The organism is Phycicoccus sp. Root563 (assembly GCF_001427915.1).
GTDB lineage: Bacteria > Actinomycetota > Actinomycetes > Actinomycetales > Dermatophilaceae > Pedococcus.
The window spans coordinates 2,260,858-2,372,800 of the sequence record NZ_LMGM01000001.1 but is presented as its reverse complement, the minus strand read 5'-3'; the positions used below and the strand labels follow the sequence as shown (position 1 = coordinate 2,372,800).

At 71.7% G+C, this 111,943-nt stretch carries 112 protein-coding genes and 1 pseudogene (1 of these 113 cut by a window edge); 68 read left to right on the top strand and 45 right to left on the bottom strand.

Annotation, left to right across the window (positions count from 1 at the left end):
- A protein-coding gene (locus ASD62_RS11295; RefSeq protein ID WP_056916047.1) for a hypothetical protein crosses the window boundary here: on the bottom strand, positions 1–240 show its start. 264 nt of this gene lie to the left of the window's left edge; 240 of the gene's 504 nt are visible here — the first part of the coding sequence; the start codon lies at positions 238–240; its stop codon lies beyond the left edge, outside the window.
- Between the two features lie 413 nt (positions 241–653).
- Between ASD62_RS11295 and ASD62_RS11290 the strand changes: the two genes are divergently transcribed.
- From ASD62_RS11290 to ASD62_RS11280, 3 genes are all read left to right on the top strand, one after another.
- Entirely contained in the window at positions 654–1,481 is an 828-nt protein-coding gene (locus tag ASD62_RS11290; RefSeq protein ID WP_056916046.1) for a hypothetical protein, read from the top strand.
- 149 nt (positions 1,482–1,630) lie between these two features.
- Positions 1,631–3,046, top strand: coding sequence for an FAD-binding oxidoreductase (locus ASD62_RS11285; RefSeq protein WP_056916045.1), 1,416 nt, complete (start codon positions 1,631–1,633; stop codon positions 3,044–3,046).
- A 108-nt stretch (positions 3,047–3,154) separates the two neighbouring features.
- Positions 3,155–6,547, top strand: a complete 3,393-nt coding sequence (locus ASD62_RS11280) for a BTAD domain-containing putative transcriptional regulator (protein WP_157581440.1) — start codon at positions 3,155–3,157, stop codon at positions 6,545–6,547.
- 17 nt (positions 6,548–6,564) lie between these two features.
- Here the strand turns inward: ASD62_RS11280 and ASD62_RS11275 are convergent, their stop codons facing one another.
- The 4 genes from ASD62_RS11275 to soxR form a co-directional block, all read right to left on the bottom strand.
- Entirely contained in the window at positions 6,565–7,383 is an 819-nt protein-coding gene (locus ASD62_RS11275; RefSeq protein ID WP_082580734.1) for a hemerythrin domain-containing protein, read from the bottom strand.
- 11 nt (positions 7,384–7,394) lie between these two features.
- Positions 7,395–9,704, bottom strand: a complete 2,310-nt coding sequence (locus ASD62_RS11270) for an MMPL family transporter (RefSeq protein ID WP_082580733.1) — start codon at positions 9,702–9,704, stop codon at positions 7,395–7,397.
- 93 nt (positions 9,705–9,797) lie between these two features.
- Positions 9,798–10,514, bottom strand: a complete 717-nt coding sequence (locus tag ASD62_RS11265; RefSeq protein WP_056916043.1) for an endonuclease/exonuclease/phosphatase family protein — start codon at positions 10,512–10,514, stop codon at positions 9,798–9,800.
- 35 nt (positions 10,515–10,549) lie between these two features.
- On the bottom strand, positions 10,550–11,017 hold the full coding sequence (gene soxR, locus ASD62_RS11260; RefSeq protein ID WP_056916042.1) for a redox-sensitive transcriptional activator SoxR: 468 nt from the start codon (positions 11,015–11,017) through the stop codon (positions 10,550–10,552).
- 103 nt (positions 11,018–11,120) lie between these two features.
- On the opposite strand from soxR, the gene ASD62_RS11255 reads away from it, so the two are divergent.
- The 3 genes from ASD62_RS11255 (at position 11,121) to ASD62_RS11245 (ending at position 14,227) form a co-directional block, all read left to right on the top strand.
- On the top strand, positions 11,121–12,659 hold the full coding sequence (locus ASD62_RS11255) for an MDR family MFS transporter (RefSeq protein WP_235530687.1): 1,539 nt from the start codon (positions 11,121–11,123) through the stop codon (positions 12,657–12,659).
- A gap of 34 nt (positions 12,660–12,693) precedes the next feature.
- Positions 12,694–13,197 (top strand): DinB family protein, encoded by a 504-nt coding sequence (locus ASD62_RS11250; protein WP_056916041.1) that lies wholly within the window; start codon positions 12,694–12,696, stop codon positions 13,195–13,197.
- A 151-nt stretch (positions 13,198–13,348) separates the two neighbouring features.
- Positions 13,349–14,227 (top strand): AraC family transcriptional regulator, encoded by an 879-nt coding sequence (locus ASD62_RS11245; RefSeq protein WP_056916040.1) that lies wholly within the window; start codon positions 13,349–13,351, stop codon positions 14,225–14,227.
- Between the two features lie 9 nt (positions 14,228–14,236).
- Here the strand turns inward: ASD62_RS11245 and ASD62_RS11240 are convergent, their stop codons facing one another.
- Positions 14,237–15,013, bottom strand: a complete 777-nt coding sequence (locus ASD62_RS11240) for a fructosamine kinase family protein (protein WP_056916039.1) — start codon at positions 15,011–15,013, stop codon at positions 14,237–14,239.
- A 126-nt stretch (positions 15,014–15,139) separates the two neighbouring features.
- Between ASD62_RS11240 and ASD62_RS11235 the strand changes: the two genes are divergently transcribed.
- From ASD62_RS11235 to ASD62_RS11225, 3 genes are all read left to right on the top strand, one after another.
- Positions 15,140–16,351, top strand: coding sequence for an endonuclease (locus tag ASD62_RS11235; protein WP_056916038.1), 1,212 nt, complete (start codon positions 15,140–15,142; stop codon positions 16,349–16,351).
- A gap of 122 nt (positions 16,352–16,473) precedes the next feature.
- On the top strand, positions 16,474–17,244 hold the full coding sequence (locus tag ASD62_RS11230) for a GAF and ANTAR domain-containing protein (RefSeq protein WP_056916037.1): 771 nt from the start codon (positions 16,474–16,476) through the stop codon (positions 17,242–17,244).
- Positions 17,245–17,327: 83 nt separating this feature from the next.
- Positions 17,328–18,176, top strand: coding sequence for a hypothetical protein (locus ASD62_RS11225; RefSeq protein WP_056916036.1), 849 nt, complete (start codon positions 17,328–17,330; stop codon positions 18,174–18,176).
- On the opposite strand, the gene ASD62_RS11220 is transcribed toward ASD62_RS11225, so the two are convergent.
- Positions 18,173–18,970, bottom strand: a complete 798-nt coding sequence (locus tag ASD62_RS11220; RefSeq protein WP_056916035.1) for a maleylpyruvate isomerase N-terminal domain-containing protein — start codon at positions 18,968–18,970, stop codon at positions 18,173–18,175. The genes ASD62_RS11225 and ASD62_RS11220 overlap by 4 nt on opposite strands.
- Positions 18,971–19,086: 116 nt before the next feature.
- Between ASD62_RS11220 and ASD62_RS11215 the strand changes: the two genes are divergently transcribed.
- Positions 19,087–20,202, top strand: a complete 1,116-nt coding sequence (locus ASD62_RS11215) for an App1 family protein (protein ID WP_056916034.1) — start codon at positions 19,087–19,089, stop codon at positions 20,200–20,202.
- Here the strand turns inward: ASD62_RS11215 and ASD62_RS11210 are convergent.
- Positions 20,189–21,628, bottom strand: a complete 1,440-nt coding sequence (locus ASD62_RS11210) for an MFS transporter (protein WP_056916033.1) — start codon at positions 21,626–21,628, stop codon at positions 20,189–20,191. The two genes, ASD62_RS11215 and ASD62_RS11210, sit on opposite strands and share 14 nt — an antisense overlap.
- A 47-nt stretch (positions 21,629–21,675) precedes the next feature.
- Between ASD62_RS11210 and ASD62_RS11205 the strand changes: the two genes are divergently transcribed.
- From ASD62_RS11205 to ASD62_RS11190, 4 genes are all read left to right on the top strand, one after another.
- Positions 21,676–22,536: an Fpg/Nei family DNA glycosylase gene (locus ASD62_RS11205; RefSeq protein WP_056916032.1), complete on the top strand. Its 861-nt coding sequence runs from the start codon at positions 21,676–21,678 to the stop codon at positions 22,534–22,536.
- Positions 22,537–22,660: 124 nt separating this feature from the next.
- Positions 22,661–23,155, top strand: a complete 495-nt coding sequence (locus ASD62_RS11200; RefSeq protein ID WP_056916031.1) for a VOC family protein — start codon at positions 22,661–22,663, stop codon at positions 23,153–23,155.
- A gap of 95 nt (positions 23,156–23,250) precedes the next feature.
- Positions 23,251–23,772 (top strand): metallophosphoesterase, encoded by a 522-nt coding sequence (locus tag ASD62_RS11195; protein WP_056916030.1) that lies wholly within the window; start codon positions 23,251–23,253, stop codon positions 23,770–23,772.
- Positions 23,769–24,680 (top strand): hypothetical protein, encoded by a 912-nt coding sequence (locus ASD62_RS11190; RefSeq protein ID WP_056916029.1) that lies wholly within the window; start codon positions 23,769–23,771, stop codon positions 24,678–24,680. The genes ASD62_RS11195 and ASD62_RS11190 overlap by 4 nt, the downstream gene beginning before the upstream one ends.
- On the opposite strand, the gene ASD62_RS11185 is transcribed toward ASD62_RS11190, so the two are convergent.
- A complete protein-coding gene (locus tag ASD62_RS11185; protein WP_056916028.1) occupies positions 24,646–25,032 on the bottom strand; it encodes a cupin domain-containing protein in 387 nt (128 codons plus the stop codon). The two genes, ASD62_RS11190 and ASD62_RS11185, sit on opposite strands and share 35 nt — an antisense overlap.
- A gap of 129 nt (positions 25,033–25,161) precedes the next feature.
- Here ASD62_RS11185 and ASD62_RS11180 point away from each other — a divergent pair, with 129 nt between their 5' ends.
- From ASD62_RS11180 to ASD62_RS11165, 4 genes are all read left to right on the top strand, one after another.
- Positions 25,162–25,539, top strand: coding sequence for a YciI family protein (locus tag ASD62_RS11180; protein ID WP_056916027.1), 378 nt, complete (start codon positions 25,162–25,164; stop codon positions 25,537–25,539).
- Positions 25,540–25,659: 120 nt separating this feature from the next.
- Entirely contained in the window at positions 25,660–26,949 is a 1,290-nt protein-coding gene (locus ASD62_RS11175) for an RNA polymerase sigma factor (RefSeq protein ID WP_056916026.1), read from the top strand.
- A 51-nt stretch (positions 26,950–27,000) separates the two neighbouring features.
- Positions 27,001–27,828 carry an alpha/beta fold hydrolase gene (locus ASD62_RS11170; protein ID WP_056916025.1) on the top strand — a complete coding sequence of 276 codons (828 nt, stop codon included), beginning with the start codon at positions 27,001–27,003 and terminating at the stop codon, positions 27,826–27,828.
- Positions 27,829–27,866: 38 nt separating this feature from the next.
- A complete protein-coding gene (locus ASD62_RS11165; RefSeq protein WP_056916024.1) occupies positions 27,867–28,529 on the top strand; it encodes an HAD family hydrolase in 663 nt (220 codons plus the stop codon).
- A 62-nt stretch (positions 28,530–28,591) separates the two neighbouring features.
- Here the strand turns inward: ASD62_RS11165 and ASD62_RS20115 are convergent, their stop codons facing one another.
- On the bottom strand, positions 28,592–28,753 hold the full coding sequence (locus ASD62_RS20115; protein WP_157581439.1) for a hypothetical protein: 162 nt from the start codon (positions 28,751–28,753) through the stop codon (positions 28,592–28,594).
- A gap of 102 nt (positions 28,754–28,855) precedes the next feature.
- On the bottom strand, positions 28,856–30,223 hold the full coding sequence (locus ASD62_RS11160) for an MFS transporter (RefSeq protein WP_056916023.1): 1,368 nt from the start codon (positions 30,221–30,223) through the stop codon (positions 28,856–28,858).
- A gap of 162 nt (positions 30,224–30,385) precedes the next feature.
- Here ASD62_RS11160 and ASD62_RS11155 point away from each other — a divergent pair, with 162 nt between their 5' ends.
- The 7 genes from ASD62_RS11155 (at position 30,386) to ASD62_RS11130 (ending at position 37,364) form a co-directional block, all read left to right on the top strand.
- On the top strand, positions 30,386–30,748 hold the full coding sequence (locus ASD62_RS11155; protein ID WP_056916022.1) for a YciI family protein: 363 nt from the start codon (positions 30,386–30,388) through the stop codon (positions 30,746–30,748).
- A 25-nt stretch (positions 30,749–30,773) separates the two neighbouring features.
- Positions 30,774–32,042 carry an RNA polymerase sigma factor gene (locus ASD62_RS11150; RefSeq protein ID WP_082580730.1) on the top strand — a complete coding sequence of 423 codons (1,269 nt, stop codon included), beginning with the start codon at positions 30,774–30,776 and terminating at the stop codon, positions 32,040–32,042.
- 167 nt (positions 32,043–32,209) lie between these two features.
- Positions 32,210–33,688: a P-loop ATPase, Sll1717 family gene (locus ASD62_RS20110; protein ID WP_157581438.1), complete on the top strand. Its 1,479-nt coding sequence runs from the start codon at positions 32,210–32,212 to the stop codon at positions 33,686–33,688.
- On the top strand, positions 33,681–34,535 hold the full coding sequence (locus tag ASD62_RS11145) for a TIR domain-containing protein (RefSeq protein ID WP_082580729.1): 855 nt from the start codon (positions 33,681–33,683) through the stop codon (positions 34,533–34,535). Before ASD62_RS20110 ends, ASD62_RS11145 begins: the two co-directional genes overlap by 8 nt.
- 338 nt (positions 34,536–34,873) lie before the next feature.
- Complete coding sequence (locus ASD62_RS11140; RefSeq protein ID WP_056916020.1) at positions 34,874–35,806, top strand: NAD(P)-dependent oxidoreductase; 933 nt, start codon at positions 34,874–34,876, stop codon at positions 35,804–35,806.
- 47 nt (positions 35,807–35,853) lie between these two features.
- Positions 35,854–36,111 carry a hypothetical protein gene (locus ASD62_RS20320; protein ID WP_056916019.1) on the top strand — a complete coding sequence of 86 codons (258 nt, stop codon included), beginning with the start codon at positions 35,854–35,856 and terminating at the stop codon, positions 36,109–36,111.
- Positions 36,112–36,185: 74 nt separating this feature from the next.
- Positions 36,186–37,364 carry a serine hydrolase gene (locus tag ASD62_RS11130; RefSeq protein WP_056916018.1) on the top strand — a complete coding sequence of 393 codons (1,179 nt, stop codon included), beginning with the start codon at positions 36,186–36,188 and terminating at the stop codon, positions 37,362–37,364.
- On the opposite strand, the gene ASD62_RS11125 is transcribed toward ASD62_RS11130, so the two are convergent.
- Together ASD62_RS11125 and ASD62_RS11120 are read right to left on the bottom strand one after the other, a co-directional pair.
- Positions 37,361–38,200 carry an MBL fold metallo-hydrolase gene (locus ASD62_RS11125; RefSeq protein ID WP_082580727.1) on the bottom strand — a complete coding sequence of 280 codons (840 nt, stop codon included), beginning with the start codon at positions 38,198–38,200 and terminating at the stop codon, positions 37,361–37,363. The genes ASD62_RS11130 and ASD62_RS11125 overlap by 4 nt on opposite strands.
- Positions 38,201–38,212: 12 nt before the next feature.
- Positions 38,213–38,605: a hypothetical protein gene (locus tag ASD62_RS11120; RefSeq protein WP_056916017.1), complete on the bottom strand. Its 393-nt coding sequence runs from the start codon at positions 38,603–38,605 to the stop codon at positions 38,213–38,215.
- Positions 38,606–38,677: 72 nt separating this feature from the next.
- Between ASD62_RS11120 and ASD62_RS11115 the strand changes: the two genes are divergently transcribed.
- Together ASD62_RS11115 and ASD62_RS11110 are read left to right on the top strand one after the other, a co-directional pair.
- On the top strand, positions 38,678–39,004 hold the full coding sequence (locus ASD62_RS11115) for a rhodanese-like domain-containing protein (protein WP_056916016.1): 327 nt from the start codon (positions 38,678–38,680) through the stop codon (positions 39,002–39,004).
- 6 nt (positions 39,005–39,010) lie between these two features.
- Positions 39,011–39,526, top strand: coding sequence for a DUF3806 domain-containing protein (locus ASD62_RS11110; RefSeq protein WP_056916015.1), 516 nt, complete (start codon positions 39,011–39,013; stop codon positions 39,524–39,526).
- A gap of 17 nt (positions 39,527–39,543) precedes the next feature.
- Here the strand turns inward: ASD62_RS11110 and ASD62_RS11105 are convergent, their stop codons facing one another.
- The gene (locus ASD62_RS11105; protein ID WP_056916014.1) at positions 39,544–40,818 is read right to left on the bottom strand and encodes a hypothetical protein; all 1,275 of its coding nucleotides are present in this window, start codon (positions 40,816–40,818) and stop codon (positions 39,544–39,546) included.
- A gap of 334 nt (positions 40,819–41,152) precedes the next feature.
- On the opposite strand from ASD62_RS11105, the gene ASD62_RS11100 reads away from it, so the two are divergent.
- Together ASD62_RS11100 and ASD62_RS11095 are read left to right on the top strand one after the other, a co-directional pair.
- Complete coding sequence (locus ASD62_RS11100; RefSeq protein ID WP_056916013.1) at positions 41,153–42,364, top strand: ATP-binding protein; 1,212 nt, start codon at positions 41,153–41,155, stop codon at positions 42,362–42,364.
- 6 nt (positions 42,365–42,370) lie between these two features.
- Positions 42,371–42,913, top strand: a complete 543-nt coding sequence (locus ASD62_RS11095; protein WP_056916012.1) for a GNAT family N-acetyltransferase — start codon at positions 42,371–42,373, stop codon at positions 42,911–42,913.
- A gap of 57 nt (positions 42,914–42,970) precedes the next feature.
- On the opposite strand, the gene ASD62_RS11090 is transcribed toward ASD62_RS11095, so the two are convergent.
- Positions 42,971–43,915 carry an aminoglycoside phosphotransferase family protein gene (locus ASD62_RS11090; RefSeq protein WP_235530686.1) on the bottom strand — a complete coding sequence of 315 codons (945 nt, stop codon included), beginning with the start codon at positions 43,913–43,915 and terminating at the stop codon, positions 42,971–42,973.
- A gap of 140 nt (positions 43,916–44,055) precedes the next feature.
- On the opposite strand from ASD62_RS11090, the gene ASD62_RS11085 reads away from it, so the two are divergent.
- From ASD62_RS11085 to ASD62_RS11065, 5 genes are all read left to right on the top strand, one after another.
- Entirely contained in the window at positions 44,056–44,337 is a 282-nt protein-coding gene (locus ASD62_RS11085) for a DUF427 domain-containing protein (RefSeq protein WP_056916011.1), read from the top strand.
- Positions 44,338–44,432: 95 nt separating this feature from the next.
- Positions 44,433–45,053 carry a DUF421 domain-containing protein gene (locus ASD62_RS11080; RefSeq protein ID WP_082580726.1) on the top strand — a complete coding sequence of 207 codons (621 nt, stop codon included), beginning with the start codon at positions 44,433–44,435 and terminating at the stop codon, positions 45,051–45,053.
- 144 nt (positions 45,054–45,197) lie between these two features.
- Positions 45,198–45,809: a hypothetical protein gene (locus ASD62_RS11075; RefSeq protein ID WP_056916010.1), complete on the top strand. Its 612-nt coding sequence runs from the start codon at positions 45,198–45,200 to the stop codon at positions 45,807–45,809.
- Positions 45,806–46,567: a hypothetical protein gene (locus ASD62_RS11070; protein WP_056916009.1), complete on the top strand. Its 762-nt coding sequence runs from the start codon at positions 45,806–45,808 to the stop codon at positions 46,565–46,567. Before ASD62_RS11075 ends, ASD62_RS11070 begins: the two co-directional genes overlap by 4 nt.
- 8 nt (positions 46,568–46,575) lie before the next feature.
- Entirely contained in the window at positions 46,576–47,586 is a 1,011-nt protein-coding gene (locus ASD62_RS11065) for a HEAT repeat domain-containing protein (protein ID WP_056916008.1), read from the top strand.
- Between the two features lie 20 nt (positions 47,587–47,606).
- On the opposite strand, the gene ASD62_RS11060 is transcribed toward ASD62_RS11065, so the two are convergent.
- Complete coding sequence (locus tag ASD62_RS11060; RefSeq protein ID WP_082580725.1) at positions 47,607–48,254, bottom strand: methylated-DNA--[protein]-cysteine S-methyltransferase; 648 nt, start codon at positions 48,252–48,254, stop codon at positions 47,607–47,609.
- Positions 48,251–48,739 carry an RNA polymerase sigma factor gene (locus tag ASD62_RS11055; RefSeq protein ID WP_056916007.1) on the bottom strand — a complete coding sequence of 163 codons (489 nt, stop codon included), beginning with the start codon at positions 48,737–48,739 and terminating at the stop codon, positions 48,251–48,253. Before ASD62_RS11055 ends, ASD62_RS11060 begins: the two co-directional genes overlap by 4 nt.
- Positions 48,740–48,865: 126 nt before the next feature.
- Between ASD62_RS11055 and ASD62_RS11050 the strand changes: the two genes are divergently transcribed.
- The 5 genes from ASD62_RS11050 (at position 48,866) to ASD62_RS11030 (ending at position 53,535) form a co-directional block, all read left to right on the top strand.
- Positions 48,866–49,702, top strand: coding sequence for a glycerophosphodiester phosphodiesterase family protein (locus tag ASD62_RS11050; RefSeq protein WP_056916006.1), 837 nt, complete (start codon positions 48,866–48,868; stop codon positions 49,700–49,702).
- Positions 49,703–49,746: 44 nt separating this feature from the next.
- On the top strand, positions 49,747–50,226 hold the full coding sequence (locus ASD62_RS11045; RefSeq protein ID WP_082553421.1) for an ATP-binding protein: 480 nt from the start codon (positions 49,747–49,749) through the stop codon (positions 50,224–50,226).
- A 93-nt stretch (positions 50,227–50,319) separates the two neighbouring features.
- Positions 50,320–51,222 (top strand): DUF5926 family protein, encoded by a 903-nt coding sequence (locus ASD62_RS11040; RefSeq protein WP_056916005.1) that lies wholly within the window; start codon positions 50,320–50,322, stop codon positions 51,220–51,222.
- A gap of 12 nt (positions 51,223–51,234) precedes the next feature.
- Positions 51,235–51,978: a glycosyltransferase gene (locus tag ASD62_RS11035; RefSeq protein ID WP_056916004.1), complete on the top strand. Its 744-nt coding sequence runs from the start codon at positions 51,235–51,237 to the stop codon at positions 51,976–51,978.
- A gap of 15 nt (positions 51,979–51,993) precedes the next feature.
- A complete protein-coding gene (locus ASD62_RS11030) occupies positions 51,994–53,535 on the top strand; it encodes a hypothetical protein (protein WP_056916003.1) in 1,542 nt (513 codons plus the stop codon).
- Here ASD62_RS11030 and ASD62_RS11025 read toward each other — a convergent pair.
- Positions 53,474–55,681: a hypothetical protein gene (locus tag ASD62_RS11025; protein WP_056916002.1), complete on the bottom strand. Its 2,208-nt coding sequence runs from the start codon at positions 55,679–55,681 to the stop codon at positions 53,474–53,476. The genes ASD62_RS11030 and ASD62_RS11025 overlap by 62 nt on opposite strands.
- A gap of 41 nt (positions 55,682–55,722) precedes the next feature.
- Between ASD62_RS11025 and ASD62_RS11020 the strand changes: the two genes are divergently transcribed.
- Entirely contained in the window at positions 55,723–57,204 is a 1,482-nt protein-coding gene (locus tag ASD62_RS11020) for a glycosyltransferase 87 family protein (protein WP_235529299.1), read from the top strand.
- Positions 57,201–58,160, top strand: coding sequence for a D-2-hydroxyacid dehydrogenase family protein (locus ASD62_RS11015; RefSeq protein ID WP_056916001.1), 960 nt, complete (start codon positions 57,201–57,203; stop codon positions 58,158–58,160). Before ASD62_RS11020 ends, ASD62_RS11015 begins: the two co-directional genes overlap by 4 nt.
- Before the next feature lie 139 nt (positions 58,161–58,299).
- On the opposite strand, the gene ASD62_RS11010 is transcribed toward ASD62_RS11015, so the two are convergent.
- Entirely contained in the window at positions 58,300–58,920 is a 621-nt protein-coding gene (locus tag ASD62_RS11010) for a TMEM165/GDT1 family protein (protein WP_056916000.1), read from the bottom strand.
- A gap of 42 nt (positions 58,921–58,962) precedes the next feature.
- On the opposite strand from ASD62_RS11010, the gene ASD62_RS11005 reads away from it, so the two are divergent.
- Both ASD62_RS11005 and pheA read left to right on the top strand, forming a co-directional pair.
- Positions 58,963–59,376 carry a DUF4446 family protein gene (locus ASD62_RS11005; RefSeq protein ID WP_056915999.1) on the top strand — a complete coding sequence of 138 codons (414 nt, stop codon included), beginning with the start codon at positions 58,963–58,965 and terminating at the stop codon, positions 59,374–59,376.
- A 2-nt stretch (positions 59,377–59,378) separates the two neighbouring features.
- Positions 59,379–60,329: a prephenate dehydratase gene (gene pheA / locus ASD62_RS11000; protein WP_056915998.1), complete on the top strand. Its 951-nt coding sequence runs from the start codon at positions 59,379–59,381 to the stop codon at positions 60,327–60,329.
- Between the two features lie 124 nt (positions 60,330–60,453).
- Here the strand turns inward: pheA and zwf are convergent, their stop codons facing one another.
- Positions 60,454–61,956 carry a glucose-6-phosphate dehydrogenase gene (gene zwf / locus ASD62_RS10995; RefSeq protein ID WP_056915997.1) on the bottom strand — a complete coding sequence of 501 codons (1,503 nt, stop codon included), beginning with the start codon at positions 61,954–61,956 and terminating at the stop codon, positions 60,454–60,456.
- A 145-nt stretch (positions 61,957–62,101) separates the two neighbouring features.
- Here zwf and efeU point away from each other — a divergent pair, with 145 nt between their 5' ends.
- Genes efeU through efeB form a run of 3 tightly spaced genes read left to right on the top strand, consistent with a single transcriptional unit; the run spans position 62,102 to position 65,374 of the window.
- Positions 62,102–62,959, top strand: a complete 858-nt coding sequence (gene efeU, locus ASD62_RS10990) for an iron uptake transporter permease EfeU (RefSeq protein ID WP_056915996.1) — start codon at positions 62,102–62,104, stop codon at positions 62,957–62,959.
- Between the two features lie 19 nt (positions 62,960–62,978).
- A complete protein-coding gene (efeO, locus tag ASD62_RS10985; RefSeq protein ID WP_056915995.1) occupies positions 62,979–64,112 on the top strand; it encodes an iron uptake system protein EfeO in 1,134 nt (377 codons plus the stop codon).
- Positions 64,109–65,374, top strand: a complete 1,266-nt coding sequence (gene efeB / locus ASD62_RS10980; protein ID WP_056915994.1) for an iron uptake transporter deferrochelatase/peroxidase subunit — start codon at positions 64,109–64,111, stop codon at positions 65,372–65,374. The genes efeO and efeB overlap by 4 nt, the downstream gene beginning before the upstream one ends.
- On the opposite strand, the gene ASD62_RS10975 is transcribed toward efeB, so the two are convergent.
- The 4 genes from ASD62_RS10975 to ASD62_RS10960 are packed head-to-tail and all read right to left on the bottom strand — an operon-like array spanning position 65,367 to position 68,566.
- Positions 65,367–66,056 carry a phosphatase PAP2 family protein gene (locus tag ASD62_RS10975; protein WP_056915993.1) on the bottom strand — a complete coding sequence of 230 codons (690 nt, stop codon included), beginning with the start codon at positions 66,054–66,056 and terminating at the stop codon, positions 65,367–65,369. The genes efeB and ASD62_RS10975 overlap by 8 nt on opposite strands.
- Positions 66,057–66,111: 55 nt before the next feature.
- Positions 66,112–66,732: a phosphatase PAP2 family protein gene (locus ASD62_RS10970; RefSeq protein ID WP_235530685.1), complete on the bottom strand. Its 621-nt coding sequence runs from the start codon at positions 66,730–66,732 to the stop codon at positions 66,112–66,114.
- Positions 66,733–66,743: 11 nt separating this feature from the next.
- On the bottom strand, positions 66,744–67,454 hold the full coding sequence (locus ASD62_RS10965) for a phosphatase PAP2 family protein (RefSeq protein ID WP_235530684.1): 711 nt from the start codon (positions 67,452–67,454) through the stop codon (positions 66,744–66,746).
- Positions 67,454–68,566 carry a diacylglycerol kinase family protein gene (locus tag ASD62_RS10960; RefSeq protein ID WP_056915991.1) on the bottom strand — a complete coding sequence of 371 codons (1,113 nt, stop codon included), beginning with the start codon at positions 68,564–68,566 and terminating at the stop codon, positions 67,454–67,456. The genes ASD62_RS10965 and ASD62_RS10960 overlap by 1 nt, the downstream gene beginning before the upstream one ends.
- A gap of 48 nt (positions 68,567–68,614) precedes the next feature.
- On the opposite strand from ASD62_RS10960, the gene ASD62_RS10955 reads away from it, so the two are divergent.
- A complete protein-coding gene (locus ASD62_RS10955; RefSeq protein ID WP_056917322.1) occupies positions 68,615–69,172 on the top strand; it encodes a DinB family protein in 558 nt (185 codons plus the stop codon).
- Here the strand turns inward: ASD62_RS10955 and ASD62_RS10950 are convergent.
- On the bottom strand, positions 69,147–69,785 hold the full coding sequence (locus ASD62_RS10950) for a LysE family translocator (protein ID WP_056915990.1): 639 nt from the start codon (positions 69,783–69,785) through the stop codon (positions 69,147–69,149). The two genes, ASD62_RS10955 and ASD62_RS10950, sit on opposite strands and share 26 nt — an antisense overlap.
- A 74-nt stretch (positions 69,786–69,859) precedes the next feature.
- Here ASD62_RS10950 and serS point away from each other — a divergent pair, with 74 nt between their 5' ends.
- The 8 genes from serS (at position 69,860) to ASD62_RS10910 (ending at position 77,985) form a co-directional block, all read left to right on the top strand.
- Positions 69,860–71,125 (top strand): serine--tRNA ligase, encoded by a 1,266-nt coding sequence (gene serS / locus ASD62_RS10945; protein WP_056915989.1) that lies wholly within the window; start codon positions 69,860–69,862, stop codon positions 71,123–71,125.
- A 104-nt stretch (positions 71,126–71,229) separates the two neighbouring features.
- Positions 71,230–71,430, top strand: coding sequence for a hypothetical protein (locus ASD62_RS10940; RefSeq protein ID WP_056915988.1), 201 nt, complete (start codon positions 71,230–71,232; stop codon positions 71,428–71,430).
- Positions 71,431–71,452: 22 nt separating this feature from the next.
- A complete protein-coding gene (locus tag ASD62_RS10935; RefSeq protein WP_056915987.1) occupies positions 71,453–72,664 on the top strand; it encodes an alpha-hydroxy acid oxidase in 1,212 nt (403 codons plus the stop codon).
- Positions 72,665–72,674: 10 nt separating this feature from the next.
- Positions 72,675–73,469, top strand: coding sequence for an HAD family hydrolase (locus ASD62_RS10930; protein WP_056915986.1), 795 nt, complete (start codon positions 72,675–72,677; stop codon positions 73,467–73,469).
- Positions 73,470–73,585: 116 nt separating this feature from the next.
- A complete protein-coding gene (locus ASD62_RS10925; protein WP_200956878.1) occupies positions 73,586–75,007 on the top strand; it encodes a sensor histidine kinase in 1,422 nt (473 codons plus the stop codon).
- Positions 75,004–75,726 carry a response regulator transcription factor gene (locus ASD62_RS10920; RefSeq protein WP_056915985.1) on the top strand — a complete coding sequence of 241 codons (723 nt, stop codon included), beginning with the start codon at positions 75,004–75,006 and terminating at the stop codon, positions 75,724–75,726. Before ASD62_RS10925 ends, ASD62_RS10920 begins: the two co-directional genes overlap by 4 nt.
- A 106-nt stretch (positions 75,727–75,832) precedes the next feature.
- On the top strand, positions 75,833–76,732 hold the full coding sequence (locus ASD62_RS10915) for an ABC transporter ATP-binding protein (protein WP_369818796.1): 900 nt from the start codon (positions 75,833–75,835) through the stop codon (positions 76,730–76,732).
- Entirely contained in the window at positions 76,729–77,985 is a 1,257-nt protein-coding gene (locus tag ASD62_RS10910) for an ABC transporter permease (protein WP_082580724.1), read from the top strand. The genes ASD62_RS10915 and ASD62_RS10910 overlap by 4 nt, the downstream gene beginning before the upstream one ends.
- Before the next feature lie 13 nt (positions 77,986–77,998).
- Here the strand turns inward: ASD62_RS10910 and ASD62_RS10905 are convergent, their stop codons facing one another.
- Positions 77,999–78,607: a hypothetical protein gene (locus ASD62_RS10905; RefSeq protein ID WP_056915984.1), complete on the bottom strand. Its 609-nt coding sequence runs from the start codon at positions 78,605–78,607 to the stop codon at positions 77,999–78,001.
- Between the two features lie 41 nt (positions 78,608–78,648).
- Between ASD62_RS10905 and ASD62_RS10900 the strand changes: the two genes are divergently transcribed.
- Genes ASD62_RS10900 through ASD62_RS10890 form a run of 3 tightly spaced genes read left to right on the top strand, consistent with a single transcriptional unit; the run spans position 78,649 to position 81,148 of the window.
- Positions 78,649–79,605, top strand: coding sequence for a DUF2332 domain-containing protein (locus ASD62_RS10900; protein WP_235530683.1), 957 nt, complete (start codon positions 78,649–78,651; stop codon positions 79,603–79,605).
- A 31-nt stretch (positions 79,606–79,636) separates the two neighbouring features.
- Positions 79,637–80,464: an RNA methyltransferase gene (locus tag ASD62_RS10895; RefSeq protein ID WP_056915982.1), complete on the top strand. Its 828-nt coding sequence runs from the start codon at positions 79,637–79,639 to the stop codon at positions 80,462–80,464.
- Positions 80,465–80,512: 48 nt separating this feature from the next.
- Positions 80,513–81,148: a VOC family protein gene (locus ASD62_RS10890; RefSeq protein ID WP_056915981.1), complete on the top strand. Its 636-nt coding sequence runs from the start codon at positions 80,513–80,515 to the stop codon at positions 81,146–81,148.
- 43 nt (positions 81,149–81,191) lie between these two features.
- Here the strand turns inward: ASD62_RS10890 and ASD62_RS10885 are convergent, their stop codons facing one another.
- The gene (locus tag ASD62_RS10885; RefSeq protein WP_056915980.1) at positions 81,192–81,593 is read right to left on the bottom strand and encodes an MmcQ/YjbR family DNA-binding protein; all 402 of its coding nucleotides are present in this window, start codon (positions 81,591–81,593) and stop codon (positions 81,192–81,194) included.
- A gap of 144 nt (positions 81,594–81,737) precedes the next feature.
- Positions 81,738–83,147 carry an adenylosuccinate lyase gene (gene purB, locus ASD62_RS10880; RefSeq protein WP_056915979.1) on the bottom strand — a complete coding sequence of 470 codons (1,410 nt, stop codon included), beginning with the start codon at positions 83,145–83,147 and terminating at the stop codon, positions 81,738–81,740.
- Between the two features lie 85 nt (positions 83,148–83,232).
- Between purB and ASD62_RS10875 the strand changes: the two genes are divergently transcribed.
- Positions 83,233–84,255, top strand: a complete 1,023-nt coding sequence (locus tag ASD62_RS10875; RefSeq protein ID WP_056915978.1) for an aldo/keto reductase — start codon at positions 83,233–83,235, stop codon at positions 84,253–84,255.
- Here ASD62_RS10875 and ASD62_RS10870 read toward each other — a convergent pair.
- The 10 genes from ASD62_RS10870 to ASD62_RS10830 all read right to left on the bottom strand — a co-directional run bounded on the left by ASD62_RS10870 (position 84,248) and on the right by ASD62_RS10830 (position 93,969).
- Positions 84,248–85,771 (bottom strand): LLM class flavin-dependent oxidoreductase, encoded by a 1,524-nt coding sequence (locus ASD62_RS10870; protein WP_056915977.1) that lies wholly within the window; start codon positions 85,769–85,771, stop codon positions 84,248–84,250. The two genes, ASD62_RS10875 and ASD62_RS10870, sit on opposite strands and share 8 nt — an antisense overlap.
- Positions 85,772–85,794: 23 nt before the next feature.
- Positions 85,795–86,184 carry a tetratricopeptide repeat protein gene (locus ASD62_RS10865; RefSeq protein ID WP_056915976.1) on the bottom strand — a complete coding sequence of 130 codons (390 nt, stop codon included), beginning with the start codon at positions 86,182–86,184 and terminating at the stop codon, positions 85,795–85,797.
- 124 nt (positions 86,185–86,308) lie between these two features.
- Positions 86,309–86,830, bottom strand: a complete 522-nt coding sequence (locus tag ASD62_RS10860) for a low molecular weight protein-tyrosine-phosphatase (protein ID WP_056915975.1) — start codon at positions 86,828–86,830, stop codon at positions 86,309–86,311.
- 24 nt (positions 86,831–86,854) lie between these two features.
- On the bottom strand, positions 86,855–87,736 hold the full coding sequence (locus ASD62_RS10855) for a M56 family metallopeptidase (protein ID WP_082580723.1): 882 nt from the start codon (positions 87,734–87,736) through the stop codon (positions 86,855–86,857).
- Positions 87,737–87,822: 86 nt separating this feature from the next.
- Positions 87,823–88,242, bottom strand: coding sequence for a BlaI/MecI/CopY family transcriptional regulator (locus tag ASD62_RS10850; protein ID WP_369796256.1), 420 nt, complete (start codon positions 88,240–88,242; stop codon positions 87,823–87,825).
- Entirely contained in the window at positions 88,239–89,900 is a 1,662-nt protein-coding gene (cydC, locus tag ASD62_RS10845; RefSeq protein WP_056915972.1) for a thiol reductant ABC exporter subunit CydC, read from the bottom strand. Before cydC ends, ASD62_RS10850 begins: the two co-directional genes overlap by 4 nt.
- Complete coding sequence (gene cydD / locus ASD62_RS10840; protein WP_056915971.1) at positions 89,897–91,498, bottom strand: thiol reductant ABC exporter subunit CydD; 1,602 nt, start codon at positions 91,496–91,498, stop codon at positions 89,897–89,899. The genes cydC and cydD overlap by 4 nt, the downstream gene beginning before the upstream one ends.
- A complete protein-coding gene (gene cydB, locus ASD62_RS10835; protein WP_369818795.1) occupies positions 91,498–92,280 on the bottom strand; it encodes a cytochrome d ubiquinol oxidase subunit II in 783 nt (260 codons plus the stop codon). Before cydB ends, cydD begins: the two co-directional genes overlap by 1 nt.
- A gap of 1 nt (position 92,281) precedes the next feature.
- The coding region (locus ASD62_RS20720) for a cytochrome d ubiquinol oxidase subunit II (RefSeq protein WP_235530776.1) at positions 92,282–92,490 on the bottom strand (209 nt) is incomplete at its 3' end.
- 45 nt (positions 92,491–92,535) lie between these two features.
- A complete protein-coding gene (locus ASD62_RS10830) occupies positions 92,536–93,969 on the bottom strand; it encodes a cytochrome ubiquinol oxidase subunit I (RefSeq protein ID WP_056915969.1) in 1,434 nt (477 codons plus the stop codon).
- A 152-nt stretch (positions 93,970–94,121) separates the two neighbouring features.
- On the opposite strand from ASD62_RS10830, the gene ASD62_RS10825 reads away from it, so the two are divergent.
- Positions 94,122–94,829 carry a gamma-glutamyl-gamma-aminobutyrate hydrolase family protein gene (locus tag ASD62_RS10825; protein ID WP_056915968.1) on the top strand — a complete coding sequence of 236 codons (708 nt, stop codon included), beginning with the start codon at positions 94,122–94,124 and terminating at the stop codon, positions 94,827–94,829.
- Here ASD62_RS10825 and galE read toward each other — a convergent pair.
- From galE to paaI, 3 genes are all read right to left on the bottom strand, one after another.
- Positions 94,817–95,833, bottom strand: a complete 1,017-nt coding sequence (gene galE, locus ASD62_RS10820) for a UDP-glucose 4-epimerase GalE (RefSeq protein ID WP_056915967.1) — start codon at positions 95,831–95,833, stop codon at positions 94,817–94,819. The genes ASD62_RS10825 and galE overlap by 13 nt on opposite strands.
- 59 nt (positions 95,834–95,892) lie before the next feature.
- The gene (locus tag ASD62_RS10815; protein ID WP_056915966.1) at positions 95,893–96,669 is read right to left on the bottom strand and encodes a peptidylprolyl isomerase; all 777 of its coding nucleotides are present in this window, start codon (positions 96,667–96,669) and stop codon (positions 95,893–95,895) included.
- A gap of 100 nt (positions 96,670–96,769) precedes the next feature.
- A complete protein-coding gene (gene paaI / locus ASD62_RS10810) occupies positions 96,770–97,192 on the bottom strand; it encodes a hydroxyphenylacetyl-CoA thioesterase PaaI (RefSeq protein WP_235530682.1) in 423 nt (140 codons plus the stop codon).
- Positions 97,193–97,244: 52 nt separating this feature from the next.
- Here paaI and paaN point away from each other — a divergent pair, with 52 nt between their 5' ends.
- Both paaN and ASD62_RS10800 read left to right on the top strand, forming a co-directional pair.
- Entirely contained in the window at positions 97,245–99,008 is a 1,764-nt protein-coding gene (gene paaN / locus ASD62_RS10805; protein ID WP_056915965.1) for a phenylacetic acid degradation protein PaaN, read from the top strand.
- Between the two features lie 17 nt (positions 99,009–99,025).
- The gene (locus tag ASD62_RS10800; protein ID WP_056915964.1) at positions 99,026–99,409 is read left to right on the top strand and encodes a phage holin family protein; all 384 of its coding nucleotides are present in this window, start codon (positions 99,026–99,028) and stop codon (positions 99,407–99,409) included.
- Positions 99,410–99,636: 227 nt separating this feature from the next.
- Here ASD62_RS10800 and ASD62_RS10795 read toward each other — a convergent pair whose 3' ends face one another.
- Positions 99,637–100,371 (bottom strand): helix-turn-helix transcriptional regulator, encoded by a 735-nt coding sequence (locus tag ASD62_RS10795; protein WP_056915963.1) that lies wholly within the window; start codon positions 100,369–100,371, stop codon positions 99,637–99,639.
- 151 nt (positions 100,372–100,522) lie between these two features.
- Between ASD62_RS10795 and hisC the strand changes: the two genes are divergently transcribed.
- Together hisC and ASD62_RS10785 are read left to right on the top strand one after the other, a co-directional pair.
- Positions 100,523–101,626: a histidinol-phosphate transaminase gene (hisC, locus tag ASD62_RS10790; RefSeq protein WP_056915962.1), complete on the top strand. Its 1,104-nt coding sequence runs from the start codon at positions 100,523–100,525 to the stop codon at positions 101,624–101,626.
- A 153-nt stretch (positions 101,627–101,779) separates the two neighbouring features.
- Positions 101,780–105,082 (top strand): S8 family serine peptidase, encoded by a 3,303-nt coding sequence (locus ASD62_RS10785; RefSeq protein WP_200956876.1) that lies wholly within the window; start codon positions 101,780–101,782, stop codon positions 105,080–105,082.
- A 107-nt stretch (positions 105,083–105,189) separates the two neighbouring features.
- Here the strand turns inward: ASD62_RS10785 and ASD62_RS10780 are convergent, their stop codons facing one another.
- A complete protein-coding gene (locus tag ASD62_RS10780) occupies positions 105,190–105,630 on the bottom strand; it encodes a hypothetical protein (protein ID WP_056915960.1) in 441 nt (146 codons plus the stop codon).
- Between the two features lie 80 nt (positions 105,631–105,710).
- Here ASD62_RS10780 and mgrA point away from each other — a divergent pair, with 80 nt between their 5' ends.
- The 4 genes from mgrA (at position 105,711) to ASD62_RS10760 (ending at position 110,769) form a co-directional block, all read left to right on the top strand.
- The gene (gene mgrA, locus ASD62_RS10775; RefSeq protein ID WP_056915959.1) at positions 105,711–106,757 is read left to right on the top strand and encodes an L-glyceraldehyde 3-phosphate reductase; all 1,047 of its coding nucleotides are present in this window, start codon (positions 105,711–105,713) and stop codon (positions 106,755–106,757) included.
- 277 nt (positions 106,758–107,034) lie between these two features.
- Entirely contained in the window at positions 107,035–108,246 is a 1,212-nt protein-coding gene (gene pdhA / locus ASD62_RS10770) for a pyruvate dehydrogenase (acetyl-transferring) E1 component subunit alpha (RefSeq protein WP_056915958.1), read from the top strand.
- Positions 108,246–109,220, top strand: coding sequence for an alpha-ketoacid dehydrogenase subunit beta (locus tag ASD62_RS10765; RefSeq protein WP_200947863.1), 975 nt, complete (start codon positions 108,246–108,248; stop codon positions 109,218–109,220). The genes pdhA and ASD62_RS10765 overlap by 1 nt, the downstream gene beginning before the upstream one ends.
- A gap of 22 nt (positions 109,221–109,242) precedes the next feature.
- A complete protein-coding gene (locus ASD62_RS10760; RefSeq protein WP_056915957.1) occupies positions 109,243–110,769 on the top strand; it encodes a dihydrolipoamide acetyltransferase family protein in 1,527 nt (508 codons plus the stop codon).
- A 77-nt stretch (positions 110,770–110,846) separates the two neighbouring features.
- Here ASD62_RS10760 and ASD62_RS10755 read toward each other — a convergent pair whose 3' ends face one another.
- Entirely contained in the window at positions 110,847–111,557 is a 711-nt protein-coding gene (locus tag ASD62_RS10755; RefSeq protein WP_056915956.1) for an ABC transporter permease subunit, read from the bottom strand.
- Positions 111,554–111,943: pseudogene (locus tag ASD62_RS20715) on the bottom strand (ABC transporter ATP-binding protein); the annotation flags it as partial. The pseudogene ASD62_RS20715 and the gene ASD62_RS10755, both read right to left, overlap by 4 nt.

Below are 111,943 nucleotides of genomic sequence, written 5' to 3'. Positions count from 1 at the left end.
CTCCGCGGCACGGGACCGGGCCCGGTCGTACTCGGCCTGGGTGACGTTGCCGAACGACAGGGCGAGGGCGGAGCGGGCGGCGGTCAGGCCGACCACGGTGCGGGCGCGACCGGCGTCCTCGCGGGCCGCCTCGCAGGCCATCCAGGTGCGGGTGACGTCGGCGGCAAGCGCCTCGCGCATGCCGGGTGCTGCGTGGGCGACGTACCAGGCGTTGTCGTAGATGCGCTCGATGACGGTCATGGCGAGTCCTCCTCCACCGCTGACGGTGGCTGTAGCTGGGTGCCGGGGGAGTGTCTGGCGGACCGTTCCGGCAAGGTCAATCGTCGCCGTCGGGGCTCGTTCACACATCCGTCGTGGGACGGCGAACGATCTCCACCACGTGGCGTAGCCGTCGACCCCGTCTTCCTCGGTTTGCCCGTGGAGACGTTCGACGGCTGCCGAGGAGCCCTCCACCAGAAGGACGCCCACACGCGACGGTCGGCTGGACGCCCTCGACGAACCGGTGGACCGCCCTCCTGCGCTCGGCCACGATCCGCGGCCGAACGGATGACCCGTCCCGGGAACCGGTCTGGATCTGGCGCACGCCGTCCGGTGGGCGCATAGTGAGGGTGACCCGCGGGGCAGGCCCGCCGGTCAGTCGCCCTGGAGGCGCCATGAAGGCCACCACGCCGTCCCTCACCCTCCCCGACGTCGTGCCGGTGCTCTCCTCCGGGAAGCACCGCAACCCGCGCAAGGGCGCCTGCTTCATGGAGATGGCGTCGTACCTCGCCGGCGAGCGGTGGAGCGACCACCCCGAGTGCACGCACCCGCTGCTGGCGTCCCTGGCCCGGCTGGTCAACGACTCGCTCACCGACCACGACCGCCCCCGGATCGTCGGCCTCATCCCCGACGTCGTGGGCATCACCGGGACCGCCCTGGAGCTCGACGTCGCGATCGCCGTGCGAGCCGGTGCCGCAGCCCTCCCGATCGCCCCGCTCATCCGGCAGAACGCCCTGGCCGTGGGGCTGCTGACCTGCCGCCGACTCGCCGCCGACCTGCCCACGGACGGCCTTCCGCCGGCCGGGCTCGCCCCGGCCACCCAGGGCGCCGGGGCCACCCAGGGCGCCGGGGCCACCCAAGGCGCCCGGGCCACTCAGGGCGCCGAGGCCACCCGAGCCGCCACCGGGCACGCCGACCTGGTCGCGCTGTGCGACGCCGCCCTCGAGGCGACCCCGGACGCCCACGCGTGGGCGCTGCGGTTCGGCAAGGACGGGCAGGTCAGCGAGCGGACGTTCCGGCGCCAGACCGCCCCCCACCTGGTGGCGTATGCCGTCGAGGGCATCGCGGTCGCGTGCGTGGACGACGTGCCGGCCCGCATGGTCGGCCTGCTGTCGGCGACCATCCACGACACCGCCCGCCGTGCCGACCGCCTCGCTGCCGCCCCGGTCGTGACCTCGCCCTCCCAGCCACGCCTCGAGCGCATCCGCTCCCTCGTGCGCTGACCCGACCGCCCCCACCCGTCGGCCGGGTGTCGGCCCCGTCCTCCCTGACAAGGGGCGTGCCGTCGTACCCCTAGTCGTCCCCAAGTCGTGCTCAAGCGCTCGGCCGCAGGCTGCTCACCACAGTCACAGCGGATCAAGGAGCACGCACCATGAGCATCACCACCACCGTCACCGAGCAGCGCGGTTCGTCACTGCGGGACGCCTGCCCCCAGGGCCTCCACCTGCCCGGCGACCCCGGCTACGACGCGGCGCGGATGCCGTGGAACGTGGCCATCGACCAGCGCCCGGCTGCGCTGGTGACCCCACGCACGGTGGCCGAGGTCCAGGCCGCCGTGCGCGCCGCAGCGGCCGCGGGGCTACGGGTCGCCCCGCAGAGCACGGGGCACAACGCCGGCCCCCTCGTCGCCCAGGGGCTGGACGACGTCGTGGTCCTGCGGACGTCGGAGATGACCGGCGTCCACGTCGACGCCGCCCGCAAGGTGGCGCGGGTCGAGGGCGGGGCCCTGTGGCTGCACGCCACGGAGGCTGCCGGTGACCACGGCCTGGCGGCGCTGCACGGCAGCTCGCCGGACGTCGGGATCGCCGGGTACTCCCTCGGCGGCGGCATCGGCTGGTACGCCCGCAAGCTCGGCCTGGCCACCAACAGCCTGCTCGCCGTCGAGCTGGTCACCGCCGACGGGGAGCACGTGCGCGCCAGTGCGAGCGAGAACCCCGACCTGTTCTGGGCGCTGCGTGGTGGCGGTGGCAGCTTCGGCGTCGTCACCGCCCTCGAGTTCCGGCTCTTCGACATCGCGACGGCCTACGCCGGCATGCTCGTCTGGGACGTCTCCCGGGCCGAGGCGGTGCTGCGCCGCTGGGTCGACTGGTCGGCCGGCGCCCCGGACGAGGTCACCACGTCGTTCCGGGTGCTCAACCTCCCGCCGCTCCCCGACATCCCGGCGCCGCTGCGCGGCCGGTCGGTCGTGGTGGTCGACGGCGCCGTCCTCGGTGCTGACCACGAGGCCGAGGGGGTGCTGGCCGACCTCCGGTCGCTGACTCCCGAGATCGACACCTTCGCCCGGGTCCCGGCGCGGTCCCTGGTGCGCCTGCACATGGACCCGGAGGGCCCGACGCCCACGGTCTCGGACTCGACGATGCTCGCGGAGCTGCCACCCGAGGGGATCGACGCGTTCCTCGCCGAGGTGGGTCCGGGATCGTCCTCGTCGCTGCTGCTGGCGGAGCTGCGCCAGCTCGGGGGCGCCCTCGGGCGCGACCACGAGGGCGGCGGGGCCCTGAAGCGCCTCGAGGGTGCGTTCGTCGCGTTCGCTGCCGCGATCGCGGCCACCCCCGAGCTGGCTGCCCAGGGGGAGCACGACGCGCACCGCCTGACCAAGGCGCTCTCGCCGTGGTCGAACGGTCGCAGCTACCTCAACTTCGCCGAGAACGCCGTCGACCCGAGGTCGGGCTACGACGAGCGGACATGGTTGCAGCTGAAGGGAATCCGCTCAGCGGTCGACCCCCACGGCGTGTTCGTGGGCAACCACCGCATACCGCGTCTCGTGGAGAACCTGCGCGTCACTGACTGACAGCGGCGCCGGGCGCCCCCGTCCACCACGGACGGGGGCGCTGACGCACGCCCATCTGCGCAGAAAAGACGAGTGTCGGTGGGCGGTCCGGCCCCTATCCTCGGTCGGATGAGAGTGGGTGTCCTCGGCACTGCCGAAGCTCGACTCGGTGACGTGCCCGTCGACCTCGGCACGCGCAAGCAGCGCGCCCTCGTCGCGGCCCTGGCCATGAACCACGGCCGGCCCGTCTCGGTCGACGCCCTCGTCGACCTCCTGTGGCCCACGGGTGCACCACCCGGGGTGACCGGGACCCTGCAGGCGTATGTCGCGGGGCTGCGCCGCGCGCTCGAGCCGCAGCGGGCGGCGCGCGCACCGTCCACCGTGCTGGTGACGGTCGCTCCGGGGTACGCCCTGCGGGTGGGTGATGACGACCTGGACGCCCGGCGCTTCGATCGGACGGTCAGCCGGGCGCACCGCCGACTGGGGCACGTCGAGCGGGTCCAGGACGGTCGGGGCCTGACCGCCGAGGAGCTGGCCGAGGTCGTCTCGGAGCTCGACACCGCCCTCGCGGAGTGGCGCGGCGAGCCCTACGTCGACCTCGAGGACGCCGCGTCCGCGGTCGCCGAGCGGGTCCGCCTGCAGGAGCTGCGCCTCGTCGCGCTGGAGGACCGGGCCGTCGCGGCGCTCGAGCTCGGGCAGCACGGCACGGTCGCGGGCGAGCTCGAGTCCCTCACGACGGCGCACCCGCTCCGCGAGCGGCTGTGGGCGCTGCGCGCGCTCGCCCTGACGCGCGCCGGGCGGCAGGCCGAGGCCCTCGACACCTTGCGCGAGGTCAGGCAGGTGCTCGCCGACGAGCTGGGCCTCGAACCCGGGGCGGAGCTGCGGGACCTGCAGGCGGCAGTGCTGCGCCAGGACCCGGCCCTCGAGTGGCGCCCTCCGGCGGGCACCACACCCACCCCGTCGCACCCGGTGACGCCCACGCCCTCGCCGCAGCCGCAGCGCACGGGTGCCGGGGCGGGACGGTCGTCGGTGCGGATCGGCCCGATCGAGTCGGTCGTCCCGGCCCTGCCGTCCTGGCCGATGGTCGGTCGGGACGAGCAGCTGACGGCCGCGCTGGAACAGCTCGACCGGGCGGAGGCGGGCTCGGCCGTCTTCGTCGCCCTCGTCGGTGAGCCCGGGATCGGCAAGAGCCGACTGGCGGCGGAGCTCGCCTCCCGGGCCGGTGGGCGCGGCGCGGCCGTGCTGCTCGGGCGCTGCTCCCAGGACGACGGCGCCCCTCCGCTGTGGCCGTGGCAGCAGGTGCTCAGAGGGCTGGGGCGCGACCTGCCCGAGCTGCCCGACGACGGGAGTGCACCGTTCGCGGTGTGGCAGGAGATCGTCGACGAGGTGGTCGACGTCGCCAGGAGCCGTGCCGTCGTCGTCATCCTCGACGACCTCCACTGGGCGGACGTCGCCTCCCTGCGGGTGCTGAGGCTGCTCGTCGAGAGCGCGGACGACACCCGGCTGCTCGTGCTGGGCACCTGGCGCAACCGTCCCGAACCCACCGGTGCGCTCGCGGACGTCGCCGAGGCGCTGGCCCGGCGGCACGCCCTGCGCGTCGACCTGCACGGCCTCACGGCGCAGGAGGCGACCCGCGTCGTCGAGACGGTGGCCGGCGCGGTCCCGACGTCGGCGCAGGCGCAGGAGCTGGTGGAACGGACCGACGGCAACCCGTTCTTCCTCGTGGAGTACGCCCGGCTGGCCAGGGAGGGCGACGGGCTGGGTGGCCTCGAGCGGGAGGCGCACCCGCCGGCCGCGGTCCACGACGTGCTGGTGCGGCGCCTTCAGCGGCTGCCCGAGGACTCGCTCACGGCCCTGCGGTGGGCGGCCGTCCTGGGCCGCCAGTTCGACCTCTCGACGTTGTCGACCGTCTCGGGCCTCGAGGAGGACGACCTGCTCGACCGGCTCGACCCTGCCCTGGACTCCGGTCTGCTGCGCGAGGACGGGATCGAGCAGTACCTCTTCGGGCACGCCCTGGTCCGCGACACCATCTACGGCTCCCTGTCGGCCACCCGCCGGGCGCGGGCCCACGCCAAGGTGGCGTCGACCCTGCAGGGGAGGTCGGGCCGCGAGACCGAGCTGGCCAGGCACTGGCTCGCAGCCGGACCCTCGTATGCCGCGCGCGCCTGGCTCGCGGCGGTGTCCGCCGCCGCGGTGGCGCGGCGGCTGCACGCCTACGACGAAGCCGCCCAGCTCCTCGTCTCGGCACTCGACACCCTGCCCAGCGATCCCGACAGCACGGCGCACGAACGCTTCGACGTGCTGTGCGACCTCGCCGACGCCCGGCGCTGGGCCGGGGACTGGTCCGGACTCGTCGAGGTGGCGCAGGAGGCCATCGCCGTGGCCGAGGGCATCGGCGACGTCGAGCTGCTCGCGCGCGCGGCCACCATGACGGCGGTCGGGGCGCTGTGGCAGTCGGGCCCGCACGGCACGGTCAACGAGACGGTGGTGACGGCCCTGCGCCATGCCCTCGCGGCCCTGCCCGAGGTGGACGGGCCCCTGCGCTGCCGGGTCATGCTCAGCCTGGCCCTCGAGATCTACTACGGCACCGGTCACGACGAGCGTTCCGCGTTGGTGGACGAAGGGCTGGCGATGGCCGACCGCCTCGGCGACCCCAGGCTGAGCCTGGACGCCTACCAGCTGGCCTTCGTGGCGCTGTGGTGCTCGCGCACGGCGCCCCAGCGGCTGCGGTGGGTGAGCGAGGCGATGCGGCTGGCGCACCGGCTCGGGGACGAGCGCGCCTACGTGGTCACGACGACGTTGCGCGCGGTGGTGTCCGGGGAGCTCGGGCTGCCCACCGAGATGTGGGAGCACGCCGCCGTGGCACGGGACGCGGCCGACCGGCAACGACTCCCCTACGGGATCATCGTCCTCGACAGCATGGAGCTCCCCTGGCTCGCCATGGCGGGACGGTTCGGGGAGTGCGAGGAACGGATGGCGAACATCCGGCTGCTCGACCAGCGGATGTCCCTGCACCAGACCGACGACGCGACCCTCGGTGCGCTCATGGCCCTGCGGCTGTGGCAGGGGCGTGCCGGCGAGATGGCCGAGATCCTGCGCGACGCCCAGGAGGGCAGTGGCCTCCCCCTGGCGGCCGTGGTCGTCATGTTCATGCTGCGCGGGGGACGCGAGGACCTCGCCCGGGAGTATGCCGCGACCCATCCGATCGACCTGGACCACGACGACTGGTTCTCCATGCTCACGTGGTGCTGTGCTGCCGAGGTCGCGCTGCAGCTCGGCGACCGTGACCTGGCGGCGCGTTCGTACGCGCTGCTGGCGCCCTACGAGGGGTACTCGTGCTGTGCCGGGTCGGGCCTGGCGCTCGGACCGGTCGACGGCTACCTGGCCCAGGCCGCCGCCGCCGGCGGTGAGCTGGAGGTCGCCCGGCGGCACGCCGACCGGGCCGTGGCGCTCTGCGAGGACTGGCAGGTCCCGCTGGCGGCGCAGTGGCTGCGCGACCAGCGGGACCGGTTCGGGTTCTGAGGCTGTACGGCCCCCGTCTAGGCCTGGTCGAGGTAGGCGAAGGCCGCCCGCTCGCGCTGCTCGAAGGACCGCCGGGTCACGAGCCACATCAGGTGGTGCGGACGACCGGTGGTTGCGAAGACGCTGCGGCGCAGCGGCGCCGGGACCCGGTGCATCGCCCAGGGCACGAGGGCCAGCACCTCGGCGGTCCGCAGCCCTGACCTGAAGTGGGTCTCCTCGAGGTCGTGCCACTCCTGACCCGTCATCACCTGCTGGATGATCGCGACGGCCTCGGTCTCCTCGTGCTCGAGGTGGCGGCCGAGGCTGCTCTTGGCGGCGGTCAGCCGGATGGCCAGGCCCGCTCGCGCGTCGTCGTCCGCCTGGCTGGCGAGTCGGGCGAACCCGGCAGAGCAGGCCGAGAGGATCGGGTCGATCTCCGCGTGCTCGTCCTCCATCGCCTGCAGGGTGGCGCGTCCCACCTCGTCCGTGCGCTCGAGGAGCAGCGGCCAGAGGCCGGTGTCCTCGCCCGTGTGGTGGTGGTGCAACGCCGCGGCGAAGAGCTCCCACCGCGCGGCGAGGGCTCGCCACGTGGTGCGCGCCTGGGCCGGCGTCGCGGCGGCCGCCGCGGCGAAGGCCGCGAGGTCGCGCCGGAAGGCGTGGTGCATCACGTACATCATCGTCATGTCGACCGGTCCCGGGTGGGCGGCGGTCTGCCCGGGGAACCGGAGCTGCTCCGGCCAGGCGGGCAGGGCCCGGTCCCGGGACGGTGCCCGGGACGGTGTCCGGGTCGGCACCGTGGTGGTCACGGTGGTGGGCATGGGCATGGGCGTGGGCGTGGGCGTGGTGCTGGTGGTCATCGTCGTTCCTCTCAGAGGGCGCCGACGGGCTGGCGCTCGCCGTCGCGGGACTGGTCGTGGGTGGGGTCGTCGGAGTCGTCGGAGCCGTCGTGGTCCGCGAGGTCATCGACGGTGCTGAGGACGCCAGCGGGCTGCGCGAGGTCGCCGAGGTCGTCGAGCTCGACCTCTGCACGGACCGTGGGCAGCGCCCGGTCCAGCCAGCCCGGGACCCACCAGTTGCGCTCGCCGAGCAGCGACATCGTCGCCGGCACGAGCACCATGCGGATGACCGTGGCGTCGAGCAGGATCGCTGCGGCCATGCCGACGCCGAGCATCTTGACGACGGCGTCCACCTCCGTGGCGAAGCCCAGGAAGACGGCGACCATGATGGCGGCGGCGCTGGAGATGACCCGGCCGGTGGCGGAGAGGCCGCGAACCACTGACCCGTGGGCGTCGCCCGTGCGCAGCCAGTCCTCGCGGACCCGCGAGAGCAGGAAGACCTCGTAGTCCATCGAGAGCCCGAACAAGATCGCGAACATCAGGATCGGGACCCAGCTCGACACCGCCATCGGGTGGTCGAGCCCGAGGACCGAGGCGCCCCAGCCCCACTGGAAGACGGCAGTGAGGACGCCGTAGGCGGCGCCGATGCTCAGCAGGTTCATGACGGCGGCCTTGAGCGGCACCACGACCGACCGGAACACCATGGCCAGGAGCAGCACGGAGACCGAGACCACGAAGGCGATGACGAGCCACAGCCGGTCCGCGAGCATGCCTGCGATGTCGGAGAAGAAGGCGGTGGTGCCCGTGAGCTCCACCCCGTCGGGCAGCTGGGCGCGCAGGCCGTCCACGAGGGCACTGGTCCGGTGGTCGGTGGGGCCGAAGGCGGGCACGGCGTCGAACACCGCGATGGCTCCGTCCGGGGACACCGTCGGCTGCGTCACCGCGCTGATGTCCGGGTCGTGCTCCAGCGTGCTCCTGACGGCGGCCAGCCGGGGACCGTCGACCACCGAGCGGTCGACGACGAACGTCAGCGGCCCGTTGGCCCCGGCGCCGTACTCCGCGGCGACCAGGTCGTAGGCGCGTCGCGTGGTCAGGTCGGTCGCGCCGCTGCTGGCGTCCTGCGGCCAGGTGCGCATGTCCATCGCGGGGATGGCGAGCGTGAGCATGAGCACGGCGGCTGCCGCGGCCCACGGCAGGGGGTTGCGCCCGACGCGGGCGGCCCAGCGGGCCGTCAGCGGGGTCCGCGGGGTCGCGGTGGGCAGGGCGGCGGAGACGGTGGCGCGGGAGGCGCCCGCAGTCCGGGCCCGCCCGCTCGGACGTACCCGGCTCGGACGCACGCGACCCGGGCGCACCCGGCGCGGCAGCAGCCGCAGGCCGGCGAACCGGGCCAGCACCGGGACCAGCGTCAGCGACGCCGCGGCGACCGCGACGACGGCGATCGCCGTGGCAAACCCGAAGGAGCTGTAGACCGGCAGGCCGGCCAGGCGCAGGCCCATCAGCGAGACGAGCACGGTGCTGGCGGCGAAGACGATCGAGCGACCTGCAGTGGCGCAGGCGCGGCCCGCGGCCTCGGCGACCGGAAGTCCCTCGCGCAGGTACTCGACGTGACGGGTGACGAGCAGCAGGGCGTAGTCGATGCCGACACCGAGGCCGACCATGGTGGCCACCATGGGGGCAGCGGTGCTGACGTCGGTCGCCGCGGCGAGCAGGGTGATGCCGGCGCTGCCGACCCCGAGCCCCACCAGCGCGGTGCCGATGGGCAGGCCGGCGCTGGTGACCGAGCCGAAGGCGAAGACGAGGATGACGAGCGCGGCGACGATGCCGATGAGCTCGCCGCGTCCCTCCATCGGGGCGACCGCGCTCTCCGGGAGCTCCCCGCCGAGCTCGACCTGCAGCCCGGTGGCCCGGGTGGCGGCCACTGCCGCATCCAGCGGCCCGAGGTGGCCCATGAGGTCCGTGTCGGTGACCGGTGCGTCGTACCCCACGGTCACCAGGGCGGTGTCTCCGTCGTCGGAGAGGGCGGGTGGCGCGACGGTCACGACGTGCGGCATCCGGCGGAGCCGGTCGGCGAGGGAGGTCAGGGCGGCGGGGTCGACCGCTGCGCCGGTCCGGTCGTGCACCACCACGCGGGCGGAGGTGTTGCCCGCGCCGGGCAGGTGCGCCCGGAGCTGTTCGATGCCCACCTGGGCCCGGGCCCCCGGGACGTTGTAGTCGTCGTGGGGGGTTCCGCCGAACGCGCCGGCGAGACCGGCGACGGTGCCGGCCACGACCAGCCAGGTGGCGATCGTGAGCCAGGGGTGGAGCGCGGCGCCTCGTCCGAGGCGGTGGAGCAAGCGAGACATGGTTCGTCCTTCGGTGTGCGGTGCTGGTTGCGGACCAGCGTGCGGCGAGGCACTTGCACCCAACTTGGGACGGACTTGGGGTCCCCGACGTGCCTACGGCAGCCCGACGTCGACGAGCAAGGCTGAGTGGTCGGACGCCGGGGACGCGATGACGTGGGCACGGAGCGGCGTGACCCCGCCGACCCAGACGTAGTCGATCCGTCGCCGCGGTGGCTCCGCGTCGAACGTGAACCCGTCTCCCTCGCCCACCAGCGCCCATGAGTCCTGGAGGAACCCGCCGAGGTGCTCGTGGGTCGCCGAGCCGGGGGTGGTGTTCAGGTCACCGAGCAGCACGGTCGGCCGGTCGTCGAGCACGGCTGTGATGGCCCGGGCCTGCACCAGGCGCTCGTCCTCGCGGTCCCACTGCAGGTGCGTGCCGAGCACCCGCAGCGCCACGCCCTCCACGACCACGGTCGCCTCGAGCAGGCCGCGCTGCTCGCTGCCCTCGAAGCAGGGCAGCAGGGTCGTCGACACGTCCACGAACGGCCGCGAGCTGAGCAGCGCCGTCCCGTACTGCGCCCGCTGCCCACCGGGGTGGGCCGGCTCGTCGTCGAGGCACGCGGCATACGCGAGGTGCATGCCGAGCCGCTGCGCGAGGTGACCCGGCTGGTCGGCGAACGCGCTCTGGGCGCGGCGGTGCCGGTCGACCTCCTGAAGGGCGACGAGCTCGGCGCCGCTGTCGGCGATGACCTCGGCGATCCGGTCGAGGTCGAGGACACCGTCGAGACCGACCCCGCTGTGGATGTTGTAGGTGAGGACGGGGAGCTGCACGGTCCCAGCCTGCCGCTCCAGCGGGGTGGGAGGCATCAGTGGGGCGGGCGGCGCAGCAGCGCCGGGAGGTATGCCGCGCCGGGTGCGTCGTCGGAGGCCGCCGCCTTGTCGGCGGGGTTGGAGATGCCGCACTGCTTCAGCGACAGGCAGCCGCAGCCGATGCAGGAGTCGAGCTTGTCGCGCAGCGCCTCGAGAGCCTCGAGCTGTTCGTCGAGCCGGGTGCGCCAGTGGCCGGAGATGCGGTGCCAGTCGGACTTGGTCGGGGTGCGGCCCTTGGGCAGGCCGGCCAGCTCGGTGCGGATCTCGTCCAGCGACAGCCCCACGTTGCTGGCCGCCCGGATGAAGGCGAGGCGCCGCAGCACGCTGCGGGCGTACCGCCGCTGGCCGCCCGAGGTGCGCGTCGCGTCGATGAGTCCCTGCTTCTCGTAGTACCGCAGGGCCGAGGCGGCGAACCCGCTGCGCTCGGCGACCTCGGACACCGTGAGGACGTCGGTCGGCTCCACGCCGCTCCCCTCTCCCGTACTTGAAGTGGACTTCAACTGCAGTCTCGCTGGTGACTGGTCAACGGGGCAACCACGCCGGCGCGCTGCGGAATAGGGGTGCCCGGTGACGGAGTTGTCCCTGTTCGTGACCCAGACGACGACGAAGAGCAGTGTCGGCCTGCGCAGCGAACGCGGCCCCGTGCTGCTCGCGGTGATGATGTGCACGGCGCTGGTGGCCATCGACGCCACGATCCTCGCCGCCGCGGTGCCCGCCGTCGTCAGCGACCTCGGTGGCTTCTCGCAGTTCCCGTGGCTGTTCTCGATCTACCTGCTGGCCCAGGCGGTGTCGGTCCCGATCTACGGCAAGCTCGCCGACAGCATCGGCCGCAAGCCCGTCATGCTCGTGGGCATCGGCCTGTTCCTGGCCGGCTCGATCCTGTGCGGGGTCGCGACGACGATGCCGCTGCTCATCGCGTTCCGCGTCGTCCAGGGCCTCGGCGCCGGTGCGGTCCTGCCGATGTCGGTGACGATCATCGGCGACATCTACTCCGTCGAGGAGCGGGCCCGCGTCCAGGGCTTCATCGCCGGGGTGTGGGGCATCGCCTCCATCGTCGGGCCGACGCTCGGTGGCGTGTTCTCCGAGTACGTCTCGTGGCGCTGGATCTTCTTCGTCAACCTGCCGATCGGCGCGGTCGCCACGGTGCTGCTGCTGCGCGGGTTCCACGAGAACATCGAGCGGGTCCGCCACTCCATCGACTGGGCCGGCGCGATCCTGCTGACGACCGGGGTGTCGCTGCTCATCCTCGCCCTGCTCGAAGGTGGCCGGTCGTGGGGCTGGCTGTCCCCGGGCGGTGTGGCGATCGTCGTCGCCGCCGTGGCGCTGCTCGTGGCGTTCGTGGTCGTCGAGCGCCGGGCCGCCGAACCCATCCTGCCGCTGTGGGTCTTCACCCGGCGCGTGCTCATCGGCGCCAACCTCGCCTCGCTGGCGATCGGTGCCGTCCTCATCGGTCTGACCTCCTACATCCCGACCTTCGCCCAGGGCGTTCTCGGGTTCGGCGCGCTGCTCTCGGGCCTGGCCCTCGGCGCGATGACCATCGGCTGGCCGATCGCCGCCGCCAGCGCCGGGAAGATCTACATGCGGTTCGGGTTCCGCAACACCTCGATCCTCGGGGTCGCGTTCGTCGTGGTCGGCAGCGCGTTGCTGCTGCTCGTCGACGAGGGCACCAGCCTCTGGACGATCGCGGGGTTCACCTTCATCGTCGGGGTCGGTCTCGGCTACGCCTCCGTGCCCACCCTCGTCGCCGTGCAGTCCTCGGTCGACTGGGACCGCCGTGGTGTCGTCACGGCGACCAACCTGTTCGCCCGCTCGCTCGGCAGCGCCGTCGGTGTCGCCGTCTTCGGGGCGATCGCCAACGCGAAGCTGGCCCAGGACTTCCGGACCCCTCCCGCGGGTGCGACGGGCAAGCTGCCGAAGACCGCGGACGACGCGGCCGTGGTGCTGGGCAACCAGTCCGGAGGGACGGAGGTCGTGCGAGAGTTCGTCCGCGCCTCCCTGACCGGTGCGACCCACCAGGTGTTCATCGCGGTCGTCGTGCTGGCCGTCGCGATGATCGTGGCGGTCCTCGTCATGCCGCGTCGGTCCCAGCCCCTCGTCTTCGACTGACCGTCCCACCGCCGCCCGACCTACGATCGGACGCATGACTCCTGCCGAGCTGCTCATCGACGGCTTCACCCGGATCCAGGAGGGCGTGCACCGGGTGGTGGACGGGCTCACCCCGGCCCAGCTGGCGCACCAGCCCGCCGAGGGCGCGAACTCCATCGGCTGGCTCGTCTGGCACCTCACCCGTGTGCAGGACGACCACGTCGCCGACGCGGCCGGGTTCGACCAGGTGTGGACCACCGGTGGCTTCGAGGGCGACTTCGGCCTGCCCTTCGACCAGGCCGAGACCGGGTATGGCGCGACGCCCCAGGAGGTCGCGCAGGTGCGGGACCTCACGGCGGACCAGCTCACCGGCTACCTCGACGCGGTGCACGCCCAGACCGTCGGCTGGGTGAAGGGCCTCGCACCGGAGGACCTCGACCGCGTCGTCGACGAGCGCTGGGACCCGCCGGTCACCCTCGGGGTCCGGCTCGTCAGCGTCGTCAACGACGACCAGCAGCACGTCGGCCAGGCCGCCTACGTCCGCGGCCTGCTCGGCTGAGCCGGCCCTGGCGGCGGAGGAGCGGACGAGTGGGCGAGCGGGCGAGCGGTCAGCGGTAGCGCCTCGCCGGACCGATCGCATCCGACCGGGATCATCGGGCGCGCTCCGGCCCCGGCCCGGCACAGTGGTCGGTGGAAGGAGGGAGACCCTGATGATCGCTGCTCTCAACGCCGCCGTCGACCAGATCGAGTCGCAGCTCGCGACCGATCCGGCCGAGCCGGTGGACGTGGCCGGACTGGCTGCGCGGCAGGGCACCACCGAGCACCACCTGCGTCGGATGTTCGCCTCGCTGGCCGGGATGCCGGTCTCGGACTACGTCCGCAGGCGACGGATGTCCTTGGCGGCGGCCGACCTGTTCGGCACCGGCGACGACCTGCTCACGGTCGCCGTGCGCTACGGCTACGGCTCGACCGAGGCGTTCGGGAGGGCGTTCCGGTCCGTGCACACGGTCACGCCCGGCGAGGCGCGTCGTCAGGGGGGTCCCTTGCGCACACAACCACGGATCAGGTTCCACCTGACCGTCGAAGGGAGCGTCCCCATGGACACCCGCATCACCCAGCTGCCGGCCCTGCACCTGGTCGGTCACGCCGCACGCGTGCCGCTGGTCCACGAGGGCCCGAACCAGCACATCGCCGACCACGTCGCCTCGATCGCCCCGGAGGAGACCCGAAGGCTCAAGGGCCTGAACGACACCGAGCCCCGTGGGGTGCTCGCGGTCAGTGACGACCTCGACCCCGACCGGCGCGAGGGCACCGAGCTGACGTACCTGCACGGTGTCGCCACGACGACGCACCCGCACTCGGACGGTCTGGACGTCATCGACGTGCCGGCCGGGACCTGGGCGGTCTTCCGCACCGAGGGACCGCACCCGTCGGCGCTGCAGGACGCGTGGGCGGCCACCGCCACGACGTGGTTCCCGTCCCAGCCCTGGCGGCTGCGACCCGGTCCGGAGATCGTCGCCACCCTGGCCTTCGACGCCGGGGCGGCGACCGCGACCTGTGAGCTCTGGCTGCCGGTCGAGCCCGCCTAGGGTCGTCGGTCAGCGGTAGCGCCTGGCGAGCTCGACCGCGCGGTGGGCGTAGTCGCCGCCGAAGAGCACGGCGTGCACCATGAGCGGGTGCAGCTGGTGCAGGGCGACCCGTTGTGGCCACTGCGCGTCGAGCCGGTGCTGCCCGAGGTACCCACCCACGACGAAGTCCCAGTGCGGGCAGCCGAACAGCGCCAGCATCGCGAGGTCCGTCTCGCGGTGGCCGCCGTGCGCCGCGGGGTCGATGAGCACGGCACCGTCGCCGGTCCAGGCGATGTTGCCCGACCACAGGTCCCCGTGGATCCGCGCCGGCACCGAGCCGTCGTCGAACTCGCCCCGCGCCAGCCGTCGGGCCACCACCTCGAACACCGCGACGTCGTGCCGGTGCCACAGCCCCCGGTCGCGCCCGAGCGGCAGCATCGCGAGGATCCGCTGCTCCGCCCAGAACTCCCCCCACGTCTCGACCGGCCGCAGCGGCAGGGGCAGCAGCTCGGTGGCCGGCCCGAGGAACCCGTCGCCGGACCACCCCGGTGGGGCGCTGCCGAACGCCGGCGCCCCTGCGTCGTGCGTCCGCGCCAACCGCGCCCCGAACTCCTCCGCCATCGCGGGGTCCGGGTTGACGAACGACAACCGCCGCAGGTCGAGGTGGTCCTGGCCGACCTCGACGACCTCCACCACCGGCACCCCGCCGCGGGCATCGGCCAGCCACGCGAGACCGGCTGCCTCCCAGCGGAAGTAGCCGTCGGGCGCAGAGGCGCTGCCCTTGCGGAAGACCGGATCGGCGCTCACGCCTGCATTGTCGCCGAGATGCCCCGCGAAGGGGCACACGCGGCATACCGGATCTTTGCCAAGCCCGGCCTGCACCCATAACTCACGTTCGCCCGTTGTATGCCGTGCTGCTGGCAGGTTTCCCCCATGCCCCAGCAGCTCACCATCCGAGTGCGCCCACGCCTTGCGCTCGTTGCCGTCCTCCTCCTCGTCGCGTTCGTCGCGACCACGGCCCGTGCCGCCACCGCGGCCGCGCCCCTCACCGTCGCCCAGGCCATCGCCACCCAGAACAGCTCGGTGCAGACGGTCCGCGGCTACATCGTCGGGGAGCCGGTGGCGACGTCCACGGTCAACCGCAGCGGGTTCACCGACGACCTCGCGATCGCCCTCGCGGACACGGCGGGTGAGACCAGCACCTCGAAGATGGTCTACGTCCAGCTGACGACCCAGTGGCGCTCCACGTGGGGGCTGCGGACCCACCCGGGCAACCTCGGGAAGCAGGTCGACGTCACCGGCACGCTGACCGCGTACTTCTCGCACGCCGGGCTCAAGTCCCCCAGTGCCATCGGCGCGGTGGGCTCGGACCCGAACCCGACGACCAGCACCACGAGCCCGACCTCGACAACCTCCACCACGACGTCACCGACGTCGACCGGCACCAGCGGGCCGTACGACACCACCTACTACGCCCCCGCGATCGGGAAGACGGGCAGCGCCCTGCGCAGCAGCCTGCACTCGATCATCAAGAGCCAGACGGTGCTGACCTACGACCAGGTCTGGGACGCACTCAAGGACACCGACCAGGACCCGAACAACAGCAACAACGTCATCGAGATCTACTCGGGCCGGTCGATCGCCAAGAGCGACAACGGTGGCGGTGTGGACCAGTGGAACCGCGAGCACGTCTGGGCCAAGAGCCACGGTGACTTCGGCACGGCCAACGGTCCCGGCACCGACGTCCACCACCTGCGACCCGAGGACGTCACGGTCAACAGCACCCGCGGCAACCTCGACTTCGACAACGGCGGGTCGACCGTGGCGCAGTGCACCGGCTGCCTGAGCGACGGCGACTCGTTCCAGCCCCGGGCCGCGGTCAAGGGAGACGTCGCCCGGATGATCCTCTACATGGCGATCCGCTACGAGGGCGACGACGCGTGGCCCAACCTCGAGCCCAACGAGTCGGTCGCCAACGGCACGGCTCCCTACATCGGCAAGCTCTCGGTCCTCAAGGCGTGGAGCGCCGGGGACCCGCCGGACGCGTTCGAGAAGCGGAGGAACCAGGTCATCTACGACACCTGGCAGCACAACCGGAACCCGTTCATCGACCACCCCGAGTGGGTGTCGTCGATCTGGCCCTGAGCGGCCGGTGCGGTGCGCGGCGGGACGCCCGCAGGTCAGGCCGTGGATATGGCCTGACCTGCGGGTTCGGTGCGGGTATCTTGTCGTTGACCCCTCAAGGACCGTCCCGCTCAGGAGCCCCCATGACCGACCAGGTCGACGTCGCAGAGGCCCAGGCCCTGCACGATGGTGCAGGTGGGCGCAGCCTCGATGCGGCCGAGCAGATCATGACCGAGCTGGCCGGCAACCTCGACGGGGTCGATGACCTGACGCCGTACCTCGAGCGCCTCGTCCAGGCGGTCAACGCCAACATCGACGGGTGCGACGCCGTGGGCGTCACCGTGGTCATCGAGGACCGACCGCGCACCGCGGCGTACACGACGGCGGGCACGCTGGAGATCGACGCGGTGCAATACGCCGTCGGGGACGGTCCCTGCCTCGACGCGTTCCGCAACGGGCGCGAGAACCTCGTGGACTTCAGCGGTGGCGAGGAGCGTTGGCCGGCGTTCATGGAGGGCTGCGACCCGGGTTCGGTCCAGTCGCTGCTGGCCCTGCCGCTCGTCTCGGGCGGACGCCGGTACGGTGCGCTCAACCTCTACGGCAACGAGCGGCACGCCTTCGACCACACCGAGCTGCGGCTGGCGCGCATGGCCGCCGGTCGCGCGGGCGACGCGCTCGCCGCAGCCGTGATGCTGGCCGGAGCTCGCGAGATCGCCGGCCAGATGGAGCAGGCGATGGCCAGCCGCGCCGTCATCGAACAGGCCAAGGGCGTCCTCATGGGGCGGCACAGCATCGACGAGATGGTGGCGTTCGAGCTGATGCGGCGGCAGTCGCAGGAGCAGAACCTCAAGCTGCGCACGCTGGCCGCCCAGATCGTCGGTGAGGTCCGATCTTCCCGATCCGAGGCGATGTGAGCTAGTCTGCAGAACACCTGAAGCAACCGGGTTTGGCCGATCGGCCATCCGGTTGCTTTTTTGTTGCCCTGGAAGGGGTGCAGATGAGAGGTCCACACCGCGCCTGCAGTCACGGCGCCACCCGCCGTCCCACCCGCACGGCCCGCCCGACCAACCTCGCCTCCTGGTGCGGCCCCACCGACGGGTATGGCGCCAAGGGCGGCTTCATCACGCACGCCTCCTGGGGTGCCCACGGCGTCGCCGGTGCAGACGGCTCCGCGCACCCCCAGCGGGCGGGCAAGAGCTTCGTGCGTCCCGCGGGCCTGGCCGTCACGGACGCCAGCACGCTGCTGGTCTACGTCATGGACGTCTACGACCCGTGGTCCTACGCCTACCTGCCGTCCGTGAGCGCGGTGCTCAGCGCCGCCACCTCCCTCGTCGACGTCGAGGTCGTCCACGACGGTCGCTACTCCGCCCAGCCCTCCAGCGCCCTGGTCGCCAGCGTGGCCGAGGTGCGCCGTCGCACCGACGCGCGGTTCGGCTCGGCCTTCCTGTCGGCCCTGCGCTCGGACTCGCTCGACCTGGACCCGGAGGCGGCTGCCGCGGGGGTGATCGCCCTGCTCGCGAGCGGCGAGATGCCCGTCTCGACCGTGCTCGGTGCGGTGCAGCACGAGTTCTTCGTCAACGGCCACCCGCTCGAGGCGCCCGGGGTGCTCAGCCGCGTCGCGACCCGGCTCGGGCTGGACGCCCCGGCCATCGAGGTGTTCGCCACGTCCGCCCGGGCCCGCGAGCTCGCGGTCGAGGACTTCGCCGTCGCCAGGGAGCTCGACTTCGACGGCGGGCCGTTGCTGCTGGCCAGCCGGGGCGAGCGGCTGTTCGAGTTCGACGGGCTGGGGGCGACGGGCGAACGGCTCGTCGACCAGTTCCGCACCGTCCTCGCCAAGCCCTCCTAGGCGCCCGGGTCCCAGTCGACGAGCTGGTCGAGCACGAGGGTGTCGCCCTCGAGCCGGAGCCGGTCGAGCGGGACGCGCGCGTAGAACGAGAAGACGAGGTCGCTGGCCGTGCTGCGGCCGACCAGGTGGCGGGTGCCGGCCGGGACGGCGTCGTCCGAGGTGGAGCTGCCGTCGTCGGGGAGCCGGGTCACCTGCGCCCCGTCGGCATTGAGCCGGATGCGCCAGGCCGCTCCCTCGTCGACGACGTAGTCGAGCACGGCGGGCTCGTGCGGCCAGGCGAACGTCGTCGCGACGCAGGTGACGAGGAACTCCTCGACGCCGTCGACGGCCACGTCCTCGGGAAGCGGCTCCGGCACCCCGGCCGTCAGATGGGCGTCGTGGGTGTGGATGGCGATCTCCTGCACCTGGTGCCGAGCGACGGCACCACAGGTCGCCGGCGACTGCGAGTCGGTCCAGGGCACCCAGCACCGGCGCTCGGCGTCGACCTCGGAGAGGGCGTCGAGCAGCGCCTGCGCCGCGGCCTCCAGCCACGCCACGAGCTCGTCGCGGTCCTGCGGCATCTCCGGGACGCCTTCGGGCGTCGCCTTGGCGGTGGCCTCCGGACCGGAGGCGACGGTCGCACCCCAGGTGAAGCGCCCCATACCGATGTGGCGGGCCAGGTCACGCAACGTCCAGTCGGGGCAGGTCGGCACCTGGGCGTCGAGGTCGGGCGCTGCGGCGATGGCGGCCCGGAAGGCCACCGACCGCTCGTCGATGAGGCGCAGCAGGTCGGGGAGCTCCAGGGGCGTGTGCACCTGCGCTGTCTACCACTGTGGCCGCAGGCGGCGACACCGAATTAGCCGCCAGCCGGGCCGTCGCGCCTGCCGCGGTCGGCACGGTGCTGCGGACCGGCAGGCCATAGGGTCTGTGCATGGCTCGTCCCCACGCTGCTTCCCTCGTCGAGGACGCCTGGCACCGCCGGGTGGACGCCGTGCTGCGCCGCCGGGGCTGGGGCACCCGGCTGGTCGGCCACACCGGGTACGGCTCGGAGGAGTTCGTGCGTGTCCTGGGGCGGGTGCTGCTCACCCGGCGCCCCGACATCGACGCCCGGGCGGACGCCGGCGCGAAGTCGGCCGAGCTGCGGCGGGCCGAGGACGAACGTCGCGGCTGGCGCGCGTTCATCACCGCGCCGGCGATGAACGTCCCGGTCACCGTCACCCTCGGGGACCGGGTCGTCGAGACGGTCAGCGACCGCAGCGGGTACATCGACGTGCACATCCGCGACCACGGCCTCGCACCCGGCTGGCACGAGGTCACGCTCGGTGCGCTGGGGGCGGAGGAGATGCTCGCGTCGGTGGTCATCGTCGGGTCCGACCAGCGGCTGGGCCTGATCTCCGACATCGACGACACGGTGATCTCGACGTCGCTGCCGCGCCCGATGATCGCCGCGTGGAACACGTTCGTGAAGAACGAGAACGCCCGTCACGTCGTCCCGGGCATGGCGACGATGTATCGCGCGCTGCTCGAGCAGCACCCGGGCGCCCCGATGGTCTACGTCTCCACCGGTGCGTGGAACACGGCGCCGACCCTGACCCGGTTCCTGCGCCGCCACGGCTACCCCGCGGGTCCGCTGCTGCTCACCGACTGGGGCCCGACGAACACCGGCTGGTTCCGGTCCGGGCAGGAGCACAAGATGTCGTGCCTGCACCGGTTGGCCAACGAGTTTCCCCACATCCGCTGGGTGCTCATCGGCGACGACGGCCAGCACGACCCCAAGATCTACGGCGACTTCTCCGACCAGCGGCCAGATCGCGTTGCAGCAGTGGCGATCCGCGAGCTCACGCCGAGCGAGCAGGTGCTGTCGCACGGCATACCGGTGTCGTTGGAGGAGTTCGAGCCGCTGCGCAAGCGGCAGGAGGTGCCGGTGTGCCGCTCCGGCGACGGGTACGGCCTGCGCCCCCAGCTCGAGCACGTCCTCGAGGTGCTCGCCGAGGCCGACACGCGCCCCATCAAGGACGGGGCGGGCGAAGCGGTCATCGAGCCGTGAGGTCGAGGTGCGGCTGGGCGGCGCACGGCGCCTCCCGCTTCGCCAGTCCCACCGCGGTGACCGCCGCACCCAGCGCGACCAGGGCCGCGCTCGCGAGCATCGCCGCCCGGTAGGCGGGCGCGAGCAGGGCCGGATCGGCGTATGCGGCGCCGCTGAGCCCCACGAGTGGCGGCAGGGCCGCGACAGCGATGAGGCCGGCGGTGCGGGACACGGCGTTGTTCACCCCGCTCGCCGTGCCGGCGAGCTCGTCGGGGGCGGCGGCGAGGACGGTGCCGGTCAGCGGCGCGACCGTCATGGACAGGCCCAGGCCCACGAGCGCCATTCCCGGCAGCACGTGCAGGACGAAGGTGGGATCGGCCGGCGCGAACGCAAGCAGGACGAATCCCGTTGCGGCGACGAGGGTTCCACCGATCATGTAGCGACGGGCACCGTGCTTGGTGGCCAGGGCGCCGAACCTGCTGGCCAGCAGCAGCATGGCCACGGACAGGGGCAGGGTCGCGGTGCCGGCCGCGAGGGCGGACCAGCCGGCGACGACCTGGAGGAACAGCACCACGAACAGCAGGGCCGACGACAGGCCGGCGTAGACGAGCAGCGTGACGATGTTGATCGCGGTGAAGACCCGGTCGGCGAACAGGCGGGGCGGCACCAGGGGGTGGCTGGAGTCGCGCTCGGCGAGCGCGAACGCGAGGAGGGCAGCGAGGCCCACGACCCCGGCACCGAGCGAGACGGCTCCGGGGTGCTCGGGTGCGACGGTGAGCGCGTACGTGACCCCGGCCAGCCCGACCACGGCGAGCAGCACCCCGCGCACGTCGAACCGGTGGCTCGCGTGCTCGTTGCGTGACTCCGGCACGAACCGCCACGTGAGGAGCACGACGAGCGCGCACAGCGGCACGTTGAGCCAGAACGCCCAGCGCCAGTCGAGGTCGACGAGGTAGCCGCCGACGATCGGTCCCGAGGCCGAGGCGACCCCGAGCAGCCCGGTCCACGACCCGATCGCCGCCATCCGGTCCTCGCGCCGGAACGACGACTGCAGGATCGCGAGGCTGCCCGGTACGAGCAGCGCGGCCCCGATCCCCTGGATGCCGCGGGCCAGGATCAGCAGCCCCACCGTCGGGGCGAGGGCGCACGCGATCGACGCGGCACCGAAGGCGGCCACGCCGACGGCATACACGCGCCGGCGACCGAACCGGTCGCCCAGCGAACCGCCGAGCAGGATCAGGGCGGCCAGGCTCAGGGCGTAGGCGTTGACGACCCACTGGAGGCCGGCGAGGTCGGCCTCGAGCTCGCGGCCGATGGTGGGGAGGGCGACGTTGACGACGGTGCCGTCGAGCAGGGCGATGCCGCTGCCGAGGATGGTGGTCGCGAGGACGAGCCGTCCCCGGTGGGTGCCCATCGTGAGCAGGTCCGTGGTCTTCTCGCTGGTCATCGCACCGTCACCGGGACATCGTCGCACCGCTGGGACAGAATGGGCGGGTGCCGGAGCTGCCCGAGGTCCAGGCGCTCGTCGACTTCCTCGCCGAGCGGACCGTCGGGCTGGCCGTGACCAGCATGGAGCTGGGGTCGTTCTCGGTGCTCAAGACGTTCGACCCGCCGCCGCAGGCCCTCTCCGGGGTGCCGGTCGACTCGGTGACCCGGCACGGGAAGTTCGTCGACTTCGACTGCGACGGGGTGCACCTGGTCTTCCACCTCGCGCGTGCGGGCTGGCTGCGCTGGTACGACGCGGTGCCGAACACCGTGCTGCGGCCGGGCAAGTCGCCGATCGCGGTCCGGGTGAAGTTCTCCGACTCGTCGGGGTTCGACCTGACCGAGGCGGGGACGAAGAAGCGGCTGGCCGCGTACCTCGTTCGGGACCCGGCCCAGGTCCCGGGGATCGCGTCGCTGGGGCCGGACCCGTTGTCCGACTCGTTCACGCGCGAGGCCTTCGGGGAGCTGCTCGACGGACGGCGCTCGCAGATCAAGGGGCTGATCCGCGACCAGGGGTTCATCGCCGGCATCGGCAACGCCTACTCCGACGAGATCCTGCACGTCGCGAAGATGTCACCGTTCGCGATGGCCGCCAAGCTCTCGTCGGAGGACGTGGACCGCCTGTATGCCGCGCTGCGCGACACGCTCGCCGGTGCCGTTGCTGCTGCGTCCGGCAAACCGGCGAAGGAGCTCAAGGACGCCAAGCGGGCCGGGATGCGCGTGCACGGCCGGACCGGGCTCGAGTGCCCGGTCTGTGGTGACACGGTGCGTGAGGTGTCGTTCGCGGACTCGTCACTGCAGTACTGCGCGACCTGCCAGACCGGTGGCAAGCCGCTCGCCGACCGCCGCATGTCCCGCCTGCTGAAGTAGGCAGACGCGTCGTCCGGGCACGGCCGCGGCGCCCGGGCGTTGACGGCGGGCCCCGCCGGGGCGGACGCTGGTCCGTCAGTCGCGGGGCCGACAGGCTCGGTCTCCCCCGGTGAGGAGGACCACCATGCCGAGCTTCTCCGGCCTCAACCACGTCTCGCTGAGCGTGACCGACCTCGACGCGAGCCAGCGCTTCTACACGCAGGTGCTGGGGTTCCTCGCCGTCCTCGACACCGGGACCGCGCGGGTCTGCATTCACAAAGGCACGGGTTTCACCATCGCCCTGGTCCGGCACGACGGGAGCAGCGGTGCGCGGTTCGACGAGGCGAACCCCGGGCTGGACCACGTGGGGATGGCGGCGGGCAGCCGCGAGGAGCTCGTCGAGTGGGAGCGTCGGTTCGCCGAGCTCGGGGTGGAGCACTCGCCGATCCAGGACATGCCCCTGGGCCACCACCTGAACTTCAGGGACCCCGACGGCATTGCCCTCGAGCTCCAGGCGCCGACCCCCGCGTACGCCGCGGCCGTGGAGCGGATGCGCACCGAGGACCTGTCCGACGAGGAGGTGCTCGCCGCGGCGGAGCAGATGGTCGGGGCCGACTTCGTCGCCCGGCAGGACGTCTGAACGCGCGCCGTGCCGTCGTCGGGAGGCATCTCGACGGGCGCGTCGCGACGTCTCGCCCGCGCGCCGTCGTCGACCGGACCGGGTTGACTGAGGGCATGACGACGCGGCTGCTCCTGCTCGCCGACACCCACCTGCCCAAGCGGGCCAAGGACCTGCCCGCGGTCGTGTGGGCAGCGGTCGATGAGGTCGACCTCGTGGTCCACGCCGGCGACTGGGTGGACGTGGCGACCCTCGACGCGTTGGTGTCACGAGCCGCGCGTCTCGTCGGCGTCGCGGGCAACAACGACCACGGGGTGCTGCGCGACCGACTGCACGAGTTCGCGTCGTTGACGGTCGAGGGCCTGCGGTTCGGGGTCGTGCACGAGACCGGACAGTCGACCGGCCGCGAGGCCCGCTGCGACGCGGCCTACCCGGAGCTCGACGTGCTCGTCTTCGGGCACAGCCACATCCCCTGGGACACGACCACGCCGCGCGGGCTGCGGCTGCTGAACCCGGGCTCGCCCACCGACCGTCGCCGACAGCCGTTCTGCACGTACATGACCGCAGTCGTCGAGGGTGGCGAGCTGGCCTCGGTCGAGCTGCACGAGATCGCCCGACCCACAGGTGGCCCCGCATGACCCCCGCCACGAAGCTGGTCCCGCTCTACCGCCGGCCCGCAGAGCTGGGGCGGCGCGCCGTCGGTGTCGTGGCCGAGTTCGGGATCAAGGCGTATGGCGCGGCGGCCGCACTGAGCGCCGCCCTCAGCGACAGCGAGACGGCCGGCGGCAAGGCCTACGACGCGGTGCATGCCGTGCCGAACCTCCGTCAGCGGTGGGATGAGGCGCAGTACGTGGTCGACCACCGAGAGCAGATCCAGACGACCCTGGACTACGTCAACGCCAACGCCCCCGATGCCAGCCAGCTCGAGACGGCCGCTCGGGCCAGCTCCGAGACCCTGGGCCAGATCACCACGACCTACGGCGAGGTCAACCAGGCGTGGGACTCGGTCAAGAGCATCCGACCCACCAACGTCCTGGACACGCTCCCGGCGGCCAAGGACCACCTGCAGGCGGCGTGGTCGCAGAAGCCGGGCCTCGACTCGATCCAGCAGCTGGCCGACAAGGCGGAGGGCGTCGCACCGTTCCTGCGCCAGGTCGGCAGCCTCGACATCGACTTCGCGAGGGTCTACGGCGAGCTGCTCAGCGTCCTGGACAACTTCGCCAGCGACGAGATCGTCGGGACGGTGTCGGTCATGGTGTTCGCGGTCGTTCTGGCGTGGGTCCTCGGTCTGGCGGCAGGGTTCTGGGCCCGTCGCGGGCGGCCGGGCATCGTCGTCAGCACCGTGCAGCGTCTCGGCGTCCGCGCCTTCCCGCGCTGGTACGCCCGCAACCTCGAGCACGCCCTGGGGTCCTCCGTCTACGCGGTGGCGCGGCGCCGCATCCAGCACGACCTCGTCGCGGACCCTGCCGGGTTCCTCGACCAGGCGGCATACGAGGAGCTGGAGCGGCACTTCAGGCGTGCGGGGGCGGGGCCTGCTCCACGTTGACCGTCGGGATGCCGGCGCCGGACCGGGCGATCACAGCCAGGGACGGCTCCCGCCCGGGGTTGGACTCCCGGTGCACCGTGAACGCGGGGACCTGCACGTAGTCGCCCGCGACCGCATCGACCCAGCCCTCGACCCCCTCGCACTCGAGCCGCAGCACCCCGAGCACGACGTAGAGCATCGAGACGTTGGAGTCGTGGTGGTGCCAGCCCGAGACGGCGGCGGGCTCGGTCACCACCTGGCCGGCCCACAGCCCGGGGACCTCGAACGCGCGCCGACGCACCATCCCCGCGGTCGGGTCCGCCTCGAGCAGCTCGGCCTCACGGACGACGCGGACGGGTTCGGGGTGCTCCACCGGTCCAACGTAGCCCGGCTGCCCGAGAAGTTCGTCGAGAAAGTTCTCCATCCCGATGTCGAAGAACTGGTTCGCTGTTCGACGTACGCGTGACAGAGCAGTGACACCCACACCGGAAGGACCAGTGACATGCCTCGCTTCATGGGATTCGTCAGGATGGAAGAGGGCATCGGCGCGCCGCCGCAGGCGCTGATGGACGCGATGGACACCTACATCGGTGAGCAGGCTGCCAAGGGCGTCTTCCTCGACGGCGGCGGCCTGTACGGCACCGAGGACGCGGTGAACTTCGTCGTCCGCAAGGGCGAGACCTCCCGCGTCGACGGCCCCTACGCCGAGTCCAAGGAGGTCGTCGGGGGTTGGGCGATCATGCAGTACGACACCGTCGAGGAGGCCATCGCCGGTCAGCAGGAGTTCGCCGAGCTGCACGCGACGCACTGGCCCGACGTGTCGATGGTCGCGACCATGCGTCAGATCTCCGACGGACCGCCGGAGGCGGCTGACGCCTGAGAGGACGCGACGGCCCGGATGCCGCGGCCTCCGCGGCATTCGGTCCCTGGACCGTCGCGGCATCCGGTCCGTGGCCGGGTGTCACATGGCATGTGACACCCGGCCTCGTAGTCTCGGGGCGTGCCAGTCCAGACGCCGACCACCGAGGCGATCACCACCGCGTGGCGCGCGGAGTCGGCGCGGCTCGTCGGAGCCCTGACCCGTATGACGCGCGACGTCGAGCTCGCCGAAGACCTCGCTCAGGACGCCCTCGTCGCCGCCCTCGAGCAGTGGCCGGCGACCGGGGTGCCGGACAACCCGGCGGCGTGGCTGATGACCACGGCCAAGCGGCGCGGCGTCGACCACTTCCGCCGGGCCGACAACCTCCGCCGCAAGACCGAGGAGCTCGGTCATGCCTTGGGAGAGGAGGAGCAGGTGCCCGACCTCGACGCCCAGGTCGACCACATCGAGGACGACGTCCTGCGCCTGATCTTCCTGTCCTGCCACCCGTCGCTGAGCGCGGAGTCACGCGCCGCCCTGACCCTGCGCCTCGTCGGGGGCCTCACCACCGGGGAGATCGCCCGCGGCTTCCTCGTCTCCGAGACCACGATGGGCCAGCGCATCTCGCGCGCGAAGAAGACGCTCTCGCAGGCGCACGCCGAGTTCGACCTCCCGACCGGTGCGGAGCGGGTCGAGCGCCTCGACGACGTGATGGCCGTGATCTACCTGATCTTCAACGAGGGGTATGCCGCCGCGGCCGGTGAGCACTGGATGCGTCCCGCCCTCGCGGACGAGGGTATCCGGCTGGCGCGGATGCTCGCTGCCCTCGCCCCCACCGAGCCCGAGACGCTGGGTCTCCAGTCGTTGCTGGAGCTCCAGGGGTCCCGCGCCTCGGCGCGCGTGGACGACGCCGGGGTGCCGGTGCTGCTCGAGTCGCAGGACCGGACCCGCTGGGACGAGGAGCTGATCCGGCGCGGTCAGGCCGCGCTGGCTGGTGCCCGTGCGCTCGCAGCCCGCGGCAGGCCGGTCGGCAAGTACTTCCTCCAGGCGTCGATCGCCGCCCAGCACGCCCGCGCCCGCCGAGCCGAGGACACCGACTGGCGCCAGATCGCAAGGCTGTACGACGTGCTGGCGCAGGCCGCGCCCGGACCGGTCGTCGAGGTGAACCGCGCGGTCGCCCACGGCCGGGCGTTCGGCCCAGAGGCGGGTCTCGCGGTGCTCGAGGCGGTCGACCCATCGGGTGCCGCCCAGCTGGGTGACTCGCCGCTGCTGCCGAGTGTGCGAGGAGACCTGTTCGAGCTGGCCGGGCGCCACGGTGAGGCGGCTTCGGCGTTCGCCGACGCGGGCGCTCGGTCGCGCAACGACGCCGAGCGCTCGGTGCTGGAGCGACGGGCCGAGGAAAACCGCGCACGCATGTCGAAATCCGGCTGACCCGTTCGACGCACGGTCACAGCCCCTCACGCGCCCGAACCAGGAGACACCATGAGCACCGTGACCGCCACGACCACGAGCACCCGTTTCGTCACGTCCGCCGACGGGACGCGCATCGCCTACGACGTGACCGGCACCGGGCCAGCCGTCGTCGTGGTGGAGGGCGCCCTCTGCCAGCGCTCGATGGGCACCGCCAAGTCCCTGATCCCCCTGCTGTCGCGGGACCACGCGGTTTTCGCGTACGACCGCCGGGGGCGCGGTGAGAGCGGACCCGGCTCCACGGCATACACGGTGGAGCGGGAGGTGGAGGACCTCGTGGCGGTGCTCGAGGTCGCGGGCCCGGACGCGCTCGTCGTCGGGGCGTCGTCCGGTGCGGTGCTGGTCCTCGAGGCGTTGCAGGCGGGGGTCGCGACGGGGAAGGTCGCGCTGTACGAGGCGCCGTTCATCGTGGACGACACCCACGCGCCCAACGACCCCGACCTGGGCTCACGGACGCAGGTGCTGGTCGAGGCGGGGAAGCGGGGTGAGGCGGTGCAGCTGTTCATGCGCACGGTCGGCGTGCCGGCGTTCGGCGTCGTGATGATGCGGCTGATGCCGGTGTGGAAGAAGCTCTGCGGCGTCGCGCACACGTTGCCGAACGACTACGCGCTCGTCCTGGAGCACCAGCAGGGTGAGCCGCTGCCGGACGGCTGGCTGTCCGAGGTCGGCGTCCCGGTGCTGGTCATCGTGGGTGGCAAGAGCCCGGAGTACATGAAGAACGGGCAGGCGGCGCTCGCCGCGGCGCTCCCCCACGGGACGCTGGTGGAGCTGCCCGGCCAGACCCACATGGTCAAGGGCAAGGCCACGGTGCCGGCGCTGCGGGAGTTCTGGGCCGGCTGAAAAGGTGTGCCCCCGGCGCGACGGGGTAGGAACAGGGCATGGCAGACACGGCGATCTTCGACGTCGACGGCACGCTCGTCGACACCAACTACCAGCATGCGGTCGCGTGGTTCCGCGCCCTGCGGCGCTACGACATCACCCGCCCGATCTGGCGGCTGCACCGCGGCATCGGTATGGGGGGCGACCAGTTCGTCTCGATGGTCGCCGGCCGCGAGGTCGAGGAGGAGCACGGGGACGACCTGCGGGAGGCGTGGGCGGAGGAGTTCGACCGGCTGATCGGGGAGGTCCAGCCGTTCGAAGGGGCCCACGAGCTGCTCGTCGAGGTCAAGCGGCGGGGCTTCAGGTTGGTGCTGGCGAGCTCTGGGAAGACCGAGCACGTGGAGACGTTCCTCGACCTCATCGACGGCAAGTCGCTCGCCGACGCCTGGACCACCTCGGACGACGTGGAGCAGAGCAAGCCCGAGCCCGACCTCGTGGTAACCGCGCTGGCCAAGGTCGAGGGCGCGAGCGGGATCATGGTCGGCGACTCGGTCTACGACGCGCAGGCGGCTGCCAAGCTCAACATCCCGACCCTGGGGGTCCGCACCGGAGGGTTCTCGGTCGGGGAGCTGCAGGAGGCTGGGGTGCTGCAGGTCTTCGACTCGCTCGTGGCCTTCCGCAGTGCGCTCGACGGCACTCCCCTGGCACGAGCCAGTCGCTGACCCCCGGCGTGGCTGCGCCCGCGGTCGGGGGCAGGGTTCACGGCGTCCCGGGGCAGCAGCGCCTAGTTCTCGGTGTGGCGGGGGTCGTCCTGGTTGTCGGTGTGCGCGCCGACGCCCTCGTCGGCGGGCTCGGTCTCCTCGTCTGTCTGCTGCGACTCGAGCGCCGCCTGCTCCTCCTCGGGGGACATCTTGATGCTGTCCTGGCCTGGGGTGGTGTCACTCACGTGGGTCTCCGCGCCTCGTGACGACAGCCCGGTGCTGACGCCTGCTGTCCATCATGCGGGGAGGGGCGAGGCCGCGCTCGGCAGCGAGCCGGCGCACCACCGTCAGGCGAACCGCCACCGCGCCACGGCCCGGGCTGCGACGAGGGCGGTGGCCCCGGCGACGAGGACGGCGACCGCGGCAGCCGGCACCGCGCCATACGTCCCCGGGGAGGCGAGCAGCAGGAGGATCGCGACGCCGATGGCGCTGCCGAGCTGCGCTCCGGTGTTGAGCACCCCGGTGGCGGTGGTGACCTCGTCCTCGGGCAGGTCGGTGCCGATGTCGTTGCAGGCGACCGACGACAGCCCGAGGCCTGCCCCGAGCAGCAGCAGTCCGGTGACCGTGCCTGCGAGCGTGCCACCGGTGCTGCCTCCTCCGCCGATGATGGTGGCTGCAGTGACGAGGTTGCCGAGGGCCAGCAGCGCGAGGCCCAGGACGGCGGGGCGTCGCGGTCCGCCGGTGCGTACGAGGCGCGGAGCCGTCGTCGACCCCACGACCACGGCGAGGCTGAGGCAGAGCAGGGTGAGGCCTGCCTCGAACGCGCTGAACCCGAGGCGGCGCTGGAGGTGCAGCGTCAGGAGGACGGCGGTCGAGCTGGTGGTGGCCGTGTTGACGAACGAACCCAGGGTGCCCAGCCGCAGCCGCGGTCGTCGCAGCGCTGACGGCTCGACAAGGGGCTGACGGGCGCGGCGCAGCCAGACGGCCAGTGCGGCGCCGAGGGCGACCCCGGCACCGACGACGCCCAGCCCGCGACCGCGCTGGTCGGGGTCCTGGACCAGGGCGGTGCCCAGCACGAGACCCATGACCGAGGTGACGAGCAGCAGCGCCCCCACGAGGTCGAGCGAGGCGGTGCGGTCCTGGACCGGTCGGACCTTCACCCAGACCAGCACCCCGACTGCCAGGCCGACGGCCAGCGGCGCGTTGACCCAGAAGATCGACCGCCAACCGAGCAGCTGAGTGAACAGTCCACCGACGAAGAGGCCGCTGGCCCCGGCTGCGGCTCCCGCGGCGCTCCACAGGCCCAGGGCCCTGTATCGCTCCCCCGCGTCGGAGGCCGAGGCGAGCAGCAGGCTCAGCGCCGCGGGCACGGTGAGCGCCGAGGCCGTGCCCTGCGCAGCGCGCGCCACGACGAGCTGCCACGCCTCGCCGGCCACCGCACCCAGGGCGCCGGCGACGGCGAAGACGGCCAGTCCTGCGAGCAGCACCCGCACGTGGCCGTACCGGTGGCCGAGCCGCGCGCCGACCACGAGGAGCCCACCGAAGAACATCGCGTAGGCGGTCGCGATCGGTCCGGCGGCGGCATTCCCGGCCCCGACTCCCTCGAGCATCGAGGGGATCGCCACGATCGCCGCGGTGACGCCGAGGACGTCGACGAACTGCACGAGACAGAGGACGCCGACGGTCGTGGCGAAGCGCGGGATGGGGCGATCCATGCGAGGGACGCTACCCACGGGCTCGGACACCAAAACCGTGGTGGACGCCCGTCCCAGGGCGATCGAAAGAAATTCTGTGGCAGGTTGTCGTATCGACGTGAGCCCGTTCGTGGTGAGGGTGAGAGGCGGCCACAGGGACTGCCCCGGACCAAGGAGATCGACATGACGCACTACCTGCTTTCCGTCCACGGCCCGGCCGAGCGCAACGAGTTCGGCGAGTACGGCTCGAAGGAGGAGATGGAGAAGGCGTTCGCCGCGACGGGGGCCTTCAACGACCAGCTCAAGGCCGACGGCTACTGGGTGTTCGCCGGTGGTCTGCAGCAGGCGACCACGGCGACCGTCGTCGACAACACCGGTGACGCGCCGGTGGTCACCGACGGGCCGTACCTGGAGTCCAAGGAGTACATCGGCGGGTTCTGGGTGATCGATGCCCCCGACCTGGACGTCGCGCTCAAGCTCGCTGCCGACGGCTCGAAGGCCTGCCGGGGCAAGGTCGAGGTCCGTCCCTTCGAGGGCCTGGCCTGAGCCGGTCCACGTGACGGATCCGGGTATGACGCAGGACGGCACGGTCGACCACGGGGGCTCACACCACGTGGCCGACCGGCCGTCCGGAGGCGACGGGGCGGCTGTCGAGCGGGTCTTCCGCGAGGAGTACGGCCGCCTCATCGCCTCGCTCGTCCGCCGGTTCGGCGACATCGACCTCGCCGAGGACGCAGCGGGCGAGGCCCTCGTGGTCGCATTGGAGAAGTGGCCGTCCGAGGGCACTCCCCCCAACCCCGGCGGCTGGCTCACCACCACCGCCGCGAACCGCGCGATCGACCGGATCCGCCGCGAAGGCCAGCGCGACGCCAAGCACCAGGCGGCCCTGATGACGTACGACGACACACCCCACTCACCCGTCGGAGTGGTCGAGGACGACCGGCTCCGACTGCTCTTCACCTGCTGCCACCCGGCGCTCGCGCCGGAGGCGCGGATCGCCCTGACCCTGCGGCTTCTCGGTGGCCTGACGGTGGCGGAGATCGGGCAGGCGTTCCTCGTCCCCGAGACGACCATGGCGCAACGGATCACCCGCGCCAAGAAGAAGATCGCTGCGGCGAACGTGCCCTACCGCGTGCCTTCTGCTTCGGACCTGCCCGATCGGTTGGGTGGGGTGCTGACCGTGCTGTTCCTCGTGTTCAACGAGGGGTACCTCGCCAGCGGTGACGGGTCGCCCGTGCGCTCGGAGCTGACGGGTGAGGCGATCCGACTGACCCGGGTGCTTCGTTTGTTGTTGCCCTCCGAGCCGGAGGTGATGGGGCTCCTGGCCCTGATGCTGCTCACCGAGGCGCGCCGTTCGGCCCGCGTGCGCGGCGGTGTCCTGGTGCCGCTGGACGAACAGGACCGTGGGGGCTGGGATCGCGCGCTGATCGCGGAGGGGCACGCGCTGGTGCGTGAGTGCCTCGCGCTGAACCGGCCCGGCCGCTACCAGCTGCTCGCCGCGATCAACGCCGTCCACACGTCCGCTGTCTCTGCCTCGGACACCGACTGGTCGCAGGTGGTCGCGTTGTACGACCAGCTCGTCCGCCTCGACCCCTCACCGATCGTCGCCCTCAACCGGGCCGTCGCCGTCGCCGAGCTGGACGGACCCTCGGTCGGCTTGGCGCTGGTGGACCGGCTACCGCTCGAGGGCTACCACCCGTGGCACGCCGTGCGTGCCGACCTCCTGCGCCGGCTCGGCCGCAGTGCCGAGGCCAAGGACGCGTATGCCGCCGCCATCAGCTCGACGCAGAACGTCGCCGAGCGCGCGTACCTGGCGAGGAAGAGCGGCGAACTCGTCTGAGGATGGGCGTAGGAGAGCTGGAGGACCCGAGAGACCTTCTCGTAGGTCAGCGCAAGACTTGGTCGGCTCGAGGCGTGTGCCGAGGCACTTATGTTCCTAGGACCCGCAACAGGGGTGTGATCGCTAGCATCTGGCTAGATAAGCGGTGCTGGGACTTAGGGGATGCCATGGCTTTGCGCAGGGAATCGCACACGTACTCGGAGCTGCTATTGAGTATCGACCTTGGTGACGAAGTCGCTGAGGTGGACCCTGCGCTCGCAGAGAGTTTCGTTCGCACCGCCGACTTTGACGAGTTTCTTTCGGGGCGATGCGATTTGATCACCGGAATTAAAGGGAGCGGGAAAAGCGCACTGCTCTTGATGGGCGCGAAGGCGCCGCCTCCTCGAGTCGACATTTGCCATGCCCAGCCGTCACGCGGACCCGTGATATACGAAACGGATGTTCCTGGGCAGCTAACTGGTGACGCCCTAGAGGACTACTACCTTGAGCGGTGGGTGCTTCATACGGCGCTCACGGCCGCATATTTCCTGCTCAGACTCGGCGAGTGTTCGGCTGTACATGCAGAATTAGTGAGAGCTGGACTTCCGACTGATAGTCAGGAGTCAGAGGTGGCTATCTGGGTTTCCTCGGGGCGAATCATGCGTGACGTCAACATAAACAATATTCAGTTTGCGCAGTCCCTTATACGAGAGATCGATGAGCAACTCGTGCGGAATGATCGAAGCATATGGGTCGCCTATGATCGCCTCGACGATGTTACGTTTGCCAAGCCACAACTCGAGCAGACGGTGCTGCGAGGGCTTCTGCGGGCGCACATATACTTGGCGCGAGTTAGTGCGAGACTAAAATCCAAGATGTTTTTAAGGAGCGATATCCTGGATCGGGCAACCTTGGGGGCCGGTTTGCGAAACCTCGATAAGGTTCCCGTTCTAAGACTCAACATGAACGCACATGATATGAGTCTGCTGATAGCTAGGAGATTCATGCGGTCAGAGCGCTTCAATGAGATTCTTGGCGAGGAGTCGCATCAACATGACCTGGGAGAAGAAACCTTGCCCGCGGTTATGGCCCACATTCTCCCCAAGGAGCGACTCAATAGTAACAACAAGAGGCGGCCTAATTTCCTAGACGTCTACGGTGCATACTTTTACGACACCACCGATGGATCTGGGAAGTTTGCTGCCCGTAATGTTCTCGCTTACTTGCGACTGGCGATAGTGCAGCAGCGACGAATCTGCGAAGACGGCAGAATTGCGCACCTTCCACACAGCGGTCCGGTACTCTCTAATAAGGCGCTCCATGCAGCATGGGTGCAACTCAGCGAGAATAGACTCCATTCGTATGTTTACGCAGAGTTTCCGTCGACCCGCAATTTCGTCGAGCGCCTGGAATATGGTCCTTATCGCTATGGGTCGATCAGGGACTTGGGGAAGCGCTTTTTCGGCGATACCGATTCTATGCGGGAGACTAGGACCGTCGTAGATATGCTGAAGTACTGCGGGGTTCTGGGCGAGAGTGGTCAGTCTTTCTCCGTTGGTCGCGTGTACAGGCCGGCCTTACGGTGTCGAGATACACCACGCCCATCCGGCAAGCAGACATCTGGCCCTCGCTCTACTCCCGCGGGAACGCGTGGGCCTAATGACTGACTCGGGCTATTATCACGCCCGATACACCGTTGACGGCCAACGTATTGTTAGCGTTGACCTCAACTCCGATGCCTTAGTTTTTAGCGTGTTACGTCCATTGATGCCGAGCGACTCTCTCTCTGAGAGCTTGGCGTCAATACGGTCGAGTTCATTGCACGTTATTCATACCGAAGTGCCTTTTCGTACCGCTCTGGAGAATTCACAGAAGCTGATCTCTCTAGGCGTGCAGGCGAAGAAGGATGAGGCCTTCGCGGGGTTGGCTACGCTCGCAGAGGATGTAACGTATCAGGTGGTTGATCGGCTTGAGAAGATACTCATTGAGGCATCGAAGGGGCAATTCACGGTGGAACGCGACGCGCGAAAGATATTTGTGGTGCATGGCCGGAATGCGGCGTATGCCGCGGAGATCAAGGGTCTACTGCGCCGTCTGGGTCTAAGTGTCTTGGAATGGGAAATGGCGGTGGGAATGACAGGTGTAGCTTCGCCATACATTGGAGATATCGTCCAGGCCGGCATGGCGACCTGCGGGGCGACCTTGGTCCTTTTCACCCCCGATGATGAAGTCCGCCTTTCTCCCGAATTGGTAGGTTCCGGTGACGGTGCCGAGGAGACGGAGCTTCGCCGTCAGGCGAGGCCGAACGTCTTCTACGAGGCGGGTATTGCCGATGCTCTTGATAAATCGTCAACGCTGCTAGTCGAGGCGGGAAGTGTCAAATCGTTTAGCGACATTTCGGGTCGTCACGTTGTTCGCTACGACGGGTCGGCCCGTGCGAAAAAGATCGTCGCTGAGCGCCTTCGCGCGTGCGGCGCTGAAGTCGATACGTCCGGCACGGACTGGCTTGAGTGAGGTATCACTGAATTGGGAGTCGCTCGGATGTCGGCGCGCGTCTTGGCTCAACTGCGACCGGGGAAGGCCTCCGTGCGTGGGCGCAATCAGCCCCATCGCTTTCAGCTGTTCCTGCTCAGGCGTCCGCCACGGGTCGCTAGCGAGCGAGCTTGCCAAATTGATGTGGCGTACCAATCAGGCTCTACGTACAGTTGCGGCATTCGGGATCAATTCTTGCAAAAAGATCTATTGTCGCGCCCTGCGCCCGTGGCCGTCCGCGGGCGCACGAGAAGAAAAGTGCTTACTCGGCTGAGTCTTCCACGCTGGCCTTCGTGGCCCCCAACCAAAGGCGTCGAGGCATGCGCGTAGTCGTCATCGGCGGGACTGGACACATCGGCACCTACCTGGCGCCCAGCCTGGTCGAGGCAGGGCACGAGACCGTGGTGATCAGCCGGGGAACGCAGAAGGCGTACCGCGACGATGACCGCTGGCAAGACACTGAGATGGTCGTCTGCGACCGCGAAGCCGCCGAGCGTGACGGCACCTTCGGCACCACGGTCGCAGGCCTGAAGCCCGATGCCGTGATGGACCTGACCTGCTTCACCCCCGACCAGGCGCGTCAGCTCGTGGACGCCCTGGACGGGCAGCACCTCATCCACACCGGCACCGTCTGGTCCTACGGCGCGAGTGCCCTAGTGCCGACCAAGGAAGACGCTCCCAAGCACCCCTACGGCGAGTACGGCGTCAACAAGCTCGCCGTCGAGCAGTACCTCAAGGGCCAGGACCGGGTCCGTGCCAGCGTCGTGCACCCCGGCCACATCTCCGGCCCGGGCTGGATGGCGATCAACCCGCAGGGCAACCTCGACCCCGGCGTCATCGACCGCCTCCGCGAGGACGGCTCCTGTCTGCTGCCCGACCGTGGCGGAGAGACGATCCACCACGTCCACGCCGAGGACGTCGCCGGCCTGCACCAGGCCTGCCTGGAGCACCCGGACCAGGCCATCGGCGAGAGCTTCAACAGCGTCTGCACCGAGGCGCTCACCCTGCGCGGGTACGCCGAGCTCGTCGCCCGCCACTTCGGACACGAGCCCAAGCTCGAGTTCGCGCCGTGGGCGGAGTTCGAAAAGCGCGTCGACCCCGAGGCGGCCCAGGCCACGATGGAGCACATCGGCCGCGCGCCCATGTTCTCGATGGCCAAGGCCAAGGACCTCCTCGGCTTCGAGCCCAAGCACAGTGTCGTCGACACGGTGCTGGAGTCACTCGATGCGTGGGTCGCCACCAACCGCACCTGACAGGCTTAGGTCACCCACCGAAAGACCACAGACACCAGGGAGAGCCGATGGCCAAGCCCGTGGACGGACGACCCCCGCTGCAGCGTGCGCTCGACGCCGCCGCCGGGCTCAAGCCCGGCACGTGGGAGAGCGTGGAGACGCTGGCGGTGCTGGCTATCGAGGCCAAGGACCTCCCCGACGGTCCGCGCCTGCTCGCCGCGGCGCACGCCGCGGCCGACGGGGCCAAGCCCGGCACCTGGGAGAGCATCCGGGCCCTGGCCTGGCTCGCGCGGGCCGACCGCGAGCTCGGCGACACCTCCAGCTGAGCCCACTCCCACACCCGACGGCGGGCTCGACGACGCCGGACGCCAGCACCCGAGAGAGGCCTAGGGTCGCAACCATGACCAGCTCCGCCGAGCCGTACGTCGCCGAGGACTTCGGCCCCGTCGCCGACGCGTTCCGCCGCAACTTCACCGATCCGGGCGACGGCGCGGCAGCCGTCACTGTCCTGCATCGCGGCCGAACGGTCGTGGACCTCTGGGGCGGCACGGACGAGCTCAACCACCGGCCCATGCCCGCAGATGGGTTGATGATGGTCGCCTCGTGCAGCAAGGGTGTCACCGCGACCGTGCTGGCGATGCTCCTCGAGCGCGGTGTCCTCGACCCCGAGGAACGCGTTGCGACCTGGTGGCCCGAGTTCGCCGCCGCAGGCAAGGACCACGTCACCCTCGGCATGGTCGCCTCCCACACCGCTGGCCTGCCCTACCCGCCGCTGGGCACCGGCCTGCAAGGCCTCGACCTGCACCGTGGGCCAGCCGTGACCGCGGCCCTGGCCGGTGCGACTCCCCTCTGGGAGCCGGGGACCGCGATGGCCTACCACCCGGTGACGTACGGGACGCTGCTCGACGAGATCGTCAAGCGCGCCAGTGGGCAGTCCATCGCCCAGCACGTGCGCACCCTCATCGCCGAACCCCTCGGCGTCGATCTCTGGATGGGGCTGCCGCCCGAGCTCGTCCCCCGCGTGGTGCCCGGCCTCTGGGAGCAGCAGAGCCCGATGACCCCCGACGACGACTCGGCGCCAGACCCCAATTCGTATGCTGCGCAGCGGCAGGCGTTCCTGCACGAGAACCCGCCCATGGACCCCGACTTCGACGACCCCGACGAGGTCCGCGAGCACTACGCCGCCGAACGTCCCGCCATCGGTGCCATCACCGACGCCCGCGCCCTGGCCACGATGTATGCCGCGCTGCTCGGCCCCGTGGGCGGCGTCCGGCTCATCAGCAAAGAGACCCGGGCAACGGTGACCCGACCTCAGACCGACGGTGTCGAGACCCTGGTCGAGAGCGGCACGGCCGGCCCCGACATCCGGTTCGGCCTCGGCTACCAGCTGGCCTCGGCCAGCATGCCCGGCTTCGGCCCGACGTCCTTCGGGCACACCGGCGCCGGCGCTCGTCTCGGCATCGCCGACCCGGAGCACGAGGTCGGGTTCGGCTACGTCACCAGCCTGATGCGCAACATCGGCCCGGACGGCGATCCGCGCTGGAAGGCGCTCATCGACGCCATACGGGGCTGTCTCTAAGCGTCGACCTGCAGGACGAAGTCGTCGAAGACGTGGCGGCCGGGTCGGTCACCGACCTGCGCCACCGCCCGCTGGACGTCACGGAGCTGGTCGACGGTCATCTCCAGCGGCGGCTCGTCCGGCTGGAACGTCGTGCGGATCGGGTAGTCGACGCCCGGAGTGGTGCTCATCTCGATGTGGCATCCGACCACGTGGCTCACCGGGTGGGTGTCGGCGAACGCGACGAGCCGGTCGATGGTCTGCGCGAACGCATCACGGTCCTCGACGTAGAGCCTCCCCGGGTAGACCGTGTCGCCGGTCAGGAGGAATCCCGTCCGCGCGTCGAAGTAGGTCACCGCTGCCGCGTCGTGGCCCGGGCTCGCGAGGCAGTCGACCACCCGACCACCGAGGTCGAGCCGGGCCGAGTGGTCCAGGTCCGACGTCAGCCCCAGGAAGCCGTGGATCGACTCGCGATCGGGGTCGACCACCGTGGTGTCAGGACGGTCGGCGAACTGGCCGTCCCCCGCGACGTGGTCACCGTGCGAGTGGGTGTGCAGGACCAGCAGCTCGTACCCGGGACGCGGATGGCGTTGCAGCCACTGGTCCACGAGCGCATCGACCGTGTCGCGCAACGGAAACAGCGCGGCCTCGGCCGTCGCGCCGGTGTCCAGCAGCAGGGCGCGCTCACGGCCGAACAGCAGGAACAGGAACGGCGCCTCGTAGTTGATCGCCTTGTTCTGCCGCAGGATCACCGTGGCGTCGTCGTGCCAGTGGACCTGCAGGTCGGGGTCGGTGTTGTGCTTCGCCGACTCCGACCCGTGGATCCAACGGACCTGCAACGGATCGGGGTGGTCCACAGCGGCAGGCGATCAGGAGTAGGTGGGGCGGCCCTCGGCGTCGGGGTCGGCGTGGTCGGGGACGGAGGGGCGGTGGGCCGCGGCGGTCGCGTCCTCCTCGCCATACAGGAGCTGGTCCTTGTCGGTGATGATCGACAGCGGGGCCCCGCTGGACTCTGTGAGCTGCTCACCGAGTCGGTCGTAGGAGGTGGGCGGCAGCTGGACGCCGCCGGCCTCGAGGGCCTCCTTGAGGCGCGAGGCGAGGTCCGACGGGGAGGCGCCGTCGTCGGCCGCCTCGCCGAGGGCGACGACCGTGCGGACGTAGTGGTCGAGCTGTTCGGGGCTCAGCGACTCCACGAACGGCGTGCTCAGGGTGATCGTGAGACCACGGTCCGGGGTGTGGCCGACAGGCACCTGTTCAGTCATGCGTCCGACCCTAGCCGCGGCCGCCCTGACATGCCTCGGCGAGCGTGGGGCGGCGGTGGCAGGATGGCGGCCATGAACATCCCCCAGGTGTCCGTGTCCGAAGTCGCCGACGACGCCGTCATGCTCGACGTCCGTGAGCAGGACGAGTGGGACGCCGGCCACGCCCCGGGCGCCGTGCACATCCCGCTGGGTGACCTCCCCGCCCGCCTCGACGAGCTGCCCGATACCGACGCCGGGACCCTCGCCGTCACCTGTCGCGGCGGTGGCCGCTCGGCCCGGGCCGTGGCCTGGCTGTCGCAGCAGGGGTTCGACGTCGCGAACGTGGACGGCGGCATGAAGGCCTGGGAGGCCGCCGGCAAGCCCCTGACCGCCGACTCCGGCACCGCGTCGGTCAAGTAGCCGACGATGGCCTGGTTCGGTCGCCGCAAGGACTCGGACACCGAGCCGGAGCCCGTGGAGGAGCTCGAGCTCGCCTCGGCCGGTGACCAGCTCGTCGACGACGGCGAGTCGCTGCGGCCGATCGTCAAGGGCCTCGGCCCCGACGAGAAGGCCCGCATCGACTCCGCACTCGCGGACCTCGAGGCGGAGGGTGTGGACGTCGACGACCTCTCCTCCCTGAGCGAGGGCCTCGACAAGGCGTATGCCGCGTGGGCGTCCGGCGACGAGGACAGCCGGCCCGACCACGCCGCCATCGTGGAGCGGTACGCCATCGGCATCGGCTCCCACCTCGACCGCAAGACCGACCTCGACTGGCAGGTGGTCACCGACGTGTTCGGCACCGACCTGTCGCTGACCGAGGGTTTCAAGGGGTCGTTCGTCGTCGTGCCGCACAACCTCGTCGCCGGGCGCTGGATGCGCGGCGAGACCGGCTGGATCCCCGCGGTCGTCGGCCACATCATCCGCCGCCGCACCCGCCGCTGAATCGAGCGGCAGGCGCGTCAGTCCTCGTCAGGCTCGGCTTCGTCCTTACCGCGACGACGCAATGAGCGCTCGCCGATCCGACCGGACAACTTGCCCGACACGGACTTGGCGCGGCCCAGTGACTCGGTGCCGACGCGTAGCGAGTCCGTGCCGAGTCGCCGGGCGACGTCGGCGCCACCGGCGCCTCGCTCGATCGCTCGGTCCTTGGCGTCGGCCGCCGCTTGAGTCCACCGCCGCGCCTCGAGCGACTGCCGTCCACCCTCCAGGCCCAGCCTGCTCTGGAGATCAGTGACGGCGGTCGCGACGTGGTTGCTCGCCCGGACGACATCGCGGGAGCCGGTGGGGTGCAGCAACACCTTGTCGTTCGCAGTGCTTGCCGCAGCCTCCAAGCGAGACACGAGGTTCTCGGTCGTCTGCCCGATCGCGTCGAGGCGGTTCGCCCGGGCGATACGGAGACCAACGCGGTGCTGTTCAAGCTCCTCGGGTGCCGCATCGAGCATCCGGTCCAGCTCCAGCACCGCGATGGCGTCCTGGAGCTGGAAGCACCGTGCCAGCACCGCCAGCCACTCGCGACTCCTGGAGTCAGCCTCTTGGGACTTGTCCACCAGGTCGCTGATCTTGCGTTGGCTTTCGACACTCTTGGCGAGGGCGTCGAGCTCAGCGAGGGCGTAGGCCTGGGTGCGTGCGACGGTCCAAGTGGTGCCCTGCACCTTGGACCACGTGATGTCCGAGACACGTCCAACCGTCTCCCGGATGGTCATGGCCTCCTCGATGACCAGTTGGACGCCGATCATGTCGGCGATGACTGAGTCCTTCTGGGCACGGAGGACGTCGTCGACCTTGGCGTCGATCACGGCGAGGTAGTCCGTGATCTCGTTCATGGCCTGCTGCATGGCCAGTTGAGCCATGAGGCCGGCAGCGCCGGCGAGCAGCGCTGGGTTCGTCAAACTCTTCGCCCCAGCGCCCTTGGCGAATGTCAGGACGCCTTTGATCTGTCCCTTGTCGTTCCGGACGACCCCCGAGTGAACGTGCTTGGCGGTCTCGGTCAAGCCGTGTTTGTCGATCAACCTCGCTGACTCCTTGGTCAGCTTCACCCAGCGCCCAGAGCTGGCGGCGACCTCGGAGCCAACCGAAGCGAAGGAGGATCCGGCTTGGAGGACCTTGCTGAGCCGGGGAAGTCCGAGATCCTTCGACTCCAGGCCTTCCGAGGCGAGGAATCGTTCGACCGCACCCTGCTCGCCGATAACGGCCAACCCGTCGCCGTCGCTGATCAGCTGGATCTCGTCGTCCATCTTGCGGCTCCTGAAGGGGTGGGCGGGTGCTGCCCGACGGTACCTGTGAACCATCGGCCGAGGGGCCATTCCGGACAATCGGCCGTCGCGCCTCGTGGTGACCGGGCAAGCGGGCTGAGCGCGCGGCCCAGCGTCACTGTGAACAGTTGGCGCTGCCCGAGCGCACGCGCAGCGACGGCATGTGTTCACCGTGAACCGTCGGGCCTTGATCGCGGGGTATCGGTGAGTATCGCGATGAGGCTAGACAGCGGCATACGCGGGCATCGAGCGCGACACGATCGGCACGTATCCGCGCCTCTCGGGATATCCCTAGACACACGCATACCCTGCGATCGTGGACCCGATCCGTAACCCCTATGCCCCCGGCGCCGGCCAGCGCCCACCCGAGCTGGCGGGGCGCGACGAGCAGCTCCAGGCGTTCGACATCGTGCTGGAGCGGATCGCGCGAGGCCGGCCCGAACGCTCCATCGTCCTCACCGGCCTGCGGGGCGTCGGCAAGACGGTACTGCTCAACGCGCTGCGCTCGGCCGCGGTCCGCGCGCACTGGGGCACCGGCAAGCTCGAGGCACGCCCCGACCAGGGCCTGCGCCGCCCGCTGTCGGCCGCGCTGCACGTCGCAGTCCGCGAGCTCGGCCACCCGCAGGGCGACGACGTCGACCACGTGCTCGGCGTGATCAAGGCGTTCGCCCAGCGCGACTCCGCTCCCGGCGCAAAGCTCCGCGAGAAGTGGAACCCTGGCATCGACGCCCCCGCCGTCACGGGCCGCGCCGACTCCGGTGACATCGAGATCGACCTCGTCGAGCTGCTCACCGACGTGGGTGGGCTCGCGGCCGACGTCGGCAAGGGCGTGGCGATCTTCGTCGACGAGATGCAGGACCTCACCCCGGAGGACGTCTCCGCCGTCTGCGCCGCCTGCCACGAGATCTCGCAGTCGGGCCTGCCGGTGATCGTCGTCGGCGCCGGCCTGCCGCACCTGCCGGCGGTCCTGTCCGCGTCGAAGTCCTACTCCGAGCGCCTCTTCCGGTACCAGCGCATCGACCGGCTCGACCGCAGCGCGGCCGACCTCGCGCTCGTCGTGCCCGCCGAGGACGAGGGCGCCGCCTTCACGCCCGAGGCCCTCGAGGCGATGTATGCCGCGACCGCCGGGTACCCGTACTTCGTCCAGGCGTACGGCAAGGTCGCCTGGGACGTGGCGCCGCGGACGCCGATCAGCGTCGAGGACATCAAGGTCGCGGCGCCCGAGGCGGAGGCCGAGCTGGCGGTCGGGTTCTTCGGGTCGCGGTTCGAGCGGGCGACACCGGCCGAGCGGGAGTACCTGCGGGCCATGGCCGACGCCGCGGTGGCGATGGTCGAGTCGGGTGAGGAGGTCGACGAGACCGAGTCGGTGCCGACCTCGGCGGTCGCCACGCTGCTCGACCGCAAGCCGCAGTCACTCTCACCGGCGCGGGACGCCCTGCTCAAGAAGGGGCTGATCTACTCCGGCGAGCGTGGCCGGATCGCGTTCACCGTCCCCCACTTCGGCCGCTACCTGCGCGCCACCGGCTGAGGGTCCGTGTCCGTCCTGCTGCCGACTAAGCGGCTGCTGCTGCGGCCCTGGCGGGTCTCGGAGGCGTTCGTTCAGCGAGAGCTGTGGACCGAGCGCGACCCACGGGTTCCGACGCACCGGCGCCTCGACGGGGAAGGCCACCCGACGCTCGCGGAGCTCGAGGAGCCGATCCGCACCGACGGTGTCTGGACGACCGGACTGCTCGCCGTCGAGCGCCGGGCCGAGGGCGACGTCATCGGCTACTGCGGCCTGGTCCACTCCGGGCGCGGTTCCCAGGGTGGGGACGAGGGTGGGGTCGAGGGGCGGGACGAGCCGGAGCTGGCGTTCGAGCTGCTGCGCCGCGTCCACGGTCAGGGCTATGCGACCGAGGCCGCGCTCGCCGTCATCGAGCACGCCCGGGTCGACGGACTCCAGCGGCTCTGGGCCACGGTCTGGGACTGGAACACCGCGTCGCGGCGAGTGCTGGCCAAGCTCGGGTTCACCGAGACCGGGCGGACCGAGGTCGACCCCGAGCACGGCACGACCCTGTGGACCGTGCTCGACCTCTGAGCCCATGGGTGCAACGGGCCAAGGAGCTCTACGCGACCCTCGTGGAGCTGAGGAAGATCACCGACCCGTTCGCGTGAGGGCGCGGTGCTCGGCGACGACGTCCCCCAGGATGCGCAGGTTGGCGTCGACGTCCCGGTCCAGGTCCACCGCCGACTTCCACACGGCCCAGCCGCGCGCCCGTGCCCACGTGTCGGCGTCCAGCCCGATCGCCTCGCGGAAGACCTCGCGGGCCCGACCCGCCAGGAAGGTCCAGGCGATGACGAGGTCGCAGGCCGGGTCGCCGACACCGCTCGTGCCGAAGTCGATGACGGCTGCGAGCCGTTCGTCGCGCACGAGCAGGTTGCCGGTGGCGACGTCGCCGTGGAACCACACCGGGTCACCGGTCCACCGGGTCGTCAGTGCCGTCTCGAACACGTCGAGCGCGCCTGCCGCGAGGCCCGGCTCGAGGCGGCCGAACGCCTCCTCGGCCTCCTCGGCGTAGACCCCGAGGTCACCGCCGCGGTGGAACGAGTGCTCGCCGGCCAGGGGACCGCCTGCGGCGGGAGCAGCCCGCAGCGCCCCCAGGAAGTCGGCCAAATCCTGCGCGAACCGCGTCGACGCAGACCCCTCCGGGACCGTCGACGCCGAGGCGGTCGCCCCCTCGACCCACCGGCGCACCGACCACGGGTGCGGGTACCCCGGTCCCGGTCGACCGTTCGCGACGACCTCCGGGACCGGCAGGGGCAGGTATGGCGCCAGCACGGGAAGCCAGCGGGCCTCCTTCGCGACGCCCGCGACATACCGCTCGTGGGTGGGGAGGCGGACGGAGAGGTCCTCGCCGAGCCGGTAGGTGCGGTTGTCCCAGCCGTCGACCGGGACCGGCCGGACGGGCAACCCGGCCCACTGCGGGAACTGCTCGTCGAGCAGTCGGCGGACCACGGAGGCGTCGATGCCGGCACGGCCGTCGGGACCCACGTCACCGGACGACGTCGGCGGGGCGGACTGGTCCAGGCGGTCGGGCACGCAGTCCACCTTGGCGGGCGCGGCGACCCGGCTCAACCGGTTTGTTCACGGCCGGGGAACACGGTGGGGCTGTGCGAGGTTCGACCTGTCGACAGTCCGGCACTGCCGCGAGGGCCGTGCCACCAGCGAAGGAGCAGGGCATGCGCGCGATCTGGAACGACACCGTCATCGCCGAGAGTGACGACACCGTCGTCGTCGAGAACAACCACTACTTCCCGCGCTCCTCGGTGCGCGAGGACCTGCTGCAGGACTCCGACACGACGAGCGTGTGCCCGTGGAAGGGCACGGCGTCCTACCAGTCGATCGAGGTCGACGGACAGGTCAACAAGGACGCCCTGTGGTTCTACCCCGAGCCCAAGGACGCGGCGAAGGAGATCACCGACCGGGTCGCCTTCTGGAAGGGCGTCACCGTCACGCCGTGACGGCCAGCTGAACGCAGGCTGAGCTCGGGGCCCGACTCCGGCGCGCGGGCCGCTCGACGCGATTACGTTGAGCGGGACCGACCCGAGGAGCCCCGATGATCGAGCACGTCCCCGCAGTCCTGAGCCACACCCTCGCCGCCGTGCCGACCGGGGTGGGGAGCGACCTGTTCGACCTCCCGATGCCGGTGCTGGAGAAGGTGATCCGCACCGTCGTCATCTACCTCGGCATCGCGCTGATCATCCGGGTCGCGGGCAAGCGCCTGATGGCGCAGATGAACTCGCTCGACCTCGTCGTCGTCCTGCTCCTGAGCAACGTCGTGCAGAACGCCATCATCGGTGAGGACAACTCACTGGTCGGAGGGCTGATCGGAGCCGTCGTCCTCGTCGCGTTCAACGCCGTCCTCGACCACTGGTCGATGCGCAGCCCCCGGCTGGCCTGGCTGCTGAGCGGCAAGGCGACGCAGGTCGTCACTGACGGAGTGGTCGACCACCACCAGCTGCGCCGCCTGGGCATGACCGAGGCGGAGCTCACCAACTCGATCCAGCAGCAGGGCGCCACCACCCTGTCCGAGGTGCGCCACGCAGCGCTCGAACCTGGCGGGTCGGTGACCGTCGAGCTGCGTCCGGACGCCCACACCGCGACCATCGCCGACCTGCGCCGGGCGGTCGACGCCCTCACCGCCCAGCTCCAGCAGGGCCGGCCGGAACGCCCGTGATGGCGCGCCTTCTGCGCGTTTGACCCCATACGGGTCGTATGCCGTGGCTGGACCCCGGATGCGTCCGTTCATGTATCAGGGGGGCACGGCCTCCGCTCCTCTCCCCGTCCGGTCATCCGACCGGGCACGGGGGAAGGAACAGGCATGACTGACATCAGGTTCGACGGGGACTGGATCCTCCTGGAGGGGGCCGTCACGAAGTCCGCGACAAGCGACTTCATGCTCGACACGGCGGGGCGTCGCTCGACGAACACGCCCTACCGGCGGGCGCTCGTCCACGACTTCACCGACGGGTTGACCGTCAACTGGGACCGGGACTACCCGGGTGGCGTCACCATCAACGACACCAAGACCCTCAAGGGGGCGACCAACGGCGACTGGATCGTCGTGCAGTCGCGGGTCACCCAGCACCTCGGCACCGACATCATGCTCGACGGTGGCGCCGAGCGACGCAGGACCACGACGATCTTCCGGCCGCGGGGCACCAAGTCCAGCCCGTACCGCCGCGCCCTGGTGCACGCCTGGGAGGACCAGCTCGTCGTCAACTTCAACCGCGACTACGTCGGCGGCGTCCTCATCGACGGCTCGGTCACGGTGCCGGGCTCGCTCTCGGTCGCCGGGCAGGACGTGGCCACCGTGCTGGCCTCGCTGCAGGCACAGGTCACCGCGCTGACCGGTCAGGTCACGACGCTCACCACCCAGGTCACCGACCTGACGGCCCGCGTCACCGCGCTCGAGACGCCGGTCGGGCCATGACCGTCCTCTCGGTCCGGGAGGCCATGAACGCCATGGGGCTGGGAGGCGTGGGGAACCTCTCGGTGATGCGCGAGGTGATGGGGTTCTGGCAGGGCAAGGCGCCCAACGACCCGACGACGAGCACCCCGGTGGTCGTCAGCCTCGGGCAGGCCTTCACCGGCCTGAGCGGCCCCCACATCAACGTCAACATCATCAAGGTCGGGTACGACGTGCTGTCCGCCGGCGCCCTCGACACCGAGGAGGCCGCGGTCGACTACGGCATCCACCGGACGCGCCAGATCTACGGCGGGATCGGTCTCGGTGTCGGCCGGGTCGGCTACTACTGGATCACCGCGGCTGCCTCCAACGGGCGCGACGACCTCGGCAGCGACTCGGAGTCCGACACCCTGTCCGACGAGTGGAGCGTGCCGAACGACGGCCTCGACGTCTTCTGCGTCCGGACCATCACCTACGACAACGTCCTGGGCGTCTCACCGAAGCCCGGCGACTGCACCAAGGGCGGCAAGAGCGACGGCATGATCGGCGGCGAGACCGGTCGGGGCGATCCCGACGGCTGGTCGCGCACGCTGGCGCACGAGATGGGCCACTACCTCGACCTGCCGCACAACCACGGCGACACCTGCCCGACGGCGACCACCGCCCGGGAGAACCTGATGGCCCAGACCCGGTGCTGCGTCACGACGCGCTCCTCGGTGCTCCTCACGAGCAGCCAGGGATCGACGATGCGTGGCCGGTGCCAGGTCAGGGCCGGGAGCTAGGAGCGACCATGCCCACCTACACACCCGTCGACCAGCGGCCGGACGCCGAGCTCAGCCTGTTGGCCCGGGCCATCCGGCCCGATGTCGCCAGGCAGAGCCTCGCGGTCCTCGCCCTGCGCGAGTCCGCGTCCCTGCCAGGCCTGTCCCAGGAGCTCGTGCTGGGTCACGGCGACGACCGCGTCAGGGCGCTGTCGGCCGTCATCCTCGGCCGGATCCCCGGTGCCGCGTCCCAGGAGGCGCTCCTCACCGCGCTGGGGGACCCCGAGCCGACCGTCCAGCGACGCGTCGCCCAGGCCCTCGGCCGGGTCGGTGACAGCCAGGCGCTCGAGACCCTCGCGCGCCTCCAACCACCGGAGGACACCCCCGTCGGGAGGGACGTCCGTATGGCGCGCGTACTGCTCAGCCACCGGCTGGGCGTCGCGGACAGCCTCGTCCAACCCGTCGAGATGAGCACCTTCACCCGCACACGGGGGGTCCCGATCGCGTGGAAGACCCGGTCCCGGCTGGGCAAGGCGGCCGTGGTCGCCTCGGCCGAGCGGGAGCTGCCCGGGATCGCGCTGACCACGCGCAGCGTCCAGACCTTCACGTGCGGGGACACCCCGGGCGCGCTGGCCGTCGACGCAGGCCTGCGGGGGCAGGCGCAGGAGGGCCGTGACCTGTTCGCCAGTCCTCGCCTGGTCGGGGCCCTGCTGCGGGAGCGGGCCTGCTCCGAGCGCTACACGCTCGACGGCTACGTCCTCACCGACGACCGGGACGGCACGGGTGGTGCCGAAGTCCACGTCTGGGTGGTGCGCCCGGACGGGACGGTCGTCCACGAGGGCCGGGCCACGGTCGAGGGCACCTCGGTGCGGTTCTCGGTGGACCGGTCGCAGGCGCCGTACGGGAGCCCGGTGCGCGTGAGCGGCACCTACGACACGGCGACCGGGGCGCTCTCGGTCGACGAGGCGATCGTCGGGCTGCCGAACGTGCGAGCGGCCCAGGCCGCCGCACCGTCACCCCAGGTGCCGGCCGGCGGCTGAGTGAGGGGGCAGCCGACCGGTCACCCGGTCGGCTGCCCGGTCGGCTGCCCGGTCGGCTGCCCGGTCGGTTGCCCGATCGGTTGCCCTGCCTCGAGGTCGAGGAGGAAGCGCTTGGCCGCCAGCCCACCGGCATACCCGGTCAGGGAGCCGGACGACGCGACCACCCGGTGGCACGGGAGGACGACGCACAAGGGGTTGGCGCCGAGGGCGGCCCCGACGGCGCGGGCGGCCTTGGGGCGATCCACGCGCGCGGCCAGCTCGCCGTACGTCGCCTTCGTGCCGTACCCGACCGAGGAGGCGAGGGTGGGCAGGACGATCCGCTGGAAGTCCGACGCCAGTGCCAGGTCGGTGTGCAGCGTGAACCCGCGCGTGCGCCCGGCCAGGAAGTCGTCGAGCTGGCGACGCGCCTCGTCGAGCTCGCGGGGGTGGCGCAGCACCCGCGGGGAGACCTTCGACGCGAGCCGGGCCAGGACGACGTCCTCGTCCTCGGTGGAGGGGACGAACGTCGAGGCGACCAGAGCGCCAGAAGCGTTGCGGGCCAACAGCATCCGGCCGACAGCGGTGTCCTCGACGACGTACGACACGTCGCTGGGCTCGAGCGTCGGGGGTCGCAGGTCCGGTGTCCACCCGGTCAGGGCGGCGGCGGGATCGGTGGACAGGGTGTTCATGGCAGGTCCTTTCGCAGTGTCGCGAGGGCGTCGCTGACGAGGCGGCGGCTCATCGCGGGCGAACAGCCCAGCGCGGCCGCGATGGTGGGGTGGTCGAGGTCGGCGACGTACTTGAGCACCACGGCCTCCCGCTGCCGCGGTGGCAGGGCGTCGACCGCGGACCACAGCGGTCCGTCGGGCAGGTGGGCGTCGGCGGCCGGTGCTGCGGGTGTGCGGGTGACCAGCGACGCGGGGTCGTCGTGGGGGACGGCCCGGCGGCCGCGACCGCGGTGGGCGTCCATGGCGCAGCGGTGGGTGATGGTGAGCAGCCACCCGCGCAGGTTGGTCGCCGAGCGCAGCGACGGGTAGGCCGCCAACGCCTGGGTCCACGCCTGCTGGGCCACGTCGTCGCCGTCCACCGGCCCGGCCAGGGCGTGGGCGAGGCGGGCGACGTCACGCCAGTGCGCGTCGACGAGGTGCTGGAAGGCGGGGAGGTTCACAGCCATGGAACGCGCCACCCCTCCTCGGTGTGAGCCCTGCGCCTGAGCCTGCGGGTGCGCCCGACGTGCGAGCCGCTGACGGGTCTCGTGGGTCACCGGCGCGACCGTGTCCGGGTATGGAACCATGGTGACGTGCTCGACGACGCCGTCTCCGCGCGGCCCGCTGCTGTCCCCCGGCGTACCCCGCTGGTGATCGCCCACCGAGGTTCGAGCCTCGCCGAACCCGAGCACACGCTCTCCGCCTACCGGCGCGCGATCGTCGAGGGGGCCGACGCGCTGGAGTGCGACGTGCGGCTCACGGCCGACTCCCACCTGGTCTGCGTCCACGACCGCCGGGTCAACCGCACCTCCAACGGTCGGGGCAGCGTCTCGACGCTGGAGCTGGCAGAGCTCGAGGGGCTCGACTGGGGTTCGTGGAAGGAGGAGCACCGCGGCGACCTCGAGATGCCCGACCGCGACCGCAACATGCTCCTCACGCTGCGCGCCCTGCTGACCATGGTCACTGCCAGCGACCACCCCATGGGGATGGTCATCGAGACCAAGCACCCGACGCGGTACGCCGGGCTGGTCGAACGGCAGCTCGCCAAGGTGCTCAAGGAGTTCGGGCTCGACGGGCCGAGGAAGCCGGGCGAGCACTGGGTGCGCGTGATGTCGTTCTCCCAGCTCGCGGTCCAGCGGATGCGCCAGCTGTGTCCGGACGTGCCGGCGGTGCTGCTCGTCGAGGACTCCGTGCCCCTGCGCTTCCGCGACGGGTCGTTGCCCCGAGGGGTCCACGCGGTCGGCCTCGACATCCAGATCGTCCGCAAGTGGCCGCAGACCGTCGCCCGCCAGCACCGCCACGGGCACGAGGTCTACGTCTGGACCGTCGACGAACCGGCCGACGTGCAGCTCTGCCTCGACCTCGGCGTCGACGCCATCATCAGCAACCACCCCGCCGCGGTACTCGACGCTGTGCGTGCAACTCGATAGTCTCCGTCCCTAATCGCCCGCAAACGATGGGATCTGGGCACGGCATGAGCGCAGGACCCCACCCCGACCGCCCCGTGCGGTCCGTCCCGGCTGCTGCCCGCAAGAGCAGCGGCACGGACTCCTCGCGAACCGTCCGCGTCCCGTGGCGTGCGACGAGCGTCGCCCAGGTGCGCCGGACCCTCGTGGAGGACCTCGAGTCCCGCGATGTCGAGTCCGACGTCGTCGACGAGGCCGAGATCGTCATCTCCGAGCTCGTGTCCAACGCCGTGCGTCACGCCCGACCCCTCTCCGACGGCAACCTCCGGGTGCACTGGAAGGTCAAGTCCGGGGTCGTCGAGGTCGAGGTCACCGACGGCGGCGGCGACAGCACCCCCCGTCCTGCGCCGCGGACCATCTGGGCCCCCTCGGGCCGCGGCCTGCGGATCGTCCGCTCCCTCGCCCACGAGTGGGGTGTCACCGAGGACCGCGCCGGCTGCACCGTGTGGGCATCGGTCGGCGGCCCGTCCCGCCGCCGCAGCCGCTGACGCCACGTCGTCCGGCCGCTCCACCCCCGACCCCGGCGCCCACACCCCGCCGCCCCGGCCCCGCGGCTCGGAGCGCCCACTAGGGTTTGCGCCATGGGTAAGGCATCACGCCGCCGCAAGCACGGCGCAGACCAGGGTTCCACCGACGCGGCACGCACGAAGGTCGCCCCCGCACCGTTCGTCGCCCGCCCCTTCGAGGGCCTGCCGAACGAGACCGACTGGGTCGCGATGCGCGAGATCCTCCCGGCCGCCACCGCATCGGTGTCGTTCGCGAAGGGCAAGGCCCCCGAGGGTTCCCCCACCGACGTGACCGTGGCGACCGTGCTGCCGATGGCCTGGCCGGGCCTGCACCGCGCCGACGGCACCGTGTTCTTCGGCACCCAGTCCGGGTCGGTCTCCGGCGACGCCTCCCGCGACCTGGCCCTGTGCCTGCTCGCCGCGGCCGCCGCGGAGCAGGGCACCCCGATCACCAGCACGCCTGCCGCGACCGAGGAGAGCCCGCGCCTCCAGGACCTGCTCGACCCCGCGACGCCGTTCGAGGTCACGGTCCACGAGGGCTTCGACTTCTGGGTCGGCGACAGCGAGCTCGACGACGACGCCAGGTCGTCGCTGGAGCGCGCCAACGAGTCGGTCATCCCCACGGTCAAGATGGACGCCGCCGCCTCGGCCTACTGGTGCCGGATCGGCGAGCGGACCCACATCCGCCTCGTGCTTCCCGAGGACGAGGACACCGCGACCGACGCCCTGGCCCGGCTGCACGCCGCGGGCGAGAGCGGCCTGGGTGACCCGACCCGCCTCCTCGGCGCCTTCCGCGCCTGCGGCCTGCTCGTCCCGGTCTGGGACCTCGAGCCCGACAAGACCTCGGCCGACTACGAGGGTCCCCTGGGTGACTTCATGACGCGCTACGCCAAGGCCGTCGCCTCGACCGACTCCCTCACCGCGGAGGAGCGCCGGGCGAAGTCCGGGCTGCTCAGCCGCCAGGTCACCCTCCGCTGACGGCTCGCTGAGATGACGTCCCCGGGGAACGCGTCCGGCGTCGCGACGCACGTCGCGGCGATCCTGCCCGCCAAGGACGAGGCGGAGCGGATCGCGGCCACGGTCGCGGCCGTCCGCGCCATACCGGGGGTGGACCTCGTCGTCGTCGTCGACGACGGGAGCAGCGACGCCACGGCGGAGCTGGCCGCGGCAGCCGGTGCCGAGGTGGCCAGGCACGCGCGCAACCGCGGCAAGGCCGCCGCGATGACGACCGGCGCCGCGTACGTCGCCCGCCACGAGGGCATCGAGGGCGGCGACCACCCGCGGCCGCTGCTGTTCGTCGACGGTGACCTCGAGGGCTCGGCCGCGAACCTCGGCGTGCTCGTCCCGCCCGTCCTCGAGGGCCGCGCCGACATGACGATCGCCACCCTGCCGCCGCAGAAGACCGCGGGGGGCGGCCACGGGTTCGTTGTCCGGCTGGCGCGCAAGGGGATCGAGGACCTCACCGGATTCTCCGCGGTCCAACCCCTGTCGGGTATGCGGTGCATCTCCCGGGCCGCGTTCGACGCGGCCACCCCGCTCGCCCGGGGCTGGGGGGTCGAGGTCGGCCTGACCGTCGACGTCCTGCTCGCAGGGCTCCGGGTCGAGGAGGTCCCCTGCGAGCTGCACCACCGGGTCAGCGGCAGGGACTGGCGCGGTCAGCTGCACCGGGCCCGGCAGTACCGCGACGTGGCCCTGGCCCTGGCGCGTCGTCGGGCGCGACGCGGCCTGCGCTGAACCACACTGCACCTCATGGGGAACTCGGTGCGCGCGCGGGCGGGTGCTGCCGCTGTCGCCCTGTCCTTCGCCCTGCTGCTCCTCGTGGGGGTCGCCGGCCCCAATGCGGCCAAGCCCGGCCTCGGACCCCGCGGGTGGGCGCCGGGTGACCTCGCGTGGGCCCCGTCCCCGGCGCTGGTCACCGCCCTGCTGTGGGCGGCATACCTGCTCGGTGGTGGCGGGGTCGCGCTCCGGCTGGTGACCGCCGGCCGGACCGCCGCAGCGCGGGCGGCCACCCACGCCGGGGACCACGCCGGGGACCACGCCGGGACCCTCGCCGGGACCCTCGCCGGGGCCCTCGCCGCACAGGCAGCCGCCCGGTGGCCGGGCTGGCGCTGGCCCCTGCTGCTGGCCGTCGGTGCCCTGCTGACCGGCCCGTTCGGGTCGGCCGACCACACGAACTACGCCGCGTACGGGCGGATCGCGGCCCAGGGCGGCGACCCCTACCTCACCGCCCCGGACGCCTGGCCCGCCTCCGACCCCGTGACCAGCGCGGTCGAACCGCCGTGGAGGGGAACGGTGAGCATCTACGGCCCGTTCGCCACCGCGCTGCAGGCGCTCGCCTCGCTGGTCGGCGGGGCCAACCTGCGCCAGACGGTGTGGGTGTGGCAGCTGCTGGTCGTCGTCGCGTGGCTGCTCGTGCGCTGGCTGCTGCTGCGGGCCGGTGCGGCGCAGCAGCGCGTCGACACGCTGTGGACCTTCAACCCCCTCGTCTTCGGCATCGGCGTCCTCGGCGCCCACGTCGACCTGCTGGCGGCAGCGCTGGCGCTGGCTGCGATCGTGCTCGCAGCGCGGAACCCGTGGCTGGGTGGGCTGGTCGGCGGCCTCGCGGTCTCGACGAAGGTGACGTTCGGCATCGCGGGGGTGGCGCTGCTGGTCGCGTGGTGGGGCCACGAGCGGAGCGGGTTCGCCCGCAGGGTCGTCGCCCTCGTGGTGGGTGCGGTGGTCGTCGTCGTGCCGCTGCACCTGTGGGCCGGGCCGCACGTGTTCGACCAGCTCGACCGGGCCCGGCGGTCCATCTCGCTCGCGACGCCGTGGCGGCTGGTGTTCGAGTGGCTGGCCGGAGGGCCGATGGCCGCGAGCACCGCCCGCGACCTGGTGTCGGTGGGCTCCGTGGTCCTCGCCGTGGTCTTCGTCGTCCTGCTCGCGCGGCTGACCCGCGGCCTCGCGCCCGACACCGCCACCGGGACGGCCGCGCGCTGGGTCGTCGTCCTCAGCGCCGCCTACACGCTGGCCGCGCCCTACTCGCTCCCCTGGTACGACCTGTTGGCCTGGGTCGCCCTCCCCGTGCTGGCACCGGGTGTCGTCGACCTGCTGCTGCTCGGCCGGCTCACGGCGATGGCCGTCGCCTACGTCCCCGGACGCGTGGTCGGGATGACGCGGACCGTCCAGGACCTCACCCTCGGGGTCCGTCGACGAGTGGTGCCGTACGCCGTGCTGGCCGTGTGGGGGTGGCTCACCCTCGCCGCGACGCGCGCGTCTTCGCGAGCGAGCGCGCCTCGTCCTCCAGCACCCTGACGCTGACCGCGATGATCAGGGGGACGGCGATGATCGCGCCGTTGGCCGGGATGGCCACGCCCGAGTCGTTGATCGCGAACCCGATCGTGAGCATGACGAGCAGTGCGATCAGCCCCGGACGCAGGGTGGGGCACGCCTCGTACGACCGCTCCAGGGCCCGCGAGCCCCATGAGGTGGGCCGGGCGAGGATGTAGATGACGAAGACGAGCGCGATGGGGACCAGCAGCGCCAGGCGGTAGTTGCCGAACAGGATCGAGATGTTCTGCTCGAGCTTGCGGCTGACGATGTCCCACGCGCCACCGGTGAACAGGGTGTCGAAGAAGCGGCCGAGGTGGGACTGGTTCTCCACCGCACGCAGCGAGTCGATGAACCCCACGAGCAGGAACAGGCCGACGGTGACCCCGCCGATGAGGGCGCCGCGCCGCCACGTCATCCGGATGCCGAGGATCGCGAGGACGAGGTAGGCGAGGCCGGGCAGGAGGGCGGGTGGTCCGCCGCCGTCTGCACCCCACCCGGGGTAGCCGTCGACGACGACCGCGGCCAGGCCGATGACGAGGGTGGCGAGGGCGGCTCGTCGCTGCTCCCCGCGCTTGACGTAGTAGCTCGAGACCGCGATGCACAGCAGGAGCGCGGAGGTCGCGAAGAGCGCGAACGTCACGTTCCCCATGCCGTAGAACCGGCCGCCGACCACGGGCTGCAGGCCCATGAGCGAGGAGATCTGCAGGCGGCCACCGAGCATGACGTCGCCGCCCAGGACGAGCATCGTCGCCAGGGACACGACGGCCAGGGGGCCGGTCAGGCGCCGCCCCCACGGCCCGAGGAACGCGATCGCCGAGATGATCGCGACGAACAGCCCGACCGAGGCGACGATCGCCAGCAGCGGCACGGGGAAGCGCCACCACGGGATGAGGTTGGCGAGGAAGGTCGAGGCCGGCACGGTCGACGCGACGATGGCGACCCGCCGGGTGATCCGCAGCAGGCGCAGGCGCAGCGCGGTCGAGCCGAAGTCGCGGCGCCAGACGATGGCAGTGAGCAGGTAGATCGCGAGCTGCGTGTAGACGACCCCGTTGAAGAAGGTCGGCACCAGCGGGTGCACCTCGTGGCTCGCCTCGTCGAAGTCGACCAGCGCCCGCAGCCGGTCCCGCGCTGCCTCGGCGGAGTTCGCGCCGGCCGAGCCGCGGGTCAGGGTGGCCCCGCCGAGCGAGCCGGGCACCGGGACCGCGGCGGCGCTGAGCAGCGTCACGGTGAGGTCGGCCGACTGCACGAGGCCCGGCTGGCGGGTCGACTTCGAGGTGAGGGTGCCGGGTCCGTAGCTGGGGCCCTTGGCGGCGATGAGGCGTAGGCGCTCGCTCGACCCGGCGTCGGAGAGGCTGGCGACGATGACGTCCGACCCGCTCGGTGCCGCCTGCAGGACCTCGCCGATGCGGGTGTCGATGGCGCCGGCCTGCCGGGCGCGGTCGCCGGCCCCCTGCGGCGCGGCCTCACCCTTCGGCAGGTCCGAGGGGTCGCGCAGCGCGCCCACGTCGACGAGCGTCACCCGGCACGCGGACAGCAGCCCGGTGAGCTTCCCCGCGTCGTAGTCGGCGTAGCGCGGCACCGCGCCGGAGGAGTAGGCCGCGCCCACCCCGGCACCGGGCCCGACCGCCTGGACGCACTGCTTGTTGGAGGCGAGGGTCTCGCCGAGGGTGCCCAGCGTCGAGTCGAACTTCTTGTCGGTCGCCGACTTCACGTAGCCGTTCCAGCCGGGCACGACCCCGCTGTCGACGGTCGGCACGGGCGGGCACGGGTCGGTGGTGCTGCGGGCGCCGTTCTTGCCCGGCCCGTCGGCTGCGGCACGGTTGCCCGCCGAAAGGCTCAGCCAGCCGTCGATCGGGCAGGTGTTGGTGAACACCGAGCGCACCGAGATCGCTGCCGTCGAGCCGTCCCGCAGCAGCGACCACAGGGCGGGGGTGGACTTCTCGCTGACGTCGCTCCACGTGAGGCCGCCGGTGCCGACGAGGATGACGGGCTTCGCCGCGGGGAGCGGTGCCGCCGCCGAGAATGACGGGGCTGTGGTGCCGGCGGCGCTGCTGGTGGCGACGGGGACGAGCACGGCCGACACGGTGGCGAGCAGGCCGACGAGGCAGAGCAGGGCGCGGCGGGTCACCGGTACAGGCTACGGGTCGACACACGCGCAAGAATGGGGGCGTGACCACGACGACCCGCCCTGCGGCACCTCCCGGCAGCCGCGACGTGCGGTGGTGGTCGTCGTTGGCCCGTGCCGCCGGACGCCTCGGCTCCGCCGTCGCGGGCCCCGCGTCGCGCGCCGCCGCCCGGTATGCCGCGTGGTCGCCTGCCGTCCGCTGGTCAGTCGCCACCCTGGTGATCGCCCTGGCCGCCTCGATCCCGGTGCTGCGGTACCTCGTCTTCTGGCCGATGGACCAGTGGCAGGTCGACGTCGAGGTGTACCGCGAGGCCGGGGTGTCGATCCTCACCGGTCGGCCGGTCTACTCGGCGATGACCGAGGCGCCCCAGCTCCTGCCGTTCACCTACCCGCCGTTCGCGGCGATCATCGCGATCCCGTTGGCACTGCTGCCCTTCGGGGTGATCGGGTGGCTGTGGACCATCGCCCAGGTCGCGGCGACGACCGCCATCGTCTGGTACGCCGGGTGGCGCCTGATCCACCGCACCGGCTCCCTCGCCCCCCTCACCCTGGCGCTGCTCACGGCGCCGATGCTGTGGCTGCACCCGGTGTCCGACGGCCTGCGCTTCGGGCAGGTCAACGCGTTCATGGTCCTGGCGTGCCTGATGGACCTGCGCCGGCCGCGCCCGGGGGTGCTGCGCCGCATACCGCCGGGGGTCCTCGTCGGGCTCGCCATGTCGATCAAGCTCACCCCGGGCGTGTTCGTCGTGCACTACCTGGTCAACCGGCGCTGGAAGGAGGCCGCGACCGCGGTCGGCACCGCCGTCGCGGTGACCGTCGGGTCGTGGCTGCTGCTGCCCGAGGCGTCCTTCGCGTTCTGGGGAGGCGCACTGCAGGACCCGGCCCGGCTCGGCCCCAACGCCGGCACGTCCAACCAGAGCATCCGTGGGTTCCTCCTGCGGGTCGGGCCCGACGGCCTCGCCGGCAACGTCCTGTGGCTCGTCCTCGTCGCGGTCGTCGGGGTCATCGGCTACTCGCTGGCCCGCCGGGCGTACCGCGCGGGCGACTCGATCAGCGAGGTGGCCGCCGTCGGGCTGATGGCCGTGCTGCTCTCGCCCGTGGCCTGGATCCACCACCTGCACTGGATGGTCGTCGTCGTGTTCGCCGTCCTCGGTGCCGACCCGCTGCGCGACCGCCGACGGGTCTGGGCGGCGGCCGCGATCACCGGGTTCTTCCTCTGCCGGATGCCGTGGTGGGGGATCTCCTGGCTCAACCAGCGCAGCTGGCCGCAGTGGCCCGGCCGGATCCTGCAGAACGCCGACACGTTCGGGTCGCTGCTCGCCCTCGGCCTGCTCTGGTGGGCCCTGCACCTTCCGGCAGCAGCCCGTCGCTCCGACGCTGACGTGGGTGCCGGCGGGGCCTCTGAGGTGGGCACCGACGGCGCTGACGGCGCTGACGGTGCGGACCCGGGTCTCTACGGCGCCGACCTGGGCGCGGCCGGCGCCGGCTCACCGGCCAGCGACCGCTCGGCGGTGGACGCACGATGAGGGTCGCCGTGCTCGACGACTACCAGGCCGCCTTCGGCCAGCTGGAGGGAGCGCGCCGTCTCGCCGAGGCCGGCCACGAGGTCGTGACGTTCGCCGACTCGGTGTCGGGCCCGGCGTTGGCGGGACGGCTCAGCGGGTTCGACGCGGTCGTGCTGCTCCAGCAGCGCACGGCCCTGCCGCGTGAGGTCGTCGACCACCTCGACACCGTCCGCCTCGTCAGCCAGACCGGCCGCAACACCGGTCACCTCGACCTCGCCGCACTGGCCGAGCGGGGCATCACCGTGAGCGCCGGCGGTGCCGGGTCGGCGTCGACGACCGCCGAGCTGACCTGGGGCCTGATCCTCGCCTCGCTGCGCCACCTGCCCGCCGAGGTCGCCCGCCTCCGCGCCGGCCAGTGGCAGGGTTCGGTGGGCACCTCGGTCGCCGGGAAGACCCTCGGCATCTACGGTCTCGGACGGATCGGCAGCCAGGTCGCCGTCGTCGGCAGCGCCTTCGGGATGCGGGTGCTCTGCTGGGGTCGAACGGGTTCGCAGGAGCGCGCGCGGGAGGCCGGGTTCGAGGTGGCAGGGAGCCGCGAGGAGTTCTTCTCGTCGGCCGACGTCCTGTCGCTGCACCTGCCCCTCAACGACGACACCCGCGGCATCGTCACCGCTGAGGACCTCGCCCTGATGAAGCCGGGCGCCCTGCTGGTCAACACCTCGCGCGCCGGCCTGATGGAGCCGGGCGTCCTTGCTGCCGCCGTGTCCGCGGGACGCCCCGGCCGCGCCGCGGTGGACGTCTTCGAGGACGAACCCGTCCTCGACGCGTCCGACCCGCTGCTCGCCCTGCCCGCCGTGACGGCGACACCCCACCTCGGCTACGTCGAGTGGGACGTCCTCGACAGCCTCTACACCGCTGCCGTCGACCAGGTCCTCGCGTTCGCCGCCGGCGAACCGATCAACCTCGTCACCCCCTGACCCGGCGGGGTGGGAGTCGGACGGGAGTCGGCGCCCACGCTGCATACCCCTCAGCCACCCGGCCGAGGGGCGGCAGACTGCCGTCCCGCACGCGGCACCCTGCCACCGCTCGTGACAGGTATGGCGCCCAGCGCGGCGGTCAGCCGCCGAAGACGCCGGCGATCTCGAGGGCGGTGACGGCCGCGAGCAGGAGGCAGACGCCGCCTCCGACGCGACGGATCGTCGCGAGCTTCACCCGCGACAGCAGGACGCGACCGATGATCGTCGCCAGGCCGGAGATGGTGACCAGCGCGAGGAACGCACCCACGAACACCGAGATCGGGTCGTGGTAGCGCAGCACCAGGGTCGCCGTGAGGATCTGGGACAGGTCGCCCCACTCGGCGAGGAACAGCACCCCGAACGACACCCCGATGGCCTTGAGCCCGACCGCGGTGGCCGCGCCCTTGTGCGAGAACTCCTCCTCCGCCTCGGCCTCCTCCTCGTCGGCCTTGGACGCACCGCGCAGCAGCAGCACCCCGCCGATGAGGAACATCGCAGCAGCGAAGACCTCGACCGGGGTGCGTGGCAACCGGGCGAGCAGCCCACCCACCGAGACGGCCACGAGGGTCTGGACGAGGAACGCCAGCGACACCCCGATCCACACGAACAACGGCCGGAACCGGGTGGCCAGCACGAGGGTGGCGATGAAGGTCTTGTCGGGGAGCTCCACGAGGAAGATCGCGCCGAAGACGATGGCGGCGGTGACGAGGCTCAATTCCATATCGCGTCGACTGTATCGACGTCGCGCCAATACGCTTCCGGGGTGTCCGACTCCGCCCTGACCCTCGTCGCGCTGGTCGTCGCGGTGCTCGCCCTGGCCGTCGCCGCGCTCGCCGTCGCGCAGGCCGGTCGGGCCCGTGCCCAGGTCCGGGTCCTCGAGACCCAGCGACCCGTCGGTGCCGGCGACCTCGCGGCCCTGCGGGCCGACATCGCCCAGGCGCTGCGCCACGTGGCGGTGGTGCGCTACGACGCCTTCGGCGACATGGGCGGACGGCTGTCCTTCAGTGCGGCCGTGGTCGACGACCGCGGCGACGGCCTCGTCTTCTCCGCCATCCACGCACGCGGCGAGTCCCGCACCTACGCCAAGGGTGTCGTCGGTGGAGGCTCGGACGCGACCCTGACGCCCGAGGAGCAGCAGGCGCTCGCCGCTGCCCGCACCGGATCCCAGAAGGCCTGACGATGACCGAGACGACCGACGCCGGCTCCCGCACCTACGCCTACCTCGGGCCCGAGGGCACTTTCACCCAGATGGCCCTCGCCGCCTGGGCCCCGTCCGCAGGCGCGCAGCACCGCCCGTGCGGCTCGGTCGACGCAGCCCTCGCCCTCCTGCGGGCCGGGGAGGTCGACGGCGCGATGGTGCCGATCGAGAACTCCGTCGAGGGCGGTGTCAGCGCCACGCTCGACGCCCTCGCCAGCGGCGACCCGCTCGTGGTGGTCGCCGAGGTGCTCGTCCCCATCACCTTCGTGCTCGCCGCCCGCCCCGGTATGGCGCTCGCCGACGTCCGTGCGGTCGGCACCCACTCGCACGCCTGGGCGCAGGTCCGCGGCTGGATGGACGCGAACCTCCCCGACGCGACCTACGTCCCCACGCTGTCGACCGCCGCCGCGGCGGCAGGGCTGGCCGGGACCGCCGGCAAGCAGGCGGCATACCAGGCGGCGGTCTGCGCGCCCGTGGCGGCGAGCAACCACGGGTTGGAGGTCCTGGCCGAGGACATCGGTGACAACGCGGCGGCGGTGACGCGGTTCGTCCTCGTCGCGCGGCCGGGCGACCTCCCCGAACGCACCGGAGCCGACAAGACGACGCTGGTGCTGTTCCAGCGCGACGACCACGCCGGTGGCCTGCTCGAGCTGCTGGAGCAGTTCGCCGTGCGTGGGATCAACATGTCGCGCCTGGAGTCACGCCCCACGAAGGCGTCGATGGGCAGCTACTGCTTCTCCATCGACATCGAGGGCCACGTCCTCGACGAACGCGTCGGCGAGGCGCTGCTGGGGCTGAAGCGGGTCTGCGCGGAGGTGCGGTTCCTCGGCAGCTACCCGGCGGCCCACGGCACGGCGGTGCGCGTCACGCCGCACACGACCGACGAGGCGTTCGGCGAGGCCCGCACCTGGCTCCACTCCCTGCGCGCCTGAGCGCGCCACCCGGCCCCCACCCCATCTCGCAAAGCGGGTGTCCTTCGGGAAACCCAGCACAAATAAGTCCCGTGTTGCACAACGACACCCGCTTTGCGCGAGTAACCGCCAGCCGGGGGTGCGGTTACTTCTCGCGCCAGACGCGTTCGAAGGGCAGGCGCCAGGCGTGCGGGGCGATGAGCTGGTGGATGGCGTTCGGGCCCCAGGTGCCGGGCGGGTAGGACTTCACCTCGGGCGGGTTCTCCAGCAGCGGCGCGGACCGCTCCCACAGCGACTCGATGCCCTCGGCCGTCGTGAACAGGGTGTGGTCGCCGCGCATGGCGTCGAGGATGAGCCGCTCGTACGCCTCGAGGACGTCGCCGGCGCGCTCGGTCTCCTGGGTGGAGAACTGCATCGACAGCTTCTCCAGCCGCATGCCCGGCCCGGGGCGCTTGCCGTAGAACGACAGCGACACCTTGGACTCGTCGGCCAGGTCGAAGGTCAGGTGGTCGGGCCCGGCGTTCCCTACCCCGGAGTGCGCGGGGAACATCGACCGCGGCGCCTCCTTGAACGCGATCGAGATGATGCGCGCGCCCTCGGCCATCTTCTTGCCGGTGCGCAGGTAGAACGGGACGCCTGCCCAGCGCCAGTTGTCGAGGCCGCACTTGAGCGCGATGAAGGTCTCGGTGTCGGAGTCGCGCGGCACCCCGTCGAGGGCGGTGTACCCGGCGAACTGGCCGCGCACGACGTGCTGCGGCTCGATCGGCAGCAACGACCGGAAGACCTTGTTCTTCTCCTCGGAGATGGCCCGGGGCTCCAGCGCGGTGGGCGGCTCCATCGCCACGAACGCCATGACCTGGAACAGGTGCGTGACGACCATGTCCTTGTAGGCGCCGGTCGCCTCGTAGAAGTTGGCCCGCTGGTCCAGCCCGAGCGTCTCGGGGATGTCGATCTGGATGTGGTCGATGAAGTTGCGGTTCCAGATCGGCTCGAACAACCCGTTGGCGAAGCGGAAGGCGAGGATGTTCTGGGCCGCCTCCTTGCCGAGGAAGTGGTCGATCCGGAAGACCTGCCGCTCGTCGAACGTCTCGTGCACCTGGTCGTTGAGCGCGATCGCGCTGGCGAGGTCGGTGCCGAACGGCTTCTCCATGACCACCCGTGAGCGGTCCACCAGGTCGGCCTCGCGCAGCATCTTGATGACGGCGATCGCCGCCTTGGGCGGGACCGACAGGTAGTGCAGTCGCAGGGCGTTCGGGCCGAGCTGCTCCTCGGCGCTGGCCACGGCCGCGGCCAGCGGTTCGGGGCCGGCGGACTGCGGGACGTAGACGAGGTGGTCGTCGAAGGCGTCCCACTGCTCGGGCGTGAGCCGGTGGCTGCCGAACTCCTCGACCGCCGTCCGCGCGAACTCGCGGAACTCCTCGTCGCTCATCTCCTCCAGCGACGTCCCGACCACCCGGATCGCCGGGGCGAGCTCGGAGGCGGCGAGGTGGGCCAGACCGGGGAGCAGCTTGCGGCGGGCCAGGTCTCCCGTCGCCCCGAACAGGACGACCACGTGCGGGTCGGCCCGCTCCAGCGCTCCTCGCGAGGCCCGCGCGTCGGAGGCCGGGTAGGAGATCGTCTGCGCACTGGACGGCGTGGGGTCGGACACGTGCCGATACTCCCACCGCCACCGGCGCCGTGCACCCGGGTTCGGAGCGCGGGCCGGGGGGCGGGGACCGACTTGACGTCAGGCCTTAGGGAAGGCTTACCTTAGTCCTAATACGCAACGTCCCCATGCCGGAAATCAGGTCACCGTGCTCGTCAGCAACGCGCTCATCGGACTCAGGGAGGGCCTCGAGGCCGCCCTCGTCGTCGTCATCCTCGTCGCGTTCCTCGTGAAGACCGACCGGCGGTGGGCCCTGCGGCACGTGTGGACCGGCGTCGCGGTGGCGGTCGCCCTCTCGGTCGGCATCGGGGCGCTGCTCACGTATGGCACGCGCCAGCTCTCGTTCGAGGCGCAGGAGCTGATCGGGGGGACCGCGTCGGTCGTCGCCGTCGCCTTCGTCACCGCGATGGTCTTCTGGATGCGCACTGCTGCCCGCACCATCTCGGGCGAGCTCAAGGGACGCCTCGACCAGGCCCTGTCGGTCGGTGGCTGGGCTGTCGCGCTCGTCGGCTTCCTCGGTGTCGGACGCGAGGGCCTCGAGACCGCCCTGTTCTTCTACGCCAGCGTGCAGACCGCCGGGGCCGGGACGACGCAGCCGCTCGTCGGGTTCGTCATCGGCCTCGCCGTGGCGGTCGTCCTCGGCGTCCTCATCTACCGCGGAGCCGTGCGGATCAACCTGTCGAGGTTCTTCCGGTGGACCGGGATCGCGCTCGTCGTGGTCGCCGCCGGCATCCTGTCCTACGGTCTGCACGACCTGCAGGAGGCAGCCCTCCTGCCCGGCCTGAACAGCCTCGCGTTCGACGTGAGCGGGGCCGTGCCACCCGACTCCTGGTACGGGGTGCTCCTCAAGGGCACGGTCAACTTCACGCCGAACACGACGTGGCTGCAGGCGGTCGCGTGGACCCTCTACACCGCCACGGTCCTCACCCTCTTCCTGCGCCCGCAACGCAGCGCTGCCGCCGCATCCTCCTCGCAGGCAGTCACCCCTGCCGCGACCGCACACTGACCCCAGGAGCACCCGCACCATGCGCACCCCCACCCTCACCGTCGCCCTCACGGCGCTCGTCCTGGCCGCGACGGCCGCCTGCAGCTCGGAACCGACGGAGGGGAACGCCGCCGTCGTCGGTGGCCCGATCACCGTCGAGGCGACCGACACGTCCTGCACGGTGGCGCGCACGAGGGCGGCCGCCGGCACCATCGAGTTCACCGTGCGCAACACCGGCTCCAAGGTCAACGAGTTCTACGTCTACGGCGAGGGCGACCAGATCCTCGGCGAGGTCGAGAACCTCACGCCGGGCCTGACCCGCAGCTTCCACGTCGAGGTCGCCACCCCCGGCACCTACCAGACCGCCTGCAAGCCCGGGATGAAGGGCGACGGGATCCGCGGCGACTTCACGGTCACCGGCGCGACCTCGAGCCAGGCGCCCGACGCCGCCATGGCCACTGCCGTCGCCGACTACCAGGAGTTCGTGTCGGCCCAGGCCGACGCGCTGCTGGCACGCACCACCGAGTTCGTCGGCCTGGTGAAGGCGGGGAAGGTGGCCGACGCCAGGAAGTCCTACCCGCTGGCCCGCGGTCCGTGGGAGCGGATCGAGCCCGTGGCCGAGTCGTTCGGCGACCTCGACCCGAAGATCGACGGGCGTGAGGACGTCGTCGAGGAGGGCATGCAGTTCACCGGGTTCCACCGTCTCGAGAAGGACCTGTGGGCGAGCGGCCTGCAGCCCGACACCTCGGTGGTGGCCGACCAGCTGCTCGTCGACGTGAAGGAGATCGTCGCGAAGGCCAAGGCCGTGACCCTCAACCCCCTCCAGCTGGCCAACGGCTCCAAGGCCCTGCTCGACGAGGTCGCGACCGGCAAGATCACCGGCGAGGAGGACCGTTACAGCCACACCGACCTCTACGACTTCGACGAGAACGTCAAGGGATCCAAGGCTGCGATCGACGCGTTGCGTCCGGTCCTCAAGGCTCGTGACGCCACGCTCCTCGCGACGATCGACAGCCGCTTCGCCGCCCTCGACACGGCTCTGGACGCCCACCGCACCGACACCGGGTTCGAGTCGTACACCGCCCTGAGCCCGGCCGAGGTCAAGGCGCTCGCCGTGGCGCTGGACGCCGTGAGCGAGCCGATCTCCAAGGTCGCCGCCGTGGTCGCGAAGTGACCGACCTGACCCGACGCAGCTTGCTCGGCGTGGGTGCCGGGGCAGCAGCGCTGGGGGCCGTCGCCGGCGTCGGTGGCGCGTATGCCGCGCAGCGAACGGACGGGTCGGGTCCCGCGACTCCTTCGGTGGACGACCAGGTGGTCGCCTTCCGCGGGGAGCACCAGGCCGGTATCACCACCCCGGCGCAGGACCGCATGCACTTCGTCGCCCTCGACGTGACGACGACCGACCGCGACGAGCTGCGCGACCTGCTGAAGACGTGGACGCGGGCCGCCGAACGCATGACCGCCGGCGCCGAGGCGGCTCCGGGCGGGGTGGTAGGCGGGGGGCCGTACGGCGTGCCCGAGGACACCGGCGAGGCCTACGACCTCGAGGCGGCGGACCTCACCATCACCATCGGGTACGGGCCGTCCCTGTTCGACGGACGCTTCGGGCTGGCGGACCGGCGACCGGAGGGCCTGCGCGAGCTGCCGGCCTTCGTCGGCGACGACCTGGACCCCGCACGCAGTGGTGGCGACCTGTGCATCCAGGCCTGTGCGAACGACCCGCAGGTGGCCGTGCACGCGGTGCGCAACCTCGTGCGCCTCGGGTTCGGGGTGGTGTCGGTGCGCTGGAGCCAGCTCGGGTTCGGCCGGACCTCGTCGACCTCACGCAGCCAGACGACCCCGCGGAACCTGTTCGGGTTCAAGGACGGGACGAACAACGTGAAGTCCGAGGACGGCGCGGCCCTCGACGACCACGTCTGGGTGCAGCCCGAGGACGTGCCGGGCGCCACCTCCTGGCTGGCCGGCGGCTCCTACCTCGTCGCCCGCCGGATCCGGATGCACGTCGAGGTCTGGGACCGGACGACCTTGCAGGAGCAGGAGCAGGTCGTCGGCCGCACCAAGGGCGAGGGTGCGCCGCTCGGCCAGAAGGCCGAGTTCGACACCCTCGACCTGACCACGCCGGGTGCCGACGGCCAGCCGGCCATCCCGGCCGACGCGCACGTCGCGCTCGCGCACGAGAGCCGGCTCGGCGGCATACGGATCCTGCGGCGGGGGTACAACTTCACGGACGGGTCGGACGGGCTCGGGCACCTGGACGCAGGGCTGTTCTTCGTCGCCTTCATGAGGGACGCGCACAGGCAGTTCGTGCCGATGCAGAAGGCGTTGGCCGCCAAGGACAGGCTCAACGAGTACATCGAGCACACCGGGTCGGCGGTCTTCGCGTGCCCGCCCGGGCTGACCGCCGACGAGCACTGGGGCCAGCGGCTGTTCAGCTGACGGCGGCCCTTGCGCGGTCGGTGACCTTGCGGCGGCTGGTGAACCGCCACCAGCCCCACGCCAGCAGCGCGCAGGCGATCCCGTTGAGCATCCCGACGGAGACGTCCGTGACGTGGTGCATGCCGCGGTAGAGGCGGGCGAAGGTCACGAGCAGCGGGAGGGCCAGGCAGACCACCGTCGTGAGGACCCGCAGCCACGTGCGCTCGATGCGCGCGGCGAGGAGGGCGAGCGAGAGGTACAGGGCGGTCGAGGCACCGACGTGGCCGCTGGGGTAGCTCGACGTCGGAGGCGCCGGGTCGAGGTGGGGGACGGTGGGCCGCGGGCGTCCGACCACGAGGGTGGCCAGGACGAAGATGGTCGCCTGCAGCGAGATCGCGATGACGGGGACGATGCTGAACAACCAGTCGCGCGTGCGCCACAGCAGGATCAGGCTGATGAGGATGCACACCGCGATGACGTACTCGGTGTTGCCGACGTGCGACCAGAGCATCGTGATCTGGTTCCACGTGGGCGTGCGGTCCGAGGCCAGCGTCTTGTTGACCGACTCCTCGTCCTTGGACAGCCCGGTGAGTGGGCCGGTGATGAGCAGGCCGAAGCCCACGATCGCCCCCCACACGACGACGCCGGGCGCGATGGCCCGGACGAGGAGGTCGGTGAGGTTTTCCTTGTGAACGCTGGCCATGAGGCGAAGGTAGTGGCCCCGGTGCAGATCTGCGCGGGTCGTTCTCAGGGTCCGTTCAGGTGGCGAGCGCGGCCTTGGCCCGCCCGGTGGCGGTCTGCGTGCGGGTGGCCTTCCACCAGTGGAACGCCAGCAGGGCGCACGCGATGCCGTTGAGCATCGCGACGACGACGTCGGAGATGTGGTGGGCACCGCGGTAGAGCCGGGCCAGGCCGACCAGGACCGGCAGGACGGCGCAGACGCCGATCACCAGCCGGCGCAGGCCGGCGCGCTCGATCCGGGTGGCCGCCATGAGCAGCAACGAGACGTAGAGCGCCGTCGAGGCCCCGGTGTGCCCGCTCGGGAAGCTGGAGGTCGGCGGTGAGGCGTCCATCGGGATGGCCGGGGGCCGCTGGCGCCCGACGGCCATGGTCGCGAACAGGAAGATCAGGGCCTGCAGGGAGATCGCCACCAGCGGGACGACCGACCAGCGCAGGTCACGCGTGCGCCAGTACAGGATCCCCACGGCGACCAGGCAGATCGCGATGACGTACTCGGTGTTCCCCACGTGCGAGAACACCGCGCTCACCGGGTCGAGCGCATCGTTGCGGAACCGGTTGAAGTCCGCGGAGATGCGGTCCTCCTTGTGGTCGATCACCGCCAGCGGCCCGGTGACGAGCAGCCCGAGGGCGACCACCACCGCGAAGACGCCTACGCCGGGGACGACGGTCCGGGTGAGGAGGTCGCGGCCTTCTTGCCAATGAATCCGAGCCATGAGGAGAACGTAGTGCCCACGCCGAGGATCCACCCCGCGAGCACGTCCGACGCGAAGTGCACACCGAGGAAGATCCGGTCCAGGCCGACGAGCACCACCACGACGACGGCCACCGTGGTGGCCACGCGGCGCCCGGCGTGCGACAGCAGCGGCCACAGCAGGAACACCATCGCCGTGGCGATGATCGCGGCGTTGGACGCGTGACCCGACGGGAACGAGTACCCCGGGGCGTGCGAGATCGGGTCGTCGACGACCGGTCGGGCCCGCTGCACCAGGAGCTTGGCGTCCAGGGCGAGGTTCCAGCCGATCATCATGGTGACGAAGGCCCACAGTGCGCGGTTGCGCAGCTTCTTGACCAACCACGCATAAAGGCAGACGAGCGTCGCCGCGATGTAGAGCACCCACGGCTGGCTGATCGCCTGGAGCGCGATGAGCGCGTCCGCCGCCCCGATCGACCGCGTGATGTCGGTGGCCCGGTCGGCCACGGCCTCGTCGAAGCGGATGAGCGGGTCGAACTGCTGGCGCACGGCGAACCCGATGAGCACGAACGGCACCGCGAACAGCACCATCGCGATGACCCCGCGACCGAGCCGGGCCAGTCGGGTCCGGCCGCCGGAGCGCGACGGCGCCTGTGCGTGGCCCGCCATCAGTCGGGGGAGCCCACGCGGACGACGAGGGCGCCGGGGACGATCTCTGCGTTGACGGCGCGGGCCTTGCCGAGGACATCACCGTCGATCTGGACCTCCTGCGGGCGGTCGGCGCGGATGCGGATCGTGTCGTGGGTGTAGTGGTCGACGCGACTGTGGCCCTTGCGCTTCTTGGAGGCGAGGCGCGCGGCGACGGCGGCCCAGCCGACGACACCCTGCGGGGACAGCACCACGGTGTCGAGCTTGCCGTCGTCGAGCTCGGCCTCCGGCATCAGCACCAGCCCACCGAGGAGCTTGCCGCAGTTGCCGATGATGACCGTGCGCGCGCGACGGGTGAACTCCTCCTGGTCGTCGATCTTCATGCGGACCTTGAACTGCGGGCCGCGCAGGTTGCGGGCACCCGAGACGACGTAGGCAGCCGGACCGACCTTGGCCTTGAGCCCCTCGGGGGCGTCGGCCATGATCGCCGCGTCGAAGCCGAGCCCGGCCATGACGAGGAAGACGTGCTGGGCGGGCCGCTCGTGCTCGCCGGACTGGTCGATGGTGAGGCGGCCGACGTCGACGCGCTTGTTCTGTCCGGTGAGGGCGACCCGCAGCGCGTCGCCGAGGTCGTCGACAGGCAGGTCGAGGTTGCGGGCCAACAGGTTGCCGGTGCCCCCGGGCAGCAGCCCCATCGGGGTGTCGGTGCCCACGAGCACCTCGGCGACCGCTCGGACCGTGCCGTCTCCACCGAGCGGGCAGATGAGGTCGACCTGGCGCTCGAGCGCCTCGCGGGTCTGGCCCTGGCCGGTGTCCTCGGCCGTGGTCTCGATGAACAACGGCTCGGTCCAGCCGAGGGCCTGCGACTCCTCGGTGATCTGCTTCTTCACCGCCGGCAGGTCGTCGAACTTGGTGGGGTTGATGATGATCGCTGCGCGACGCGTGGGTGTCTCGGACACGGTGCCCTCCGGGCGGAACTCGTTGCGGTGCGGGCGGCGCCCCCACCGGCGTCCTCGGTGGGCACCTCCGGAGCTGTTGACCCGCATCCCTGCCCAGCCGGCGATGCCGAGGGCGAGGAGGATGACGAGGACGATCGCCGCGAAGGCGATCCAGCCGGAGTGTTCGTGGAGCACGGGGCGACGCTACCGGCTCCCGTGGGCGTTCGCGTCTACGGTGTCGTCATGGGAGCAGCGGACGACGCGGTCGAGCCGGACACCAAGGACTGGACCTGGACGCTGGAGCGCGCCTGCCCCGAGTGCGGGTTCGAGGCGGCCGCCGTCGCGGCCGAGTCCGTCGCCGGGCTGACGGTCGAGCTCACGATGCCGTGGCAGCAGGTGCTTGCCCGCGACGACGTCGCGAACCGTCCGGGCCCCGGGGTCTGGTCGCCGCTGGAGTACGCCTGCCACGTCCGTGACGTGTGCCGGGTGTTCGGCGGACGGGTCCGGCTCATGCTCGACGAGGACGAGCCGACGTTCCCCAACTGGGACCAGGACGAGACCGCCCTGGAGGAGGGGTACGGCGCGCAGGACCCGCTGCTCGTCGGGCGCCAGCTGGCCGAGGCCGCGGACGCGGTGGCGGCCTCGTTCGCCGGCGTCGAGGGCGACCAGTGGGCACGACGCGGACTGCGCAGCAACGGGTCCGCGTTCACGGTGGAGTCGCTGGGTCGCTACTTCCTGCACGACCTCGCCCACCACCTCGTGGACGTGGGGGCGGTCAGGCCCTGGTCGGGTGACCGGTGAGGGCGGCCGCCCCACCCATGACGAGGAAGATCGACCCGGAGACGTACTTCTGCCGCTCGACGGCCCGCGGGTGCCGGCCGAGCCACCGGCCGATGGAGCCGGCACTCAGGGCGTAGACGCTGTCGAACACGGCGCCGATGACGACGAAGACCGCCCCCAGCACGAGGACCTGCGACCAGATCGGCCCGGCCTCGCGGTGCAGGAACTGCGGGAAGAACGCGACGAAGAAGACCGCAGTCTTCGGGTTGGAGATGCCGACGAGGAACGCGTCGCCGAACGCGCGGCCGGTGTTCGTGACCGGTGCCCGGTCGAGGGCGAAGTGCCCCTTGCTGCGGAACTCCCGGACCGCCAGCCAGACGAGGTATGCCGCGCCGGCGTACTTCACGACGGAGAAGGCGAGCACCGACGAGCTGATGACCGCGGACAGCCCGAACGCCGTCGCGACCACCATCACCGCGGTCGCCGTCTCGATGCCGGCCATCGACGCGACGGCCAGCCGACGGCTGCCGTGGCCGATGCCGCGCGAGATGAGGAACAGCATCGCCGGCCCCGGCAGGAGGATCAGCGCGGTGGCGGCGACGGCGAAGGCACCCAGGGTGGCGGCGGACGGCATACGGGAAGGATGGGCGGGGAGGACGTCGGGAGGCAACGGAAAATCGGATGGCGGACGCTCGGTAGGCTGACGCCGTGATCGACATCAAGCTCCTGCGCGAGGACCCGGACCGCGTCCGCACCTCGCAGCGCGCCCGTGGTGAGGACGAGGGGATCGTCGACGCGATCCTCGCTGCCGAGCAGACGCACCGCTCCTCCCTGACGGAGTTCGAGCAGCTGCGCGCCCAGCAGAAGTCCCTCGGCAAGCAGGTGGCGCAGGCGCAGGGTGACGAGAAGCAGGCGCTGCTCGCGCAGACCAAGGAGATCTCGGCGCGGGTCAAGCAGCTGCAGGCCGACGCCGACACTGCTCAGGCCACCCTCGGCGACCTCATCCGCCAGATCGGCAACATCGTCGAGGACGGCGTGCCCGTCGGCGGCGAGGACGACTACACGCTGCTCGAGACCGTCGGCGAGATCCCGGAGTTCGACTTCGAGCCCAGGGACCACCTCGCCCTCGGTGAGTCGCTCGCGGCCATCGACATGGAGCGCGGCGCCAAGGTCGGCGGCTCGCGGTTCTACTTCCTCACCGGTGTCGGTGCTCGGCTCGAGCTGGCGCTGCTCAACATGGGCATCGCGCAGGCCGTCGAGCACGGGTTCACCCCGATGATCACGCCGACCCTGGTCAAGGCCGACGTGATGGCCGGGGCCGGGTTCATCGACAAGCACGGCGACGAGGTCTACCGCCTCGAGGCGGACGACCTCTACCTCACCGGCACCTCCGAGGTGGCGCTCGCCGGCTACCACGCGGACGAGATCCTCGACCTGTCCGCGGGCCCGAAGCGGTATGCCGGCTGGTCGGCCTGCTACCGCCGCGAGGCCGGGTCGCACGGCAAGGACACGCGGGGCATCATCCGCGTGCACCAGTTCCACAAGGTCGAGATGTTCACCTACTGCCGCGTCGAGGACGCCGCAGCCGAGCACCAGCGGCTGCTCGGCTGGGAGAAGGAGATGCTCGCCAAGATCGAGGTGCCCTACCGCATCATCGACACGGCGGCCGGCGACCTCGGTGGCCCGGCGGCGCGCAAGTTCGACTGCGAGGCGTGGGTCCCCACCCAGGGCCGCTACCGCGAGCTCACCTCCACCTCGAACTGCACGACCTACCAGGCCCGACGGCTCAACACGCGTGAGCGTGACCCCAACGGCCAGGGCACCCGCGCCGTCGCCACGCTCAACGGCACGCTCGCCACCACCCGCTGGATGGTCGCCATCCTCGAGAACCACCAGCAGGCCGACGGCTCGGTGGTCGTGCCCAAGGCGCTCCAGCCGTTCCTCGGCCTCGAGGTGCTGCGTCCCGTCGCGTGAGGGCGGCTGCACTCCCGAAGGGCCGATGGTCTTACGACCATCGGCGTGGAATGGGGCCCGGGTGGGCCATGGATTCCGCGGCGCGACGGGTCGAACCTGAGGGGATGGGCACACCGCTCGACGACCGGGACCTCGCTGCCGAGATCGCTCTTCTCGGTGAGGTCATGGCTGCGGTCGCAGCGGCGGCGGACGAGCTCAGCGACTCCGAGGTCGACGACGTCCTGGGTGTGTCGCCGGCCGCTGGGACCGGCGCGGACGAGCCCGTGGGGGGCCGGCAACCGGCCCAGGACCAGCTCAACCGGTAGCCCACCCGGTTAGGTTGGACCGATGAGTGATCGACAGCTGCCCAGGTGGTCCGAGCTCAAGCCACTCCTTCGACCCAAGCCGCTCGAGCTCGACGCCCGCAAGCGCCGCCTCGACGCGGCCCTGACGATCGCCGACCTGCGACGGGTCGCCAAGCGCCGCACGCCGACCTCGGTGTTCGACTACACCGACGGCGCGGCCGAGGGCGAGATCAGCCTGCGGCGGGCCCGGCAGACCTTCGCGGGCCTGGAGTTCCACCCGGCGATCCTCCAGGACGTCTCCGAGATCGACCTGTCCACGAGCTTCCTCGGCCGGCCGTCGCAGCTGCCCTTCTCGTTCGCCCCCACGGGGTTCACCCGGATGATGCAGCACGAGGGCGAGCGGGCGGTGGTGCGGGTCGCCGACCGGATCGGCATCCCCTACGCCCTCTCGACCATGGGCACGACCTCGATCGAGGACGTGGCCGCCGCGGCCCCGAACGCCCGGAAGTGGTTCCAGCTCTACGTCTGGAAGGACCGCAGCGCCGGGGAGGACCTCATGCGCCGGGCCGAGGAGGCCGGGTACGAAGCGCTCATCCTCACGGTCGACGTCCCGGTCGCGGGGGCCCGGTTGCGCGACGTGCGCAACGGGTTCTCGATCCCGCCGGCCCTGACGGTGAAGACGGTCGCCGACGCGGCCCTGCACCCCACCTGGTGGGGCAACCTGCTCACGACCGAGCCCCTGACCTTCGCCTCGCTGGCGTCGTGGGACGGCACCGTGGCCGAGCTGCTCAACACGTTGTTCGACCCGACGATGACCCTGGCCGACCTCGAGTGGGTGCGCTCGTTCTGGAAGGGCCCGCTCATCATCAAGGGCGTCCAGACCGTGCACGACGCGAAGATGGTCGTCGACGCAGGGGTCGACGCGATCGTGCTGTCCAACCACGGCGGGCGCCAGCTCGACCGTGCGCCGGTGCCGTTGCGGCTGCTGCCCGACGTCCGCGAGGCGCTCGGTGACGACGCCGAGATCATGATCGACACCGGGGTGATGTCCGGCGCCGACGTCGTGGCGGCGGTCGCCCTCGGCGCCAGCAGCGTGATGGTCGGTCGCGCCTACCTCTACGGGCTCATGGCCGGTGGCGAGGCCGGGGTGCAGCGGGCCGCCGACATCCTCACCGCCGAGGCGCGGCGCACCATGGCCCTGCTCGGCACGCGCCAGATCTCGGACCTGGGGCCGCAGCACGTGCGCCTTCCGTAGGCTCGGGCCCATGGCCCACCCCCACCTCGTCGCCCTCGACGTCGACGGCACGACGATCAACCACGCCGGAGAGCTGTCGCCCGCCGTGCGTGACGCCGTCCACGCCGTGGTCGCCGCCGGTCACCACGTGATCATCGCGACGGGGCGCTCCATCCCTGCCACCACCTCCATCCTGGAGGAGCTGGGGATCACGACCGGGTATGCCGTGTGCTCCAACGGCGCGGTCACCCTCGAGCTGGATCCCGCTGAGGACAAGGGGTTCCGGATCATCGAGGCGGTGACGTTCGACCCCGCGCCGGCGCTGACCCTGCTCCGGGGCGAGTGGCCGGACGCCGTGATCGCCGTGGAGGACCTCGGCGTCGGGTTCAAGCTGAGCGCGCCGTTCCCCGACGGCGAGCTGCAGGGCGAGCTCACGGTGGTCTCGTGGGAGGAGCTCGTCGCCGAGCCGGTCACCCGCGTGACCTTCCGCTCGCCGACCGGCACCGCGGAGGACTTCCTCGCCCTGACCGAACGGATCGGCCTGCACGGCGTCAACTACGCCGTCGGCTTCAGCGCCTGGCTCGACCTCAACCCCGAGGGTGTCTCGAAGGGTTCGGCGCTGGAGATCCTGCGCCGCCACCTCGAGGTCGACCCGCAGTTCACGGTCGCCGTGGGCGACCAGCGCAACGACCTCGAGATGCTCCAGTGGGCCGCTCGGGGCGTCGCGATGGGGAACGCCCCCGACGAGGTGAAGTCCGCCGCCAACGAGGTCACCGGCGACGTCGACGACGACGGCCTGGTGCCGGTCCTGCGCTCACTGCTCTGACGCCGCACGCGCCATACCGAATCGGCGCGACCGCGCCATGACGATTGGCGCGACGGCGCCGGATCTCCGACTCGAGGGGGAGGACCGCCGGGCGGCGTCCGACCTAGGGTGGAGCGGTGACCGCCGAACCCGCCACCACGGTGCGATCACGGCTCGCCGCGTTCTTCGCCGTCGACGACCCGTGGTTCCGGGGTGCCGAGGTGTCCCGCTGGGACGTGGTCGTGGGCGTGGGGACGTTCGGGCTGTCGGCGGTGACGTTCGAGATGTCCCGCAGCATGGGCGCCCTCGAGAGCATCGGCGAACCCGTCTGGCTGCAGTACCTCGCCGTCGCGCTCGGCGCCCTCCTGCTCGTCGGCCGCCGTCGCTGGCCGCTCACCGTCGCCGTGCTCGCGGCGCTGCACATGTTCGTCGTCGGGGTCACCATGCCGGCGGTGATGGGGCAGCTGGCCCTGCAGATCGTGTACTTCGTCGCCATCTTCAGCGGGGTCGCCTGGAGCCGCAGCCGCCGCGACATGCTGGTCGTCATGGGTGGCGTGGTGCTGTTCATGTTCGTCTGGCTCGCGTGGACGTTCGCCATCGGGAGCGGCATCGACAGCATCCGCGAGAGCCTCGGCGAGGACGCGTCGCGCCGACCGGGACTGGTCAGCCCGGTGGCCGCGAGCGTCGTCGTCACCGCGGTCGTCAACGCCCTCTACTTCGGTGGCGCGATCATCGGGGGCCAGGTCGCCTGGCGCGGTGCCCGCCAGCGGGCCCGGCTCGCCGACCAGGCGCGGACCATCGGGGAGCAGAGCGCCGACCTCCAGCAACGGGCCGTGCTGGGCGAGCGGCTGCGCATCGCGCGCGAGCTGCACGACGTCGTGGCCCACCACGTGTCCGTGATCGGGATCCAGGCGGCCGGGGCACGGCGACTGCTCACCAGGGACCCCGAGGCGGCGGCCCGCGCGCTCGCCTCGGTCGAGGGGTCGTCCCGTGAGGCCGTGCACCAGATGCGCTCGCTGGTGGGTGCCCTGCGCGAACCCACCGACGCCCGGGGCGCCGGCGCGGGCGACCCGACCCACCGCGCCCCCGAGCCGGGGCTCGGGGACCTGCCTGCCCTGGTCGGCGAGGTGTCGGCGCCGGGGCTGCGCGTGACCTACCAGCTCGTCGAGTCGCCCGGGGGGGCGGCGGCCGCCCTGCCCGCCGCCCTCGGTCTGTCGCTCTACCGCATCGCCCAGGAGGCGCTGACCAACGTCCGTCGTCACTCCACTGCCGCCAACGCGTCGGTGGTGCTGCGGGTCGAACGCTCCGCGCGGACGCCCTTCGTCGAGGTCGAGGTGACCGACGACGGCCGCCCCGTGCCGGGTTCGTCGGGCTCCGGGCTGGGCCTGCTGGGGGTGCGCGAACGAGCCGCCTCCCGTCGGGGTCAGGTCGACATCGGCCCGCGCGTCGGTGGTGGGTTCCGGGTGCGGGTGCGCTTCCCGCTGCAGGACGTCCCGACCGGTGACGTCGTGGCGCAGGACGAACCCGCGAGCGGGGCCGCCGTGGGAGGTCCGCGGTGAGCGACCGGTTGCGGGTGCTCATCGTCGACGACCACCAGCTCGTGCGGTCGGGGTTCGCGATGATCCTGTCCGTGGAGGACGACCTCGAGGTCGTGGGCGAGGCGGCCGACGGCGCGGCCGCGGTCGCCCAGGCCCGTGCCCTGCGCCCGGACGTCGTGCTCATGGACGTGCAGATGCCCGGCACCGACGGGATCGAGGCGACCCGCCAGGTCGTCGCCGAGGACCTGGGCCGGGTCATCATCCTCACGACGTTCGACCGTGACGACTACCTCTTCGACGCGCTGGAGGCGGGTGCGAGCGGCTTCCTGCTCAAGAACTCCGACGCCGACACCCTCGTCGACGCCGTCCGCGCCGCGGCCGGGGGCCACGCCCTGCTCGCCCCCGAGGTCACCCGCCGTGTCATCGAGCGGATGACCGCTGCCCCGCGCCCCTCCGCCGGTATGCCGCCCGCTCCGGACCGCGGCGGCCCCACCTCCGCGGCCGCTCGTGAGGGCGTGGCCCGTGACCCCGGCTACGCCCTGCTCACCGAGCGCGAGCGCGAGGTGGTGGTCCTCGTCGGGGAGGGGCTGAGCAACGCCGAGATCGCCACCAGGCTCTTCGTGGGGGAGGCCACCGTGAAGACCCACGTCTCGAACTGTCTGGCCAAGCTCCACCTGCGCGACCGGGTCCAGGCCGTCGTCTGGGCCCACCGGGCCGGCCTCATCCCCCAGGGGGAGTGAGTACCACCGTCCACGTCCGCCCCGACCCCGGGGCGCTCCGCACACCACTGCACATCTCCTCCTCCAGAGGGATGTCCCGCCCGGCCCCCCTGCCTAGCGTGGAGGCATGGACACAGGGGACACGATGCTCGAGACGCGGGGACTGACCAGGCGGTTCGGGGAGAACACCGCCGTCGACGGGGTGGGCTTCCCGGTGCCGGGGGGTGCGATGACCGGGTTCGTCGGGGGCAACGGCGCCGGGAAGACCACGACGATGCGGATGGTCATGGGGGTGCTCGGCATCCACGCGGGGGAGGTCCGCTGGGACGGGCGGCCGATCACCGCGGCAGACCGTCGGCGGTTCGGCTACATGCCGGAGGAGCGCGGGCTGTACCCCAAGCAGCCGATCGTCGACCAGCTCGTCTACCTCGCGCAGCTGAGGGGGATGGACGCGGCAGCCGCCCGGACCTCGGTGGTGGAGCACCTGGAGAGGTTCGGGCTCGGTGACCGGCAGCGCGACCCGGTGGAGAAGCTGTCGCTCGGGAACCAGCAGCGCGTGCAGATCATCGCCGCCCTGGTGCCGACGCCGGTGGCGCTCGTCCTGGACGAGCCCTTCTCCGGCCTCGACCCGACGGCGGTCGACTCGATGGCCGACCTGCTGCGCGAGCACACCCGGCGCGGGACGCCGGTGCTGTTCTCCTCGCACCAGCTCGACCTCGTCGACCGGCTGTGCGACCGGCTCGTCGTCATGGCGCGCGGCAAGGTCGTCGCGCAGGGCTCGGCCGACGAGCTCCGGTCCGGTGGTCCCGTGCGCTACCGCCTCGTCGTCGGCGGCGACGCCGGCTGGACCCGCGACCAGCGCGGTGTCCACGTGGCCGACGTCGACGGGGGCACCGCCCTCATCGAGGTCCTCGAGCCCGGCGCCGAGCAGCACGTCCTCGGCGAGGCGGCCGCGCGCGGCCCGGTGCACGAGTTCCGGCGCATGGTGCCCAGACTCAGCGAGATCTACCAGGAGGTGACGGCATGAGCACCCGGACGGACGCACAGGCGCAGCAGCCGGTGCAGGACACGACGACCGGGCAGGATCCGGCCCGGCTGCCGGCCCGAGCCTCAGGGGGGAGCGCCTGGACGTTGGTGGCCCGCCGTGAGGTGATGGTCAAGCTGACCGACAGGTCCTTCCTCGTCGGCACGGCCGTCACCCTCGCCCTCATCGTCGGGGCGCTCGCCCTGCAGGTCGTGCTGAGCGGGCACACGAGCACCTCGAAGATCGTCGCCTCGTCGCCCGCCGCGGTGACGATGGTCGACAAGCTCGCCGGCCAGGCCAGCACCCTGGACAAGTCGGTCAAGGTCGAGCTCGTCCGGTCACCCTCGGACGCGGCGGCCAAGGCCGCCGTCCAAGACGAGGACGCCGACGCGTGGCTGCGGCAGACCTCGAGCGGGTGGGAGCTCACCACGAAGGAGAGCGCCGACACCTCGCTCCTCACCGTCGTGCAGCAGGTCGTGCGCGCCGACACGATCGACCGCAACGCCGACGCGGCGGGCACGACCCTGGCCGCGCTCGAGCAGGGCAGCACGGTCGCCACCACCCAGCTGGTCGGCGACGCCAAGGAGTCGCAGCTGAGCCAGCTGATGGGGTTCGCCTTCGCCTTCCTCTTCTACATCGCCGCCCTGACCTTCGGGATCACGCTGGCCAGCAGCGTCGTCGAGGAGAAGCAGTCGCGGATCGTCGAGATCATCGCCGGCGCGATCCCGTTGCGGCAGCTGCTCGCCGGCAAGATCGCCGGCAACACGGTGCTGGCCGTCGGGCAGATGGCGATCTACGTCGGGGTGGCCATGGTCGGGCTCGCGTTCACCGACTACAGCGGCCTCATCGCGGGGGTGTCGGGGACGGTCGGCTGGTTCCTGGCGTTCTTCCTGGCCGGGTTCGTGGCGCTGTCGTGCCTCTGGGCGGTCGCCGGTGCGCTCGCCTCGCGGACCGAGGACCTGCAGTCGACCCAGATGCCGGTGACCATGCTCGTCATGCTGATGTTCTTCGGTGGCATGTTCCTCGACGGGACGTTCCGCACCATCGCGTCGTTCGTGCCGCCGGTCTCCGCGCTGCTCATGCCGATCCGCATGCTCGACGGCGGGGTCGCCTGGTGGGAGCCGGTGCTGGCGATGGTGCTGCTCGTCGGGTTCGCCCTGCTGCTGGTGCTGGCGGCCGAGCGGGTCTACCGCCGCGCGCTGATGCAGACCGGCGGCAAGCTCAGCCTCAAGGAGGCCTGGCGCCTCGAGGACTGAGCCCGGTCGTCGGTCAGCGGGACTGCAGGGCGTCCAGGGCGACGGCCATCGCGAGGCCGACCCGCCAGTCGAGCTGCCAGCCGTTGCTGGCCTGCGGCAGGTGGATGTCGTAGCGGTCGCGCAGGGAGCGCTTGCGCTCCGAGGTCAGGACGACGCTGCCGTCGGCAGCGGTGAAGTCGAAGTGGAACAGGAACGGCAGCGGGATCTCTCCGACGTAGGGCACGAACTCCCAGACGCGACGCGCGATGGCGACGTTCTTGTTGCGCTCGGTGCCGAACGCAGCGAGTCCGTCCGGGGTGCCGAGGTGCCACGAGGAGCGCAGCAGCGACTTGCCGAAGTCCTTGCGGAACCAGCCGATCGGCGCGCCGCCTGCGTCGAACACGTCATACGTCGCGCCGAGGTCCATCCGCTGGCGGGCCTTGAACGAGAAGACCGGCTGCTTGCGCGCCTCGTCGGCGTAGAAGGTGACCTGCTCCTTGAACGCCATCCGCTTCTGCTGGGCGACGGCGATGACGGCGCCCTCGTTGCCGGCCGCGTCGACGGTCCGGATCTCGTAGCGGTTCACCATCATGGTGATCTTCTGTCGGAGGGCGTAGCGCTCGGTCACGGCAGGATGGCTCATGGCGGACAGTGTGCACGACGGGCCCGTGCCATCATGCCGGGGTGCTGGAAGTGCCCGACCCCGAGTACCTCGCCTTCGCGCGCGGCCAGGCGGCCGGTTCGTCCCCCACCTACGAGCGCCTGGCGTATGCCGTTGCCTCCGATCCGCAGGCACAGCAGGCGCTCGCGTCGGTGCCCGTGGCCAAGCGGCAGCCCAACCTCCTGTTCGGCACCGGCCGGCTGCTCGGCGCCCCGGTCGACGACCCGACGGCGTTCCTCACCTGGCTCGCCGGGAACTGGACCCGGGTCCGTGCCGAGCTGCTGACCCGGTCCACCCAGACGAACGAGGCAGGCCGCTGCGCCACCCTCGTCCCGGCGCTGAACCTGCTGCCCGGGCCGCTGGCCCTCCTCGAGGTCGGCGCCAGCGCAGGGCTGTGCCTCTACCCGGACCGCTACCGCTACGACTGGGGTGACGGCGTGGTCGGCGACGGTCCCGGGCCGGTGCTGGCCTGCACCTGGTCCGGTGATGCTCCGACCCCCACGGCGGTGCCCGAGGTGGTCTGGCGGGCCGGTCTCGACCTGCACCCGCTCGACCTCACCGATCCCGAGGACCTGGGCTGGCTCGAGTGCCTCGTCTGGCCGGAGCACGACGAGCGCCGTCGTCGGTTGCAGGCGGCTGCCGGGCTCGTGGTCGCAGACCCGCCCCTGCTCGTCACCGGCGACCTCGTCGACGACCTGCCCCGGCTTGCTTCCCTGGCTCCCGCGGGGGCGACGCTCGTCGTGATGCACAGCGCGGTCCTCGCCTACGTCGACGCGCAGACGCGGGCGCGGTTCGTCGAGGTGGTCCGGTCCCTCGGGGCGCACTGGCTCGCCAACGAGCACCCGAGCCTGATCGACCTGCTGGTCGCCGCACCCGAGCCGCCGGACGTCGTGGGGCCGCAGCCGTTCCTCACGGCGCTCGACGGCACGCCTATCGGCTGGTCCGGGCCGCACGGGCAGTCCTACCGTGCGCTGACCTGACCGGGCGATGACCTGACACACTGATCCGGCCATGGCTGACCTCCACATCACCTCGCCGTCCAACCCGAGGCTCAAGTCACTCGCCGCGCTGCGCCGTCGCCGCACGCGCGAGGAGACGGGGCAGACGCTCATCGAGGGGTACGAGGAGCTGACGCTGGCCCTCGACGCCGGGGTGCTCCCCGAGGCCCTGTACTACTGCCCCGACCTCATGCTCGACCCCGCGGCGCAGACCGGGGTGGTGGACCAGGTGCGCCGCTCGGGGGTCGACACCGTGCTCGTCTCGCGGGCGGCGTTCGAGAAGGCCGCCTACCGCGAGGGCCCCGACGGCTTCATCGCCGTCGTCCCCGCCGTGGCCCGCACCTGTGCCGACCTCGTCGTCGGCCCCCACGCCCTCACCGTCCTGTGCCAGGGCGTCGAGAAGCCGGGCAACCTCGGCGCCATGCTCCGGACCGCCGACGCCGCGGGCGTCGAGGCCGTCATCGCCGCCGACCCGGTCACCGACTGGGGCAACCCCAACCTCGTCCGCGCCTCCAAGGGCACGGTCTTCTCGGTGCCGGTGGCCAGCGACTCGACAGCGGCGACGCTGGCCTGGCTCGACGCCCACGGCATCGCCCTGGTCGCGACGACCCCGGACACCGACGTCGACTACACGGACGTCGACTACACCGGCCCGGTGGCCGTCGCGGTGGGTGCGGAGAAGTACGGGCTCACCGACGAGGTGCTCGCCCACGCTGCTCACAAGGTCCGAATCCCCATGGTGGGCAAGGCAAACTCCCTCAACGTGGCGACATCGGCAGCAATCGTCATCTACGAGGCCGTTCGCCAGCGCGCGGCACTGGGAGCACCGCTGCCCCACTGACCACACCCGTGTCAAGAGCACTCCCCGGGGTGTGCCACGATGTCGGGTATGCGAGTTGACCATGTTTCGTATGCAGCTGAGCACGACGGTTTGAAGGCCACCGCTGCTCGCTTGGCGAAGGTCATCGGGGTGGACGCAGTCGACGGGGGCATCCACCCCCGCTTCGGCACTCGCAACGTGATCCTCCCGTTGGCCCACGAGCGGTACGTCGAGGTCGTCGAGGTGCTCGACCACCCGGCCTCCGACAAGGCCCCGTTCGGCCAGGCCGTCCGTGCGCGCTCCGAAGCCGGCGGTGGCTGGCTCGGCTGGGTCGTCGCGGTCGACGACCTCGCGCCGTACGAGCAGCGCATCGGCCGCGAGGCGGTCGTCGGCAACCGGCACCGCCCCGACGGTGTGGAGCTGCGCTGGCGCCAGCTCGGCGTCAAGGGCCTCATGTCCGACCCGCAGCTGCCCTTCTTCATCAAGTGGGACGACCCCGCCCTGCACCCCTCGACCGCGGCCCACACCCAGGTCACCATCGACGGCCTGCAGATCGCCGGGGACCCGGCCCGGGTCCGCGAATGGCTCAACATGAAGGCCGACGACACGTCCTCGGTCATCGACTTCACCTTCGTCGCCCCGCACGGCACCCCCGGGCTGCTGTCGGTCACGTTCGACACCCCCACGGGCAAGGTCACCGTCTGACGGCCCCGTCCAGCGGCTCGACCCACCCGGGGAGCCGCTCCGCTCACGCCTCGTCGAAGAACTTCTCGACGAGGCGTCTGGGCGCCTTGGCGGCCCACGCGTCGGTGATGACCTCCTCGAGCTCGCGCCGGGTCAGCTTCCCGAGATCGCGCTCGCGCACGAGGATCGCGTTGTAGCCGTCGAAGTGCGGGGTGGTGAACCACGGTCCGTCGGAGGCGACGAGAGCGTCCTTGTCGTTCTGGTCCGCGACGCTGAGCAGGATGACGTCCTGCATGCGTTCGCCGGTGTCCGGGTCGATGGCATCCGGTCGCGGTTCACGGAAGTGCAGGAACGACTTCTTCCGCACGACGTAGGCCGGGCGCCCCCAGGACGTGCCCTCCTCCACCTCGGGCAGTGCCAGGGCGATCTCGGCGAGGTCGGCCAGTCGGGCCTTGCGTGCCGTCATACCTCGCCACGCTAGCCGTGCCCACCGACGAGCGCGACGGTATGGCGCCCACGCCCGACCGCCGCTCGACCGCCCCGCGCGCCCGCCGCTCGACCGCCCCCGCCCGCCCGACCACGCGAACGGTGGGAGGTTTGCGGTGAGGGGTCAGTCGAGGTAGTCGACGAGCTCCGGCGCAGCGCCGATGTAGGTCGCCGGCGTCATCGCGGCGAGCCGGGCGGCGACGTCGTCGGGCAGGCCGAGGCCGCCCACGAACTCGCGCAGGTCGTCGCCGGTGATGCGGCGGCCGCGGGTGAGCTCCTTGAGGCGCTCGTAGGGGTTCTCCATCCCGGCCACGCCCTGGGCGCCCAGCGCCCGCATCGCGGACTGGACCGCCTCGCCGAGGACCTCCCAGTTGCGGTCGAGGTCGGCGGCCATCGCGGCGGGCACGGCGTCCAGGCCGGCCAGGCCCCGCTCGGCGTTGTCGATGGCGAGCAGCGAGTGGCCGAACGCCGACCCGATGTTGCGCTGCATCGAGGAGTCGGTGAGGTCGCGCTGGAGGCGGCTGTTGACCAGGGTCGAGCCGAGGACGTCGAGGAGCGCGTTGCTCACCTCGAGGTTGGCCTCGGCGTTCTCGAACCGGATCGGGTTGACCTTGTGCGGCATGGTCGACGAGCCGACGGTGCCCTGGCCGCGGACCTGGGCGAAGTAGCCCATGGAGATGTAGGTCCACACGTCTGTGCAGAGGTTGTGCAGGATGCGGTTGAACCGCGCGACGTCGGCGTACAGCTCGGCCTGCCAGTCGTGGCTCTCGATCTGGGTGGTGAGAGGGTTCCACTCCAGGCCGAGGGACTCGACGAACCCACGGCTCAGCGCGGGCCAGTCCGCCTCAGGGACGGCGGCGAGGTGCGCGCCATACGTGCCGGTCGCGCCGTTGAGCTTGCCGAGGAAGTCGGCGCCCTCGATGCGGCGCAGCTGGCGGCCGAGGCGGTGGGCGAGCACCGCGAGCTCCTTGCCCATCGTCGTCGGCGTCGCCGGCTGCCCGTGCGTGTGGGCGAGGAGGGGCACGTCGCGCAGGTCCGAGGCCATCGTCGCGACGGCCTCGACCAGGCGGGTCGCGCGGGGGAGCCAGACCTGCTGGACGGCGCCCTGCACCATGAGCGCGTAGGACAGGTTGTTGATGTCCTCGCTGGTGCAGCAGAAGTGGATGAGCTCGGCGAGGCCGGCGTCCTCCTCGGCGGGGGCGATCGTGGTGAGGCGGCGCTTGAGGAAGTACTCGACGGCCTTGACGTCGTGCAGCGTCTCGCGCTCGATCGTCGCGAGCTCCTCGATCTCGTCGGCCCCGAAGTCCGCGACGACCTGGCGCAGCTCGGCCTGCTCCTTCTCCGTGAGCGAGCGGACCCCCGGGACGACCTGGTGGGTCGTCAGCCAGATCAGCCACTCGACCTCGACCCGGACACGGGCCCGGTTGAGGGCCGGCTCGGACAGGTGGTCGACCAGCGGGGCCACGACACCGCGGTAGCGGCCGTCGAGGGAACCGAGGGCGATGGAGGGGGTCGCGTCAGCAAGCGAAGCCATGGCCCCAGTCTCCCAGAGGAACCGACCCCTCCCGCACACCCGTCCAGTCGAGCGGCGCCCGGCCGCGCGGCATACGGTGGAAGGCATGCGCTACACCACACTCGGATCCACCGGCACCGTCGTCTCCACCCAGTGCCTCGGCACGATGACCTTCGGGGCGGAGGCCGACGAAGCCACCTCCGGCGACATCATCACGGCCTACGTCGAGGCGGGCGGCACGTTCCTCGACACGGCCGACGTCTACTCGGCAGGCGTCTCGGAGGAGATCATCGGCCGCTGGCTCAAGGCCCACCCCGACGACGCCAAGAACCTGGTCATCACCACCAAGGGAAGGTTCCCGATGGGCGAGGGGCGCAACGACCTCGGCCTCTCCCGTCGGCACCTGCGCGAGGCCCTCGACGCCTCGCTGACGCGCCTCGACGTCGACCACATCGACCTCTACCAGATGCACGCCTGGGACGCGGTGACCCCGCTCGAGGAGACGCTGCGCTTCCTCGACGACGCGATCAGCGCCGGCAAGATCTCCTACTACGGCTTCTCCAACTACCTCGGCTACCAGGTGACCAAGGCGGTGCACACCGCCCGCGAGCACGGGTGGACACCGCCGGTGACGCTGCAGCCGCAGTACAACCTGCTGGTCCGCGACATCGAGCACGAGGTCGTCCCGGCCTGCCTCGACGGTGGCCTCGGGATGCTGCCGTGGTCGCCGCTGGCCGGGGGCTGGCTGACCGGCAAGTACCAGCGCGACACCACGCCGACGGGCGAGTCCCGCCTCGGCGAGGACCCGGAGCGCGGCATGGAGGCGTGGGGCCCGCGCAACAAGCAGGAGCGGACCTGGGCGGTCATCGACGCCGTCGGCGAGGTCGCTGAGGAGGCTGGCGCGACGTCGGCGCAGGTCGCCCTCGCCTGGGTCGCCGCCCAGCCGGCCGTCACCTCGGTCATCCTCGGCGCGCGCAACGTCACCCAGCTCGCCGACAACCTCGCGGCTGCCGACCTGGACCTGACCGCGGAGCAGCTCGACCGGCTCTCCGAGGTCAGTGCCCCCCAGATGGACGACTACCCCTACGGCACCGCTGGCATCGGCCAGCGCCACCGCTCGATCAGCTGAAGCCGTGGCGGGAGAGGGCGGGGATGAGCTCCCGCTCCTCGTAGGACAGGTGTGACAGCAGGGTGGCGCCGAGGAGGTCCACGGCGTCGCGCACGACCGATGTGCCCTTCTCGCCCGAGACCATCTGGACGAGTGCGTGGTCGACCTGCTCGAGGACGTCGTGGATGACGTGGTGCTCCGCCTCGAGCCGGTCGATCACCGGGGCCAGCTGGGGGTCGCTGTGCCGCAGGTGCGGGAAGACCGAGCGGTCCTCGAGCGTGTGGTGACCGGTGACGACGCGGCAGTACGACGCGCAGTAGGCACCCAGCGTCCAGTTGTTCTGGCGCATCGTCAGCTCGTTGATGATGTTGCGCGCCCGTCCGGCGTCGGTCTCGCCGGCGGCGACCTGCTCGACGACGTCGCGGAGGCGTTCGAGCTCGCCGCGCAGGTGGTCGTGGACGTCCACGAGGTGCTGCCCGGTCGCCTGCTGGGTGGCGGTGAAGCGCTCGTCCGGGTCGACCGGCGCGCTGGGTCGGGTCGACTCGTCCCACACGTCGGCCGGCACGTCGGTGCGCGGGGCCTGCGTGGCCCGGACCTCGAGCGTCTCCCCTCGGGTCGGTGCCGCCGCCTCGGGTGCCTTCGGCTGGACAGCGGCGCGGGCGCGCTCGGTGTCGACGAGCTCGCGGGTCAGCGGAGCCACCTCGGCGGCGAACCGCTCGACGTCGTCGAGGCTGCTCACGGCGAGGATGTAGGTGCTCATTCCCTGGTCGAGGGTGATCTCGGCGAGCTGCTCGGCCCAGTCCCGCGGCTGGCCCTCGAGCAGGCCGCCGCCGGACCCGAACCGGCCGTGGATGTTGTAGAGGCGACGGATGTCCACGGGCGACCGGCCGGCCTTCTCCGCTGCCTCGTCGATGGTGGCGTTCATCGCCGAGAGGGTCTCCGGCGCGGCATACCCCAGGCTTGGGAGCCAGCCGTCGGCGAGGCGACCGGTGACGCGGAGCATCCGCGGCTTGTACGCGCCGACCCAGATCCCCACGTCGTGCGCCGGGACCGGGCCCGCGTGCAGGCCCCTGACCGGGTAGTGGTCGCCGTCGAGGGTGACCGAGCCCCGCCCCGACCAGAGGGCACGGATCACCGCGATCGCCTCCTCGAGGGCCTCGACCGCCTCGCCGGGCGTCCGGCGGGGGCCGCCGGCGGCGACGATCGCGTCCCAGAACGCCCCGGTCCCCAGACCCAGCTCGGCCCGCCCGCCGCTGAGCTGGTCGAGCGTCGCGACGCTGCGCGCGAGGACGACAGGTGGGCGCAGCGGCAGGTTCGCGACGTTGGGGGCGACCCGGACCGAGGTCGTGCGGGCCGCGATCACCGACAGCAGGGTCCAGGCGTCCAGGTGCTTGGCCTGGTACGGGTGGTCCTGGATCGTCACGAGGTCGAGGCCCCCGACGTCGGCGGCCTCCGCCATCGCGAGGGTCTCGTGGAGGCGGTCGGCGTCCGGGCTCGGGAAGATGCCGAACTCCAGCTCGTGTCCGTAGTCGGTCATCGTCGTCCTCTCACGCGGGTGGATCAGGCCGATCGGCGGGTGCTCGCCTCACCGTAGGCGGTGGGGCGTTCGTGGTCGCCGAGGATGCTGGCCAGGGCCAGGTGGCGGCGGGCGTCGTCGTGGCGGCGCTGACGCTGAAGGGTGCGGCCGAGCAGGAGGTGCAGGTAGCCGTCGTCCGGCGCCTGCTCGACCAGCTCGCGCAGGACGGCCTCGGCCCGGCCGAGCTGGGCGGAGCCGAAGTAGGCGCGGGCCAGCTCGGTGCGCAGGGCCGTGGTGCCGTGGCCCATGTCCTCGCGGGTGGCCTCCTCGACGAGCTCGGCGTACGCCGTGGCCGCCGCCGCGTGGTCACCGCGGTCGGCGAGCCCCTCGGCGAGGGCCAGACGGAGGCTGAACGGCGTCGTCATCGTGGTCATGCCACCACAACATCGTTTCGATTTCAACTATTCCGAGGAGATGGGCCGCCGAGTTTGAAGCGGTGGCACAGCCCAGGCGTCGCTGCTGCTTCAAACTCGCGAACGAGGGTCGGTGGACCGGCGGTCAGTTGCGGCGGGAGGTGAGCTCTCGCCGGACGTGCTCCACGACGCCGTCCGCCGCGGCCGTGACCTCGGCGTAGGTCTGGTCGAAGGCGCTGTCGTCGCCGTACCAGGGGTCGTCCATGTCGAGGTCGTCGGCCTCGGCGGAGACGGGGTCGAAGGACCGGAACATCCGCACCTTGGCCCGCTGCTCGTCGGTGCGGGCGAGCTTGGTCAGCTCGAGGTGGTGGCCGGCATCGGCGGCCAGGACCAGGTCGACCTCGTCGAACCACGAGCGCTCGAACCTGCGGGCCACGTGGTCGCTGCCGCCGAGGTCGTCGTGGCCGTTGCGGGCGAGGACCGCCAGCGTGCGCGGGTCGGCCGGGTTGCCGACCTCCCACGAGTGCGTCCCGGCGGAGTCGACGACCACCTCGTCCTCGAGCCCGGCGTCGGCGAACCGCTCGCGCAGCAGGAACTCGCCCATGGGGGACCGGCAGATGTTGCCGGTGCAGACGACGGTGACGCGGTAGGGCCGGTTGGTGCTCATGCGGCCATTCAACCCTGCCGCGGTTCAGCCCAGTGCGACGGCCAGCAGCGCCACGGGCGTGGTGAGCACCAGCGCTGCGAACGCGAGCATCGCCATTCGAAGGGCGGGGCTGGCGTCGGGTTCGGTGAGCAGCAGCATTCGGTCGCGGGTGGCCGACGACGCCCCGGCAGACCTGTCGGCGGCGCCCCCGTCGCCGGCGCTGCCGCCCACGGCACCGCCGTCGGCAGCGCCCTCGTCGGTCGTGCCGTCGGTGGCGCCCAGGGCCGTGTCCGGGTGCGCGCCCCCGGCCAGCGACACGAGGGCGCGGGCGAGCGGAACCGGTCCGGCGACCTTGCGGGCGGCCCGGTCGGCCAGCACCTCGACGAGCAACCGGACCTCGCGCAGCGCCTCGACCGCCCGCAGCCGCGACGGCACCGCCTCGTGCAGCACCGCGAAGAACTCCAGCACCAGGTCGTGCCTCGCCCGCAGGTGCGCCCGTTCGTGCGCGAGGACCGCGGCGAGCTCGTCGGCGGGCAGGGCCAGCAGGGTGCCCTCGGTGAGGACCACCCGTCGTCGCCGCCCGGGCAGGCAGTATGCCGTCGGCGTGGGGTGCGCGAGGACGCGCACCTCGCCCCCGGCCAGGCCCGCGGTGCGGCTGTCATGGGTCCCGAGCGCGTCGACCAGCTCGCCGTGACGACGGCGCTCGCTGCGCAGCCGGGTGCCGACCCGGTGACCGGACCACAGCACGCGGGCGAGCATGCCGCCGCTGAACAGGAGGGCGACGACCGTGGCCCACCCCGGCAGCGTGGTGCTCGCGACAGCCGCCGGCGCCACGGCGAGGGCGGCCACGACCCCGGCCAGCGACACGCACTGCCACACGACCAGCGCCTCGAACGGTGCCCGCCTGAACCGCGTCAGCCCGGCCATGACCCGCGGACCCGGCCCGGCCAACGACCCCGCGGCCACGGCCAGCGCGACGGTGGCGGCCGGAGCAGCGGAGGCGAGCTCCCCGGTCAGGGCCGCGGGCCCTCGGAGTGCCGCTGCTCCACCTCGGCGAGGGCCGCCTTGAGGTCGGCGATCTCCTCTGCCGTGGCATCCCCGAGGAAGTGCAGCATCGCGGTCCGTCGGTCGGGGGCCGCCATGCCGCTCAGCTGGGCCCGCATCGAGGTGGCGGTGAGCTCCTCGCGGGAGTCGGCCGCGGCATACAGGTAGGCCCGTCCGCTGCGCTCCTGCGTGAGGAGCCCGCTCTCGGCAAGGCGCCCCATGACGGTCATGACCGTCGTGTAGGCGAGGTCGCGGCTGCGGCTCAGCTCGTCGTGCACCTCGCGGACCGAGAGGGGGGCGCGACCGTCGGCCCCGGCCGCCCAGACGGCGTCCATCACCGCGCGCTCGAGCTCGCCGAGCTTGTTGATCGCCTTGTGCGGCATCGTCATCCCACCTGTCCCACGAGCCCGACCTCCGGGCTCGTCAGGTCCATGATGCCGTCCGCGTCCGTGAGCCCCTCGGGCCGGTGGCTGACGACGACCACGGTGCGCCCGCCACGGGACCGGACGAGGTCCCGCAGGACCGCGACGGCGGTGGGGTGGTCGAGGTGGGCGACGGGCTCGTCGAGCAGGACCACGGGTCGGCCGGACAGCAGCGCGCGGGCGATGGACAACCGGGCGCGCTCGCCGCCGCTGACGCCCTGTCCGCCGCTGCCCAGGACCGTGTCGAGACCGTTCGGGAGCGACGCGAACCACTCGCCCAGCCCGGCGTCGTCGAGCGCCTGCCCGACGGCCCGGTCGTCGGCACCCGGTCTGGCGAGTCGCAGGTTCTCGCGCAGGGTCGTCGCGAACACGTGCGGCTCGTCGTCGACCACGGCGACGAGGTCGCGGACCGTGGCGGCAGGCAGGTCACGGACGTCGACCCCGTCCACGAGGTACCGCCCGTCCGACGGGTCGAGCTGTCGCGCGAGGACGGCGAGGAGGGTCGACTTGCCGCAACCGCTCGGCCCGACGACGGCCTGCACGGTCCCGGCCGGCAGGTCGAGGTCGGTCGTGGGCAGGTGGGTGCGGGTGCCGTCCCACGTCGCGCTGACCCCGCGCAGCTCGAGGTGGGGCGTGCCGCCCGGCCGGCGCGGGCGCAGCCGACCGGACAGGGGCTGGGGGTGGTCGACGACGGCGGGTTCCGCGTCGAGCAGGGAGTCCAGACGGGTCGCGCTCGCCTGCGCGCGGGCCCATGAGCGGGCGACGTCCGGCAGGGAGCCGAACACCTCGGCCAGGGCGAACGGCGCCAGCACCAGGAGGGCCGTCACGGGGTCGGAGTGCCCACCGCGACGGGCGACGACGGCGCACGCGACCGTGGCCAGCGCGGTCGCGAGCGGGAGGGCGGCCGCGGCGAGGGCGCGGCCGACGGCCTGGCGTCGCGTGCTCGCCGCGACGGCTGCGTGGGCCTCGTCGACCCGGGCCAGCGCAGCGGCCGTGGCCCCGATGGCCTGCAGCTCGTCGACCTGCGAGGCCACCAGCTCGGTCACCCGGGTCAGCTCCTCCCGGGCCGTGCCGAGCTCGACCTGGCTGCGTGCCTCCACCCGCCAGGCGACCACGGTGACCGCCGCGACGGTGGCGAGGAGGGCAGCGACGACGATGCCGGCCGCGGGTTCGACGAGGGTGCACAGCACCAGGGCACCGGCGCCGGTCAGAGTCACCGCGAGCACGGGCACCGTCACCCGGACCTGCGCCTCGACCCGGTCGGTGACGTCGTCGACGACGCCGCGCAGCACCGCTGCCCGACCCCGGCGGGGCAGGCGGGCAGGAGTCAGCGGCACCAGCGCGGCATACACGTCGGTGCGCGCCCGGGCCAGGTCGTCGAGGGCGGCGTCGTGCGAACGCAGCCGCTCGCGGTACCGCAGCACCGGCCTCGCCATCCCGAACGTCCGGACGGCCACGATCGCGGTGAGCAGGGTGAGGATGACGGGGCGCTCGCTGGCGCGGACGATGAGCCAGCCGGAGGTCGCGGTGAGCGCCACCCCCGACCCGAGTGCGCCGGCGCCGATGACCCCGGCGAGGACGACGCGGGGCGAGGCCACGCGCCGGCCGACCCGGGGGCTGCTCATGCGGTCACCCCGACCGGCTGCAGGTGCACGTGCTGGTCGGCGAGGGCGACGAGCTCGGGGCGGTGGGTGACGACGATGACGCAGCGGCGTTCGGCGAGGGTGGCGATGACCTCGTGGGTCAGGGCGGCGGTGGCCTCGTCGAGGTGGGCGGTGGGTTCGTCGAGGAGCACGACGGTGGCCCGGCTGAGGGTGGCCCGCGCGAGGACGAGGCGGGCCCGCTGCCCGGCCGACAGCCCGCGGCCGTCGTCGCCGAGCGGGGTGTCGAGACCTGCGGGCAGGGCGGCGACGGGGCCCTCGAGGCCCACCTCCCGCAGCGCCGCCCACAACGACTCGCCCGGTGTGCTGGAGTCGCCTCCGAGGGTGAGGTTGCTGCGGATGCTCTCGGTCGTGAGGAACGGGCGTTGCGTCACGAGGTGCGTCGCCGGCGCCGTGACCGTCCCCCGGGAGGGTGTCCGCAGGCCGGCCACCAGCGCGAGCAGGGTCGACTTGCCGACGCCCGACGGACCCGTGACGACGGTGAGGCCGACGCCGGCGGCGAGGTCGAGGTCGTCCAGGACCGGGTGCGTGGCTCCGGGGTGGGTGTACCCGAGCCCGTGCACCTCGACCCGGGCGGCCTTGGGCACCGTGTGGACGAGGACGCCGTGGTCCTGTCGTTCCTGCGCCCCGTCGCCGAGCCGGGCGGTGACCTCGGCCAGGGCGGCGGCACCGTCGGCGGCGCTGTGGAACTCCGCGCCCACCCGTCGCACCGGCCAGTAGGCCTCGGGCGCCAGCAGGATCGCGACCAGGGCCGTCCCGAGCTCCAGGCCGCCGTGCGACAGCCGCAGCCCCACGATGACGGCGACGATCGCGACACAGATCGTCGCGAGCAGCTCGAGCGCTGCCGAGTTCAGGAAGGCCAGCCGCAGGGTGGCCATGGTGGTCCGGCGGTGCCGCTGGCTGACCTCGCCGATGACGGCGGTCTGTCGCTCGGCCCGACCGTAGGCCGCCAGCGTCGGCAGCCCGCGCACCACGTCGAGGAAGTGCCCGGACAAGGAGGCCAGTGCCTTCCAGCGCTGCTGGGTCGCGTCGCGGGTCGTGGCCCCGATCAGGGCGGCGAACACCGGGAGCAGCGGCAGGGTGAGCACGACCACGAGGGCGCTGCGCCAGTCGACGACCGCGAGGACCACGACGGCCAGCGGCGGGACGACGCAGGCGGTGACGAGGGCGGGCAGGAACCGTGCGACGTACGGCTCGATGCTCGTCGCTCCCTGGTCGGCGAGGACCAGGGCGGTCGCCGGGTCGGGGCGCCGCTCGGCCGGGGCGGCGGCCCAGTGGCGCAGGAGGCGGCTGCGGGCCCCGGCGCTGACCGCGGCACCCGCCGACGCCGCCACGCGTTCGCCGGTCAGGGCGAGCAGCCCGCGGACCACGAACAGTCCGAGCAGGTATGCCGCGGGGGCGCCGAGGGGCACACCCCTCACCGCCGCGACCACGACGGCGGACAGGGCGAACGCCGTGGCGACGGTCGCGATGCCCTGGGCCACGCCCACGGCGCCGAGTGTGGCGAGCGGGCGTCGGGCCTCGGGCAGCGTGCGCAGGACCTGCGGGTCGAACGGACGCATCAGCGGGTGGCCGGGCTGGGCTCGGCGTGGTCGTGCCGGGTGGCGCCCGGGATGTGCTGCGTGCCGATGCGCTTGCGGAAGATCCAGTACGTCCACGACTGGTAGAGCAGGACGATCGGCGTGAACAGCACCGCCACCCACGTCATGATCTTGAGCGTGTAGGGCGTGCTCGAGGCGTTCACGGTCGTCAGCGACCACGCGGCGTCGAGGGTGCTGGGCATGACGTTCGGGAAGAGCAGGAGGAAGTACGTCGTCACGGCCATCGCGATGGTCACGAAGGTGCCGACGAAGGCCCAGCCCTCGCGGCCCCGCAGGTTGGCCGCCAGGGCGGCGACGAGGGCGCCGGCGGCGACCACCGTCGTCACCCACGAACCGATGTTGCCGTCAGCGGCGCCGAGGATGGCGAGGAGGGCCACGGCGAGGACCGCGGTGACGACGCCGGTGCGGGTGGCGACGCCCCGGGCGTCCTCACGGATCGGGCCGGTGGTCTTCAGGGCCACGAACAACGCGCCGTGGGTGAGGAAGAGGCCGACGGTGACGAGGCCACCGAGCAGCGAGACCGGGTTGAGCAGGGTGAACAGGTTGCCGGTGAACTCCTTGCTCGCGTCGATCGGCAGGCCCCGCACGACGTTGGTCAGGGCGACGCCCCAGAGCAGGGCCGGCACCGCCGAGCCGACGATGATCGCGGCGTCCCAGCGGGCCCGCCACGTGGCGTCATCGCGCTTGCCGCGGTAGTCGAACCCGAGGTTGCGCACGATGAGGGCGACGAGGATGAGCAGCAGNCCCGCCGTCAGCACCCAGACCTCGTTGCCGTCCCACACGGGGCCGATCGTGTTGATCATGACCCGGCGGCGCTTCTCCGTGGTCTCGTCGTCCTCGCCCCGTCCGAGGACGGGGAGCAGCATGCCCACCCCGAAGTCGAAGCCCTCGAGGACGAAGTAGCCGGTCCACAGGACGGCGATGATGATGAACCACACGGTGCTGAGTTCCATTGCGGTGCAATCCTTTTCAGTCAGTCAGTCAGTCAGCGACGGCGGTCAGTAGGCGAAGGCGAGGGGGGCGTCCTCGTCCTGGTCGGCGGCGACCACGGGGTCCTCGAACGGCGGCGCCCCGGCGCGCAGGTAGGTGAGGAAGAGCTTCACCTCGATGACCGCGAGCACGCCGTAGAGCAGGGTGTAGACGACCATCGACGTGACCACCTCGCCGGCCGAGACCGACGGTGAGACCCCGGTGCTGGTCGACATCACGCCGAACACCAGCCACGGCTGGCGACCGGCCTCGGTGAAGATCCAGCCGAAGCTGTTGCCGAAGATGGGCAGCAGCGGTGTCGCGATGACGACCCAGTGCCACCAGCGCGCTCGGGGAACGCGACCGCCGCGCGTCGTCCAGAGGACCGCGAGGGCGATGAGGCAGGCAGCCATGCCGACGCCGATCATCAGCCGGAAGCTCCAGTAGGACAACGGGATGTTGGGCGTGTAGGTCGCGTCCGCGGTGAGCGGGTTGCCGGTGCCGTACTTCTGCGCGTACTCCGCCTTGAGCTCGTTGATGCCCTGGACGCTGCCGTCGAAGTGCCCCGTCGCCAGGAAGCTCAGCAGCCCGGGGACGGTGACCGCGAACTTCTCCTCGCTGCCGTCGAGCGAGCCGATCGTCAGCAGCGAGAAGGGGGCGTTGCCGTCGGAGCTGTCGTACAGCGCCTCTGCCGCAGCCATCTTCATCGGCTGGACGTCGGTCATGATCTTGCCCTGGATGTCGCCGGTCACGGCGAGGGCGAGACCCGCGACGAGGGTGACGACGGCTCCCAGGCGGGTCGCGCGCCGGTACATCCCCTCGTCCGTGCCCACGTCGACCCGGCGCAGGTGCCACAGCGCGACGGCCATGACGACCGCGCCCCCGACGAGGTAGGCCGCCGCGACGACGTGGGGGAACGTCACGAGCTGCACCTTGTTGGTGAGGACCGCGCCGAAGTCGGTCAGCTCGGCCCGCTTGGTCACCGGGTTGAGGCGGTAGCCGACGGGGTTCTGCATGAACGAGTTGGCGCTGAGGATGAAGTACGCCGACAGCAGCGTGCCCACGTGCACGATCCACATGCAGGCTGCGTGCAGCTTCTCGGGGATGCGGCCCCAGCCGAAGATCCACAGCCCGAGGAAGGTCGACTCGAGGAAGAACGCGAGGAGCGCCTCGATCGCCAGCGGTGCGCCGAAGATGTCTCCGACGAACCGGCTGTAGTCCGACCAGTTCATGCCGAACTGGAACTCCTGCACGATGCCCGTGACGAGCCCGAGCGCGAAGTTGATCGTGAAGAGCTTGCCGAAGAACTTGGCGAGCCGCAGGTCGTCCGGCCGGCGGCGCCGTACCCACGAGGAGTGGTACCAGGCCACGAGGGCGGACAGGCCGATCGTCACCGGCACGAACAGGAAGTGGTAGACGGTGGTGATGGCGAACTGCCACCTGGCCAGGTCGAGGTTGTCCATCGTTGCTCCGGGGTTCTCTGCACGACTGCGGGGCACTACTACGGTTCGTAGTACATACTACGCCGCGTCGTAGACCTGGTGACAGGGGCGAAGGTCCCGACCAACCGTGACTCGCGTCTCACCGCCCGCTCCGGCTGGTTAGGGTCCTGCGTATGCCGCGTCCGCTCGTCCTCGTGCCCGCTCGCTGGGCGGGGCAGATCGAGGGACGCTCGCGCCCGGGCGTCTTCGCCCCGCGGTCGCTGGTGGATGCGATCGTCCGCGCCGGCGGGGAGCCGGTGCTCGCCTGGCCCGAGTCCGTCGAGCGGGCGAGGGACCTGGTGGCCCACGCCGGCGCCGTGGTGCTCCAGGGAGGTGAGGACCTCGACCTCCGACCGTTCGGTGTCCCGGACGTGCACCCGCGCGAGACGCACCCACCGGCCGAGCAGGACGCCGCGGACGTGGCCGTGACGCGTGCCGCCGTCCAGGCAGGGCTGCCCGTGCTGGCCATCTGCCGCGGGATGCAGGTGCTCAACGTCGTCCTCGGCGGGACGATCCACCAGCACCTCGAGGAGACCTCGGTCGCCCACGCCGACAACTCCCACGCCGTGGACGTCGTTCCGGGGACCCTGCTCGAACGCGTCCTGGTCCGCGACGGTGGTGGGCTCCGGCGTGACGGCTGGTCCAACCACCACCAGGCCTGCGACCGGCTGGCCGACGGCTACCTGCTGTCAGCCACCACCCCCGACGGCTGCGTCGAGGCGATGGAGTCGTCCGACGGTCGCGTCATCGCCGTGCAGTGGCACCCCGAGGTGGACGCTGCCACCGTGCCGCACCAGCAGGCGCTGTTCGACTGGGTCGTCGAGGCCGCTCAGTCCGGGTAGCCGACCGGGTTCTCGCGCTGCCAGCGCCACTGGTCGGCGCACATGTCCTCGATCGTGCGGGTGGCCTTCCAGCCCAGCTCGGCCTCGGCCCGGCTGGGGTCGGCGTAGGACGCGGCGATGTCGCCGGCGCGGCGCCCCACGACCTCGTGCGGCAGCTCGTGGCCGCAGGCCTTCTCGAACGCGTGCAGCACCTCGAGGACGCTGGTCCCGTGCCCGGTGCCGAGGTTCCACGTGGAGACGACCTCGTCGGTGGTGCCGAGCCTGGTCAGGGCGGCGAGGTGGCCGGCGGCGAGGTCCTCGACGTGGATGTAGTCCCGCAGGGCGGTGCCGTCTGGCGTCGGGTAGTCGTCGCCGAAGACGCTCAGCTTCTCGCGCGTGCCGACCGCGACCTGCGCGATGAACGGCATGAGGTTGTTGGGGATCCCCTGCGGGTCCTCGCCGATGGTGCCCGAGGCGTGGGCCCCGACCGGGTTGAAGTAGCGCAGCAGCGCGATCCGCCAGCGCTCGTCGGTGCGTGCGACGTCACGCAGCACCTGCTCGATCATCACCTTGGTCCAGCCGTACGGGTTGGTGGCCGAGGTCGGGAACTCCTCCTTCATCGGGACCGGGGCGTTCTCGCCGTACACGGTCGCGGAGGAGGAGAAGACGAGCCGGAAGCAGCCGTGGCGCTGCATCGCCCGCACCAGGGCGAAGGTTGAGTCGAGGTTGTTCTGGTAGTACTCCAGGGGCACCTCGACGCTCTCGCCGACGGCCTTGAGCCCGGCGAAGTGGATGACCGCGTCGAACTTCCGCTCGGCGAACAGGTTCTCGGTCTTGTCGCGGTCGGTCAGGTCGAACGCGTGCACCTCGAGCGGCCCACCGATCAGGGCCTCGAGCCGCGGCACCACCGTCGGCTTGGAGTTGGCGAAGCTGTCGATGACGACGACCTCGTGCCCGGCCGCCACGAGCTGGACGACGGTGTGGGATCCGATGTAGCCGGCACCGCCGGTGACCAAGACGCGCATGCCCTCACCGTATTGCGTGCCGCCGGCTCCCAGCCACGGGTACCCGANCACGGACCGGCTCAGCGGCCGTGGTGCCCGCTGAGCCTGGCGCGCTCGATCTCGGTGCGCAGGGCCGGCATGCCGTCCTCCGGGGTGCCGTCGGTGCCGGGGTCGATGCCACCGGCCGCGATCGCGTCGAGGACCTTCATGCCCTTCTCGGTGACGTGGCCGAAGACCGTGTAGTCGGGGCGCAGCCGCGAGTCCCGGTAGACGAGGAAGAACTGGCTGCCGTTGGTGTCCGGCCCGGCGTTGGCCATGGCCAGGGTGCCGCGCGGGTAGACCTTGCGGCTGCCGTCGGGGAATCCGGGCCAGTTCTGCAGGGCCTTGGCGGAGTCGAGCTCGTCCTTAAAGGAGTAGCCGGGGTCTCCGTACCCCGTGCCGAGCGGGTCGCCGCACTGCAGGACCGACAGGGCCGCCGGCGGGGTCGTGTACGAGGTGAGGCGGTGGCAGATGGTGTCGTCGAAGTACTTGGCGCGTGTGAGGAACGCGAAGCTCTGCACGGTGCAGGGTGCCGCCGCGCGGTCGAGCACCAGCGGGATGTCGCCATGGTTCGTCTTCAGCGTGACGCCCAGGCTGCCCCGGTCCGGCGTGTGCCGCGGGTCCTTGGGCAGCCCCACGAACGTGGAGTAGGTGGTGTCCTCCATCGGCGTGTACGCGCACGGACCCTTGGTGGGCTGCGTCGGTACGGCCGGGGGTCTGCCGTGGTGGTCGGCGCCGGCGGTCGCCGACGTGGTCGGCACGAGGGCGACGGCTGCGGTGACTGCCGCGACGGCGGCGAGGCTTCTCAGTGGGCGCATGGTTCCTCCGGTGGTCGGGGGTCGACACGGTCGGTGCCGACCTCCTCGGACCCTAGGGACAAAACGGACGCCACGCTCGGCGAGATCCAGCGCCCGCGAGCTACCGGGGCGGGAGGCTGCGCGACCGGCCACGGAACTCTGCGACGACCGCCCCGTCGGCCTCCCGCGTGACGGTGACGTCGGTGAGACCGCTGCGGCCGAACGTCCGGCGCTGGTGGGCCTCCGCGACCAGGACGTCGCCGAGCCGCCCGGCGGCCACGAACGTGATGTCGGCCCCGGCGGCCACGGTGAGCGTGCCACCGCTGTTGCAGGCCAGCGCGAACGCCGAGTCGGCCAGGGTGAAGACGAACCCGCCGTGCGCGATCGCGTGGCCGTTGACCATCGCCGGGGTCACCTCCATGCGGACCACGGCGTGGTCGAGCTCGATGACCAGCGCCTCCATGCCGAGCCCCCGCGAGGCCTCGTCGTCCGCCCACATCCGCTGCACGTGCCCCAGGTCCGTCTCGGCCGCCTCGTCGCTCACCCGCCCATCATGACCGGTCGGCACGAGCAGCGCCCGCGCCTACGATGACGCCATGACCCAGGCAACGGCGCCCACGCAGCCCACCGAGCCCCACGAAGGCCCCGGCGGCACCCCCCACCCCCTCGTCGCGAAGCACGCGGACGTCCTCGAGCAGGCCACCGCCGCGCTCGCCGCCCGTTCGTACTTCTCCCGCTACCCCGAGTCCCCCTCGCCGCGCGTCTACGGTGAGTCGGCCGCGGCCGACGGCCAGGCGGCATACGAGTCGTTGCTGGACAAGGCGTTCGGCGCCCTCGGTGCCGTGGCCACGGACGGGTCGTGGGTCGGCGAGGAGACCTCGCCGTACGGCCCGGCGCTGGGGATCACCTACCCCCACCTCGACCTCGACGCCGCCATCGCCGCGGCGCAGGAGGCCCTCCCGGTATGGCGCGACGCCGGCGCCCGAACGCGTGCGGCCGTCTGCGTCGAGGTGATCGAGGGCATCAACCGCCGGTCGTTCGAGATCGCCCACTCGGTGATGCACACGACGGGACAGCCGTTCGTCATGGCGTTCCAGGCGGCCGGTCCGCACGCGCAGGACCGTGCCCTCGAGGCCGTCGTCGCGGGACTCGTCGAGCAGGAGCGCGTGCCCGCGTCCGTCGTCTGGGAGAAGCCCGGGAAGGACCGCCAGGGGAACCCCGCGCCGCTGCGGATGCAGAAGGACTACCGGATCGTGCCGCGAGGCCTGGCGCTCGTCATCGGGTGCAACACCTTCCCGACGTGGAACGCCTACCCGGGGATCTTCGCCTCGCTCGTCACCGGCAACCCCGTGATCATCAAGCCGCACCCCTACGCGATCCTGCCGCTGGCGATCTCGGTCGCCGTGGCCCGCGAGGTGCTGGCTGCCGCCGGGTTCAGCCCCGACCTCGTCCAGCTCGCCCCGGAGGCCGAGGGTGAGGGCCTCGCGAAGGTGCTCGCCGAGCGCGACGAGGTGCGGATCATCGACTACACCGGCGGCCCGTCGTTCGGGACCTGGCTCGAGGAGGCCGGCGCGGCGAGCGGCAAGCTCGTCTACACCGAGAAGGCCGGGGTGAACTCGATCGTCGTCGACTCGACCGACGACCTGCGCGGTGTCCTCGGCAACCTGGCGTTCTCGCTCACGCTCTACTCCGGCCAGATGTGCACGACCCCGCAGAACCTGTACGTGCCGCGCGACGGCATCAGCACCGACGAGGGACCGGTGTCGTTCGCGGAGTTCGGTGAGAAGCTCGCGGCCGCGGTCGGGAGGCTGACCGGCGACGACGCCAAGGCGGTCGAGCTGCTCGGGGCCACGGTCAACGACGGCGTCCGCGAGAACGCGGGCGGTCTGGCCGACCTCGCCGCGGAGGCCGGCGGCACGGTGGTGCTGGACTCCCGAGCCGTCACCCACCCGACCTGGCCCGACGCCGTGGTCCGCGCCCCGGGGCTGGTCAGCCTCGACGCGAGCCGCGAGGACGTCTACACCCAGGAGTGCTTCGGACCGGTCACGTTCCTCATCGCGACCTCGGGCACCGACCAGTCGCTGGCGCAGTTCCGCGACACCGTGCGCGAGCACGGTGCCATGACGGCTGCGGTCTACTCGACCGACGAGGCCGTCCTCGAGGCGGCCCGGGACGCTGCCGCCGACGCAGGGGTCGCCCTCTCGGAGAACCTCACCGGCCAGGTCTTCGTCAACCAGACGGCGGCCTTCTCCGACTTCCACGGCACCGGCGCCAACCCGGCGGCGAACGCGGCCTACACGGACGCCGCGTTCGTGGCGAGCCGCTTCCGCGTCGTCACCAGCCGACGGCACGTGGCCTGATCTGGAAGGATCGAGCCATGAACTTCGTCATCAAGGTCGCGGTCAACGCGGTCGCCCTCTGGGTGGCGGCGTGGCTGCTCCCCGGCATCTCCTTCGGCGACGGCAAGTTCGGGTCCAAGTTCGCGACCGTGCTGCTCGTGGCGGTCGTGTTCGGCATCGTCAACGCCATCGTCAAGCCCGTCGCGAAGTTCCTGAGCTTCCCGTTCATCATCCTGACGCTGGGGCTGTTCACGTTCATCGTCAACGCCTTCATGCTCCAGCTCACCGAGTGGATCGCCGACCCGCTCGGCCTGAGCTTCACGATCAACGAGTTCTTCTGGGACGCGGTCCTGGGTGCCCTCGTGGTCACGGTCGTCTCGATGGTCCTCAACTGGGTCCTGCCCGACGGCGACGACGACTGACGCCGGCGCCACCACGACGACGAGGCCGCACCCCTTGGAGGGGTGCGGCCTCGTGACGTGTGCGGACCCGCCACCTGCCCCTGCACGGAAGTGGTCTGCGGGTCCCCGACGACATCCGTCCCCCCGGAGGAAGTCGCCGAGGCAAACTCTGACAGGACGATCTCGCCCGTGCCAGCCGACCGCGCTCCTTTTGCGTGAACACGCAACTGTGGGACCGATCGCCCCGTTCAGGCGCGGGCGCGTCCCCTGCGCAGGATGAGGACGGCGTCGACGCGGCTGTTGGCACCGAGGCGCGCGACCAGCTGGGCGATCTCCGACACGACGGTGCGCACGGAGACTCCGAGCTCGCGGGCGATGCTGGCGTCCTTGGCCCCGCGGGCCAGCAGGATCGCGGTCTGCACCTGGCGCGGGGTGAACGGTGGGGCCTCACCCTCGGCCAGGGCGGGGCGCGAGTCCGCCAGCACGAGGTCCCACAGCTCGAGGGCCGGGTCGACCACGTCCGGTGTCGTCGCCGTGTAGAGGGTCGGGGAGCCGTCGAGCTCGAGCGGGCCGGGCAGCCCGACGCAGGAGCGGTCGATGACCCACATCGTGGTGACGGCGTGGCCCACCCGGGCGGTGGGGTCCAGCGAGGTCAGGAGCGGGTTCACGCGGAAGGCCCGCTCGCTGAAGATCGAGATCAGCTCGATCCCACGGTCACGCGACCGCCGGTCCAGCTCTGGTCCCGTGTCCCACGGTTCGAAGGGGATCACGGGCATGAGGCTGCCCATCTGCGTCGTGCAGGAGGCCTCGAGCGCGGCGAAACCGGCGTCGACCTGCTCCAGCCCGGTGCCCATCAAGCGGAAGCCCGGGGTGGGCTGGCCGATGGCGACCTCGATCGCCAGCTCGTTCACCATCGTGGTGAGGCGGGCCGCCCGCCGAGCCAGGTCGAGCCGGAGGTCGTCCTCCGCGTCGCCCGTTGCCACCGTCCTCGACCCCCGATCGTGTCCTCGTCGCGGCCCCCGCCGCGACCGAATGATCACACAGGTCGGGCCCGTCCGCGCGCAGCGAACCACCCTTCGGCGCCGGACGCGACTCGCCATCACCCGGTCCGGGACGCCGCCTACAGTGGAGGCCATGAGCGACACCGCCCGTGACACCGACGTCCAGCTGCGCAGCGCCCTCGACCAGGTCCCTGCCTACGTCCCCGGGAAGCCCGCGTCGGCCCCCGACGGGGTCGCGGCATACAAGGTGTCGTCGAACGAGAACCCGTTCCCCCCGCTGCCCTCCGTGCTCGAGGTGATCACCGAGGCGGCCGGCAACGTCAACCGGTACCCCGACATGGCCGTCACCGACCTCACCGACGCCCTCGCCCAGAGCCTGGGCGTCCCGGCCGAGCACATCGCCACCGGCACGGGCTCGGTCGGCGTCCTCGGCCAGGTGATCGCTGCCACCTGCGACCCGGGCGACGAGGTGGTCCACGCCTGGCGCTCCTTCGAGGCGTACCCGATCGTCACGGCGCTCGCCGGTGCCACGTCCGTCAAGGTCGGGCTCGACGACCACGAGCGGCACCGCCTCGACGCGATGCTCGCCGCGATCACCGACCGCACGAAGGTCGTCATCGTCTGCACGCCCAACAACCCGACCGGTCCGATGGTGACCCACACCGAGCTCGAGCAGTTCCTCGAGCAGGTCCCGTCGAGGGTGCTCGTCGTCATCGACGAGGCGTACGTCGAGTTCGTCACCGGCGCCGACGCGCCGCGCTCCCTGGAGCTCTACCGCGACCGGCCGAACGTCATGGTGCTGCGCACCTTCTCCAAGGCCTACGGCCTCGCCGGGCTCCGCGTCGGGTATGCCGTGGCGCACCCGTCCGTGGCCGGTGCCCTGCGCAAGACCGCGACGCCGTTCGGCGTGAACTCGATCGCCCAGGCGGCGGCGATCGCGTCGCTGCGTGCGTTCGACGAGCTCCAGGAGCGGGTCGACCAGCTCGTCTCCGAGCGGGAGCGGGTGGTCGGCGCCCTGCGCGGCCAGGGCTGGTTCATCGCCGACACCGAGGCGAACTTCGTGTGGTTCGGCCTCGGCACGCGGTCCGGTGACTTCGCCGCCGCCGCCCAGGCCGCAGGGCTGACCCTGCGCCAGTACGGCGACGACGGGGTCCGCGCCACCATCGGCGAGACCGAGGCGAACGACGTCCTCATCCGCGTGGCCGGGGACTTCCTCGCCGACCAGCCCGCCGACTGACACCCAAACACCGGCAAACGGCCCTTCGACCGCCCTGACCGGGAGTCTTGGGACAACCTTTACCTTTCGGGCGGGAGCAACACCGTGTCCACCGGGCGAGACTGACCCGGATCGCCCGCCACCCGTGGGCGTCGGAGGGAAGGGGAATCCCACGTGACCGCACGACACACGAGGCGCCGCGGACTCACGATCGTTGCCGGGATGGCCGTGGCGGGGGTGGTCGCAGCAACCGTTGCGCCCATCGCGTCGGCCGACCAGGGCAGCGGCGTGGGCTCGGCACCCGCGGCGAGGGCCGAGAAGGACCAGGTCAAGAAGGTCCAGAAGAAGGACAAGCTGGGCCAGCACGATCGCCAGCTGCTCAGCGCGGCCCAGCAGAAGGGGACCAAGCGGGTCACCCTGATGCTGGCCACCGAGAAGGGCGCCACGAAGGACGTCGTCAAGGCGGTCAAGGCCCAGGGTGGCTGGACCGGCATGGTCAACGACCGCATCGGGTACGTCCGGGCCAGCGTCCCGACCACCAAGGTGGACAAGGTGGCCGGCATCCTCAAGGTGATCGCCGTCGACCTCGACGAGTCGATCCCGCTGCCCAACCCTGCCGTCGAGCGCAGCAGCAAGACGGCCGCGGCAGCCGCCGTCGCCGCGCCGGGCAAGGGCACCCCCGACTCCAACCCCTACATGCCGACCCGCGACCAGGGGGCGACCGACTTCAAGACGAAGAACCCCGCCTGGGACGGCCGCGGCGTGACCATCGGCATCCTCGACTCCGGTGTCGACCTCGACCACCCGGCGCTGAAGACCACCTCGACCGGCGAGCGCAAGATCGTCGACTGGGTGACGGCGACCGACCCGATCTTCGACAACGACTTCACCTGGCGCCGGATGACCACCATGGTCACGGCTGCCCCGACGTTCACCTACGCGGGCTCGACCTGGACGGCCCCGGCGTCCGGCGACTACGCGGTCAGCCGCTTCTCCGAGGCCATCACCGAGGGCAGCGAGCCCGAGGGCGACGTCAACCGTGACGGAGACACCACCGACCAGTTCGGCGTGCTCTACGACTACGCCACGAACAACATCTGGGTCGACGCCAACCAGGACAAGGTGTTCACGGCCGACGAGTTCATGCGCCCCTACAAGGAGCGCTTCGACGTCCACCACTTCGGCACCGACGACCCCAAGACCGCCGTCGTCGAGCAGATGCCCTTCACGGTCGAGTTCCGCAAGGGTGTCGACCTCTCCCCGTACCAGGACCCGTCGCTGCCGCCGACCGCCGACTTCGTCAACATCGGCATCGTCGAGGACGCGCACGCCTCGCACGTCACGGGCATCGCCGCCGGGCACAGCCTCTTCGGCGGCAAGATGGACGGCGAGGCTCCCGGCGCCAAGATCGTCTCGTCCCGTGGCTGCACCTGGGGTGGTGGCTGCACCGCCGCGGCCCTCACCGACGGCATGGTCGACCTCGTCGCCAACCGTCACGTCGACGTGGTCAACATGTCGATCGGTGGCCTGCCCGCGCTCAACGACGGCAACAACGCCCGATCGGCGCTCTACAACCGCCTGATCGACGAGTACGGCGTCCAGCTGTTCATCTCGGCCGGCAACAGCGGCCCGGGCGTCAACACCATCGGTGACCCGTCCGTGGCGACCGACGTCGTCAGCGTGGCGTCCTCCATCACCAAGGAGACCTGGCTGGCCAACTACGGGTCGACCGTGTCGACTCCGCTCACGCTGCACAACTACTCCTCGCGCGGACCGCGTGAGGACGGCGGCTTCAAGCCGAACATCATGGCCGCCGGCTCCGCGATCTCGACCGTCCCGCGGTGGCTCAAGCAGCCGGACGTGGCCGAGACCGGGTACACGCTCCCGGTGGGCTACGCCATGTTCAACGGCACGTCCATGGCCTCCCCGCAGGCCGCCGGTGGCGCCGCACTGCTCCTGTCCGCCGCTTTCGCGACGGGCACCGACACCTCGCCGGCACAGCTGCGGAACTCGATCTACTCCTCGGCGAAGTTCGTCAAGGGGCTCGAGGCCATCGGTCAGGGTGCCGGGCAGATGAACGTCCCTGCAGCGTGGACGCTGATCAAGAAGCGTCCGATGACCCAGGGCTACACCGTCTCGGCCCCGGTCTGCACCCCGATCTCGGACTTCCTCGCGACGCCCGAAGTCGGCACCGGTGTCTACAACCGGTGCGGCAGCAAGGAGGGTGGCCAGGTCGCGGGTGTCGCGAAGACCTACACGGTCTCGGCGACCCGCACGAGTGGTCGTGCGGGCGCGGCGCTGCACCAGCTGCGGCTGGTCGGCAACGACGGCACGTTCACCCTCGGGGCCACCAAGGCCAAGATGGCCAAGGGCACCAAGGTCAGCATCCCGGTCACGGCGAAGACGTCCACCCAGGGCGCGCACTCGGCGATCCTCGAGATCGACGACCCCGCGACCCCGGTGGTCGACCACCGCGTGCTCCTGACCGTGGTCCTCGCCAAGGAGCTGGCCAAGCCGTCCTACGCCACGTCGACCAGCGACAAGGTGGGCCGCAACCTCACCAAGAAGCTCTTCGTCAACGTCCCGGCGGGCACCAAGGCCCTCCAGGTCAACCTCGCCGGCACGGCGACCAAGAGCCAGGTGCGCTTCATCGGGATCAACCCGTATGGCGTGCCGGTCGAGTCGACCTCCTCGCTGGAGTGCTACACGAACTTCAGCGACCCGAGCACGTGCAAGCCGACGTCGCGCAACTACGCCAACCCGCTGCCCGGCATCTGGGAGTTCGAGGTCGAGGCCCGGCGCACGTCGCCGTTCCTGGACAACCCGTTCCGCCTGACGGCTGCGGCGCAGGGCGTCGTGGTGAACCCCGAGACGCAGACCCTGCCGTCGGTGACGGCGGGTGAGCCGAGCCCGGTGAGCTGGAGGGTCAGCAACTCCTTCGGGCCGGTCACGGTGACGCCGAAGGGTGGGTCGCTGGGCAGCTCCTCGTCCAGCCGCAAGACCATCGCCGACGGTGACCAGCAGACGTTCGAGGTGGTCGTGCCCGCGGGTGCCGAGCGCCTCGACGTGGCCATCGGGAACACCTCCGACCTCGGGGCCGACCTCGACCTCACGGTCAAGAACGCTGCCGGGGCCGTCGTCGGCTCCTCGGCCGACGGTGACTCGGAGGAGTCGGTGAGCCTCGCCGCCCCGGCGGCCGGCACCTACACGGTCGTGGTCGACGGCTACTCGGTGCCCGCAGGCACCACGCAGTACGACTACCTCGATGTGTTCTTCTCGCCGGCCCTGGGCACGCTCGACGTGCCCGGCACCGCGATCGACCTGCCTGCGGGCGGCTCGACCACGGTGACCGGTCAGGTCACGGCCCAGCAGGCTCCGGCCTCGGGTCGCCGCCTGTTCGGCGAGATGAACGTCGTGTCCTCCGAGGGCGCGGTGCTCGGCACCGGGTCCGTGGTGATCGGCGCCGTCACGCAGTAGTCGGCACGCACAGGACACCGGACCCCGCGGGCACCACGCCCGCGGGGTCCCGTGCGTCCGGCCCCGGGGCCAGGTGTCCTCGCTCCCCGGGTCCGGTGCCTCCGGCGTCAGCCCGTGAGGACGGCCTCGACGCGGAACGGCCGCCCCTGCTGGCACGTGCTGGCCATGTCCTCGACGCGGTACCCGCGCACGGTCACCTGCTGGCCAGCAGCGATCCCCGCGACCTTGCCGATGAGCAGCCACGGTCCGTTGGGGTCGGTCGGGATCGGGGTGAGCAGCAGGCAGCCCGCCTCGACACCGTCGGACACCGACCCGGTGACGGTGACGAGCCGCACCTTGCTGCCGGGGCGGGCAGGCACGCTCGGGTTCTCGGGATCGGGTGATGTCGTGGTGTCGGAGGTGGGCGGGGTCGCTCCGCCCGAGGTGCTCGACCCGGTCGTGCCACCGCCGGTCGTCGCGCCGGTCCCGCCGGTCGTCCCTGCGCCCGTCCCGCACGCGCCGAGCAGGGTGACGGCGGACAGGGCCAGGATCGGGCGAACGGGTCTCATCCACCCATCCTCACCCGGCGGTGACGCGGCGCGCCATACCCCGCTGGTCGCGGGAGGTCGCCCACGACAGACTGGGGGGCATGGTCGACACCTGGCTCCCCGCCTACCTCCCCAGCCCTGACCGCTACGGCCCCATGCCCTACCGCAAGGTGGGCCAGAGCGGCCTGCACCTACCCGCCGTCTCCCTCGGGATGTGGCACAACTTCGGTGACGACAAGCCGTTCGACGTGCAGCGCGCGATCCTGCGCCGAGCCTTCGACATCGGCATCACCCACTTCGACCTCGCGAACAACTACGGCCCGCCCTACGGCTCGGCCGAGAAGAACTTCGGCCGCCACTTCGCCGCCGACTTCAGGCCCTACCGCGACGAGCTCGTCATCTCCTCCAAGGCGGGGTACGACATGTGGCCCGGGCCGTACGGCATCGGCGGCTCGCGCAAGTACCTGCTCGCCAGCCTCGACCAGAGCCTGCAGCGGATGGGCCTGGACTACGTCGACATCTTCTACAGCCACTGCCCCGACGAGGACACCCCGCTCGAGGAGACCATGGGCGCGCTCGCGACCGCGGTCAAGCAGGGCAAGGCGCTGTATGCCGGCATCTCCAGCTACTCCCCGGAGCGCACCGAGCGCGCGGCCGAGGTCCTCGCCGACCTGGGCGTGCCGCTGCTCATCCACCAGCCGAGCTACTCGATGCTCAACCGCTGGGTCGAGGGCGGCCTGCTCGACACCCTGGGTGAGAAGGGCATCGGCTGCATCGCGTTCAGCCCGCTGGCGCAGGGGATGCTGACGAACAAGTACCTCGGCGGCGTCCCGGAGGGCTCCCGGGCCTCGCAGGGCAAGTCCCTGTCGCCCGACCTGCTCACCGACGAGTCGCTGACGCACGTCCGCAAGCTCAACGACCTCGCCTCGGAGCGCGGGCAGTCGCTCGCGCAGATGGCGCTGGCCTGGGCGCTGCGCGACGAGCGGGTCACCTCGGTCCTCATCGGGGCGTCCTCGGTCGAGCAGCTCGAGGACTCGGCCGCTGCCGTGGCGAACCTGCGGTTCAGCGACCGCGAGCTCGCCGAGATCGACGCCGACGCCGTGGAGGCCGGGATCGACCTCTGGCGCGGCAAGTCCGAGATCAGCTGACCTGCGCCCCACGCAAGACGCTGGTTGCGCGGCATACCGCGGGAAAGCAACGCGACCTTTGCCGCGCAACCAGCGTTTTGCCGGGGTTGGGGAGTCCGGATTCTGAGATTTCCCGGGGTCCGGTTATCTTTGGCCTCAGCAAGGCCCTATGTGAGCGCCGCCACAACCGGTGCAACCAGCCTGCCGCGCAACGCCAGCAGCGGTGACCCCGCGGGGGTTGCCGTGGCCCGAGCCGAAGGTCCCGCCATGAGTGGGGCCGGAGGAAGAAGGAGTGCCTGTGAGCGACAACGCTGTCGCCAGTACCGGTGAGAAGGCCGGCACCACCCCCCACGAGGAGGAGGTGCTCGCCGAGCTGACCGCCCCCGTCCCGGAGGTGGGTGACGGTGGACCCGAGATGGTCCAGCTGCTCACCCCCGAGGGCCAGCGCGTCGAGAACGTCGAGTACGACGAGTACGTCAAGGACCTGAGCGACGAGGACCTGCGCGGCTTCTACCGCGACCTCGTGCTCATCCGCCGGGTCGACGCCGAGGCCACGGCGCTCCAGCGCCAGGGCGAGCTGGGCATCTGGGCCAGCCTGCTCGGCCAGGAGGCGGCCCAGGTCGGCTCCGGTCGCGCGATGCGCCCGCAGGACTACGCCTTCCCGACCTACCGCGAGCACGGCGTCGCCTGGTGCCGCGGGGTCGACCCGCTCAACCTCCTCGGCCTGTTCCGTGGCGTCAACCACGGTGGCTGGGACCCGAACGAGAAGAACTTCCACCTCTACACGATCGTCATCGGCGCGCAGACGCTGCACGCGACCGGGTACGCCATGGGCATCCAGCGTGACGGCGACGTGGGCACCGGTGACCAGGACCGTGACGCGGCCGTCATCGCCTACTTCGGCGACGGCGCGACCGCGCAGGGCGACGTGAACGAGTCGTTCGTGTACGCCGCGGTCAACAACGCCCCCGTGGTGTTCTTCTGCCAGAACAACCAGTGGGCCATCTCCGAGCCCAACGAGCGCCAGACCCGTATCCCGCTCTACCAGCGGGCGCGCGGGTTCGGCTTCCCCGGTGTGCGGGTCGACGGCAACGACGTCCTCGCGGTCTACGCCGTGACGCAGCAGGCGCTCAACGCGGCCCGCAGCGGCAACGGCCCGACCTTCATCGAGGCCTACACCTACCGCATGGGTGCGCACACGACCTCGGACGACCCCACCAAGTACCGCGTCTCCGCCGAGGTCGAGGTGTGGAAGCACCGCGACCCGATCGAGCGCCTCAAGTCCTACCTCGTGCACACGCAGAAGGCCGACCAGGACTTCTTCGACGCCGTCGAGGCCGAGGGCGACGAGCTGGCCGTCACCGTCCGTGAGGGCTGCCTGAACATGGCCGACCCGACGCCCGACTCGATGTTCGACCACATCTACGTCGAGGAGCACCCGGTCGTCGAGGCCGAGCGCAAGGAGTTCGCCGCCTACCACGCCGGCTTCGAGGGTGAGGGGAGCCACTGATGGGCACCATGACGATCGCCAAGGGCATCAACAACGGCCTGCGCGCCGCCATGGAGCGCGACCCGAAGGTCGTGCTCATGGGTGAGGACATCGGCAAGCTCGGGGGCGTCTTCCGCGTCACCGACGGCCTCCAGAAGGACTTCGGCGAGGACCGGGTCATCGACACCCCGCTCGCCGAGGCCGGCATCGTCGGCACCGCGATCGGTATGGCGCTGCGCGGCTACCGCCCGGTGGTGGAGATCCAGTTCGACGGCTTCATCTACCCCGCGTTCGACCACATCGTCAGCCAGGTCGCCAAGATGCGCGCGCGCTCCCTCGGCAAGATCAAGCTGCCGATGGTCATCCGCATCCCCGTCGGCGGCGGCATCGGTGCCGTCGAGCACCACTCGGAGTCCAACGAGGCCTACTTCGCCCACACCGCGGGCCTGAAGGTCGTCTGCTGCTCCAACGCCGAGGACGCCTACTGGATGATCCAGCAGGCCATCGAGTCCGACGACCCGGTGCTGTTCTACGAACCCAAGCGTCGCTACTGGGACAAGGGTGAGGTGGACGAGTCGGCCGCGCCGCGCCCGCTGCTCAAGGCCCAGGTCGTCCGCGAGGGCACCGACGCCACGCTCGTCGCCTACGGGCCGATGGTGAAGACCTGCCTGCAGGCCGCCGAGGCTGCCGCCGCCGAGGGCAAGAACCTCGAGGTCATCGACCTGCGCACGCTGAGCCCGCTGGACCTCGACACCGTCGCGGCCTCGGTCGAGAAGACCGGTCGCACGATCGTCGTCCACGAGGCCTCGACGTTCCTCGGCCTCGGCGCCGAGGTCGCCGCGGCCCTGCAGCAGCGCTGCTTCTACCACCTCGAGGCGCCGGTGCTCCGTGTCGGCGGCTACAACCTGCCCTACCCGCCGAGCAAGCTCGAGGAAGAGTTCCTTCCCGACCTCGACCGCGTCCTCGACGCCGTCGACCGCTCGCTGGCCTTCTGAGAACCCCGAGGGATGACAGCCTGTGTCCGTTAAAGAGTTCAAGCTTCCCGACCCCGGTGAGGGTCTGACCGAGGCCGAGATCGTCACCTGGAACGTCAAGGTCGGCGACACGGTCAAGGTCAACGACATCGTCGTCGAGATCGAGACGGCGAAGTCGCTCGTCGAGCTGCCCGTGCCGTTCGCCGGCACGGTCACCGCGCTGCACGTCTCCGAGGGCGACACGGTCGAGGTCGGCACGCCGATCATCTCCGTCGAGACCGCGGGCGGCGCCGCCCCGGTGCAGGACGCCCCGGCCGCTGGTGCGGTCGAGCCCGGCATCGAGGGTTCCCCGGCTCCGAAGATGGCTGCCGCCGCTGCGGCCGCCGAGGAGGAGGAGATCGAGGAGGGCAAGATCGGTGGCACCACGTCGACCGGTCGCACCGCCGTCCTCGTCGGGTACGGCGTGAAGCAGACCGAGGCCGTCCGTCGTCCCCGCAAGGGAGCGCCGGCAGCGGCGGCCCCCGCAGCGACGGCTCCTGCGGCGGCCCCGGCAGCGGTGGCTCCGGCCGCCCAGCCGAAGTTCACCCCGCCCGCCCAGGAGCGGGTGGCTCCGGTCGTCCGCGAGGGGGGCGCCCGTGCGCTGGCCAAGCCGCCGGTGCGCAAGTACGCGAAGGACCTCGGCGTCGACCTCGCCGCGGTCGCCGGGTCCGGTGAGGGCGGCATCATCAGCCGGGCCGACGTCGACGCCCACGCAAACGGGGCGGCCGCAGCCACCGAGGCGCCCTCCTCGGCGACGTCCGGCACCCGGGCCGCACCGGCGGCATACCAGGCTCCCGTGTTCACCCGTGGCGGGGAGCGCGAGACCCGCGTCCCCATCAAGGGGGTCCGCAAGATGACCGCCCAGGCGATGGTCGGCAGCGCGTTCACGGCGCCGCACGTCACCGAGTGGGTCACCATCGACGCGACCGCCACCATGGAGCTCGTCGAGCGGCTCAAGAAGGATCGCGAGTTCAAGGACGTCAAGGTCACACCGCTGCTCGTGCTGGCCAAGGCGATGGCCGTGGCCATCCGCCGCCACCCCGAGATCAACGCGACGTGGGACGAGGCCGCCCAGGAGATCGTGGTCAAGCACTACGTGAACCTCGGCATCGCCGCCGCCACCCCGCGCGGCCTGATCGTCCCGAACATCAAGGACGCCGACCAGATGTCGATGCTCCAGCTCGCCGAGGCAATCGGCGCGCTGACCGCCACGGCACGCGAGGGACGCACCCAGCCGGCCGACATGTCCGGTGGGACGATCACCATCACCAACGTCGGCGTCTTCGGCGTCGACACGGGCACCCCGATCATCAACCCCGGTGAGTCGGCGATCATGGCGTTCGGTGCCATCCGTCGCCAGCCGTGGGTGGTCACCGCGGCCGACGGCACGGAGACGATCGAGCCGCGCTGGGTCACCCAGCTGGCCCTGTCGTTCGACCACCGCCTGGTCGACGGCGAGCTCGGCAGCAAGTTCATCGCCGACGTGGGCGCGATCCTCGCCGATCCCGCGCGCGGCCTCGTCTGGGGCTGAGCCACCGCCCGGACATGACGAGGGCCCGCACCGTCACCGGTGCGGGCCCTCGTCATGCGGCAGGAGCCGGCAGTCGCCTACTCGTCGCCGCGCAGGGTGAACGAGCGCAGCCGGTCGCCGGTGAACCACAGCCCGAAGGCGCTCAGGACGACGGACGCGACCACGGCGTACCCGAGGCCCAGCCCCGGTGCGGGGACCAACGAGCTGATCGACGAGGCGACCTCGCGCCCCCAGGCGCCGACGGCCACCCAGCGGATGCCGTCGAGGACGTTGCCGAGCACGCCCTCCCACAGCAGCGAGAACAGCAGCCCGATGACCACCGCGTGCCGGGTCAGGGCAGCCATCGCGAGGAACAGTGCGGTGTAGGCCGTCCCGGCCACCGCCGCGCCGGCGCCCCAGGCGACGGCGCGCCTCGGGTCGGACACGTCGAGGACGAGACCGGTCACGAGCACCGGCAGGGCGCCGAGGGCCATGGTGGCCGCCCAGGCGACGACGTACTTGCTGGTGGCGATGACGTGGCGGCTGACCGGCTTGGACAGGAGGTACACGATCGACCCGTCGTCGACCTCGGGGCCAAGGACGGCCGTGGCCGCGAGCAGGGCGACCAGGGGCAGGGCGAGGCTGAACCCGAGGTCGGTCACCGCCTGGTAGCCGACCGAGGCGTCGCTCGTCAGGGCCCGGACCACCACGGCCAGCACCAGCAGCACGAGGGGGATCAGGCCGAGCACCAGTCCGCGGCGGCGACCCAGCAGCGCCTGGGCCGACAGGCGCAGGATCGTGGGGTTCACCGGTCGCCCCCGACCAGGTAGGAGAAGACACTCTCGAGCGACTCGTCCGTGGGGGTGAGCTCGAGGACCCGTATGCCGTGCTGCCGCGCCACCCGGGGCAGGCGGACCGTGAAGGCGCCGAAGTCGCTGACCGCGACGTCCACCCCACCGGACGGACGCAGTGCGACCGAGACCACCGAGGGTTCCGCGATCAGGGCGCTGGCGAGGCCGCGGTCGTCGTCGCCCACGACGACGTACTGCACGGGGCGGTCGGTCATCAGCCGCCTGATCTGGCCGAAGTCGCCCGAGGCCGCGTGCCGACCGGAGACGACCACCTCGATCTGGCGGGCGACCTGCTCGACCTCCTCGAGGATGTGGGAGCTGAACAGGACGGTGCGGCCCTCCGA

Bases quoted from the DNA above. Each gene is read 5' to 3' on its own strand.
- ASD62_RS11290 (WP_056916046.1), top strand. From the start codon at position 654: ATGAAGGCCACCACGCCGTCCCTCACCCTCCCCGACGTCGTGCCGGTG.
- ASD62_RS11285 (WP_056916045.1), top strand. From the start codon at position 1,631: ATGAGCATCACCACCACCGTCACCGAGCAGCGCGGTTCGTCACTGCGG.
- ASD62_RS11280 (WP_157581440.1), top strand. From the start codon at position 3,155: ATGAGAGTGGGTGTCCTCGGCACTGCCGAAGCTCGACTCGGTGACGTG.
- ASD62_RS11275 (WP_082580734.1), bottom strand. From the start codon at position 7,383: ATGACCACCAGCACCACGCCCACGCCCACGCCCATGCCCATGCCCACC.
- ASD62_RS11270 (WP_082580733.1), bottom strand. From the start codon at position 9,704: ATGTCTCGCTTGCTCCACCGCCTCGGACGAGGCGCCGCGCTCCACCCC.
- ASD62_RS11250 (WP_056916041.1), top strand. From the start codon at position 12,694: ATGACTCCTGCCGAGCTGCTCATCGACGGCTTCACCCGGATCCAGGAG.
- ASD62_RS11245 (WP_056916040.1), top strand. From the start codon at position 13,349: ATGATCGCTGCTCTCAACGCCGCCGTCGACCAGATCGAGTCGCAGCTC.
- ASD62_RS11235 (WP_056916038.1), top strand. From the start codon at position 15,140: ATGCCCCAGCAGCTCACCATCCGAGTGCGCCCACGCCTTGCGCTCGTT.
- ASD62_RS11230 (WP_056916037.1), top strand. From the start codon at position 16,474: ATGACCGACCAGGTCGACGTCGCAGAGGCCCAGGCCCTGCACGATGGT.
- ASD62_RS11225 (WP_056916036.1), top strand. From the start codon at position 17,328: ATGAGAGGTCCACACCGCGCCTGCAGTCACGGCGCCACCCGCCGTCCC.
- ASD62_RS11215 (WP_056916034.1), top strand. From the start codon at position 19,087: ATGGCTCGTCCCCACGCTGCTTCCCTCGTCGAGGACGCCTGGCACCGC.
- ASD62_RS11210 (WP_056916033.1), bottom strand. From the start codon at position 21,628: ATGACCAGCGAGAAGACCACGGACCTGCTCACGATGGGCACCCACCGG.
- ASD62_RS11200 (WP_056916031.1), top strand. From the start codon at position 22,661: ATGCCGAGCTTCTCCGGCCTCAACCACGTCTCGCTGAGCGTGACCGAC.
- ASD62_RS11195 (WP_056916030.1), top strand. From the start codon at position 23,251: ATGACGACGCGGCTGCTCCTGCTCGCCGACACCCACCTGCCCAAGCGG.
- ASD62_RS11190 (WP_056916029.1), top strand. From the start codon at position 23,769: ATGACCCCCGCCACGAAGCTGGTCCCGCTCTACCGCCGGCCCGCAGAG.
- ASD62_RS11180 (WP_056916027.1), top strand. From the start codon at position 25,162: ATGCCTCGCTTCATGGGATTCGTCAGGATGGAAGAGGGCATCGGCGCG.
- ASD62_RS11170 (WP_056916025.1), top strand. From the start codon at position 27,001: ATGAGCACCGTGACCGCCACGACCACGAGCACCCGTTTCGTCACGTCC.
- ASD62_RS11165 (WP_056916024.1), top strand. From the start codon at position 27,867: ATGGCAGACACGGCGATCTTCGACGTCGACGGCACGCTCGTCGACACC.
- ASD62_RS11160 (WP_056916023.1), bottom strand. From the start codon at position 30,223: ATGGATCGCCCCATCCCGCGCTTCGCCACGACCGTCGGCGTCCTCTGT.
- ASD62_RS11155 (WP_056916022.1), top strand. From the start codon at position 30,386: ATGACGCACTACCTGCTTTCCGTCCACGGCCCGGCCGAGCGCAACGAG.
- ASD62_RS11150 (WP_082580730.1), top strand. From the start codon at position 30,774: ATGACGCAGGACGGCACGGTCGACCACGGGGGCTCACACCACGTGGCC.
- ASD62_RS20110 (WP_157581438.1), top strand. From the start codon at position 32,210: ATGGCTTTGCGCAGGGAATCGCACACGTACTCGGAGCTGCTATTGAGT.
- ASD62_RS11145 (WP_082580729.1), top strand. From the start codon at position 33,681: ATGACTGACTCGGGCTATTATCACGCCCGATACACCGTTGACGGCCAA.
- ASD62_RS11140 (WP_056916020.1), top strand. From the start codon at position 34,874: ATGCGCGTAGTCGTCATCGGCGGGACTGGACACATCGGCACCTACCTG.
- ASD62_RS20320 (WP_056916019.1), top strand. From the start codon at position 35,854: ATGGCCAAGCCCGTGGACGGACGACCCCCGCTGCAGCGTGCGCTCGAC.
- ASD62_RS11130 (WP_056916018.1), top strand. From the start codon at position 36,186: ATGACCAGCTCCGCCGAGCCGTACGTCGCCGAGGACTTCGGCCCCGTC.
- ASD62_RS11120 (WP_056916017.1), bottom strand. From the start codon at position 38,605: ATGACTGAACAGGTGCCTGTCGGCCACACCCCGGACCGTGGTCTCACG.
- ASD62_RS11115 (WP_056916016.1), top strand. From the start codon at position 38,678: ATGAACATCCCCCAGGTGTCCGTGTCCGAAGTCGCCGACGACGCCGTC.
- ASD62_RS11110 (WP_056916015.1), top strand. From the start codon at position 39,011: ATGGCCTGGTTCGGTCGCCGCAAGGACTCGGACACCGAGCCGGAGCCC.
- ASD62_RS11105 (WP_056916014.1), bottom strand. From the start codon at position 40,818: ATGGACGACGAGATCCAGCTGATCAGCGACGGCGACGGGTTGGCCGTT.
- ASD62_RS11085 (WP_056916011.1), top strand. From the start codon at position 44,056: ATGCGCGCGATCTGGAACGACACCGTCATCGCCGAGAGTGACGACACC.
- ASD62_RS11080 (WP_082580726.1), top strand. From the start codon at position 44,433: ATGATCGAGCACGTCCCCGCAGTCCTGAGCCACACCCTCGCCGCCGTG.
- ASD62_RS11075 (WP_056916010.1), top strand. From the start codon at position 45,198: ATGACTGACATCAGGTTCGACGGGGACTGGATCCTCCTGGAGGGGGCC.
- ASD62_RS11070 (WP_056916009.1), top strand. From the start codon at position 45,806: ATGACCGTCCTCTCGGTCCGGGAGGCCATGAACGCCATGGGGCTGGGA.
- ASD62_RS11065 (WP_056916008.1), top strand. From the start codon at position 46,576: ATGCCCACCTACACACCCGTCGACCAGCGGCCGGACGCCGAGCTCAGC.
- ASD62_RS11060 (WP_082580725.1), bottom strand. From the start codon at position 48,254: ATGAACACCCTGTCCACCGATCCCGCCGCCGCCCTGACCGGGTGGACA.
- ASD62_RS11055 (WP_056916007.1), bottom strand. From the start codon at position 48,739: ATGGCTGTGAACCTCCCCGCCTTCCAGCACCTCGTCGACGCGCACTGG.
- ASD62_RS11045 (WP_082553421.1), top strand. From the start codon at position 49,747: ATGAGCGCAGGACCCCACCCCGACCGCCCCGTGCGGTCCGTCCCGGCT.
- ASD62_RS11040 (WP_056916005.1), top strand. From the start codon at position 50,320: ATGGGTAAGGCATCACGCCGCCGCAAGCACGGCGCAGACCAGGGTTCC.
- ASD62_RS11035 (WP_056916004.1), top strand. From the start codon at position 51,235: ATGACGTCCCCGGGGAACGCGTCCGGCGTCGCGACGCACGTCGCGGCG.
- ASD62_RS11030 (WP_056916003.1), top strand. From the start codon at position 51,994: ATGGGGAACTCGGTGCGCGCGCGGGCGGGTGCTGCCGCTGTCGCCCTG.
- ASD62_RS11015 (WP_056916001.1), top strand. From the start codon at position 57,201: ATGAGGGTCGCCGTGCTCGACGACTACCAGGCCGCCTTCGGCCAGCTG.
- ASD62_RS11010 (WP_056916000.1), bottom strand. From the start codon at position 58,920: ATGGAATTGAGCCTCGTCACCGCCGCCATCGTCTTCGGCGCGATCTTC.
- pheA (WP_056915998.1), top strand. From the start codon at position 59,379: ATGACCGAGACGACCGACGCCGGCTCCCGCACCTACGCCTACCTCGGG.
- efeO (WP_056915995.1), top strand. From the start codon at position 62,979: ATGCGCACCCCCACCCTCACCGTCGCCCTCACGGCGCTCGTCCTGGCC.
- ASD62_RS10975 (WP_056915993.1), bottom strand. From the start codon at position 66,056: ATGGCCAGCGTTCACAAGGAAAACCTCACCGACCTCCTCGTCCGGGCC.
- ASD62_RS10965 (WP_235530684.1), bottom strand. From the start codon at position 67,454: ATGGCGGGCCACGCACAGGCGCCGTCGCGCTCCGGCGGCCGGACCCGA.
- ASD62_RS10955 (WP_056917322.1), top strand. From the start codon at position 68,615: ATGGGAGCAGCGGACGACGCGGTCGAGCCGGACACCAAGGACTGGACC.
- ASD62_RS10950 (WP_056915990.1), bottom strand. From the start codon at position 69,785: ATGCCGTCCGCCGCCACCCTGGGTGCCTTCGCCGTCGCCGCCACCGCG.
- ASD62_RS10940 (WP_056915988.1), top strand. From the start codon at position 71,230: ATGGGCACACCGCTCGACGACCGGGACCTCGCTGCCGAGATCGCTCTT.
- ASD62_RS10935 (WP_056915987.1), top strand. From the start codon at position 71,453: ATGAGTGATCGACAGCTGCCCAGGTGGTCCGAGCTCAAGCCACTCCTT.
- ASD62_RS10930 (WP_056915986.1), top strand. From the start codon at position 72,675: ATGGCCCACCCCCACCTCGTCGCCCTCGACGTCGACGGCACGACGATC.
- ASD62_RS10915 (WP_369818796.1), top strand. From the start codon at position 75,833: ATGGACACAGGGGACACGATGCTCGAGACGCGGGGACTGACCAGGCGG.
- ASD62_RS10910 (WP_082580724.1), top strand. From the start codon at position 76,729: ATGAGCACCCGGACGGACGCACAGGCGCAGCAGCCGGTGCAGGACACG.
- ASD62_RS10905 (WP_056915984.1), bottom strand. From the start codon at position 78,607: ATGAGCCATCCTGCCGTGACCGAGCGCTACGCCCTCCGACAGAAGATC.
- ASD62_RS10895 (WP_056915982.1), top strand. From the start codon at position 79,637: ATGGCTGACCTCCACATCACCTCGCCGTCCAACCCGAGGCTCAAGTCA.
- ASD62_RS10890 (WP_056915981.1), top strand. From the start codon at position 80,513: ATGCGAGTTGACCATGTTTCGTATGCAGCTGAGCACGACGGTTTGAAG.
- ASD62_RS10885 (WP_056915980.1), bottom strand. From the start codon at position 81,593: ATGACGGCACGCAAGGCCCGACTGGCCGACCTCGCCGAGATCGCCCTG.
- purB (WP_056915979.1), bottom strand. From the start codon at position 83,147: ATGGCTTCGCTTGCTGACGCGACCCCCTCCATCGCCCTCGGTTCCCTC.
- ASD62_RS10875 (WP_056915978.1), top strand. From the start codon at position 83,233: ATGCGCTACACCACACTCGGATCCACCGGCACCGTCGTCTCCACCCAG.
- ASD62_RS10870 (WP_056915977.1), bottom strand. From the start codon at position 85,771: ATGACCGACTACGGACACGAGCTGGAGTTCGGCATCTTCCCGAGCCCG.
- ASD62_RS10865 (WP_056915976.1), bottom strand. From the start codon at position 86,184: ATGACCACGATGACGACGCCGTTCAGCCTCCGTCTGGCCCTCGCCGAG.
- ASD62_RS10860 (WP_056915975.1), bottom strand. From the start codon at position 86,830: ATGAGCACCAACCGGCCCTACCGCGTCACCGTCGTCTGCACCGGCAAC.
- ASD62_RS10855 (WP_082580723.1), bottom strand. From the start codon at position 87,736: ATGGCCGGGCTGACGCGGTTCAGGCGGGCACCGTTCGAGGCGCTGGTC.
- ASD62_RS10850 (WP_369796256.1), bottom strand. From the start codon at position 88,242: ATGACGATGCCGCACAAGGCGATCAACAAGCTCGGCGAGCTCGAGCGC.
- cydC (WP_056915972.1), bottom strand. From the start codon at position 89,900: ATGAGCAGCCCCCGGGTCGGCCGGCGCGTGGCCTCGCCCCGCGTCGTC.
- cydD (WP_056915971.1), bottom strand. From the start codon at position 91,498: ATGCGTCCGTTCGACCCGCAGGTCCTGCGCACGCTGCCCGAGGCCCGA.
- ASD62_RS10830 (WP_056915969.1), bottom strand. From the start codon at position 93,969: ATGGACAACCTCGACCTGGCCAGGTGGCAGTTCGCCATCACCACCGTC.
- ASD62_RS10825 (WP_056915968.1), top strand. From the start codon at position 94,122: ATGCCGCGTCCGCTCGTCCTCGTGCCCGCTCGCTGGGCGGGGCAGATC.
- galE (WP_056915967.1), bottom strand. From the start codon at position 95,833: ATGCGCGTCTTGGTCACCGGCGGTGCCGGCTACATCGGATCCCACACC.
- ASD62_RS10815 (WP_056915966.1), bottom strand. From the start codon at position 96,669: ATGCGCCCACTGAGAAGCCTCGCCGCCGTCGCGGCAGTCACCGCAGCC.
- paaN (WP_056915965.1), top strand. From the start codon at position 97,245: ATGACCCAGGCAACGGCGCCCACGCAGCCCACCGAGCCCCACGAAGGC.
- ASD62_RS10800 (WP_056915964.1), top strand. From the start codon at position 99,026: ATGAACTTCGTCATCAAGGTCGCGGTCAACGCGGTCGCCCTCTGGGTG.
- hisC (WP_056915962.1), top strand. From the start codon at position 100,523: ATGAGCGACACCGCCCGTGACACCGACGTCCAGCTGCGCAGCGCCCTC.
- ASD62_RS10780 (WP_056915960.1), bottom strand. From the start codon at position 105,630: ATGAGACCCGTTCGCCCGATCCTGGCCCTGTCCGCCGTCACCCTGCTC.
- mgrA (WP_056915959.1), top strand. From the start codon at position 105,711: ATGGTCGACACCTGGCTCCCCGCCTACCTCCCCAGCCCTGACCGCTAC.
- ASD62_RS10765 (WP_200947863.1), top strand. From the start codon at position 108,246: ATGGGCACCATGACGATCGCCAAGGGCATCAACAACGGCCTGCGCGCC.